Consider the following 114,953-nt stretch of genomic DNA (forward strand, 5'->3'; position numbering starts at 1 on the left):
CATCAAGATCGGTGCCCTCGGACAGCGCCACCCGGTAGTGGTTGCGCAGCAACGAGAGCCGCTTCTTGCGGATGGTCGCCAGCGTCTCGTCGTTCCGCTCGATGGTCATCGCGCCGCGCAGACTGAGCAGTTTCTGGCGCAGCGTGATCAGTACCTGACCGGAAGGGTCCTTCAGCTCCAGGGTGTCGCGCAGCCGCAGCGCCTTGCCGTCGACGAGGAAGGCCTGTCGGCCGCTCTCGTCCTCGATCCAGTAGTCGTCGCCGATCGCGAAGATCTTGTCGCGCACCAGATATTTCATGGGGAACGGGTACCCCGGGGCCGGGATTCGATGGCGGTGCGAGCCTATGTGTACGCCTTCGGGTGCTGTTCGCGGTGCCGAGAATGGCACTCTTGAACCATGAACGACGCGACCCCCGCTCCTTCCCCCGCCTCGTCCCGCCGTGCCCGTGTCCGCGCCCCCGAGCTGATCGGCAGAGGCGGCTGGCTGAACACTGGAAGCAAAGACCTTACTCTCGCGGATCTGCGAGGTAAGTGCGTCGTTGTAGATTTTTGGACATTTTGTTGCATCAACTGTCTGCACGTCCTCGACGAGCTGCGTGAACTGGAGGAGAAGCACCGGGACACCGTGGTGATCATCGGCGTCCACTCGCCGAAGTTCGTGCACGAGGCCGAGCACCAGGCGGTCGTCGACGCCGTCGAGCGCTATGAGGTGCACCATCCCGTGCTCGACGATCCCGAGCTGGCCACCTGGAAGCAGTACGCCGTACGGGCCTGGCCCACGCTCGTCGTCATCGACCCCGAGGGGTACGTCGTCGCCCAGCACGCGGGTGAGGGGCACGCGCACGCCATCGCGACGCTGGTCGGGGAGCTGGAGGCCGAGCATGCCGCGAAGGGGACGCTGCGGCGCGGGGACGGGCCGTATGTTCCGCCGGAGCCGGTCGCGACCGATCTGCGGTTCCCGGGCAAGGCGCTGGTGCTGCCCGGCGGGCACCTCCTCGTCTCGGACACCACCCGCCATCAGCTGGTCGAGCTGGACGCGGACGGCGAGAGCGTCGTGCGGCGGATCGGCTCCGGAGAGCGCGGCTTCGGGCCCGGCTCGTTCAGCGAACCGCAGGGGCTCGCGCTGTTGCCCGACGGCAGGGTGATCGTCGCGGACACCGTGAACCACGCGCTGCGGACGTACGACCCGGTCAGCGGCGCGATCGAGACCGTCGCCGGGACCGGCAGGCAGTGGTGGCAGGGGTCGCCGTCCTCGGGCCCCGCGCTGGAGGTGGATCTCTCCTCGCCGTGGGACGTCGCCTGGTGGGCGGACCGGGTGTGGATCGCGATGGCCGGTGTGCACCAGCTGTGGACGTACGACCCGGCCACCGGGACCGTCCAGGTCGCGGCCGGCACCACGAACGAGGGGCTGGTGGACGGGCCCGCCGCCGAGGCGTGGTTCGCCCAGCCGTCCGGGCTCGCGGCGGCCGGGGACCGGCTGTGGGTCGCCGATTCGGAGACCAGCGCGCTGCGGTACGTGGAACGGGACGCCGAGGGGAACGGCGACGGGTTTGTCGTCCGTACCGCCGTCGGAACCGGCCTCTTCGACTTCGGGCACCGCGACGGCGCGGCCGGACAGGCCCTGCTCCAGCACCCGTTGGGCGTCACCGCGCTGCCCGACGGCTCGGTCGCCGTCTGCGACACGTACAACCACGCCCTGCGCCGGTTCACTCCGGCGGTCGAGGAGGGCGGGAGCGGTGAAGTGACCACGCTGGCCACGGATCTGCGGGAGCCGAGCGACGCCGTGCTCGTCGGGGAGGACATCGTCGTGGTCGAGTCGGCGCGGCACCGGCTGACCCGGCTGCGGCTGCCCGACGAGGCGGTACGGGTCGAGGCCGTCGCCCACCGTACGCGGCGGGCCGCGACCGAGGTCGCCCCGGGCGCGCTCCGGCTGGACATCGTCTTCACGGCGCCGAGCGGTCAGAAGCTCGACACCCGGTACGGCCCCTCGACCCGGCTGCTCGTCTCGTCCACACCGCCCGGACTGCTGGCGGACGGCGGCGGATCCGGTACGGATCTGAGCCGTGAGATCGTGCTGGCCGACGGTGTCACGGAGGGCGTGCTGCACGTCTCCGCGATGGCGGCCTCGTGTGACGACGACCCCGCCAACGAGTACCCGGCCTGCCATGTCCATCAGCAGGACTGGGGCGTACCCGTCAGCGTGAGCGAGGAGGGGACGTCGCGGCTCGGCCTCGTACTCGCCGGGCTCGACGCGTAGGGCGCGCCGGGCTCGGCGCGCGGGCCGGTCGTGGCGCGTACGTCAGAGGCCTCTGCGGTCGTCCCGTTCCACCATGGTCGGGGCGACCGGCTGGATGACGGCGCGCCGGCGGCGGGCGATGCTGGTGAAGGTGGCGATGCCGATGATGCCGACCACCATCATGATCAGACCGACCAGGTCGAGGTTGACGCTGTCCATTTCCCAGTCGGTCGCGAAGGTGAGGATCGCCCCCACCGCGATAAGGCCGATGCATCCGCCTATGCCCATGATTCCCGCCTCCTGATACGAGTAGTGGTCATTCGGGGTCGTCGAGTCGCGTACCCCGGACCTGAACAGGCATGCGGGCGGCGGGAGTTCCGTACGCGCGGCGCTTGCCGGGCGGCGCGGACGGCTCGGAGCGCTCAGCCCTCCAGGAAGGCCACCAGCGCGTTCGCCAGGAGGTACGGGTCGTCCGCGCCGCACAGCTCGCGCGCGCTGTGCATGGACAGGATCGCCACGCCGATGTCGACGGTCTGGATCCCGTGCCGGGCGGCGGTGATCGGGCCGATCGTCGTGCCGCAGGGCATCGCGTTGTTGGAGACGAACGTCTGCCAGGGCACGCCCGCCTTCTCGCAGGCCGTCGCGAACACGGCCCGGCCGCTGCCGTCCGTCGCGTACCGCATGTTGACGTTGACCTTGAGGATCGGGCCGCCGTTGGCGCGCGGGCGGTGCGTGGGGTCGTGGCGGTCGCTGTAGTTCGGGTGCACGGCGTGGCCGGTGTCGGACGACAGGCAGACCGTGCCGGCGAAGGCCCGCGCCCGGTCCTCGTACGTCCCGCCTCGGGAGAGCACCGAGCGCTCCAGCACCGTGCCGAGCAGGGGGCCGTCCGCGCCGGTGTCCGACTGGGAGCCGTTCTCCTCGTGGTCGAAGGCGGCCAGCACCGGGATGTACGGGAGGGGTCTGGCCGCGACGGCGGCCAGCGCTGCCGTACCCGCGTGCACGGAGATGAGGTTGTCCATCCGGGGCCCGGCCACCAGCTCGCGGTCGCGGCCGAGGTACGCGGGCGGCTCGATGGCGTGCGGCATCAGGTCCCAGCCGGTGATGTCGTCGGCCTGGACTCCGGCCTCCTCGGCCACGAATCGGATCAGATCGCCCTCCTGGGGCTCTCCGAGGCCCCAGATCGGCTGCATGTGCCGCTGCCGGTCCAGCTTGAGGCCGTCCGTGTTGACCGAGCGGTCCAGGTGCACGGCCAGCTGGGGGACGCGCAGCAGCGCGCGGTCGGCGTTGACCAGCCGGTGGGTGCCGTCGCGCAGGGTGACGCGGCCCGCGAGGCCGAGGTCGCGGTCGAGCCAGGTGTTGAGCAGCGTTCCGCCGTAGATCTCGACGGCGATCTGCCGCCAGCCGTACGAACCGGTGTCCGGCAGCGGTTTCACCCGCAGGTTGGGGGAGTCCGTGTGCGCGCCGACGATCCGGAAGGGGGTGTGCGGATCGGCGCCTTCCGGCACGTACCAGGCGATGATCGCCCCACCGCGCAGCACGAACCGCCCGCCCGCCGCCCCGTCCCAGGCGTCCGTCTCGCGCACCTGCCGGAAGCCCGCCTTCTCCAGGCGCTCGGCGGCGTTCGCCACGGCGTGGTACGGCGACGGGCTGGCCGCGAGGAAGGTCATCAGGTCGTCGGTGTGGCCGCGGTCGAAGCGGGCGGAAGTGCTCATGGGGTTCACCATAACGACGGGTCCCGGCAGTGGGCCCGGCACCGGTTGTAAGGCCGCGTGCCGGGGCGGGACAAGCTCCGCACATGGGTAGAACAGGCGCGGAAATACCGGCGGAGAGCGGGGAGATGGAGGGGAGAGGCGGGTCGGGAGCGAGGGGGGACGCGGACGCGGAAGGGGCGTCGGCGGGGCTGGGACGGGCGGTCGGGGAACGGGCGGGAAGCGGGCCCCTGGTGTATCGATACGGGCACGCGGAGGGCCCGGACGGGGGTGGCTCCCGGCGGACACGGAGAGACCGGGCGACGGAATGGCAGGGTGACGGGATGACGTCGGAAATGGCTCGGGCAGCGGTGCCCGGTTCGGTGCCCGGTGCGGTACGCGGTGCGGTCCGCGGTGCGGTCCTCGGTGTCGACATCGGTACGTCGAGCAGCAAAGGCGTACTCGTCGACCCGGCCGACGGCACGGTCCTCGCGACCGCCGTCCGCCGGCACCCCGTCTCCCGGCCGGCGCCCGGACACGCCGAGATGGACCCGGAGCTGTGGTGGGAGGAGTTCACCGGCATCACCGCCGAGCTGCTCTCCGGCCGTCCGGGCCCCGTGGCGGCGGTCGGCGTCAGCGGGATGGGCCCCTGCGTCGCGCTGACGGACGCCGACGACCTGCCCGTACGTCCGGCGATCCTGTACGGCGTCGATACCCGCGCCACCGAGCAGATCGCCCGGATCGGCGCCGAGCTGGGCGGCGAGGAGATCCTGCGGCGGTGCGGCTCCGTCCTGTCGACGCAGGCCGTCGGCCCGAAGATCGCGTGGGTCGCCGAGCACGAGCCCGGCGTCCGAGCGCGGGCCCGGCGGCTCTACATGCCCAGCTCCTGGCTGGTCAGGAAGCTGACCGGGGCGTACGTACTCGACCATCACTCGGCCAGTCAGTCGGCGCCGCTCTACGATTCGGCGGCCCAGGAGTGGTACGTCCCCTGGGCGGACCGGGTCGCGCCGGGCATCGAACTGCCGCCGCTGCGCTGGCCGGGGGAGATCGCCGGACGCGTGACACCCGAGGCGGCCGCCGGGACCGGCCTGAGCGCCGGTACGCCGGTGATCACGGGCACGGTCGACGCGTGGACCGAGGCGGTGAGCGTCGGCGCGCAGAACACCGGCGACCTCATGCTCATGTACGGCACCACCATGTTCCTGATCAACACCGTCGGACGGCGGCTGCTGGAACCGAGCCTGTGGAGCACCGTCGGGGCCTTCCCCGGCACCCGTAACCTCGCGGGCGGAATGGCCACCTCCGGGGCGATCACCGAGTGGCTGCGCGCGCTCTTCGGCTCCCCGGACCACGCCGAGCTGCTCGCCGAGGCCGACGCCTGCGGTCCGGGCGCCCACGGGCTGCTGATGCTGCCCTACTTCGCGGGGGAGCGGACCCCGGTGGCCGATCCCCGGGCCCGTGGGGTGATCGCCGGCCTGACCGTCGAGCACACCCGTGGTGACCTCTACCGCGCCGCGCTGGAGGCGACCGCGTTCGGCGTGCGCCACAACGTCGCCGCGATGCGGGCCGCCGGTGGTGACGTCCGCCGGATCGTCGCCGTCGGCGGCGGCACCCAGGGCGAGTTGTGGACGCGGATCGTCTCCGATGTGACCGGGCTCGAACAGGAGATCCCGACCGTCACGATCGGAGCGTCCTACGGAGCGGCCTTCCTGGCGGCGCGGTCCGTCGGCGAGGCACGGATCGAGGAGTGGAACCCGGTGCTGGAACGGCGGGTTCCGGACCCGGCGAACGCCGCGCGCTACGACGAGCTGTACGGGCTCTACCGCGATCTCTACCCGGCCACCGCGAGGATCGCGCACACGCTCGCGGACGCGGACGCGAGCGGGCCACGGCGGCCAGGTTCCTGAACACCTGGTCGCCGTGGCCCTGTCCCTGCCCCGCCCCTTCAGAACGCCGCTGGAACGCCTGGAACGCCGCTAGAACGCCGCTTCGTCCAGCTCCATCAGCGAGTCGTCGACCGTCTCCGCGAGGGCGCGCTGCGTCGAGACGTCCGGCAGCACGTTCGCGGCGAAGAACTTCGCGGCCGCGATCTTGCCCTGGTAGAACGCCACATCCTTCGACGCGGCCGTCTCCAGCTTCTCGGCGGCCACGGCGGCGCCGCGCAGCAGCAGGTAGCCGACCACCACGTCGCCCGAAGCCATCAGCAGCCGCGTGGTGTTGAGGCCGACCTTGTAGATGTTCCTGACGTCCTCGCCGGTGGAGGTCAGGTCGGCCAGCATCTGCCCGACGATCGCCTCCAGGTCGACGGCCGCCTTGGCGAGCGCGTCGCGGGCCGGGGCCAGCTCCGTACCGCCGGTGCCGACCGCGAGGAACGTCTTGATCTCCTCGGCGAGCGTGTTCAGCGCCTGCCCCTGGTCACGGACGATCTTCCGGAAGAAGAAGTCCTGGCCCTGGATCGCCGTGGTGCCCTCGTAGAGGGTGTCGATCTTGGCGTCCCGGATGTACTGCTCGATCGGGTACTCCTGGAGATACCCGGAGCCGCCGAACGTCTGGAGGGACTGGGCCAGTTGCTCGTACGACCGCTCCGAGCCGTAGCCCTTCACGATCGGCAGCAGCAGGTCGTTCAGCCCGTGCAGCGGCTTGGCGTTCTCGCCCTCCGCCTCCTTGACGGCTATGTCGTCCTGGACCGAGGCGGTGTACATGACGAGGGCGCGCATGCCCTCCGCGTACGCCTTCTGCGTCATCAGCGCGCGGCGCACATCGGGGTGGTGCGTGATGGTGACCTTGGGCGCGGCCTTGTCCATGAACTGAGCCAGGTCCGGGCCCTGGACGCGCTCCTTGGCGTACTCCAGCGCGTTCAGATAGCCGGTGGAGAGCGTGGCGATGGCCTTCGTGCCGACCATCATCCGGGCGAACTCGATGATCCGGAACATCTGGCGGATGCCCTCGTGCTTGTCACCGATCAGCCAGCCCTTGGCCGGGTGACGGTCGCCGAAGGTCATCTCGCAGGTGTTGGAGGCCTTGAGGCCCATCTTGTGCTCGACGTTCGTGGCGTAGACGCCGTTGCGCTCGCCCAACTCGCCGGTCTCCCAGTCGAACTCGTACTTCGGTACGAGGAAGAGGGACAGGCCCTTGGTGCCGGGGCCGGCGCCCTCGGGGCGGGCGAGGACGTAATGAAGGATGTTCTCCGACATGTCGTGCTCACCGGAGGTGATGAAGCGCTTCACGCCCTCGATGTGCCAACTGCCGTCCTCCTGCTCGACGGCCTTGGTGCGGCCCGCGCCGACGTCCGAGCCGGCGTCCGGCTCGGTGAGGACCATCGTGGAGCCCCACTGCTTCTCCACGGCGATCCCGGCGGCCTTCTTCTGCGCCTCGTTGCCCTCCTCGAAGAGGATGCCGGCGAAGGCCGGGCCCGACGCGTACATCCACACGGCAGGGTTGGCGCCGAGCAGCAGCTCCGCGTACGCCCAGATCAGGGAGCGGGGCGAGGTCGTGCCGCCGATCTCCTCGGGCACGCCCAGACGCCAGTACTCGGAGTCCATGTAGGCCTGGTAGCTCTTCTTGAAGGCTTCGGGCACCGGTGCCGTGTTGGTCACGGGGTCGAACACCGGTGGGTTGCGGTCGGATTCCGCGAACGATTCGGCGAGATCCGTCTCGGCGAGGCGCGTGACCTCTTCGAGGATGCTCTTGGCGGTCTCCACGTCCATCTCCGCGAATGGACCCGTGCCGTACAGCTTGTCGCGTCCGAGGACCTCGAAGAGGTTGAACTCGATGTCGCGGAGATTCGACTTGTAGTGCCCCATGGCGACGGCTCCGTAAGGATCGGGGAGGCAGATTCCTCATGCACTTACCAGGTAGTAGCTCCGATGATGCTACCCATCGGTAATAAGGCGCAACCCCCAGCTCGCATGTGTGACGAGGCTCCCCCCTGGCGTATTCCTCAGTACTCTTGCGAGCATGTACGGCTACGACCAGAATCCGGGCGCTCAGCAGCAGTACGCGCACCCGCCTCAGCCGCCGATGGGCGGCGCCGGCCCCGGCGGGTACGGCGAGCAGCCGCTGTATCCGGAACCGTCGCCTCCGTCGCTCGGCGACGCCGTGCGGGCGTTCACGACGGGGTCGCTGTCGGCCGAGGACTTCCAGCAGGTCTTCGCCACGTCGAAGGTCTACTGCCCCCGGGGCGACAACCCCGGTTTTCTGGCGCTGCACAACACGCAGCAGCCGGTGATCCCCATGTTCAGCACGCTCAAGGAGCTGCGCCGGTACGCGGGCAAGGAGTCCAAGTACTTCGTGATCACGGGCGCGGAGGTGATCGACCTGCTGCCGACGGGGTACGGCTTCGTGCTCGACATGGAGGGTGACCACCGGATGGTGTTCGACGCGAAGGCGGTCGAGCAGATGGTGGACTTCGCGATGCGCCGTATGTACGGCTGACCGCGCGACGCCGCATGCGCGGCTGACCGCACGACTTCGCTGCCAGTGGGGCCCGTACCGGGATCGGTACGGGCCCCGTTTTCGTGTGCCCTGCCCCGGGGTTTCCGGGGGCCGGGTCCCGGGGGTTCCGGGGGTTCCGGGGTCCGGGAATGAAGGACGCCTTGCGGGATGTTCACCGTTCAACTAAATTGAACGTTGAACAATCAAGGAGGCTCTCCCATGCCCGCTGTGACCGTCGAAAACCCGCTGACCCTGCCCCGTGTGGCGGCTCCCGCCGACGCCGTGGCCCGTCCCGTGCTCGCCGTCACGACCGCGCCCAGCGGTTTCGAGGGCGAGGGCTTCCCCGTTCGCCGTGCGTTCGCGGGGATCAACTACCAGCACCTCGACCCGTTCATCATGATGGATCAGATGGGCGAGGTGGACTACGCGCCGGGCGAGCCGAAGGGCACCCCCTGGCACCCGCACCGCGGTTTCGAGACCGTCACGTACCTGATCGACGGCAGCTTCATCCACCAGGACAGCAACGGTGGCGGCGGCACCATCCAGAACGGCGACACCCAGTGGATGACGGCGGGCTCCGGCCTGCTGCACATCGAGGCCCCGCCGGAGGCGCTGGTCATGTCCGGCGGGCTCTTCCACGGTCTCCAGCTGTGGGTGAACCTCCCGGCCTCCGACAAGATGATGAACCCCCGCTACCAGGACATCCGCGGCGGCCAGGTGCAGCTCCTGACGTCGCCGGACGGCGGTGCGCTGCTGCGGGTGATCGCGGGCGAGCTGGACGGGCACGAGGGTCCGGGCGTCACGCACACCCCGATCACGATGATCCACGCGACGCTGCGGCCGGGTGCGGAGGTGACGCTGCCGTGGCGCGAGGACTTCAACGGTCTCGCGTACGTACTGGCCGGGCGCGGCGCGGTCGGCACGGACCGGCGGCCGGTCCACACGGGCCAGACGGCGGTGTTCGGCGCGGGCGGAACGCTGACGGTCCGCGCGGACGAGACCCAGGACTCGCACACGCCCGACCTGGAGATCGTCCTGCTGGGCGGGCGTCCGATCCGGGAGCCGATGGCGCATTACGGTCCGTTCGTGATGAACAGTCAGGCCGAGCTCAAGCAGGCGTTCGACGACTTCCAGGCGGGGCGTCTGGGGACGGCGCCGGTGGCCCACACGTAGCGCCTTCCGGGGTGCGGTTTGTGGTGGTGCGGGGGCCGGGGCCTCCGGAGGCGCATGTCCGGACCGCATGATTTACGCCGCGTGCGGGTTTGTTTGTTGGGTGCGGGCCGGTGTGCGGCACACATCACGCTTTACGTCCGGACACGTCACCTCCTGCGACCCCGGCCCCCTCCCGCCGGTTCCCCGTCTGCGGCCCGGTGGGGGTGGTCCGTGACACCCGGCAACAATCCGCACATGAACCACCGGCCCGAGCCAACAACCCACCCCGAACCACGCCCCCGCCGGACGGCGCACCGCCGGACGGCTTACCCCGGGGGACACCTCCCGGCCCCCGTGGTCCGCTGGACTCGTGCAGATGTCGCCGGCTCCCCTCCTGCCCGAGAGCGCCCGCCGCCTCGGCGCCTGGTGTGGTGTGCTGCTGGTGGTCGCCGGGGTCGGGGCCGTCGCCGTCTGGCTGGTTGTCACCTTCAAGAGCGCCGTCACCCCCGTGCTGCTCGCGATCCTCGGTACCGCGCTGCTCGGGCCCCTGTACCGGCGGCTCGTCGCGATGAAGGTGAACCGGTCTCTCGCCGCCGCGCTGACCTGCGTCGCGGTCGTCGCCGTGGTCGGCGGGGCGGGATACATCGTCGTCAGCGCGCTGTTCCACACCGGCGATCAGATCGTCTCGTCCCTGCGGCAGGCGGCGAAGGACGTGACCGACCACTTCGGCGCCGCCGGGACCTCGCTGGACGATCTGGCGAAGAACGCCAAGAAGCTGGTGGGGAAGTTCGGCGGCACCGCCGCGTCCGGCGTGCTCGCCGGGATCGGCGTCGTCGGCGAGCTGATCGCCACCGCCGTGCTCGCGCTGCTGCTGATGTTCTTCTTCCTGCGGGACTCCGACAAGGCGCCCGGCGCGCTCAGGGCGCTCGTGCCGCGGGCGGCCGGGGAGACCGTCGAGGCGATGGCCCGCCGGGCGTTCGAGGCGGTCGAGGGCTTTATGCGCGGTACGACCGTCATCGCGCTGATCGACGCGGTCTGTATCACCGTCGGCCTGCTGATCCTGCGGGTGCCCGGCGCGGTCGGGCTCGGGGCGCTGGTGCTCGTCGGCGCGTACATCCCGTATCTCGGCGCCTTCATCTCCGGCGCCGTCGCCGTGCTGGTCGCGCTCGCCGACCGTGGCTGGGTGATCGGTCTCTGGACGCTCGGGGTGGTTCTCGCCGTACAGGTGCTGGAGGGGCATGTGCTCCAGCCGATGATCCAGAGCCGTACGGTCCAGATGCACCCGGCCGTGGTGATGCTGGCGATCGCGGCGGGCGCCAGTGTCGCCGGGATTCTCGGCATGCTGCTGGCCGTACCGCTGACGGCGGCCGTGTTCGGGGTGCTGTCCGAGCTGCGGGGCCGGCTGGCGCACGACGATGAGGACTACGAGGACGGCGGCCCGGGGGAGGTCTCCGGGGCCTGATCCGGATCAGGCCACGGAGTGCCGCCGGGCTGGGCGGTAACCTGTTGTGTCGTACGGCTTGTGCCGTACTGCACAACCGTCCCGACCCCCCGACTTGCTAAGACTGGATGAACGACGATGCATCGGTACAGGTCCCACACCTGCGGCGAGCTCCGCGCCTCTGACGTCGGTGCCGACGTCCGGCTGAGCGGCTGGCTGCACAATCGCCGAGACCTGGGCGGCATCCTCTTCATCGATCTGCGCGATCACTACGGTCTGGTCCAGCTGGTCGCCCGCCCCGGCACCGCCGCCAACGAGGAGCTGTCCAAGGTCACGAAGGAGACCGTCGTCCGTATCGACGGGACGGTCTCCGCGCGCGGTGCGGACAACGTCAACCCGGAGCTGCCGACCGGCGAGATCGAGATCGAGGTCTCGGAGGTCGAGATCCTGGGCGCGGCGGGTCCGCTGCCGTTCACGATCAACACCGAGGACGGCGTGAACGAGGAGCGGCGCCTGGAGTACCGCTTCCTCGACCTGCGCCGCGAGCGCATGCACCGCAACATCATGCTGCGCACGGCGGTCGTCTCCGCGATCCGGCACAAGATGACGGCGCTCGGCTTCAACGAGATGACCACCCCGATCCTCACCGCGACCTCACCCGAGGGCGCCCGTGACTTCGTGGTCCCGTCCCGGCTGAACCCCGGCAAGTTCTACGCGCTGCCGCAGGCCCCGCAGCAGTTCAAGCAGCTGCTGATGATCTCGGGCTTCGACCGCTACTTCCAGATCGCGCCGTGCTTCCGCGACGAGGACGCCCGCGCCGACCGCTCGCCCGGCGAGTTCTACCAGCTCGACGTCGAGATGAGCTTCGTCGAGCAGGAGGACGTCTTCCGGCCGATCGAGAAGCTGATGACCGAGCTGTTCGAGGAGTTCGGCGGCGGCCGTCATGTCACCTCCCCCTTCCCGCGGATCCCGTTCCGCGAGTCGATGCTGAAGTACGGCAACGACAAGCCGGACCTGCGGGCGAAGCTGGAACTGGCCGACATCTCGGACGTCTTCGAGGGCTCCGAGTTCAAGGCGTTCGCCGGAAAGCACGTCCGCGCCCTGCCGGTGCCGGACACGGCGGGCCAGCCGCGCAAGTTCTTCGACGGGCTCGGGGACTTCGCCGTCGAGCAGGGCGCGAAGGGCCTGGCCTGGGTGCGGGTCGGCGAGGACGGGGCGCTGAGCGGCCCGATCGCCAAGTTCCTCACCGAGGAGAACGTCAAGGTCCTCACCGAGCGCCTCGCACTGACCCCCGGCCACGCCATCTTCTTCGGCGCGGGCGAGTACGACGAGGTCTCCAAGATCATGAGCGCGGTCCGCGTCGAGGCCGCCAAGCGCGCCGGGCACTTCGAGGAGGGCGTCTTCCGGTTCTGCTGGATCGTCGACTTCCCGATGTACGAGAAGGACGAGGAGACCGGGAAGATCGACTTCTCGCACAACCCGTTCTCGATGCCCCAGGGCGGCCTGGAGGACCTGGAGTCCAAGGACCCGCTGGACATCCTGGCCTGGCAGTACGACATTGTCTGCAACGGCATCGAGCTGTCCTCGGGCGCGATCCGTAACCACGAGCCCGAGCTGATGCTCAAGGCGTTCGAGATCGCCGGATACGACCGGGAGACCGTCGAGCACGAATTCGCGGGCATGCTGCGCGCGTTCCGCCTCGGCGCCCCGCCGCACGGCGGCATCGCCCCGGGCGTCGACCGCATCGTGATGCTGCTGGCCGACGAGCCGAACATCCGCGAGACGATCGCCTTCCCGCTCAACGGCAACGCGCAGGACCTGATGATGGGCGCGCCGACCGAGCTGGACGAGACGCGGCTGCGGGAGCTGAACATCGCGCTGCGCAAGCCGGTGGCCAAGCCGTCGGCCGAGAAGTCCGGCGAGTAGAGCGAAAGCTCGTACTCCGCGCGTCTGGGCCCGGAACCGCATGGTTCCGGGCCCAGACGCGTTCCGGCAGGTGGCCGTCTTTCAGCCAACATCCTTGTGTACGGGGGGAGTTCGGGTCATGCGTTTCGCGGTTCTCTGGCCTCCGGCCGATCACGCACCACGGCCTTTGTGTGAACCGACGCTCGCGTTTACGCCTGAGGGTAAGGGCGCAGGACGGGCTCGGTGATCATGAATCGTAGCGACTTGGTGCCGTCGTAGAGGATGGCCTGGCGGTCGATGCGGCCGCTGATCGTGCGGAGAAGGGAATCCTCGGTCAGGCTGTGCCGTTGCAGAACGGCCCTGATGTACTCGGGTGTCTGGAGCAGTCCTGGTACCGGCGCGGGCTGGAACAAGCGCAGTACCGACATCTGGGCCTCAAGTGCCTTGGCCGCTTGCTGCCCTTTGGACCCCGGTGCGCTTCAACAGCCTCCATGCCGTGGCTTCCGTTGCCGCTGCTCGCGCAGCCTCCGTGTACTCCGCCTTCATCTCGTCCGATACGCCGAGGGCGCTGAGGATGCGTTCCACGTCTGCCGTACTGGCTGAGGATGCGTTCCACGTCTGCCGTACTGGGCGCCAGTCTCGCATTCTCGATCTTGGACAGCTTGGACGGAGACATGAGAGCGCTGCGGGCCACCGCCTTGGCTTCCTTTCCGGTTGCCTTTCGCGGTGTCCGCAGCGCTTCCCCCAACTGTGCGTTGTTCACTCTCCGTGCGTGGCCCACCAGTTGGTGAAGGGTTCGGCTTCCGCCAGCGCGATATCGCGATATGCGACGAAGTCCTGTGCCCGCTCGGTGTCCAGGACGTCGGAGCCGAGGAATCCGCCGGCCTCGTCGTAGCCCATGACCGCTGCCGCCGCCGAGTCGAAGAGCCAGAAGTCGGGTGCGGCCGGGAGGGGGTTCGGGCGGTCTGTCGTAGCGCGGGACAGTCCTTGATGTCGCACGTGCCGACCAGCTTGGTGACCTTCATGGTCCTGGGCCCTCTCCCGTGCTCACCCGCTGCTCGGGGTGCGGCTCAATGCTCCCGAGGCCGGTTCGCGAGGGTCGAGGGATCAGGGTTGACGGAACGGGAAAGCGTCTCGCCCATGTGACCACCGTGAGAAGCGAGGGGGAACGCCTCACTTGCGCAGCAGCAGCGTGACTCCCGCCAGCACCACGCCGAGTACCAGGGCCGCGACCCCGTACGCCAGGCGGTGGGTCTTGACCCCGGGCAGGAAGCGGTCCAGGGCGATGCGGCCCGGACCGGTGAGGGTGAGGGCCGCGGCGCCGGCGGTCAGGAGGAGTTCGTACTCGATGCCGGTCGGTGCGAAGAAGGCGCCGAGCCCCTTCACGGCGAGGACGTTGACCATGGTGCCGACCAGCGCGGCGCCCGCGAGCGGGGTGAGGAGGCCGAGGGCCAGGCCCAGGCCGCCGAGGGCCTCGGTGAGCCCGGCGACCACGGCCAGGGCCTTGCCGGACGGGTAGCCGCTCATGGTGAAGAACTCGCCCGTGCCGTCGAGGCCGCCGCCGCCGAACCAGCCGAACAGTTTCTGGCCGCCGTGCGCGGCCATCGTCAGCCCCAGTACGAGGCGCAGCAGCAGCAGTCCGGCGTCGTAGGCCCGCGGCGGGGCGGCGTGCGGGGTGCTGGTGTCGGCGGAGAGCCGGGCGAGGGAGCTGACGGAGGTGGAGGTGCTGGTGGGGGAGGGCATGAGCGCGTTCTCTCCTGAATGAAGGGATGAAAGGTACGAAAGGTGCGGGGACCCGCATGGTTGAAAGTTGAAGTACGGCTCGATATCGACCGTACACAGCATTTCGAATTTCAACAACCGCATCCTAAGGTGGCCCCATGGACGAACCCCGGTGGTTGGACGAGGACGAGATGGCCGCCTGGCGCAGCTTCATCGTGGCGAGCACCCTCCTCGAACGCCGCCTCGACCAGCAGCTGAAAGAGGCGGCGGGCCTCTCCTACCCCCAGTACGAGCTGTTGGTCCGCCTCTCCGAGGCCCCCGGCGGCGAGCTGCGCATGAGCGATCTGGCCGAGCTGCTCCTCACCTCCAAGAGCGGGCTGACGTACCAGATCGGCCGGATGGAGAAGGCCGGCCTGGTCAGTCGCCGTGCCTGCGACTCCGATGTGCGCGGTGTCGTCGCCGCCCTCACCGACACCGGGCGCGAGCGCCTGCGCGGCGCGGCCCCCGGACATGTCGCCCTGGTCCGCGAACTGCTCATCGATGTCCTGGACCACGGCCAACTCGCCGCCCTGGCAGCCGGACTCGGGCAGGTCGGCAAGCGCCTCCGGCAGGATCTTCACGAGGCTTCCGGTGCCGCGACCGGCAAAAAAGCCCACCGGACGGAGGCAACCTGATCGGCACCCCACCGCGTTCCACAGCCGTGGGAGACCGAACAGAATGGCGAGGACAGGACAATGGACCCGGCGGACGGCGACTTCGAGGCATTCGTCGCCGCGCGGGGACCGCGGCTTCTGCGCGTGGCCTGGCTGCTGACCGGCGACGCGCATCTGGCGGAGGATCTGCTCCAGAGCACCCTGGCGAAGGTGTGGCCGAAGTGGTCGCGCATCTCCGGCGGGCATCCGGAGGCGTACGTACGCAAGACGCTGGTGCATCAGCACGCCTCCTGGTGGCGGCGGCGCTGGCGTGGGGAACTGCCGCACGGCGACGTCCCGGACGTGGTGGGCCCGGTCGACGCGTACGCGAGTGTGGACCTGGAGCAGTCGCTGGCCGCGGCCGTGCGCTCCCTGCCGGTGCGGCAGCGCGCGGTGGTCGTCCTGCGCTACTTCGAGGACCTGAGCGTCGAGGACACCGCGGCCACACTCGGCTGCTCCCCCGGCACCGTCAAGAGCCAGTCGTCGCGGGCGCTGCGCACCCTGCGGGCCGCGCTGCCCGCGTCCGTGGGAGGTGGTGACCTCCGTGTGTGACCAGCGTGACCAGCGGCCGGTGGACGAGGGGCGGGAGACTCAGGGCGCGCGGGACGAGGACGAGCTGCGCGTCCTGCTCGAACGGGCCGTGCCCCGGCTGCCCGCCCCCGAGGGGCGGCTGTCCCAGGTACGGGAACGGGTCGGCCGGATCCGCCGTCGGCGTCGTGCGACAGGGGCAGCCGCCCTGACCGTGACCGGACTCGTGCTGGCCGGTACGTTCCTCCCCGGCGCGCTGCGCGGCAGCGGACCGGAATCGGAACCCGTACCGCCCGCCGCCCCCGCGCCCTCGACCACCTCGCGGGCCGTCGCGCACGACGGCCTGGTCCAGTTCCGGAATGTGGCGGGCCTGATCCTGCGACTGCCCAAGGGGTGGCAGGCGCTGGAGACGCCGCCCGGCTCCGGGTACGACGAGACGCCCGAGCGCGTCGCTTCCCCGGGCACGTCGTCGACGCCCCCGGGCAATCTGTCGGCACCGTCGGAGGAGGCGACGACAGCTTCCCGGGACAGGGGGACGGCACTTCCCTCGGACGGGGTGCGCCCCTCGGAGGAGGTGCGTCCCTCGGACGGGGTGCGTCCCGCGGACGGGATGAGTCCAGTGGACGGGGTGCGTCCCGTGGACACGGCGACGGACGGTGCCTTCGGTTCCGCCTCCCGGGCCACCGCCGTCGGCTTCGCCTCCTCCCAGAGCCTCACCTCGGACGCCCGGACCTGTGCCGGGGGGAGCGGGACCATGTGCCTGCCGGTGAGTGAACTGCGGCGCGGCGCCGCGCTCCTCGTCCTCGTCCCCCGGGCCGAGTACGAGCGGCCGGGCAGGATCGAGGATTCGCCGGCGCTGCGGATGGAGGCCGAGCCCTCGAAGATCTGCCGGAGCATCCGGGGAACCACGGAGTACAGCGGATTGGTGGGAGGCGGCTCCGCGCCCCACAAGGCCGTCGCCGTGAGCCTCTGCATCTCCGGCGACGCGCCGTGGACCGCCGAGGCGGTCAGCTCGATGCTCGCCGGAGCAGACTTCGACAAGGACCCCGGCGAGGACTCCCGCGAGGGAGCCGAACCGGTGCCTGTTCCCGCCGCCGAGCACCTGCGGGACAAGACCGCCGAGCACCTGCGGAACAAGAAATGAGAGGCCCGCATATGTCGTCCGTCCGCTCTCTCCTCCGCGTCCGCAGGGGCCTCAGGTTCTGTCCGGCCGATCTTGTCGGCCCGGCGAAGACCGGCCGGACAGGGCCTGGGCGCCCCCGGCTGGTTGCCGCGCTGCTGGCCACCGGCCTGCTGCTCACCGGCTGCGTGGGCGTCGAGGACACCGCGGACAACGCGGGATCCGCACCGGGCGGCCCGAAGGCGAGCGGCGCGGATTCCGGTGCCGGGAGGGCGGACTCGGGCGGTCCGGACTCGGGCGGTCCGCGTTCCGGCGGTGCGGACTCCGGCGGCGGGAGGTCGGGCAAGCCGGTCCTGGAGGCGCAGACCGTCGAGCCCGAGGAGATCCCCGGCCTCGGCCCGGCGACCCGCGCCAAGATCTCCGACGAGACCACCCAGGCCGTGGTGGTGACCGGCGCCGGCCGGGATTCCGACCGCTCCACCGTCGTGATCCACGAGCGCGACCCGGTCACCGGCTGGCAGCGCGCCTCCGACGCATGGCCCGCGCACAACGCCGTACGCGGCTGGACCGACGACCACGTCCAGGGTGATCTGCGTTCGCCCATCGGGGTGTTCGGTCTCACCGACGCGGGCGGCAAACTGCCCGATCCGGGCTCGAGGCTCCCGTACGACCGGGGGCCGGCCTTCGAGGCGACGGGCGACGGCGTCGAGGGCGAACCGCTCGAAGGGTCCTTCGACTATGTGGTCGCGATCAACTACAACCGCATGGCGGGCACCTCGCCCCTCGACTGGACCCGCCCCCTCGGCGAGGAGAAGGGCGGCGGCATCTGGCTCCATGTGGACCACGGCGGCCCCACCCAGGGCTGTGTCTCGCTGCCGCGCCGGGACATGAAGGAATTGCTGCGCGCGCTGGACCCGCGCAAGCGGCCGGTCGTGGTGATGGGCGACGCGGACTCGCTGAGCCGCTGAGCCGCTGATCCGGTACGGGACGGACGCGTTCCTTGACCTGATTCACAGCAATGCACAGCTTGCACTCACGTCCCTGCCAGCTTCGGACCCTACTCTCGCCTTTCATGACAGGGACTCAGGAACCTTTAGCCGAACGGGACATGACCCGCAGAAGGGCCCTCATCGCGGGCGGCGCGGTGGTCGCCGCCGCCGGTATCGGGGCTGCCGCCGTCACCTCCGCGGCGGCCGACGAGGACACGGGCGCGAAGGCTGCCACCGACGCGCGCGCAGAGGAGTGCTACCAGCTCACCTCGACGTACACCGAGGGTCCGTACTACATCGACGCCGACAAGATCCGCGCGGACATCACCGAGGACCGGGAGGGCATCCCGATGACCCTCAAGCTCAAGGTGATCGACTCGGCCACCTGTGCGCCGCTGCGCTTCGCGTGCGTCGACATCTGGCACTGCGACGCCGGAGGCGTCTACTCCGGCTACGAGGACCAGGGATCCGGCGATGGTGGCGGTACCCCGCCGACCGGCGCCCCCACCGGAGCGCCGACCGGCTCTCCCCCGCCCGGCGGTGGCGGCGGGCACCAGGAGCCCACCGACGACGAGCGCTACCTGCGCGGCACGCAGCTCACCGACAAGAAGGGGTTCGTCACCTTCAAGACGATCTTCCCCGGCTGGTACCAGGGCCGCGCCCTGCACATCCACACCAAGGTGCACGTCGACGGCGAGATGACCGACTCCGGCTACGAGGGCGGCACCACCTGCCACACCGGCCAGTTCTTCTTCGACGAGGTCGCGGCCGTCGAGTCGGAGAAGGTCGAGCCGTACGCGTCCAACACGGCGACGCGGACGACCCTCACCCAGGACGGCATCTACGACCAGAGCGGCGTCAAGGGCGGGCTGCTCAAGCTCACGTACGCCCCGGGTCACATCGCGCGCGGGGTCACCAGCTCCCTCACCATGGGCGTCGACCCGGACGCGGTCGAAAGCTGAGCGTCGAGGCCGGAAGCTGACGGTCGAAAGCCGAGGCCCACAGGCCACGGGGAAGCGGCCCGGGACCCTCGGAGACCCACAAGGTCTCCTCAGGTCCCGGGCCGCTTCCGGTGCGTCGTACGCCGTACTGGAAGAGGCCCGCGCCTCGTACGGTACGGCGCGCCTCGTACGGTACGGCGATGCCTTACGCGGCCGTCTCCTCGCCGCCGAAGCGCTCCCGGTACGTCGCCAGGTCCTCTTCGGTGATCTTCGCGAAGAGCACCGGCGGAACGGTGAAGGCCGTCCCCGCCGGGACCGTCGCCAGCGCCTTCGCCTCGTCGGCCGTGACCCACCGCGCCGTGTCGTCGGCCAGCGCGAACGCCGCCCGCATGGCCTTCGCCGAGGCCGGGATGAACGGCTCGGAGATCACCGCGTACAGGTGGATGAGGTTCATGGCCGTCCGCAGGGTCAGCGCCGCGCCCTCCTCGTCGGTCTTGATCTCCAGCCAGGGGGCCTTCTCCTCCAGGTAGGAGTTGCCCGCCGACCACAGGGCGCGCAGCGCGGCCGCCGCCTTGCGGAACTGGAGCGTCTCCATGTGGCCCTCGTACTCCGCGAGAAGCTCCGCGATCTGCGCGCCGAGCTTCTCCTCCGCCTCACCGGCCGCCCGGCCCGCCGGTACGGCGTCGCCGAAGCGCTTGCGCGAGAAGGACAGGACGCGGTTGACGAAGTTGCCGAGGGTGTCGGCGAGGTCCTTGTTGACCGTCGCCGTGAAGTGCTCCCAGGAGAAGGACGTGTCGTCCGACTCGGGGGCGTTCGCCATCAGGAAGTAGCGCCAGTAGTCGGCGGGGAGCAACTCCAGCGCGGCGTCGGTGAAGACGCCCCGCTTCTGGGACGTGGAGAACTTGCCGCCGTAGTAGTTCAGCCAGTTGAAGGCCTTGACGTAGTCGACCTTCTTCCACGGCTCGCGGGTGCCGAGCTGGGTGGCCGGGAACATCACCGTGTGGAACGGGACGTTGTCCTTGGCCATGAACTCGGTGTAGCGGACGGTGTCGTCGGCCTCGAACCACCACGACCGCCAGTCGCGGTTCGCCGGGTCGGCGTCCGCCCACTCCTTGGTCGCGCCGATGTACTCGATCGGTGCGTCGAACCAGACGTAGAAGACCTTGCCCTCGGCAGCCAGCTCCGGCCATGTGTCGGCCGGGACCGGCACGCCCCAGTCCAGGTCGCGGGTGATCGCCCGGTCGTGCAGGCCCTCGGTCAGCCACTTGCGGGCGATGGAGGAGGCGAGCTGCGGCCACTCCGTGCTCGTCGCGTCGATCCAGGTCTCCACCTCGCCCGCCAGCTTCGACTGGAGGAGGAAGAGGTGCTTGGTCTCGCGGACCTCCAGCTCGCTGCTGCCGCTGATCGCCGAGCGCGCGTCGATCAGGTCGGTCGGGTCCAGGACGCGGGTGCAGTTCTCGCACTGGTCGCCGCGCGCCTTGTCGTAACCGCAGTGCGGGCAGGTGCCCACGATGTAGCGGTCCGGGAGGAAGCGGTCGTCGGCGATCGAGAAGACCTGGCGGATCGCCCGCTCCTCGATGAAGCCGTTCTCCTTCAGCCGGCGCGCGAAGTGCTGGGTGATCTCGCGGTTCTGCTCGGAGGAGCTGCGGCCGAAGTAGTCGAACGCCAGCTGGAAGCCGTCGTAGATCGCCTTCTGGGCGTCGTGCTGCTCGGCGCAGAAGGCGTCGACCGGCACGCCCGCTTCCTTGGCGGCCAGCTCGGCGGGGGTGCCGTGCTCGTCGGTGGCGCAGATGTACAGGACGTCGTGGTCGCGCTGGCGGAGGTAGCGGGCGTACACGTCCGCCGGGAGCATGGACCCCACCATGTTGCCCAGGTGCTTGATCCCGTTGATGTACGGAAGGGCGCTGGTGATGAGGTGTCGAGCCATTGCAGGCTGCTCCCAAGTAGCTACACGGAGTGACCAATTGGTCTACGGATTGTCAATATCGTATCCGACCGATCGGGTGCGAGTCGCCCGCGTTTGTGGGGGGTGACCCAGGCCGCGGCCGTGCGGACGAGCACGTGGAAAGGGCCCGGGGAGAGCTTTGCGAAACACCCATTGCGGTAGACATGCCCATCCTGGGAGGGAAAGGGCATCATGTGCGAGGCAGGACAGGGGCAGGGCCGGGGGACGGGGCAGGGCAAGGGGCAGACGCGGGGAACGGGACGCGAGGTGGAGTACGGGGCGCGGACCGGTGCGTGGGACGGAACAGGGGACGGGAGCATGCGGGTACTGGTCGCCGAGGACGAGCAGGTCCTGGCCGAGCTGGTGGCCACCGGGCTGCGGCGCGCGGGGTTCGCCGTCGACACCGTGTACAGCGGTGACGCCGCCCTCGCCTATCTGGGACTGCACGACTACGACGTCGTCGTCCTCGACCGCGATCTGCCACGGGTCCACGGCGACGACGTGGCACGCAAGTTGGTCGCCGAGTCGTCCCGTACGCGCATCCTGATGCTCACCGCCTCCGCCGCCATGGAGGACCGCGTCGAGGGCCTCGACCTGGGCGCCGACGACTATCTGGGCAAGCCCTTCGACTTCCCCGAACTGGTCTCCCGGGTGCGCGCCCTGCGCCGGCGCAGCGCCAGGTCCGTACCGCCGCAGCTGGAGCGGCACGGCGTACGGCTCGACTCCGTACGGCGGACCGCGTCGCGGGACGGGCGCGAGCTGGACCTCTCGCCCAAGGAATTCTCGGTGCTCCAGATCCTGTTGGAGGCCGACGGGGCGCCGGTCTCGGCGGAGGAGCTGCTGGAACGGGCGTGGGACGCGCACGCGGATCCGTTCACCGGCGCGGTCCGGGTGTGCCTGAGCAAGTTGCGGGCGAAGCTGGGTGATCCACCGCTGATCCGTACGGTGCAGGGCGTGGGATACGCGCTGTGAGCAGGCCGCTGATACGGCTCGCGGTGCGTCGTTCGGTGCGCGGGGGCAAGAGCCTGGTGAGCTGGGACGGCTGGGGCAGAGGCTTCTCCTGGGGCACCGGCTCCATCTCCACCATCCGTACGCGCCTCGCGCTCGTCTACGGCTGCGTCTTCCTCGTGCTCGGCGGCTGTCTGCTCGCCGTCGTGAATCTGCTCTCCAGCGCCGCCACGGAGAACGAGGCCCAGGAGATCGCGGCCCGGGTCGCGCCGGCCCAGGTGATGCCGACGCCCACGTCGGTGCGCGGACTGATCGGCGAGCAGCAGATCGATCCGGTCAGTCCCTACCAGCTCACCGACACCGTTACGGATGTGGCCTCCGACGAGATGATGTTCTGGTCGGTCGTCGCGCTGCTGGTCATGGCGTTGTGCGCGGTGGGCGTCGGCTGGTGGACGGCGGGGCGGGTGCTGCGGCCGGTGCACGCGATGACGGCGAAGGCGCGCCGGCTCTCCGAGCGCAACCTCCATGAGCGGATCGGGGCGGACGGCCCCGACGACGAGCTGAAGGAGCTGAGCGACACCCTGGACGCGCTGCTGGCGCGGCTTCAGAAGGCCTTCGACAGCCAGCGCCGGTTCATCGCGAACGCCTCGCACGAGCTGCGGACACCGCTGGCGACCCAGCGCACCGCGATCCAGGTCGGACTGGACGAGCCCTGCTCGCCGGACCAGTTGGCCCGTACGAAGGAGACCCTGCTCGACAACAACCGGCGCAGCGAGCAGCTCATCGACGGGCTGCTGGTCCTGGCGCGCAGCGAGCGGGAGGTCGAGGACCAGGACCTGGTCGATCTGGGGGAGACGGTGACCGAGGAGGCGGTGCGGCACGGCCTGGACAGGTCCGTGTCCGTCGTGGACTCCGGGGTGGTGTGCGGAAACCAGCTGCTGCTCGGGCAGTTGGTCGGGAACCTGCTGGCCAACGCGGTGACGTACAACGTGCCGGGCGGAACGGTGGACATCGAGGTCAACGGCGGTGTGCTGGTGGTACGGAACACCGGCCCGGTCATCGCGGCGGCGGACGTCCCGGTGCTGTTCGAACCGTTCCGGCGGGGAGAGGGCCGCGACCGGATGGGCCGGGGCGCGGGCCTGGGCCTCTCCATCGTCCGCTCGATCGCGGTGGCGCACCGGGGAACGGTCACGGCGGAGCCGGGCGGGGAGGGCGGCGGACTGGTGGTGACGGTGACACTGCCGTCGGTGGGCACGCTCGTCGAGCGAGGGTGAGGGGCGCGTACGGCGGTGGCGCTCTTTGGCGTCTCCCCGGAACGCCGACTGCCGCCGCCCCGGGCACGAGTGGCGCGGGTCGGCGGCAGCGGACGGTCCGGACGGTTCAGCTCTCGGAGGCGTCCTTCCGGCGCGGCTGCCAGGTGGCGAGCAGCTCGCGGTAGAACTCCCCGGCGGCCAGAGCGCGCGGAGCCGGGCCCGCGTGGCAGAAGCCGACGTGCGCGGCCGACGGGTCGGCGCCGAGCTTCCGTACGAAGTCGAACCCCTTGGCGTCCTCCTCGCCGAACGCGACGAACTGCCAGAAAAGCGGCAGCTTCGCGGCGTCGGCCAGCGCCTTCTCGGCGGCCCGTACGGCGCTGGGCGCGCCGTCCGTCTGGAAGATCACCAGCGCGGGCCCGGTGGCCCCGGACTTCTCGTGGAGCGCCACGACCTCTTCGACGGCGAGGTGGTAGTGCGTACGCCCCATGCGCCCGCAGGACGCGTGCAGTTCGTCGATCTTCCCTTCGTAATCGGCGAGTTGAAGCTCGCCGGTCCCGTCGATCTCGGTGGAGAAGAACACGACGGACACGGCCGCGCGCTCGTCCAGATGCGCGGCGAGCGCGAGCGCCTGCTCGCCGAGGTGCTGGGCGCTGCCGTCCTTGTAGTACGGACGCATGGAGGCGGACCGGTCGAGGACCAGGTAGACGGCGGCCCGCTCGCCGGTGAGCCCGCGCTTGCGGAGGGCGGCGCCGGCGGCCTTGTACTGCTCGGCGAGCCCGGGGGCACGGGACTTGAGGCGAGCGGGGGAGAAGGCGGGCTTCCCGGCGTTGGCGGGGGCGGGAGCGGGCGCGGAGGCGGGGGTGGCCTCGGGCTTGGCTGCGGCCTCGGGCGCGGGTGTGGGTGTGGGTGTGGCGATGGGCTCGGCGTCGGGCTTGGCTACGGGCGCGAGTGCGGTGACGGGCTCGGGCTTCGCCTCGGGCTCGGGTACGGCGACGGCTTCCGGCTCCGTGTCGGCCTTGGGCTCGGGCGCGGTGACGGGCTCGGCGCTGGGTGCGGGCTTCGTCTCCGGCTCGACTGCCACTGCTGCCGCCGCCGCTGCGGGCTCGGCGACAGGCGCGGGCGTGGGATCGGCCACGGCTTCCGGCTCCCGCCCGGTCTTGGATTCCGCCTCGGCCTTGGGTTCGGACTCGGGCTCGGGCGATGCCTCGGGCTCCGCCCTGACCTCCGCCTCGGGCTGGACCTCGTCCTTGGCCTCGGCCTTGGGCTCCGCCTCCGGTGCGGGTGTGACGTCGGCCGTGACCTCCGCCTCCGGCTCCGGCGCGACCTCTGTCCTGGTCTCGGCCGTGGTCACCGGTTCGGCCGGAACGTCCGCCGTCGGCGCGGGCGTTGTCTCGACCACCGGGGTCACCGGGTCCACCGGGTCCACCGGGTCCTTCGCGGACGCCGGGACGACCGGATCGGCCTCGGCCTGCGGGTCGTTCCGGGGCTCGGTGGTGAGCTCTTCAGCAACTGGCTTCTCCGGAACCGGAGTTGAACCAGCCGTGCGCTCGGTCCCGGCCCTGACGGTGGTCTCGTCCTTGACCTCGGTCTCGTCCTCGGCCTTGGGATCGAGCGTGATCTCCCGCTCGGCCGAGGCCTGTGCCGGGACCGTGGCCTTGGCGGCCGGCGGCTCCTCGTCCGTACGCTTCCGTGAGGCCTGGGGCGGCACGCTGCGGTCGGAACGTTCCGACCGGTCCGGCTCGGACGGGCGGGCCTTGTCGAACGCGGCGGCCACCAGGTCCGCCGCCCCCTCCGACTCGGGCGAGGTCCGGGCCTTCGGCGGCGCGGTCGCGCCCGTACCCGCGGGCTCCTCGGCGGCGACCCCGGATTTCCCCGACTCCCCCGGCTCCGCGGAGTCCTTCGAGTCCTTGGTGCCGGACTGGGCCCGCGCCCTGTCGGAGTCCTGCGTCCCGCCCTTTCCCTTCGTCTCGTTCTCGTTCTCGATCTTGTTCTTGTCCTCGGCCGCGGTCGTCGGCTCCGCCGATTCCGTACGGGCGACCTGGGCCGGCACCGAGGCTGCCGCCGGCTCGTTGCGCTCCTCCGCACGATCGCGTCCGAACACCTTGCGCAGCAAGCTCCGAATGCCCATGGGCGAGGCCTTTCAGATGAGTTGGGTGCGGTGTCCGCCGCCGGGGAAACGCAGCATCCCTGGCCAGGGCGGATACGTAAGGTTAGCGGCCATTCGGAGTGGTCCAGGGCAGGGGCGGCCACTGGGCGCTCGGGGTGGTACAGGACCGACGGCCGCTCCGGTCCACCGCCCCCTCTCAGCGGTTCTTACGGCTCAGCCTCCCGGCATTCATGGTCCGTTCACCTTCACGCCGCCGTCCTGCTGGCATGCCCACCTAGCGTCACGGCCGAGACATCCCGACAACCTGTCGGCGCGGGGCGCGCCGAATACCCCATCACCGGAGGCGAAAGTGCGCAACCTGCTGCCGCTGCTCAATACTCATCCTGGCGGACGTTCGGCCCTGACCTGTCGTTACCGTTGTGGCGACGCCTGTTTCCACGAGGTGCCCAACAAGAGCGACAACGAGTACGTCGGTGACGTCATCGCCGGCGCCCTCTCCCGGCGTTCCATGATGCGCGCCGCCGCCGTCGTGACGGTCGCCACCGCCGCCGGCAGCGCGATCGGCTTCGGTCCGGGCGGCTCCCCCGCCGTCGCCGCCCCGGCGGGCGACGACGCCAAGGGTCACGGCAACGGCAGCGGCTCCAAGACGGACGGCGCCCGTGGCCTCCGCTTCACCCCCGTCGCCCCCAACACCGACGACAAGGTGACCATCCCCGCCGGCTACAGCCAGAACGTGGTCATCCGCTGGGGCGAGCCCATCCTGCGCGGTGCTCCGGCGTTCGACGAGAACAAGCAGACCGCCAAGGCGCAGGCCGGCCAGTTCGGTTACAACAACGACTTCCTGAGCCTGCTGCCCCTGAAGGGCGAGCGCGGCCGGCAGGTGCTCGTGGCCAACCACGAGTACACCGACGAAGTCCTCATGTTCAAGGGGTACGACCCGGAGAAGCCGACCCGCGAGCAGGTGGAGATCGCCTGGGCCGCCCACGGCTTCTCCGTCGTCGTGGTCGAGGACGACCGCCGCAGCGGCAAGCTCACCGCCGTCACCCGCCACCAGCTCAACCGCCGCATCACCGTCACCAGCGAGTTCCGCCTCACCGGCCCGGCCGCCGGCAGCGAGCTGCTGCGCACCTCGGCGGACCGTACGGGCACCAAGGTCTTCGGCACGCTCAACAACTGCGCCGGCGGCACCACCCCGTGGGGCACCACGCTGCACGGCGAGGAGAACTTCAACCAGTACTTCGCCAACGCGTCGAGCGACAAGGACCTGCGCTACGGCATCGGTACGGGCGCCACCGAGCGCAAGTGGGAGCTGTTCGACAAGCGCTTCGACGTGAAGCAGGAGCCCAACGAGTCGCACCGCTTCGGCTGGGTCGTCGAGCTGGACCCGTACGACCCGGACTCCACGCCCCGTAAGCGCACCGCCCTCGGCCGCTTCAAGCACGAGGCCGCGCAGCCGCGCCTCACCGCCGACGGCCGTCCCGTCGTCTACATGGGCGACGACGAGAAGTTCGACTACCTCTACAAGTTCGTCTCCTCGAAGCGGATGAAGAAGGGCGGCGGTCGCGCGGCCCACGAGCACAACCTCACGCTCCTGGACGAGGGCACGCTGTACGTCGCCAAGCTGACGGGCGACAGCCCGGCCGACCAGATCGACGGCAACGGCACGCTGCCGAACGACGGCGAGTTCGACGGTTCCGGCCGCTGGATCCCGCTGGCCACCGGCGATGTCTCGCACGTTCCCGGCATGAGCGCCGAAGAGGTGTACGTCTTCACGCGCCTCGCGGGTGACAAGGTCGGCGCCACCAAGATGGACCGCCCCGAGGACGTCGAGCCGTCACCGCGCACCGGCCGCGTCTATGTCGCGCTGACGAACAACACCGACCGTGGCAAGGCGGGCAAGGCGGGCGCCGACGAGGCCAACCCCCGTAACGCCAACAAGCACGGCCACATCCTGGAGCTGGCGGAGCGCAGGGACGACCCGGCGGGCGACCGTTTCGCCTGGCGGCTCTTCCTGGTCGCCGGCGACCCGAAGGACCCCGGCACCTACTTCGCGGGCTTCCCGAAGGAGAAGGTCAGCCCGATCTCCTGCCCGGACAATGTCGCCTTCGACCCGCACGGCAACCTGTGGATCTCGACGGACGGCAACGCGCTCGGCGTGCACGACGGCCTGTTCGGCGTCGCGACGCAGGGCGACCGGCGCGGTGAGCTGAAGCAGTTCCTGACGATGCCGAACGGCGCCGAGACGTGCGGCCCGGTCATCCAGGACCGCCGGATCCTGGTCTCCGTGCAGCACCCGGGCGAGGTCGACGGCGCGTCGGTCGAGAAGCCGGCGAGCGCGTGGCCGGACGGACCCGGCAAGATCGTCCGCCCGTCGGTGATCTCCGTGTGGCGCAAGGACGGCAGCGACATCGGCGTCTGAGCCGCAGGCACAGGTACAGCTACAGGCACAGATATAGATGCAGGCACGCGGGGTGGCGCCATGACCGGCGTCACCCCGTGCGTCGTTCCGCCGGTCTTCCCGTACGGCACAAGGAGCGCAAGCGCGGGCCGTCCCCGTCTACTCTCGGTGTATGACTTCTGAGGGTTCGGGTTCGGATTCGGGTTCGGGCGCGGGGGCCGGTTCGGGTGCGGCGACCGCGCGGGTCGACACCTGGATCTGGTCCGTACGGCTCACCAAGACGCGCTCCCAGGCGGCCTCGGCCTGCCGCGCGGGCCACGTCCGCGTCAACGGTGACCGGGTCAAGCCCGCGTACACCCTCAAGCCGGGCGACGAGGTCAGGCTGCGCCACGCGGGCCGCGAGAGGGTCGTGGTGGTCTCGCGCATCGTCCGGAAGCGGGTCGGCCCTCCGGTGGCGGTCGAGTGCTACGTCGACAACAGCCCGCCGCCCCCGCCGCGTGAGATGGCCGTCCCCGTCGCCCTCCGCGACCGGGGCACGGGCCGCCCGACCAAGCGGGACCGCAGGGAACTGGACCGGCTGCACGCGCAGACGCAGGGACCGGCCCCGCAGGCCTGACCGGGACCTGCTCAGGGAACGGCTCCGCGACCGGTTCAGCGACCGGCTCCGGTTCGACGACCGGTTCAGCGCCTGGTTCAGTGACCGGCTCCGGGGCCGGATTTGGGGCGGATGTCCGGTCGAATTCCGGTGTGCCGAAAAGGTTTCGGCCGTCGTCGGCCCGTGGCGCCGGGCCTGGCGAACCGTCAATTCTAAATGCGCACAGTCATCTCCGTTGTACGGAAAGTAAAATCCCGTGCGGCAGGGAAGGTCATCTCCATGACTTTCGACGGTGATCAGCGCGACCGGTACGACCAGCTTGTCCACTTCCGGCTTCCGAGCCATCCGCGCAGTGTGGGACGCGCGCGGGAGGTGCTTCGTATGAACGTCGGTCTGCCCGAAGAACCAGGTGAGACGGCTGCTCTTCTCCTGTCGGAACTTGTCACCAACGCGCTGCGCCACGGCAGTCCACCGGGACGTGAGATCGCCGTCTCCCTGCACCGGTTCGACGGGCTGCTGAGGATGGAGGTCGAGGACGCGGGCGATTTTCTGCCACGGCCGCGTACGCCCGGACTCGATGACGAATGCGGGCGGGGGCTCGCGCTCATCGCCGCGCTCTCCGACGACTGGGGGGTGGCGCCCCGGCAGGGGCCGGGGAAGCGGGTCTGGGTGACGCTCAAAGTGCCCGCCGGGTGAGACCGGTCCTTCCCCTCCTTCCGGTCCTGTCTCACCGGTTCTGCGCGCCGTGGCGGGGCGGCCGTCGGCGGTTCGGCGCCGACGGGTCAGCGCCCCGCGCGCAGTTCGAGCCGTACGAGCAGCGACCGGTGGTCCGTGTCCGCCAGATCCAGGAAGCGGGCGTCCCGTACCGAGAAGTCGTCGCTGATCAGCACATGGTCGATCTGCGCCCCCAGCGGCCGGGGGACGTCGGCCGGCCAGGACGGGGTACGGCCGGCGCCGCCCCCGACTGAGCTGTCGCGCAGCCTGCCCGCGTCCAGGATGTCCCGGAAGGCGGCGTGGTCCCGGGTGGCGTTGAAGTCGCCCGCCAGGATGAGCGGAGCGTCCTTGTGCCCGGCGGCGTACGTACGGATGGCGCCCAGTTCGTCACGCCAGATGCCGACACCGCCGGGGAGGGGCGGCATCGGGTGGACGAGCTGGAGCTGGACCGTACGGCCGCCGATCACGGCCCGGGAACCCGGCATGCCGAGGGCGCCCTTGATGCCCTCCGTGCCGGTGAGCGGGAGGGCGGAGAGGATGACGGAGCCCTTCGCCTCGCCGGCCCCGGACTTGACGACATTGCGGTACGGATAGTCGGCGTGCGGGATCCGGTCGGTGAGGAGCCGTACGCAGACGGCATCGCATTCCTGGACGAAGACGAGGTCGGGCCTCTCACGGCGGATCGTCGTGACCAGCGCGGGCGTGGCCTGCCCGAACTCGACGTTGGAGGACAGCACATCGATACGGGCGACGACGGGCCCGCGCGTACCGGCTCCTGATCCCGTACCCGTACGGGGCGCGGCCCCCAGGGCCTCGGTGCCGTACGAGCCCTCGCCGTACGGCTGGACGAACCACCCCGTCGCGGCGAGCACCACGAGCCCCCAGACCACCCCGGTCCGCCACCGGAGCAGCGCGGCGAGCACCAGGGCGGCGGCCGTGGGGACGAGGAGCCAGGGCAGGAAGGCGAGCAACTGCGGTACGGGGGTGACACCGTCGACGCCGAACGCGCGGCAGCCGACGATCACGGAGAGCGCCGCGAGGCACAGACCTGCGGCCCCGGTCAGGAACCGCCGGAGAGCGGGACGCGCGGCGGGCCCGGAGGCGGGCGGACGCGAGGGCGCCGCGCTCGCGGAGGCGCGCGGGTGCGCGCGGCCGGGCGCGTTCCGAGGGAAGAGGGGCATACGTACACGCATACGGGGACAGTAGTCGTGGCCACTGTCCTCGTATGCGCGTAGGTGATGCGGTTGTAGGGATGGGGCGTTGGTCGGTTTTCCCGGTTTCCCGGTTTCCCGGTTTCCCGGGTTTCCGGGTTTCCGGGTTTCCGGGTTTCCGGGTTTCCGGTGGAGCTGTGGGGCTCCGGGAGTGTCAGGTTCTGGTGCCGGATCGGGCTCCGGCTCTGCCTCCGCCTCCGGCGCCGGCTCCCATGCGGTCCGTGGCCAGCGCCCAGATCACGAACGCCGAGAGGGCCATGTTCACGATCGCCCAGAACGGCTGGTAGGGCAGGTACATGAACTGCGATACGAGGACCAGCGCCGCTAGCGCTATGCCGACGTACCGGGCCGCCCGGACCCTCATGAGAAGCGCCAGCCCGGTGAGTGCCACCAGGATGCCGAGGGCCACGTGGATCCAGCCCCAGGAGGTCAGGTTGAAGGTGTAGGTGTAGCCGCTGACGTTGTTGAGGAACGCGTTCCTCCTGATAGCGGCTATCCCTTGAAGGATGTCCGTAGCCCCTATGACCACCATGAGGACACCGGCGAAGAAACTGCCGCCAACTGCCCAGGCGGCTCTCCTCTCCGTGTGAGCTCCGGTGCCGGCGCCGGTCCCCGTGCCAGCTCCGGTACCCATGCCCATGCCCGTGCCCGAACCGGTTCCGGTTCCTGTGCCGGTACCCATTCCGGTGGTGGGGGGTCGGTGTGTCGTGTTCTGGCTCATAACCCCATGGTGCGCCGAACGGCACAAAAGGGACATTCGGTCGAGGGGAATCGGCATAAAGATTCAGTAAAGTCCTGAGAGTCGCGTGCCGAACAGCCGGTCGGGCCCGGTCGGGTCCGACCGCGCCCCGGTCAGGGCCGGCCCGGGGTGCCCGCCCCGGCGGGTACCGGGGTGCGCCGTGCGGGAGTTGGCGGCGGTCGCCGTGGCCGGCCCGTCAGCCAGGCGGCCACGGCGAGGACGAGCCCGGCGGCGACGACGGTCCAGGCCGTCGTGCGGAGCGAGGCGGTCAGCGCGTCGTACATCGCGGCGGCGGCCGACCGGTCACCGTCGTTCGGCAGGTCCTGGAGCACGGTCCCGCGTGCCACCGCGACGGTGACGGCCAGCAACGCCCCGCCCGCCGCGTACGCGAGGCCGATCCCGGACAGCGCACGCCGGCGGCGTACGGCGAGCAGCATGGCCAGCCCCGTGAGGGCGAGTGTCGCGACGGCCGGCCAGATCCCGGCCGCCCGGAGCCCCTGGGCGACATCGCGCCAGACGCCGAGTCCGTTCGCCTCCAGGACGATGATCTCGTCGCGCCGTACGGGGATCCGCCCCGCGTACGGCACGCTGTCGTCCATCAGCTGCCTCTTCACCCGCTCGGTGATCGGCGCCAGGTCGATGGTCACGGCGTTGCCCCGGCCACTGGTCAGGACCTGCACGACGGCGGCGTGGGCGGCGCGCGTCGCGGTGTTCCACGCGTTCTGGAAGGCCTCGGTGGTGGCGAAGGACAGCACCGCCTCGCGCAGCAGCCCGCGTACCCCCTCCTGGATCGGGCCCACGTCGATCTGCGTCATGACCTCGTCGGTGATCCGGTCCGCGACGGCTTTCTGTACGGCGGGCTCGGTGGCGAGCGGCGCCATGGCCGCGACGAACCGGTCCTCGTCGCCGATCTCCAGATCGGCCCAGGACGCGACCGCGCTCAACGGAATGAGGAGCGCCAGCAGGACGGTCAGCACCGTGGAGAGGTAGGTCCGCACGCGAGTCCGCACGTAGGTCCGCACACCTCAAGGGAACGTGGAGCTGTCGGCGGGCGCGAGCGGTGCGCCGCCGGTAGGGGGCAGGAAGGGGAGTCGAAGGGGAGTGTCACGGGTGAGGGGCGTGGGGGAGAGCGGTTGACGCGCGGGGTGGACGGGTGTGCTCTGGAGAAGTGAACGGGGGGTGCGAGGGAAGGAGCTCCCTGCCATGGCCACACACGTAGCGACGCCCGGACGGCACCGCGTCCGCCGGCACCACGCCCCCCGGACGCACACCCCGCCCCGCCGCCCCCCTTCCCGGCTCGCCGTGGCGGCACCCCTGTTCGTGGGTGTGGCCTACGGCGCGTACGCGTCGTTCATCGCACGCGGCGGCGGCCCCGCGAGCTTCGGACAGCTGGCCCTGGCGCTGATCTCCGGGGTGGTCATGGCCGCACTGGTCTTCGGCCTGGTACGGGTGCAGAACTCCCTGATGCGCGAACTGCGCGCCGGGGCCTGGGGGGTGCTGGTCGGCGGGTCCTTGGGCTTCCTCTACAGCCTCACCGGGCACAGCGTCCTGCTGTCGTCGGGAATCGGGCTGGCGATCGGTGCCGCTACGGTCATCGCGACGTTCTACGTGTACTACACGCGGGAACCCTGAGAGTCCTCCCCGCGTACAGCGTCCTTCCTGCCGTGCGGCGGGCGGCCCGCGAGTCCTACGCCAGGTTCGCGAGGAGCTGCTCGAAGGGCACCACCTCGTCCTCGTGCTCGTCCACGTCCTCGGCCGCCGCAGGCGTCCGGCCCCGCAGCAGACCGGCCAGTTCCCTGCCCGCCCGGTCGATCCGGGCCGGAAGTCCGCCCGCGTGGGTGTCGGCGCCCGTACCCCAGTCGTCCGTCGCCGCGAAGACGGCGGTCGGCAGCGCCAGCGCGTGCAGGTACGCGAACAGCGGGCGCAGCGCGTGTTCCACGACGAGCGAGTGGCGCGCGGTGCCGCCGGTCGCGGCGAGCAGTACGGGCGTCCCGGTCAGCGCGTCCGGGTCGACCAGGTCGAAGAACGACTTGAACAGTCCGCTGTACGATGCGGCGAACACCGGTGTCACCGTGATCAGGCCGTCCGCGCCGGTCACCGTGTCGAGCGCCGTGCGCAGCGCGGGCGCCGGGAAGCCGGTGACCAGGTTGTTCGCGATGTCGACGGCGAGATCGCGCAGTTCGACGACCGTGACCTCCGCCTTGCGGTCCCCGGCGGCCAGTTCGCGGTCGGTCGCCTCCGCCAGCCGGTCGGCCAGCATCCGGGTCGAGGACGGCTTGCTGAGCCCGGCCGATACGACGACGAGCTTCAGCGGTGCGGTCGGTTCCGGGGCCGTGGCCGGCTCCGGTCGAGCCGTCGGCTCCGGCCTCGTCGTCTCCTCCAGCCGTGTCGTCGGCTCCATGCTCAGACCTCCTGCGTCGATGTCGGTGCCGGTGTGGATGTCGATGCGGCGGCGGCCGGGTGCACCGGCCCCTCCGGGACCCCGGCGGGCCGCAGCGCCGCGAACTCCTTGCGCAGCACCGGTACGACCTCCTCGCCGAGCAGGTCCAGCTGTTCGAGCACCGTCTTCAGGGGAAGCCCCGCGTGGTCCATCAGGAACAGCTGCCGCTGGTAGTCCCCGAAGGAGTCGCGGAAGGTCAGCGTCTTCTCGATGACCTCCTGCGGGCTGCCCACGGTCAGCGGGGTCTGCTCGGTGAACTCCTCCAGCGAGGGCCCGTGCCCGTACACCGGCGCGTTGTCGAAGTACGGCCGGAACTCCCGTACCGCGTCCTGCGAGTTCTTCCGGATGAACGCCTGGCCGCCGAGGCCCACGATCGCCTGCTCCGGGGTGCCGTGCCCGTAGTGCGCGTACCGCTTCCGGTAGAGGCGGATCAGCTGCTGGAAGTGCTCCTTGGGCCAGAAGATGTTGTTGGCGAAGAAGCCGTCTCCGTAGAAGGCGGCCTGTTCGGCGATCTCGGGGGAGCGGATCGAGCCGTGCCAGACGAACGGCGGGGTGCCGTCCAGCGGCCGGGGCGTCGAGGTGAAGCCCTGGAGGGGCGTACGGAACTTGCCCTCCCAGTCCACGACGTCCTCGCGCCACAGCCGGTGCAGCAGCGCGTACTTCTCGATCGCGAGTGGGATGCCCTGGCGGATGTCCTCGCCGAACCACGGATAGACCGGCCCGGTGTTGCCGCGCCCCATCATCAGGTCGACGCGCCCGTCGGCCAGGTGCTGGAGCATCGCGAAGTCCTCGGCGATCTTCACCGGGTCGTTCGTGGTGATCAGCGTGGTCGAGGTGGAGAGGATCAGCCGCTCGGTGGTGGCCGCGATGTGGCCGAGCATGGTGGTGGGCGAGGAGGGGACGAACGGCGGGTTGTGGTGCTCACCGGTGGCGAAGACGTCGAGGCCGACCTCCTCGGCCTTGCGCGCGATGGCGACCATCGCCTTGATCCGCTCGTGCTCGGTCGGCGTACGTCCGGTGGTCGGGTCGGCCGTGACATCACCGACCGTGAAGATCCCGAACTGCATCGCGCTCACTCACCTCTCAGGCTCGAACCCGTCGAGGGCTCTCGACGGCCATATAGTTGAATCTTAAACTGAAGCCTATAACGGTTGAGGGGCGGGTGGCTATTCCCGCGCCCGGATGCCTCGGGCGGGTACCGCCCGTCACTGAAGGCGGTCGGTCCCCCAAAACTCATACAACTCGCGGACCACCCAAGGCTGTTGTGTCATTCCCAGGGCGGAGGAGAGGTGCAGCCCGGCGGGGGATCCGCAGGCGTGGCGGTTCCTGAAAGATCTTTCCTGTCCGAACATGTGACCGGAAGGATCGATATCGTGCGCAGAAGACGACTCGCACCCCTGCTGGCCGTGAGTGTCACGGCCACGCTGGCTCCCGCGCTCGCCACCTCGACGGCCACCGCCGCGCCGGCCGCGACCCCGTCGACCGCGACCCCGTCGGCCGCCTCCTCGCCCGCCTTCCCGTCCGCCGCCAGGGGCGCGCTGGACCGCTACGCGGAGCAGAAGCCGCAGTGGAAGCGGTGCGATGCCGACTCCCCGGCGGAGTTCGAGTGCGCCACGATCAAGGTCCCGCTGGACTACCGGGCTCCCGGGGGCAAGCGGATCGACCTGGCCATATCCCGGATCAGGAGCACCGCGCCCGACAAGCGGCACGGTGTCCTGTTCTCCAACCCCGGCGGCCCCGGGGGTGAGGGCCTCTATATGCCGCTGGGGATGCGGGAGAGGCTCCCCGAGTCCGCACAGCAGAAGTACGACCTCATCGGCTTCGACCCGCGCGGTGTGGGAGAGAGCAGCCCGGTTTCCTGCGGTCTGACGCCGGAGGAGGAGAACCCGCTGCGGCCGTACAAGCCGGAAACCTTCGACAAGGACGTCGCCTGGGCGCGCGACGTCGCGAACAAGTGCGAGGAGAAGGCGGGCGACACGCTCCCGCACATCACCACGCGCAACACCGCGCGCGACATGGATCTGATCCGGGCGATCCTCGGTGAGAAGAAGATCTCGTACGTGGGTTACTCGTACGGCACCTACCTGGGTGCCGTCTACACCCAGCTCTTCCCGGGCCGGGCCGACCGGTTCGTGCTGGACAGCGCGGTCGATCCGGCGCGCGCCTGGCGAGGGATGATGCAGTGGTGGGCGGAGGGCGCCGAGCCCGCGTTCGACCGGTGGACCGAGTGGGCCGCCGAGCGTTCCGAGAAGTACGGCCTCGGTGCCACCCCGAAGGAGGTCGACCGGACCTTCTGGGACCTGGTCGCGCAGGCCGACGAGAAGCCCATCGAATTCGAGGGGCAGCCGGTCACCGGTGATGACATCCGCAGCGGTATGCGCGGGGAGATCTTCAGCCCGCAGTACGCCACCGAGGCGTTCGTGGAGCTGAAGAAGGCGGCGGAAGGCGAGCCCGCCTCCGCGAAGAGGCTCGCGCCGTTCGCCGGCCCCGAAGAGCCCGGGACGGCAGGCGCCGCCGCCCGTGCCGCCGAGGCGCCTGCCGACAACGGGACGGCGAGCTTCTGGACCGTGGTGTGCGGCGACAACTCGGCCGCGTGGTCCCGCGATCCCGAGAGCTACCGCCAGGACGCCATCGAGGACAAGGGCCGTTACCCGCTCTTCGGCGACTTCGCGTCCAGCATCAAGCCCTGCGCGTTCTGGGACAGGTCCGTGGAACCGGCGACCAAGGTCAACAACAAGGTCGGCGCCCTGGTCGTCCAGAACGAGTGGGACCCGCAGACCCCGCTGCCCAGCGGCCAGGCCCTGCACGCCGCTCTGAAGGGCTCGAAGATGCTCACCGTGCTCGGCGGCGAGGGCCACGGCGTCTACCCGAACGGCAACGCGTGCACGGACGGCACGGTCACCGACTACCTGCTCACCGGCAAGCTCCCGGCGAAGGACGTGACCTGCGAGGCGACGGCCGAATCGAACGAGGAGGCCCGCAAGAACCAGAAGCGGGACGCGCTCCCCGGGTCTCCGCTCCCGGAGCGTGCCCCGGACCGCTTCTGATCCAGGGCGCACGGCCTATTGCCGCATGACCCATTGACGATGGGGCGGGACCTCTTGGCGGGGGCCCGCCCCATCGTGCGTCGGCGCTGGGCATCGCTATGAACCCCGGGCGGCACGCAGCATCGCGGTGAGGACCGGTCCGTCGGCAGAAGGCTGCTGTGTGCTGACCGCTTCGTAGCCCCAGGACTGGTAGAGCGCCTGCACCTTGCCGTCCCCCGCCTGCGGGTTTACCAGCAGGGAGACCTGCTTCTCCGACCGGTGCGCGAGAAGCTCGTCATGAATCCGCAGCGCCAGACCGGTTCCGCGCCAGGGGCGGCGGAGCATGATCTCCTTCAGGGCCACGGTCGGGATGTCCGTGCATCCCGCAGGCAGAGGGGTGGTCATACGCTTCCACCAACGGTCCTCCGGCTGGAGCGTGTTGACATACGCGTATCCCAGAGGCTCATCGCCTTGATAAGCGATGACGGCTTCCCACCCCGCTTCAGCAGCATGCCGATCCAGCCGTTCGCTGTACCGCTCAACGGAGTAGTGGGGTTGGTGAAGCTGAGCGGCACGTACTTCGGCGAAGACCTCGATGAGTTCATGCCGTATGGGATCTATTTCGAGCGCGTGTCGTAGTTCGATGCCCAGGCTGGTCACGCGTTGTTCCTTCGGGAGTCGTAGGTGTATTGGTCCCAAGCGAGAGTGAGTGCGCTGGACGGTGCGGCGGCGTGGAGCTTGATGCCGAAGCCACCGAGCATTCTGGTGACGCGCGGGTGGGTGGTGAAGATGTCGGTGGGAATGGACATCGCGGTGGCGATGGCGGGTTCGATATCGCCTTGTCCGAGTTGAGCGTGAGCGAGCCGAGCGGTGGTGATGGCTCGGGTGCGGTACATATGAGGGCGCAGTAGAGCCAGACTTCGGTGGGCGTGCGATTCAGCTTGTTCGAAGTCGCCCAGGCTGAGATTCGCGGCGAGAGCCAGGTTCTCCAGCTCCGCCTGGTCGTAGAACGCGTTCAGCCATACAGGGCGGTGTTCTTTGGGGTCGGCGCAGTCGAGTGCCTCTTGGGCGTACGCGATGACCCGGCGGACGGCCGTTGCGTTGCCGCTCATGCCGTGAATGGCAGCGTGGCGGGCGTGCCCGAGCGAAGCGAATATCGGGTCACGCCGCGCGATGGGCAGGCCGCGCGCCACATCGTTGGCGGCCAAGGCGTCGACAGGGCGCCCGAGATGTCGGTAGAGGCTGCCCGCGTGGGACCAGACGCGGAACTGGATGGTGGGATCACCTGACATGGCTGCGAGGCTGGCTGCCCGGTCGAAGTGGCGCTGTGCCTCGTCGAAGCGGCGTCCGTCGATGGCGGCCCACATGGCGCTGGAGGTGAAGGAAGCGGCGCAGGCGTACAGGGCGCCCCGTACACGCTGGCTTGCAGTGCCGCGCGCTTGAAGGGCCAAGGCTTCACCGGCGAAGGTCGAAGCTTGGGCCTCAATGGCAAGTCGGCCGCCGTATCGATGGTCGCTCGCGATGAGTGTGGCGAACCTGCCCAGCAGCCGCTGCACGTCGCCCGCCCCGACCCTTCGCTGGGCGGCACGGGCCGGGGCGGCGCCAACTGTGCCGACGGTGCCGACGGCGGTCAAGGCCATCCCCGTGGATGCGCTGATGAAGCTGCGGCGTTGCACAGGGGCCTCCGTTGGTCCCGCGAATGAGGGAGCGATCTCTCCCCGGGGCGCGAAGCCCAGCTCAGCGATCCGGCAGCTGAACACTGCCTCCAGAGCTTCCCTTTGCCGAGGGTGAGGCCAACGGGTTTTCCCGGTCAGCCAGTTGCGTACGGTGCGGTCACTCACGGTCCCGTCATGGCCGAGGACACGCAGATAAGCGTTCACCGCTTCGGCTAATTCGGCCTGTGTGAAGCCCGCTTCGTCCAGGCGACTCTTGAGGTTCCGGTTGCCCTCCACGAATTCACCGTAGCCAGTGGGTGCGCCTGAGCAGAACTGGCCGATCGGGAAATTTCCGGTTGGGGCCGGTGCTCGTCTCGCCGACATTTCCTCGTCCGCGTGGCCGTCCGCTCGTTCACTGATGCACAGCCACCGATACGGACGGTGGTGATCTGATCACGGAGGCACACACCCGCATGTGCGAGCAGGCTCCCGAAACGGTGAACAGCACGCCTGAGCTTGAGGCCACGGTTCACAGCGGTGGCTTCTGGCGTCTGGTGCCTGAATCCGTTCCCCGGGTCTACGCCCCGGTGACTCGGGCGCTCACGGAACGCGTACTCCACGGACTGAAGCGAGTGGCGGAATGACACACAGCAAGGTGCGGCGGTTTCTCTCCCGGCTGACGGACGAGCTCGGCACGAACGGCGTCCTCATCATCCAGAAGTCCACCCCAGGTGCGGAGGGCGAGGACCTCGTCCCCGGTTCGGCGTTGCGCTGGCCTCCGTGCGAATGCGGGCATTCATCGTGCTCCAACGACGAACGACCCCTTCAGCCCTTGGCCGAGCCGTCTGCCGAGCTTCCCGCCGACTCGCTCGGCGTGCGCGTGGCTGAGCGAAACAAGCGGAGCAGGCGGGGCGGGTTGTGAACGGGCGATCCACGTAACTCCCGCTCCGGCCGGACTCCCGGCGAAGGAACAGCCGGCCGGAACGGGTCGGGCCACAAGGGGCCCAGCGCTGCACCAACCGGCATCCGGACGGACCCGGTGCCGACAGAGCACAGGAGGTCACCATGCGACACCGCATTGACCTGGTCAAGCACGGCGGAGAGGACGGCGGCAACGGCAGCGGCGGGAGCGGCGGCGGGGACGACGGGCAGGGCGGTAATCCCTCCGGCGGCTGCGGCGACGGCGACGGCTGCGGTCGGACGTAACAGCTTCGGCCGGACGTAACGGCTGGTCGTTGAACCGGGCGGCCCCGTCCAGCGGGCGGGGCCGCCTGCCGATCGTGGAGGAGAGACGTGGGACCGCACCACCACGCGTACGTATGGCTGGGGCCCGGTGAGGTACTGGTGAAGCCGGGCGACGCCCACCGGCGACCTGGGTATCCGGAGTTCTCGACGGCTCAGGTGATGCCTCTCGAAAGCGCGGACTGGTTACTCAAGAACAGTGCCCGGATCGAGGCGACGTTCACCGAACCGAAAGAGGCGGCGGATTGGTACGCGGAACAACTGGCCCGGCACGCACGCATTTTCGCGGGCACCTACGCCCCGGCCGCCGATCGTGACGAGAGCGTGCGGCGGCTGGCGGCCGGTGAGGATGTCGTCGGGGGCTGGTGGGTGACGGGCGGGCGATTCCTCTCCGTCAACCTGGTGGCGTGCAGTCCGCACCGCGTCCGCAGGGAGTACGGCTGCCCCGCGCGGTAGCCCGGCGGGGATAAAGCGCCTGGTCGCACCGGGTCGTGGGATTCCACGACCCGGCTGGCCGCGACTCGGTGAGGCGCGATGTAGAAGCGTTAAGAACTCGGGGAAAGAATCCTTCCCAACCCACCCCTCCACCCCCTCACTCGGACGGGTGAATACGGCAACATCTGGTCGTAGCAGGTGGATTGGTGTGGTTACGCTCTGCGACACAACCTCACAAAAACTTCGGCCCCCGGCCGGGACTGCGAATCCCGATCGAGGGCCTAACCACCTAGGAATCACAGCTTCCCGATGGCTCTTCAGCAGCTTAGCGCGCGCACGCGCGCCCGGTCCGGCGTTCAGGCCACCGTTCCCCCGTCCGGTGTCACGCACCAGCGGCACCGGCACACCGAACGGTTCGTCGTCGTCGGGAACCACCTCGCCCAGCACCGTGAACTGTCCTTTGTCGCACGGGGGATCGGGGTGTACATCCAGTCGCTTCCCGACGGCGCGAAGATCGGCATCAAGCATCTCGCCGCGCAGTGTCCCGAGGGCGAGGTCGCGATCGCGGCCGCGTTGCGGGAGTTGGAGAAGCACGGCTATCTGGTGCGTACGCGGGAGCGTGTCCCGGGTGGGCGCTGGGTGACGCGGACCGTCTCGTACGACATGCCACTGGCCGTGATGCCGACGCGGACGCGGACCGTGCCGACGCCGACGGTGCGGAGACCGGTGCCGAGGCCCGAGCCCGTACGGACAGCCCCGGCCCCGGCCTCTGCCCCGGAATCCGCGCCCGTACCGGCAGTTGTCGTCCCGGGCCCGGCTCTTCCCGAGCCCGGTCACCCCGATCTCACCCGGCACCGCACCGCCGCCGAGCTGCTCGCCGGGCTTCGGCGGCATGATCCGCGTCTGATCCTCTCCGCCCGTGACGTCGACCGTCTCGCGCCCGCCGTATCGGCCTGGCTGGAAAGGGGAGTTGAGCCCGCTGCCGTACAGCGCACCCTGACGGCCCTGCTGCCACCGGAGGGCGTCCGTCACCCGGCGGCGCTGCTCGGACATCGGCTCACCGAATTGCTGCCGCCGCCCCTCCCGGCCGTACGGGCGGCACCGCGTGTCGATCCGCTCCAGAACTGCGACCGCTGCGATCGCGCCTTTCGCGCCCCCGAACCGGGCGACTGCCCCGCCTGCCGACCGGCGGACGACCCCCTGCGCGCCGCCGGGTGACGTTCAGCGGGTGTGGCGGCGGACCGCGTCGAGGAGCTGGTCGATGTCGTCGGCGCTGTGGGAGAAGGCGGTGACGAACCGGACGATCCCCGGTTCCCAGCGGTCGTGGTAGAAGGCGTAGCCCTCGGCGAGGAGTCCTTCGGTGACCTGCTGGGGCAGTCGGCAGAAGAGGATGTTGGCCTGCGGTGTGGCCGGCAGGCCGGTGCCGGGGATGGCCTTGAGGCCGTCGCCGAGCCGGGTGGCCATCGCGTTGGCCTGGCGGGCGTTGCGCAGCCAGAGGCCGTCGGTGAGGTACGCGTCGATCTGGGCCGCGTGGAAGCGCATCTTGGAGGCGAGCTGGCCGGCGCGCTTGGCGCGGAAGGCGAGTTCGGTGGCGAGTGCGGGGTCGAAGGAGACGATGGCGTCGGCGGTCATCGCGCCGTTCTTGGTGGCGCCGAAGGACAGGACGTCGATGCCGGCCTTCCAGGTCATCTCGGCCGGGGCGGCGCCGAGATGGTCCAGGGCGTTGGCGAAGCGCGCGCCGTCCATGTGGACGCGCAGTCCCGCGTCCTTGGCGATGGCGGACAGGCGGCGGATCTCCTCCAGGGTGTAGACGCTGCCGCTCTCGGTGGCCTGGCTGATGCTCACCACGGACGGCTGCACGCTGTGCACGTCACCGGCCCGGCGGCGCACCGCCGCCTGGAGCGCTTCGGGGTCGATCTTGCTGTCGGAAGCGGGGACACCGACGAGCTTGGCACCGTTGGTGAAGAACTCCGGAGCGCCGCATTCGTCGTGGTTGATATGGCTGTCGGGGTGGGAGAGCACGCTGCCCCACGGCGGGGTGACGGCGGCCAGACTCAGGGCGTTGGCGGCGGACCCGGTGGAGACCGGGAAGACATCGACGTCCCGCTCGAAGATCTCGCCGAGCCTGCGGCGGGCGCTGTCGGTGAAGGGGTCGTTGCCGTACGGCAGGACCTGCCCGACGGCGGCGTCGGCGACGGCCTGGGCTATCTGCGGGGATGCCCCGGCCATGTTGTCGCTGCTGAAGGCGCGGCTGGAGGGGGTGGTGGCGATGGTGGTGCTCATGAGGGGTCTTCCTTGGTCGCAGGTGTGTCTCAGGGGGCGTCTCAGGGGGCGTCTCGGGGTGTGTCTCAGGGGTGCGTTTCGGCGCGTCGCGGGTGCTTCTCAGGTGCTGATGGGGGAGGCGAAGACGACGGTGATGTCCACTTCCTGGGCGCCGGTGCGGTAGAAGTGCGGGGCGTCTCCGGCGAAGGCGAGCATGTCGCCGGGGCCCAGCTCCTGCGGGGCGTCGACGGGGCCGGCGGTGACGTGCCCGGTGGCGATGAGCAGGTGCTCGATCGTGCCGGTGGCGTGCGGGACGCCGGGCAGCTCTGTCTCGGGCGGAATGCGCAGCCGCCAGATCTCCAGGCTATTGCCGCTGCTGATACGGCGCAGCAGTTCGCGGGAGACCTCGCCGGGCTCGGTGTCCGTGCCCGGCCGGAAGACCGGCCCGGTGTCGGCGTCACGCGCCAGCAGGTCGGCGATGGGGATGCGCAGGGCGATCGCGATTGCGTCCAGGGTGTCGATCGTCGGATTGCCGTTGCCGGCCTCCAGCTGCGACAGCGTCGCCTTGCTCAGCCCGGCGCGCCGGGCCATCTCCGCGGCACTCATGCCGCGCTGCTGGCGGCGCAGCCGGATCTTCGTGCCGACCGCGGCCGCGGTACTGCTCACCGGCTGTCGGCCGGACGGCGGGGGCGTCATCGGCATCGCCTGTGCGGTGGGGTGCGGGAGCCGTCGGGGTGGGCGGTGACCCGTGCGCCCGTCTCTGCCCGAAGACCCTCGATTGAGTGAACCATGCGTTCACTATACCGAACCAGTCGGCGTGGGTGAACCCTACGTTCGTTTTAGTGAACGATGATCGGGATCGAGGGGGAGGTGATCGCGCGCGCCGCGGGCTTTCGTGCGCGATTGCCTCGCATGCCCGGGTGGCGTACTCGCGCCAAATGACCGCGAACGAGGCTGAATTGCTATTTGAGCCGGACTCCCCGTGGTAGTTTTTGGGGGAGTTCACCCGAATTAATCGTATTTTGTGATGCTCCCGGTACAAGTGGACGGTGCTCAATGCTGACGGCGATCCGGGGCAGCCTCGTGTGGTTCCGCGACGACCCGTTCCTGACCTCCGGCGATGACGCACTGGTGCATGTGGACGACGGGCTGCTGGTCTGTCGGGACGGGAAAATCAGTGCTGTCGGGGATTACGGCCGCCTTGTCCGCGGTCTCCCGCCGGGTGTCACTGTCGTGCACCACCGGGACAAGCTGATTCTGCCGGGACTCATCAGCGGCCATGTCCATTACGTACAGACACGGATCATTGCCGCCTACGGCCGCCAGTTGCTGGAGTGGCTGAACGCCTCCGTCTATCCGGAGGAGGAGCGATTCGCCGATCCCTCCTATGCGCGAGCGGTCGCTGCCCTGTTCTGTGACGAGCTGCTGCGCAACGGCACGACGTCCGCTCTGGTCAACTGCGCCACCTATCCGGAGTCGGTTGACGCGCTGTTCGAGGAGAGCGTCGGCCGTGGGATGCGGCTTGCGGCGGGCAAGGTGCTGATGGACCGTAATGCCCCGCCTGAGTTGCTGGACGCTTCTCCCGAGCAGGGCTACGAGGAATCCAGAAAACTGATCGAGAAGTGGCACGGAGTCGGTCGCAGTCTCTACGCGATCACACCCCGATTCGCGGTCGCCTGTACGTCCGAAATGCTGCGTGTGGCCGGAGCGTTGTGGCGCGAGCATCCCGGCACCCTCGTACAGGCTCATCTGGCCGAAAACCGCCAGGAAGTGGCCCAGGTCGCCGAGCTGTTCCCGAAGTACCGCGACTACGTCGACGTCTACGAGCAACACGAACTGCTGGGGCCTGGTGCGGTTTTCGCGCACGCGGTGCATCTGTCCAAGCGCGAATGGAAACGCCTGCACCGGACCGGCAGCGGTGTTGCGCACTGCCCGACTTCGAACCTGTTTCTGGGCTCCGGCCTGTTCTCCATGCGCCGTGCGACCAAACCGGGCCGACGGGTGCTCGTCGGACTCGGCTCCGACGTCGGCGGTGGCACCAGTCTTTCGCTGCTCCAGACCGCGAGCGAGGCGTACAAGGTCGGTGCTCTGGACGACTGTCCGATGGACGGGGTCAAGCTGTTCTACCTGGCGACCCTGGGCGCGGCGAAAGCGATGCGCCTTGACGGCATCATCGGGTCGCTGGAGCCAGGAAACGAAGCCGACTTCATCGTCCTCGACCCCGCCGCCACCCCACTGCTGGCCACACGCACGGCCAGGGCCGAGTCCATCGACGATCTCCTGTTCGCTCTCGCGGTGATGGGAGACGACCGCACCGTCCTGGCCACCTACCTCAACGGACAACTCGCGCACGAACGGGACACGTTCCCCCGTCCCGAACCCGCTCATCGACACGACAAGAGGTGAATGAAAGAAATGGACGTGAGCAACAAGGAACTGCGGTGGGTTTCCTACGACACCGGCTGGTCGAACGACCTTGGAATTCCCAACACCTTCTCGCCCTTCGCACCTGCCATCGAGGCGTACAAAGACCTGCTGTACTGCTTTCACCAGGACACCGTGAGCAATCCGGAGCTGTGGTGGAACATCTACGACAAGGAGACTGCCCAGTGGAGGGGTGACAAGGCCGTCGTCGACGTTCTCGGAGACCGCGTACCCAGCTTTGGCGCACCCGCGGTGACGCATGCCAACGACTTCCTCTATTGCGTTCACCACCGCGACAGCACGGACAGTCGTCTGTGGTGGTCCCGCTTCAACACAGAGGGCGCCGGGATCGGATGGTCCCAGCAGGAGCTGTTGAAGGACGCCCAGGGGAAGGTCGTCCGATCGGCGAAGTCGCCTGCGGTCACGGTCTACGACGGTCTTCTGTACTGCGTGCACGACGACGAGAACGGCCGCCTGCGGTGGATCACACACAACACCACGGAGAAGACCTGGAACAGTGACCAGGCGATCCCCGGCAATATCGGCGCGACCCGGTCACCTGCCATCGACCGGTTCAAAGACCTCCTGTACTGCGTGCACGACCGCGACGGCGACTACCTGTACTGGATCACCTACAACAGCAAGACACAGGAATGGAGCGACGACCAGCGCATCGAAGACAGGAACGGAAATCCGGTCCGCACGTCCTATACGCCCGCGATCACCCGCTACAAGGACTACCTGTACTGCGTCTACTACGTTGGTGAGGATTCCGGACACGGTGAGCTGCGGTGGACCCGGTACAACGTCGGCGAGGGGTGGAGCACACCGGCACGCGTCGGCTACGCCATTTCATCCACCGGGGTCGATATCGCTGCCTACGACGGCCCCCTGTACTGCGTACACCGCGGCTGAGACGGATCGCCCGCGTGTCCATGGCCCTGGCCCTGATCTAGGGCCGAGGGGGTTCCCTGCCGCCGGTGCTGCCTCCGCCGGTGCTGCCTCCGCTCGTACGGCCTGTCTCCGTACGGCCTGTCTCCGTACCGACCGTCTCCGTACCGCTTCCGTGTTTGTCGTGGCTGTGGGCCCACGGGCCGCGGAATCGGAGGCGGTCCCGGTGGTGTCCGTGCCTGCTGCCGGCCGGGTGGGCGCCGTGGGTCGTCGGTTCGCCGCGGAGGGCGCGGGTGGCGGCGCGGTTCTGGGGGTCCCAGAGGGTCCGGCCGTATGTGTGCGTGGTGATGCTCTGCCGGTGTTGCGCGTTGAGCATGTGGATCACCACGTATCCCGCCGCGACGAGGGCCACGATCACCACCGCGGTGAGTGCGTCGGTGAGTGCGTTCTCCATGAATGCCTCTGCCTCCTCCGTCGGTTCCGTCCCGCGTTCTGTTGTTCCTCGGGCCTGTTCCTCACTCCTCGTTCTTCATCAGAGCGCTCGCCGTCAACGGATTCTCCGGGTCCGAGGCCGCCCTCATCAGCCGGGCCGCCGCGGCCGGCGAGGTCTCCGGGGGGATCACCAGCAGATCCCAGCGGCCCTCGGAGTACGAGCGCAGGATCACCTTGTGCTGGTCCTGCTCGGCCATGAACCACCCCACATGAAGGATCCGTCCGGCCACCCGCACCTTGCGCGGCACGACCGGCCAGTGGGTGGGATTGACCAGTGCGCGGGTGATCCGGCCCTGCGATCCGTCCATGGCGGCGGTCAGTGCGGGAAGCTCCACCGCGAGGTCGCGGGACCGGGGCCACCAGGCACCGTCGAGGGCGCCCGTGCCCCGGCCGGCCGGGGCCAGCGTCAGGCGGACCGGTTCCGCGGATACGTCCGGCCGGTCCGCCGATACGTCCGGCTGGGCAGGGACCGGGATCTTCGGGGCGTCCGGGCCCTCGTCCGAGTTGGTGAGGAGTGTGAGAGTGGTCGTCATCAGACTGACCCGCCTCCGGGCTCGACACGATCGAGCCCGGTGTTGTGGAACTCCGGGAACGACACCGGCATGGCAGCGGGTGTGCGGAATGCCCCTCGGTATCTCCACAGTACGCCGACGGGGCCCCGGTGCGGCCGGAAAGTAACCGTGGGTATATCGGGCGCTTGGTATCCACTCAGGAAGTTGTTAGGTTAGGCTTGCCTAAGATTCTGGCGGTGCTGTTCGGGTTGTCGGCCGTACTGTCCAGTCTGTCCAGTTGAAGAGGCCGTGTTGGAGGGGCCGTGCCGGAACCGAATGCCACGACGGCGGCAGTGGTGACAGGGCCGTACCGGCAGTCACCGGCAACGAGACCGTGCTTGCCGCCCACATCGAATACGGGTTCGAGCCTGTGGGCCGGACGGTGCCGCGCCCCGGCCGGTGGGCGCGTCTGACGATCATGTGACCGTCCGCGGATGTCCGGCGCGGGCGCACCGGCCACTCGCCCGCTACGCGCCAACTCGTCATAGGTGCAAGCTGTTTGGCATGCCGCAGACCTGCGCCGCCCCCTCTTCCGAACCCCGTTCGGTGCCGCACGGCACTCCCTGTTCCGCCCGCCCCTCCGCCCGTCCCTGTTCCGCCCGCCCCTGTTCCGCTCACCATTCCGAGGCCGAACCAGCCGTGTCCGCCCCTTCGTCCTCCGGAGCCGTGTCATGACCGTGCCCCCCGCCACCATCCTGCCCGCGAGCGAGCCCTCCCCGGCCTCTGGACCGCCCTCCGAGCCGTCCGTCGAGTCGCTCTCCGAGCCGTCCTCCGAGTCGTCCGTCGAGTCGCTCCCGAACCCGGAGTCCCGCGCGGCGGGCATTCTGGTACGCCAGCACGCCCGGGAATCCTCGGCACGTACGTACGCCCGTTCCTTCCCGATCGTCCCGGCCCGCGCCGAGGGCATGACGGTCGAGGGGGCCGACGGCCGCCGCTATCTCGACTGCCTCTCCGGCGCCGGGACGCTCGCCCTCGGGCACAACCATCCCGTCGTACTGGAGGCCGTCCGGCGCACGCTGGACAGCGGGGCACCCCTGCACGTACTCGACCTGGCGACACCGGAGAAGGACGACTTCACCGACGCGCTCTTCGCGACCCTGCCGCCGGAGTTCGCCGACCGGGCCCGGATCCACTTCTGCGGGCCCGCCGGTACGGACGCGGTGGAGGCGGCGCTGAAGCTGACGCAGACCGCGACCGGGCGGCGGGGGCTGCTCGCGTTCACCGGGGCGTACCACGGCATGACCGCCGGGGCGCTGGCAGCGACCGGTGCGGTCGCGGTCAAGGAGCCGGTTTCCTCGGGGAGTTCGGCCGAGGTGACCCGGCTGCCGTATCCGTACTCGTACCGTTGCCCGTTCGGAGTCGGCGGCGAGCGGGGCGCCGAGCTGTCCGCCACGTACACCGAACGGCTTCTCGACGATCCGTCCGGCGGTGTCGTACGGCCCGCCGCGATGATCCTCGAAGCGGTGCAGGGCGAGGGCGGCGCGGTGCCCGCGCCGGACGGGTGGCTGCGCGAGATGCGGCGGATCACCAGCGAGCGGGAGATCCCGCTGATCGTGGACGAGGTGCAGACGGGGGTCGGGCGTACGGGCGCGTTCTGGGCGGTCGAACACAGCGGGATCGTGCCGGACGTGATGGTGATGTCGAAGGCCATCGGCGGGAGTCTGCCGCTGGCGGTGATCGTGTACGACGAGGAGTACGACGGTTGGTCACCCGGCGCCCACACGGGCACGTTCCGGGGCAACACGCTGGCGATGGCCGCCGGTGCGGCGACGCTGCGGTACGTGGCCCGGGAGGGGCTGGCCGAGCGCGCCGCGACCGTCGGCGCGCGGATGACGGCGCGTCTGGAGGGGCTGCGCTCCCAGCTGCCGGTGATCGGCGATGTCCGGGGGCGCGGCCTGATGATCGGAGTGGAACTGGTCGACCCGGAGGGCCCGGTGGACTCCTGCGGCGCCCATCCGTACGCCCCGGAACTGGCGGAACGCGTCCGTACAGGCTGTCTCGACCGAGGCCTGATCGTCGAACTCGGCGGGCGCTTCGGTGCCACGGTCCGGCTGCTCCCGCCGCTCGTCATCACGGACGAACAGGCGGAAGCGGTACTGGACCGGCTCATGGACGCGATCGCCGAGGCACAGGAACTGACGGATGGTCAGGGGCAGGGGCAGGGACAGGGACAGGGGCGGCGTGGTGGACGTGCGTGAAGTGGTGGACGGTGGCGGCGTGGTGGACGTGCGTGAAGTGGTGGACGGGGGCGGCGTGGTGGACGTGGGCGGGGCAGCTGACGTGGGCAGGGCAGTGGGCGAAATGGTGGACGGGTTGAATGGGATGGCTGGGATGGCCGGGTTGGATGGTTTGGTTGGGGTAGATGAGTTGACCGGTGTAGATGGGACAGATGAGGTCATGAGCCAGGTGTTGCGGGAGATCGGCTCAATTCGTCCGGGAGCGGGAGCGGGAACGCGGGCTGGTGCGGGGACGGGTGTGAGGTCCGGGCCGTTGGCGACCGACCTGTCCGGCGGGGTCGACGGGCCGCAGGTCCTGGAGCCGCTGATCGCCACGGTGCTGCACGCCCTGAGCAGGGGCGCCAAGCGGCGCGGCGGCCCTGTCGCCGAGGGGCGGCCGGAGGAGATCGCGGCGGCTGTCGCGGAGGTGTTCGGCGGTGGGTCCGCCGCTACAGGGGTGACTGGCGTCAATGGGGGGTCCGCTGACACCAGTTCGTCCGCCGCGACCGGCGCATCCGCGCTGGACCGGCTCACCGAACTCCTCGCCCACGGCAGCGCCGACCCCGCCGACGCGGCCTGCGCCGCCCATCTGCACTGCCCGCCCCTCGCGGTCGCGGTCGCCGCCGATCTCGCCGTTTCCGCGCTCAACCCGTCCCAGGACTCCTGGGACCAGGCACCCGCCGCGACGGCTCTGGAGACCATGCTGCTGCGGGAGTTGGCGGAGCTGGTGGGGTACGACCCCGACCGGGCCGCCGGCGTGCTGACCTCCGGCGGTACGGAGTCGAACCTGATGGGCCTGATGCTGGCCAGGGACCGGGTCCTCGGCGCGGCTACGGGACAGCAGATCGAGCTGAGCGGCCTGCCGGACGCGGGACCGGGCGCCGACCTGGCATCGGGCGGCGACACCGCATCGGGCGGCGACACGGGACCGGGCGGTGACACGGCCTCTGCGGGACGACTGAGCCCCCGTCCCCGTCCCCGTATCCTCGCCTCCGCCGCCGCCCACTTCTCCGTACAGCGCGCGTCCGCCCTCCTCGGGCTCGGTGAGGACGCGGTGCTGCCGGTCCCGGTCGACCACGAACAGCGCATGGAACCGGACGCGTTGGCGGCCGTCCTCGACGGCTGCGCCGAGCGCGGGGAGCTGCCGGTCGCGATCGTGGCCACGGCAGGCACCACCGACACCGGAGCCATCGACCCGCTGCGCGCGTGCGCCGCGCTGGCCGCCGAGCACGGCGCCTGGCTGCACGTGGACGCGGCGTACGGCGGCGGCGCGCTGCTCTCCGACCAGCTCGCACCGCTCCTGGACGGCCTCGAACTCGCCGACTCCGTCTCCCTCGACTGGCACAAACTCGGCTGGCAGCCCGCCGCCGCCGGCATCTTCCTGGTGCGCCACTCGGAGACGTACGCCTCCCTCGCACGGCGGGCCGTCTACCTGAACCCCGCCGACGACGAGGAGGCCGGTTACCCGAGCCTGCTCGGCCTGTCGCTGCGTACGACGCGCCGCGCCGACGCCTTCAAGATCGCGGTGACCCTGCGGACGCTGGGCAAGGAGGGGCTGGGCCGGCTGGTCGACGCCTGCCGTGACCTGGCGCTGTCCGGCGCCCGGACCGTACGGGAACACCCCCGGCTGGAACTGCACTGCGAACCGGTCCTGACGGCCTTCCTGTTCCGCTACCTGCCCGACGACGCGTCGCGCGCCGACGAGATCAACGCCGCGCTGCGCCGACGGCTGCTGCGCGAGGGCCGCGCCGTCGTCGGGCGTACGGAACTCCCCGGCAAGGGACCGGGGCGCGTACGACTGAAGCTCACCCTCCTCAACCCGCACACGACACGGGACGAGGTGGAGCGGCTGCTGCTCGCGGTCGTGTCGGCGGGCCACGCGGAGGAGGCAGGCGCGCCGTGAACCCGCACGAGGCCGGTCGGGCCGGCGCCTCGCGTGCCTCCGATATCTCGGACGGCGTGGATGCCCCTGCCCAGGCCGTGTCCGGCCATACGGATGTACCCAACACCCTCGCGGAGGACCAGCGGTGACGACCGAACACCAGCGAACGCACCAGCACGAGCCCGAGATCTATGACGTGGTGGGCGTCGGCATCGGGCCCTTCAACCTCTCGCTGGCCGCGCTCTGCGACGGGGCGCCCGACCTCCGTACCCTCTTCCTCGACGCCAAGCCCGCCTTCTCCTGGCACCCGGGACTGCTCCTTGACGGAACGGTTCTGCAAGTGCCCTTCCTCGCCGACCTCGTGACGATGGCGGACCCGACCAGCCGCTGGTCGTACCTCAACTACCTGAGGGAACACGACCGGATGTTCCCCTTCTTCTTCTCCGAGCGGTTCCACATACCGCGCCGCGAATACGACCATTACTGCCGCTGGGTCGCCGAGCGGCTGCCGTCCTGCCGCTTCGACGCGCGGGTCACGGAGCTGGAGTGGGATGCGAGCGCCGACGCGTTCGCCGTCACCCACCGCTCGGCGGACGGCACCACCACGTCGCGCGTGCTGGCGCGGCGGATCGTCCTCGGCGTCGGCACGAACCCGGTCGTGCCGGAAGCGCTGCGCCCGCTGCTCACCCCCGCGCACGCGGGGCGCGTCCTGCACAGCGCCGACTACCGCACCCACCGGACGAGCCTCGCCGGGCTCGACGATGTCACGGTCCTGGGGGCCGGCCAGTCCGGCGCCGAGGTCGCGCTCGACCTGCTGCGCCACCAGGACGGCGGCGGCGAGGGCGGCCCGTACGTCCGCTGGCTGGCCCGTACCCCCGCCTTCGCGCCGATGGAGTACTCCAAGATCGGCCTGGAGCATTTCACGCCCGACTACATCCGGTACTTCCGCGCCCTGCCGGAGGAGCGGCGCGAGCGGCTCGTACGGGAGCAGTGGCAGCTGTACAAGGGCGTCAGCGAGGAGACGCTGGGCGAGATACACGACGAACTGTACGAGCGGACCATTGGCGGCACGGAGCCGCGCGCCGCGCTCCACCCGGGCGTGGCGGTCGAGGGGGTCGAGGTCCTTCCCGGCAGCGGCAGCGGAACCGGCGGTGGAACCGGCGGTGGCGTTGGTGGCAGCGGCGGTTATCTGCTGACCTGTCGGCACACGCAACAGGACGAACTGTTCGAGGTCCGTACGTCCGCGATCGTCGCGGCCACGGGATACGCGGCGGTGCGCCCGCCCTTCCTGGACCCCCTGGCGAAGCTGGTGGACTGGGACGACAAGGGCCGCTACCGGATCGACGGCGACTACCGGGTCGCGCTCGATCCGACGGTGACCGGCGCGCTGTACGTCCAGAACGCCGAGCTGCACACCCACGGCGTCAGCGCCCCCGATCTCACGCTGGGCGCGTGGCGTGCGGCGACGATCCTGAACGCGGCGGCGGGGCGGACGGTGCTACGGGTGCCGGAACGCGCGGCATGGACGACGTTCGGAACACCGGCACTCCGAGGAGAGTCCGGATGAAGCGCCCCACTACTCCTGACACCCATCACACCCACAACACCCACAACACCCACAACGCTCACAACGCTCACAACGCCCGGGATACCCGTGACGCCCGTAGCGCTCGGGACGCCCGTGCGGCCAGTGACACCTGGGCGCAGGCCGGTCGGTGCCTGCTGGTCAAGGCGGTTGAGGAGTTCGCGTACGAGGAGCTGCTCGTCCCCGTACCGGATGTCCCCGAAGCCGATGACCGGATTCCCGCTCCCCCTCCCCCCGTCCCCACCCCCACCCCCGATCCCGCCACCCGCACTGCCCCGACCCCCACCGCCCCCACCGTCCCCGTCCCCTATCGGCTCGACCTCGGGGACGGCGTTCGCTGGACGTTCCGCGCGACGCGTGGCCCCTTTGCCGCCTGGCGCGTCGAGCCCGGCTCCCTGCGGCGGCACCCCGACGCCCCGTACGGCCAGGAGGCCGGTCCCGAGCGGCTGTTGCTGGACGCCCGTGCCACTCTCGGCTGGGACGGGCCCACCACCGCCGAGGCGCTGCGCGAGCTGACCGCCACCCGGCGCGCCCAGGCCGAGGCGATCGGGCGCGCGCTGCCCGCCGCCGACCTCGCCGATCTCGGCCATCTCGACCTGGAGGCCTACCAGGACGGCCATCCCTCGATGCTCCTGAACAAGGGCCGGCTCGGCTTCTCCGCGTCCGACGCCGCCGCGTACGCGCCCGAGTCCGCCCGCGCCATCCGCCTGACATGGGTGGCCGTGCACACCGATCTCGCCGCCTACTCAGGGGTCCCCGGACTGGACGCCGAGCAGCTGCTGGCGGAGGAGTTGGACCTCCACACACGGATACGGTTCGCCGTGGCCCTCGACCAGGCCTGTGCGCACAGCGGGCTTCCCGCCGATGAATTCGTCTGGCTCCCTGTCCACCCCTTTCACTGGGACGAGGCCGTCGCCACCCTGTTCGCGCCCTACATCGCCGACAGCCGTCTTGTGCTGCTCGGCCAGAGCGCCGATCGCTACCGCCCCCTTCAGTCCATCCGTACGCTCGCCAACCTGGACCATCCGCGCCGTCGCAACGTAAAGCTGCCCCTCCTGATTCGTAACACTCTGCGATGGCGTGGACTCGCCAGTGAGGCGACCGAGGCCGCTCCGGATGTGAGTGCCTGGCTGCACGCGGTGCGCGACGGCGACCCGTACCTCCGTGACGAGTTGCGTTTCCATCCGCTCGGCGAGGTCGCGGCCGTCGCGGTCGGCCATCCGCTGTACGAGTGCGTCACGGACGCGCCGTACCGCTACCACGAGCTGCTCGGCGCGGTCTGGCGCGAGCCCGTCACCGCCCAGCTCCGTGAGCGCGAGCGGGCCCGCACCATGGCGTCGCTGCTCATGACGGGCTCCGACGGGCGCACGCTCACCGAGGAGTTGGTGGCGCGCTCGGGGCTGTCGGGGACCGCCTGGCTGAGCCGGTTCCTGGGCGCGCTGCTGCCCGGACTGCTGCACTTCCTCTACCGGTACGGGGTCGCCTTCCGGCCGCACGGTGAGAACACCGTCATCCTCTTCGACAGGCGCGAGTTCCCCGTCGGCGTCGCCGTCAAGGATGTCGCGGAGGACGTGAGCCTCCTCCCCGGTACGTACCCCGAGCGCACGGGCCTCTCCGAGCGCGCGGACCGGGTACTGCCGCGCCGGCCGGCCCCCGAGCTGGCGCACTCGCTGCTCAGCGCGGTCTTCTCCGGGCACTTCCGGTTCTTCGCGCTACTGGTCGCCGAGCATCTGGGCGTGCCGGAGGGGGAGTTCTGGGGGCTGGTACGGGCCGAGGTCGAGCGCTACCACGCCCGTTTCCCCGAACTGGCGCACCACATCGCGCCGTTCGGCCTGCTCGCCCCGTCCTTCCCGCGCGTCGCCCTCAACCGCGAGCAGCTGCTGGACGGCGATCTGGACGACCGTAGGGAACGGGGCGAGGACTTCGGCGTCGTGCGCGGTACGGTCGCCAACCCGCTCGCCCGGCGGACCGGCCGCCCCGCTCGCTGAGTACGGCGGGCAGGCAGCATGCTGCCGGGCCCGTACCGCGCGGCCTTCGGGCCTACCGTGTGACCGAGGTGTGGCTCTTCTCCACCGCGTCCAGGATCTTGCCGGCGCCGGTGTATCCGGTGCCGAGCATCCACAGGTTGTCGTCGACCTTGAAGGCCGTGCCCTTCTTCACCGCGTTCAGCTTCTTCCACAGCAGACCGCCGACCGTGTCGGTCTCCTTGGCCTTCTTCGCGTCGCCGTAGGTGGAGTAGAAGATGACGTCGGCGTCGGCCTTGTCGATCTGTTCCGGGCTGACGTCGAGCGAGAAGCCGGTCTTGTCCTGGTTGGCGGGCCGGCCGACCTGGAGGTCCTTGTAGATGGACCCGACGAACGTGTCGTTCAGGTAGAGGCGGGTGTCCGCGCCCTCCACGAACCGTACGAAGCCGAACGTGGTCCTCTTCGCCTCGGCGGGCCCGCCCAGCGCCCCGGTCACCCGCTTGACGTGCGCGCTGTAGGCGGAGACGACCTTCTTCGCCTCGTTCTTCCTGCCGAGGGCGTCGGCGTGCAGTTCGAAGTTCTCGCGCCAGGCCGGACCGGTGGTCTCGGAGAAGACGGTCGGGGCGATCTCCGACAGCGCCGGGTAGTTCTTCCCGTCGCGGACCTTGCTGCTCAGGATCAGGTCCGGCTTCAGCGCGGCGATCGCTTCGAGATTCGGCTCACCGATCAGCCCGACGGGCTCGATGCCCTTCACTTCGGCCTCGGGGAGGTACGTGGAGACGGGTGCCTTGTCGGCAACGGTGGTGGCGCCGACCGGTGTTACGCCGAGGGTGACGGCCGAGTCGAGCGCGTCGGTGTCCAGCACGACGACCCGCTTCGGCGCGTCCTGGACCTTCACCTCGCCCATGACCGTCTTGACCGTGTGCGTCGCGGCCCCGCCGTCGGCTCCCCTGTCCGCGGGGTCGTCGCTGTCGCCGCCGCACGCGCTGAGGGGGAGCGTGAACGCGGTCGCCGCTGCCGCCAGGGTGATGCGGCGCGTGAAGGTACTGGACACGTGGAGAGGCCTCCCTGACGGCAGCCCGGATCTTCCGGGAGTAAGTAAGGCAAACCTAATCTTGTTGCTGCCTGGGCAACAAGTCACGTTCGGGTTAAGGGGCGTGGAGGGTGCGGGGGTACGTACGGGCGGTGCGGGAAGTACGGGCGGTAAGGCGGTACGGGCGGTACGGGAGTGCGGACCGGCTCGGACTGTGTGCCGGTCCGCACCATTCCCGTACGCCGACGTACGCCGACGTACGCCGACGTACGCCGTCCTACGCCGTGCCCGTCGCGCCGCCCGCCGCGTACGTGTCAGAGGCCGTAGCGGCTCTTGAGGTGGCGCCAGAAGTCCCGGTACATCCACTTGTCGAACTCGGTGATCCGGGTGGCGCTTCCCGCCTTCATGATGAAGCCGCCGACACCGGTCGGCGACCAGTCGTAGAAGTCGTCCAGCCCGTAGGTGTGCCCGATCTCGTGCTCAAGGATGTGGATGTCCTCCTGGTTGCGCGCGCCGACCATGTACTCGCTGCCGATCCGCTGCCCCCAGTCACCGCCCGCGCCGCCCTGGAAGCCCTTGGTCAGCCACAGCGACTGGTCGTAGTGGCGGGCGGAACCGCCGGGACACTTGCTGTAGTTGCCGTCCTGATGGAAGAAGCGCCCGCAGTCGGGGGCGCATTGAGGGGCGCCTCCACCGTCGAGATTGTTGGTGTAGATGTCGACCGAGTTGTCGGTCCACTGGAGGGTCGAGCGATTCTTGACGGCCCAGCCGACGATGTTGACCGGGACTTCCCTGTACGGGAAGCCGTCGAAGCCCGCGACCGTGTCGATCCACTTCTTGGACTGGCGCTTGAGGGCGGTGTGGATCTCGTCCCGCAACTGGGCGGTGACCGGCTGGTCGGACTCCCACCGGACGCAGTAGTTGAGGGTGCCCTTGTTGGCCATCAGCTGGTCCCAGCCGTAGTTCTTGAAGCCGTAGAGGTTGGGATACGTCGACTCGACGTGCCTCCAGACCTCGTCCAGTGGCTGCACCAGGTTGCCCGGCGGGTTCCAGACCTCGGCGGGGGCGGCCGCCGTCTGCGCCGAGGCGGGGGACGCGGGTATGGACGCGGCCGGCGTGGAGGTGGTGACCGGTGCGGAAGTGGCCGGCGCGGTGAAGCCGATGACGGACAGGGCCCCGGTCGCGGCGGCGATCACGGCCGTACGGAGCGGGCGTAAGGGCAAGGACAAGGACAAGGACATGGCGACTCTGCTCTCTTCCGGGAGGAGGGGGCGCGAAGCGACACCTCGGCCGATACGTCGGCCTGTGCATCGGTCGATACGTCGGCTCGCGACAGCAGGTCGCCGCCGTTCGCCAAAAGGTTGCCGCCCCGGCTGTCACCGCCGCGCGCGGTCCGGGAGAGCCCGTCAGTCCTTGGGTGTGCCCAGGACCAGGATCTGGATGGCCAGCACCGCCGCGCCCCGTGCCCAGTCGTTGAAGTCGGAGATCTTGGTCTCCAGGGCGACCGGGTCGGCGAGGGGATGGCGGTTCGCGTGGAGGGCGGACCGGATGGCCGGGCCCGCCACGTCGACCAGGCCGACCCCCTCTCCGGCGAGGAGGATCTTCTCGGGCATCGCGAAGTTGGCGATCTGGGCCACGACGGTGCCCAGCGCGCGGCCCGCCTCCGTCACCACTCGGGCGGCCATCGGGTCGCCCGCCGCCGCGAGGGTGAGGATCTCGTCGTACGTATGGTCACGGCCGGTGGCCGCCCTGACCTGGTAGCGGATGCTCGGGATGGCGAGCAGCGAGACGACGCTGCCCCGGTCGCCGTCGGGGGTGAGCGGGCCGTGGGGGTCGATGATCCAGCGTCGGCCGACGCCCCGGCTGTCGTCGGGCGTACGGACCAACTGGCCGCCGATGACCAGTCCGTACCCGATGCCCGCACCGATGGTGAGGACGGCGAAGCGGTCGAGGCCGCGCCCGGCGCCGAACCAGGCCTCCGCCTCGACCAGTGCCGCGACATCGTTCTCGACCACGACGGGAAGGCCGGTGCGCTCTTCGAGGAGTTCGGCGAAGGGGACGTTCTCCCAGTCCAGGAAGGGTGAGGCGACGACTCCCGTACGGCCCTGGACGTGGCCGCCCACGCCGACGCCGATCCCGGCCAGGCGGGGGAAGGAGAGGGCGAAGTCCTCGGTCATCGTGTGCAGGAGGGCGGCGACATCGTCCGGGACATGGGTGTCGAGCGGACGGGTCCGGGCGGCCACGATGTCGCTCTTGAGGGTCGTGACCACCCCGTACACCGCATCCTCGGTGATCTTGAAGCCCGCGAAATAGCGGGAGTCGGCGACGATGTCCAGCGGCTGCGAGGGGCGGCCCTGGCGGGTGGTGACCGTGACCGGCGCCGGGTCCTCGACCAGCAGGCCGGACTCGATCAGCGGTTTGGTCAGCCGGGTGAGGCTGCCGGCCGACAGGTTCAGCTTTCTGGCGATCTCGGTGCGTGAGACCGGGCCATGGGTCAACACCTCGATGGCCACCGCGCGTTCGGCGGGGCTCAGCGGCGCCCAACTGGCGGCAAACATGCTCAAGTCCCCCGCGTCCATGGCCATGACGGTGCTCCCGGTTCATCGTATCCAGGGCCGGACGATCACTTTATTCCACGTCAGAAATAATGCCACCTCATGGCCTGCGGTGACCGCCGACGGGCCGACCGGGGTACGTGCCGGGCGCCATCGCCGTAACCCCGACCGTTCGGTGAACTCCCTTAGCTGAGTCCCCACTTCGTGATCGAAACAGTCGAGGAGTGTGTGTAGGCGTGCGGAAGAGATCGAATGTGTGCATGTCTCTTGACGCATCGATTCTTTCAGGTCAAAAGTAAATGCACCCGAGGACGAGTCATGGACAAGGGAGTCTCATGATGACTGTCGCCTCACACAGTGCACGCGTCAGAACAGTGAAGAACGGACCGCGTGGTGGAGCCGGCCGCGAACGCGACGGTGGCGGTCGCGGGGACGGCGACGGCGGTCGCGGCGACGGCGCGCTGGCGGCGGTCTTCATCGCGCCTGCCATGCTCGGCTTCCTGGTGTTCCTGTTCTGGCCCACCCTGCGCGGCGTCCATCTCAGCTTCACCCGCTACAACCTGCTCACCCCCGCCGAGTGGGTGGGCCTGGACAACTACCGGCGGATGGTCCACGACCCCATCTTCTGGCGGGCGTTGCGCGTCACCGTCGAGTACGTCTTCATCAACATCGGCGTGCAGACGGTGGCGGCACTGTGCATCGCCGTACTGATGCAGCGGCTGACCAAGTCCCCCTTCCTGCGCGGCATCGTGCTCACGCCGTACCTCGTCTCGAACGTCGTCGCGGGCGTGGTGTTCCTGTGGATCCTGGACACCCGGACCGGCATCGGCAACGAGATCATCGGGGCGCTGGGCTTCGACCACATCGCCTTCCTGACCAGCCAGGAATGGGTCATCCCCAGCGTCGCGCTGATCAACGTATGGCGGCACGTCGGCTACACCGCGCTGCTGCTCTTCGCCGGGCTCCAGGCGATACCGGGTGATGTGTACGAGGCGGCGCGCGTGGACGGGGCCGGTGAGCTGCGGACGTTCTGGCGGATCTCGCTGCCGCTGCTGCGGCCGGTGCTGGCGGTCGTGCTGATCATGACGGTCATCGGGTCGTTCCAGGTCTTCGACACCGTGGCGGTGGCCACCACCGGCCCCGGCGGCCCGGCCAACGCCAGCAATGTGCTCCAGCTGTACATCTACGACTCGGCGTTCGGGCGGTTCCAGTTCGGCTACGCGTCCGCGATGTCCGTCGCACTGCTGGCCGTGCTGAGCGTGATCACCATGATCCAGTACCGGGTCACCCGGGCCGGCGAGACGGACCTCGGCTGATGCGCGGGCAGGAGTGGGAGCGGGAGCAGGAGTACGCGTACGCGTGCACGTACGAGTACCGCGAGCGGGAGGGCGAGCGGCGGGACGAGCGCGGATGCCCAGGGCGGCCGGACGAGCGGCGGGACGTGCACGGATACCCCGAGCAGTCGTACGAGCGGCCGTACCAGCCGCCGCACGAGCGGGTGTACCAGCCGCCGCACGAGCAGCCGTATCAGCAGCCGCACCAGCAGTCGTACGAGCAGACGCGCGAGTGGGCGTACGAGTGCGAGTTCCACGAGTGCGGGTTCAGGGACGAGCGGGAGCGCGAAGGAGCCGTGTCATGGCCGTACTGACCCCCACGCGAGCCGATGACGACGTCCCGGCCCCCGCGCCCGCCGTCGGCGGGCCTGTCCGCCGCCGCCCCTCGCCCGGCCGGGTGGTGGCCTGGGCGGTGATGACGGTGATCGTCCTGATGACCCTGCTGCCCTTCTACTGGATCGTGCGCACCGCGCTGTCCTCCAACACCGCCCTCACCGCCGATCCGTCCGCCCCGCTTCCCGTCGACTTCGGCTGGGGTGGTTTCGAGCGCGTCTTCGGCATGCAGAGCACGGAAGAGGCCCTGGCCGAGGGCGGTTCGGGTGCCTCGATCGACTTCTGGCGCTATCTGCTCAACTCGACGGTCGTCGCGTCCATGGTGACGGTCTGTCAGATCCTGTTCTCCGCCATGGCCGCCTATGCCTTCGCCCGGCTGCGCTGGCGGGGCCGGGACCGGGTGTTCGGGCTGTTCCTCGCCGGCCTGATGGTGCCGACGATCTTCACGCTGCTGCCGAACTTCGTCCTGATCAAGGAACTCGGTCTGGTGGACACCCTGGCCGGGATCGCCCTGCCGACCATGTTCATGACGCCGTTCGCGGTCTTCTTCCTCCGGCAGTTCTTCATGAACCTGCCCAGGGAGATGGAGGAGGCGGCCCTGCTGGACGGCGCGGGCAAGGTCCGGATCTTCTTCCGGCTCTCCCTGCCCATGGCGTCCGCGCCGGTCACCACCCTCGCCGTCCTCACGTACATCACGGCCTGGAACGACTACTTCTGGCCGCTCATGGTCTCGTACAGCGACAGTTCCCGGGTGCTCACCGTGGCCCTGTCCATCTTCCGGTCGCAGACCCCGCAGGCCGGTACGGACTGGTCGGGGCTGATGGCCGCGACGCTGGTCGCCGCCCTGCCGATGCTCCTTCTCTTCGGCGTCTTCGCCCGTCGGATCGTCAACTCCATCGGCTTCAGCGGTCTCAAGTAGGAAGTGAGGAACGGTGCGGTGATACGTGGTGCGGTGATACGCGGCAGGATCTCCACCCGAGGCCTGGCCACCCTGGCCGGTGCCGTCTCGATGTCCCTCCTCGCGGTCGGCTGCGGGTCGCAGGGCTCGTCGTCCGTGGCGTCGTCCAGGACCGTCACGTACTGGCTCTGGGACTCCAACCAACTGCCGCTCTACGAGGAGTGCGCCAGGGGCTTCGAGAAGCGGAACCCGGGCGTCAAGGTCAGGATCATCCAGAACGGCTGGGAGGACTACTGGAACAAGCTCACGGCCAGCATGATCGCGGGGACCGAACCGGACGCCTTCACCAACCACATCACGAAGTTCGCGCAGTTCGTCGACCTGAACGCGCTCGCCCCGCTGGACGAACTGCCCCCGACCCGGGGGATCAGGGACTCCGACTACCAGGACGGTCTCGCGTCGTCCTGGACCGGCCAGGACGGCCACCGCTACGGCGCCCCGAAGGACTGGGCCACCGTCGCCATGTTCTACAACAAGAAGATGGCGAAGGCCGCGGGGATCTCCGCCGGGACGCTCAACAGCCTCGCCTGGAACCCGGCCGACGGCGGCACCTTCGAGAAGACCCTCGCCCGTCTCACGGTCGACACCAAGGGGCGGCGGGGCGACCAGCCCGGCTTCGACAAGCACCACGTCAAGACGTACGGACTGGCCACCAATGACGCGGGTGAGGGCGACGGCGAGACGCAGTGGAGCGCCTTCACCGGCTCGGCGGGCTGGAAGTACACCGACAAGAAGGCGTGGGGAACGCACTACAACTACGACCAGAAGGCCTTCCAGTCCACGATCGAGTGGTACTTCGGCCTCGCCGAGAAGGGCTATCTGGCCCCCTACGAGAACTTCTCGGAGTCCAACGGCCCCGAGTCCCAACTCGGCTCCGGCCAGGCGGCGATCGCCCTGCACGGCTCATGGATGACGAAGAGCATCTACGGCATGAAGGGCCTCGACCCGGGCATCGCCCTGACCCCCGTCGGACCGTCCGGCCATCGCGCGACCATGATGAACGGCCTCGCCGACTCCCTCACCAAGCGCGGCGGGAAGAAGGCCGCCGCCCAGAAGTGGGTGGCGTACCTGGCCTCCGACGCCTGCCAGACGAGCGTCGGCAAGCAGGGCATCGTCTTCCCCGCCTCGAAGGCCGGGACGGCCACGGCCGTCGCCGCGTACAAGAAGGAGGGCATCGACGTCACGGCCTTCACCAAGCCCGTCGCCGACGGGACGACGTTCTCGTTTCCGATCACCGACTACGCGGCGGATGTGGCGGCGCTGATGAGGCCCGCGATGCAGGACGTGTACGCGAACGGCAAGCCGGTGGGCAGTCTCCGTACGACCAACCGCCAGATCAACCTCATTCTGTCCCAGGGCGATTGAGCGGAACACAGGCCCGCACCGGCGTCAGCGGCGCACTTCGCGCAGCACAGCGTACGTACCGCCCTCGTACCTCGTACCGCCCTCGTACCCCGTACCTCGTACCGCCCACACGAAAGGTGTTCCATGTCCTTCTCCCTTGCCATCGTCGGTGCCGGGCAGTTCGCCGGGCAGTTCGCCAAGCTCTGGCGGCTCCACCCGGGCGTGGGCGACATCTTCGCCACCGACCTGCTCCCGGAGCGGGCCGACCGGCTCACCGCCGACCACGACCTCGCGGGGACGTTCCCCTCCTTCGACGCCGTACTCGACTCCGATGTCGACGCGGTCGCCGTCTTCACCCAGCGCTGGACCCACGGGCCGCTCGTCGTCCGGGCCCTGCGCGCCGGGAAGCACGTGTACTCGGCGGTGCCGATGGCGGTCACCCGGGACGAGATCGCGGCCATCATCGAGGCCGTACGGGAGACCGGCCTGACGTACATGATGGGCGAGACCAGCCACTACAACCCCGCCACCGTCTACGCCCGCGAGCAGATCGCCGCGGGCGCCTTCGGCCGGCTCTTCTACGCCGAGGGCGACTACGTCCACGACATGGACCTCGGCTTCTACGAGGCGTACCAGTACAGCGGCGGCGAGGGCTGGAAGTCCACCGCCAGCTATCCGCCCCTGCTCTACCCGACCCACTCCGTCGGCGGTGTGCTCGGCGCCTGGCGGACGCACGCGGTGAGCGTCTCCGCGATCGGGGTCAAGGACGAGCGGGGGGACGGGGTCTTCGACAAGGAGGTCAGCCAGTTCGACAACGACTTCTCCAACGCCACGGCGCTGTTCGAGGTCGCGGGCGGCGGATCGTTCCGTACGAACGAGTTCCGGCGGGTCGGTTACCCCTCGCAGATCCGGGAGTCGCGCTTCCGCTTCTTCGGTACGGAAGCGAGCTTCGAGCAGCTCGCCACCGTCAGCCACTGGCAGGACAAGGAGGGGGTCAAGGACGTCACCGAACACCTGGAGCCCAAGCGCGCCCTCTCCCCCGACGACCCGTCCCTGGCCCATGTGGCGCCCGCGCTGCGCGACGCCTTCACCTCCGGGTCGGCCCCGGTGCACGACCGCTCCCGGCTGCCCGAGGAGTTCCGGAACGTCACCAACGGCCACGAGGGCAGCCACCACTTCCTCGCCGACGACTTCGTGACAGCGGTCAACACGGGCACGCTGCCCCCGGTGAACGCCTGGCTCGCGGCCCGCTACACCCTGCCGGGCATCGTCGCGCACGACTCCGCGCTGAAGGGCGGCGAACGCCTGGACATCCCGGACTTCGGGGATGCCCCGGCCTGAGGCCGGGATGGTCCGGCCGGTACGTGAGCGGTTGCTGTACTCCTGTACGAGGATTCCCATGTCACGGGAGTTCCGGTACGAGACGCCCGGGGAGCGAAGCGTGGGGCAGGGGTACGGGCGAGGGCGCGGGCACGGACGGGAGCGGGCGTGACAGGGCAGGGGAACGGGCACGGGCCGGGGAACGGGCACGGGCGGGGGAGCGGGCACGGGCACGGGCGGGGGAGCGGGCACGGGATACCCGACGGGTATCTGGACGGGTACGCCCGCATACTCGCGGCGGTCGCCTCCACCGGCCGCCGGCTCACCCGGGAGGAACTGCTCGCCCGCCGCGAACTCGGGGAGCAGGCCGCCGAAGCCGGGTTCGGGCTGCGCGCGCTGGTCGGGGCGCATCTCGCCGGGGCCCGTGTCCACTGGCCCTCCGGCGCCTCCGGTGCCGACGCGGCCGACCGTGTGCTCGCCGCCGTCGAGCAGGCCGTCGACGCGTTCGCCGAGGGGTACGAGCGGGCGCAGCGTCTCGCCGTACGCCAGGAGGCCGCCGCGCGGCGGGAGTTCATCGACGACCTGCTGTACGGGCGCAGCGATCCGGGGCGGCTGGCGGAGCGGGCGGAACGGTTCGGGCTGCGGCTCTCGTACGAGCACGCCGTGGCGGTCGCGGAGGGCGCGGTCCCGTACGACGAGGAGGATGCCGTACCGCGGTCCGTGGAGCAGGCGTTGACCGGCCGGTTCGGGGACCGCAGCGTTCTGCTCACCACGAAGGCCGGCCGGCTGGTGTGCGTGGCGCCGGGGGATCAGGGGGAGGTGCTGACGTACTTCGCGAAGCAGGCGTTCGCGGCCACGGACGGCGGGCGGGTCGCCATCGGCCGCCCGCGGTCCGGACCGGGCGGGGTCGTCCAGTCGTACGAGGAGGCGCTGAACGTGCTCGACCTCGCGGAGCGGCTGGACATGGACGAGCCCGTGCTGCGCGCGGCCGACCTGCTCGTCTATCCGGTTCTCACCCGTGACCGGCACGCCATGACGGAGCTGGTCCTGAGCACGCTCGGCCCGCTGGAGGCGGCGCGCGGCGGGGCCGTGCCGCTCATCGAGACGCTGACCGCGTATTTCGACGCGGGGTGTGTGGCGGCGGAGGCGGCGCGGCGGCTGTCGTTGAGCGTGCGGGCCCTGACGTACCGCCTGGAGCGGATCCACCGGCTCACCGGCGCCGACCCGGCCGATCCGGTGCACCGCTACACGCTGCAAACCGCCGTGATCGGGGCGAGGTTGCTGGGCTGGCCGGAGAAGCCGTTCTGACGTGTGTGGCGTGGGGGATTTCCGCCCTTCCGGGGCGGTTGGGGGCGGATGGTGTCGATCGGGCATCAAGAACGCGTCAAGACTGCCGGGTCACGGCAATGTTCACTGTCGGTGCCGCATGGCAGCATGGCTTGTGAGCGAGGAAGTCAGCGGCGACGGGGGAGGTTTGTCCGGTGACCTTGTTTCTTGGTATCGGCATCGCGGGGATCGTGCTGCTCGTCCTGTCGCTGGTTTTCGACGGGGTGCTCGAAGGGCTCTTCGGCGGGGGCGGGGTGCTGGACGGGCTGTTCGACGGCCTGTTGTCACTGCCGGTGATCGCCGGGTTCGTGTCGATGCTCGGCTTCAGCGGTGCGATCGTCCTGGGCACCACGCGTCTGGGCACCGGACCGGCCGTCCTCACGGGGGTGGCGGCCGGGCTCGGAGCGGGCTGGCTGACGTGGAAGTTCAGCCGGATGCTGATGCGCGACCAGACGGTGGCCACGCCACGGGGTGACGATCTGGTGGGCACGGCGGGCACCGTGGTCACGGCGATACCGGCGTCGGGGTACGGCGAGGTGCTGCTGCGGCTCGGCGGCCAGCCGGTGAAGTACGCGGCGAAGAGCGCGGCGCCGGTGGAGTACGGGGCGGAGATCTGGGTGGAGCGGACGCTGTCCGCGAGTTCCGTCTCGGTGCGCCTCGTCGAGCGCTGACCAGGGCTCGCCTGCCTGCCTGCCTGTCTGTCTGCCTGCTTGCCTGCTTGCGCGGTCGCGCTTTCCGCACCTGGCCGTATGTGGCCGTACCTGCCGTGAGTGCGGACGGTCCCCGCTCACCACACGAACCGATTCGGGGAGAGAGCATATGAGTCCAGTTGTCATCGCCGTGCTGGGGGTCGTCGTCCTCGTCGTCCTGCTGGCGCTGGCCGTCGTCACGCGCTACAAGGTCGCGGGGCCCAGCGAGGCGTTCATCGTCACGGGACGGCGCGGCAAGCAGTCGACCGACCCGGACACCGGCCGGGTGTCCACGGACAACAGCGGCCAGAAGGTCGTGGTGGGCGGCGGCGTGTTCGTCGTCCCGTTCGTGCAGCAGAAGTTCACGCTGGACCTGTCCAGCCGGCACATTCCGGTCGCTGTTCGGGGCGCGGTCACGCTGCGCGGGGTGAAGGCCAACCTCGAAGGTGTCGCCATCGTCAAGGTCGGCGGTACGGAGGACTCCATCCGGGCCGCGGCGCAGCGGTTCCTCCAGCAGCAGGGCGGCATCGTCGGCTTCACCCAGGAGGTGCTGTCGGGCGCGCTGCGTTCCATCGTCGGCCGGATGTCGGTGGAGGACATCATCCGGGACCGCGCGGCCTTCGCCGGGCAGGTCGCGGAGGAGGCCGAGGCGAGTCTGTCCGGGCAGGGGCTGGTGCTGGACGCGTTCCAGATCCAGGACATCAGCACCGAGGGCTCGTATCTGGAGGACCTCGGCCGTCCCGAGGCCGCGCGGGCCAAGCAGGAGGCCGACATCGCGGAGGCGGTGGCGCGTCGCGCCGCCGAGCAGGCGCGGCTGAAGGCCGAGGAAGAGATAGCGATCGCGCAGCGGACGTTCTACCTGAAGCAGGCCGAGATCAAGGCCGAGACGGACAAGGCAGCGGCGGGCGCGGACGCCGCGGGTCCGCTGGCTCAGGCGGCGCGTGAGCAGGACGTGCTCAGCGAGCAGGAGAAGGTCGCTGAGCGCCGGGCCGCGCTGACGGACCGCGAACTGGACACGAAGGTCCGCAAGCCCGCCGACGCTGCCCGGTACCAGGCCGAGCAGGAGGCCGAAGCACGGCGCATCGCCCTGGTCAAGCAGGCGGAGGCGGACGCCGAACGGGCCCGCCTCACCGGTGAGGGCGAGAAGGCGCACCGCGCCGCGCTCGCCGAGGCCGTACGGATCGAGGGCGAGGCGGAGGCCGACGCGATCGGCGCGAAGGGCGCCGCCGAGGCGGACGCGATGCACAAGAAGGCCGACGCGTTCGCCCGCTACGGCGACGCGGCGGTCCTCCAGATGCTGGTCGAGGTGCTGCCGTCGGTCGTGGCGAAGGCGTCGGAGCCGTTGAGCGCGGTGGACAAGATGACGGTGATCTCCACGGACGGCGCCGGGCAGTTGGCCCGTACGGTCGCCGACAATGTCGCCCAGGGGGTCGAACTGCTCAGTTCCACGACGGGGGTTGACCTGTCCGAACTGCTGAAGGGCATGACAGCGGGCAAGACGGCCGGTGCCGGTGCCACGGCTGCGGCTCCCACCCCGGCCCCGGCGGCGAACGCGGGCGCGGGCACAGGCGCGGTCGCCAACTCCGGTGCGTCCAACGGGCGCATCGAGGTCACGGACTGATCCGCTGAAGTGAACAGCTGAAGCGAGCAACGGCGCGTGGGGCCCGGTCGGCGAAAACCGACCGGGCCCCACGTGTTGTCCGCAGCGACGAGCGGGTCATTTCACGGAAGCGCTCCGAGAACGCTCGATGACATGCCGGGCGACAGGGTTCGACCGGTAGGGGGAGAGCAAGGAGGGAATGCTGGCAACTTGTCCATCAATTCTTCCGGAATGAATTCCCGGATAGGCGTCCAAAACCTTTCCCCATGTCGAGCAGGCCGCTTCTAGGTGACCCATTTCGAGCTGTCTTTCGGCCAGTAGGGAACTGAAAATCAAACCGGATCTCTGCTTGTCGCTGGAATCCCGCAATCTGAAATGATCGTGCAAGGACTCGACGCTCCCCTTCACATCGCCCAGCGCGTGCCGGACTTCCGAGGTGGAATACGCCAATGTCGCTGAGCTGAAACCGCCGAACGTCCCGAGTCCGCTTTCCGCCTGGTTCACCGCGCGTTCCGCCTCGCGGAGACTGGTCAGGGCGTTTGTCCGCTCGCCTGCCAGGGCGTACGCGTGTGCTTGCTGCCCGGCAAGAAACGCGCGCATGCGGGGGCTGGACTCAGGGGATGCTTCGGCGGCGGCGTTCGCGAGCCGTACCGCCGGTGTGCCGTGGCCAAGATTCGCGGCTTGCACCGACATGCCTCGTAGGACATGGCAGTAGGTCATGTGGTCGCCGCTCGCTCCCGCAAGCTCCAAACTCTTCACGTAATACTCTTGTGCTCGGCCGTGTGCCCCCTCGTCCACTGCCATCCATCCGGTCAGATAGCAGAGAAAAGAAGCGGTGGACATCATTGATTTGCGGGTTTCGCTTGACGCGCTTGCCTTCAAGTAAGGGCTGACTGTGTTGACCAGGAAAGCGGCGGCCATCGGGCGGGCATACCGGCCGCCGAATTCGTCGTCCAGGTCTGATAGGCGGTCGGTCATCGCCGAAACTGCCTGAATCTCGGACTGCCCGATGCGTCTGTACGGGTCGGCCTTGATCGCTTCCAGTCTGCCGACCACATCAGGCCATCCAGGGATGGTGAGCGCTACGGAGAACAACCCTGCTCCGAGCACGCCACGACGAGACGGGTCCATGTCGAGCCTCCCCAGATCGATAAGCCCTTCCACGGTACTTGCGGGTTGTTTCAACTGGCCGTCTAGCGACGGGAAGCCCGCCTCGCTGTACGTGATGGGGCGGTTGAGTCTCCGGGCCAGTGCTTCCAGGACGAGCGGGCGCACCGTCTCTCGCGGCAGGTGCCCGTGGAGCCACTGGTGGACCGAAGGCTGCATGTATTTGAGCCGTTGCCCCTGCTCGGTGCCGATGCGGTTGACCGCCTGGGCGAACTGACGCATCGTCCACCCGGCCTCACGATGAAGCCGTTCCAACTCGCCGTTCGACTGGGGTGTTTTCACGGTCTGTGACTCCTCCGCCGGGCGTACTGAACGTTCTTAACTTTCCCCTCTGCCGCAACGGTACCGCTGTGAGTGACCGCGCGGTTGCCTAGTGCGACCACAGCAGTCGCGAGGAGTATGCAGAGGAAGGGCAACCGATGGCGGACCGGGCCTTTGAACCAAGTGAGCGCCGCCGCGTGGGAATTACACCGGCCTTGCTGTACCCGCCGGTTGACCTGGAGCCGAGCCCGGGGTGCGAGGTGTGCGCCTGGTGGGACAAGCGGCGGGAGAACGCGCATCGCGGCATCGGGGCGACCAGCGTCCTGGAGTGCACCCGTCAGATCGCGGCACATCCACATCGACGGTCGGGTGATGCCAAGTGATCCCCCGTAGGAGCCCGCACCCGCCGGACCAACCACCGGCAACACCCGTGGGGATCAGGCTTGTTGTCGGTATGGCGGTCTACGACCCCAGAACGGAGATGCCGGGAGTGGTGCACCAACTGCACGGGTCCGTGGTCCGCCTGAAGCGCCCTGCGGGCTTCACGTGGGAGGCACGGGCCATAGTGCTCCGCCCGGCCACTCAGCGGGAGAAACGGCAGCTCCGCGCACTTGCCCGATTGCACCGGAAACAAAAGGGCGTGGGCGGACAGCGATGACAGTGACCACCTACTACGCGTCTGCGATCGCTGAGGGGCCGGCCAACGGAACGACCGTCCGGTTTGTGCTCGGCAGCATTCGGACGCCGTCCCCGAAATTCGCGCTCCGATGGCTCCGGGTGCAGGCCTGCCGTATCGCCGATGGTCTCGACCCCGACCCCTGGGTGGCGCACTGGTTCCAGGGGCGGGTTCTTCACCGGGTCGCTCTCGGACTCTCGGACGTGCCGACGGAGTTGCGCGATTGGTGCGTTGATCCCGACGTGCAACGTGCCGCGTATTCCCAGCTCATGCGTGGTGCCCCGATGACTGTCACCGCGTCCGATCACACCGGGCACTACGTGTTGACCGTGTGTCCCGTGCGCACGTCGGCAATGGAACCAGGGAGTACGGCCGGACCCCGTGGCGCAGTCCGGTTCGCCGTAAGGGGGAGCCTGGCTGACGGTTCCGGACTCACCCCGCCCAAGGCTCCGTCCCTGCCGGGTGTCACAGCCAACCCCGGCAGGGACGGGGAAGCGCCCCCACTCCACCCACGAACCATCCGAAACGAGGTAAGACCCATGACGGTCATCGCATCGCACGGCCTCCGTACGACGACCAGGGCGACAAGCCCCCTCCGGAGCCGACCGGCGGTCAGGAACTTCCTGGAACCGCAGACGCTCACTCCCGCGGATCTGTCCATGGTGCTGCTCGTCACGATGGAGCCCGCCGACCGCCCTATGCCCACCGTCACGGTCGCGGAGATTCCTGCCGTAATGCGCGAGGCCTCACGGCTCGGCCTCCGGTCCGTGAAGCTGTTCGCCGAGTCCGCAGAGCGGGACAACACCGGGAAGATCTCCCTCGAAACCGACGTACTGATGTCCCGCGCAATCCATGCTTGCAAGGATGCGGAACCGTCCATCGCGGTCATGACAGAAACGTGCTTGTGCTCGTACACGGCCGATGGGGTCTGCTACCTCACCGACCGGAACGGGCGGCCGGACGTGGCCGCGACGGTGCATGTAACGGCGTTACAGGCCGTGGCGCACGCGGAAGCGGGGGCGGACATCGTGGGGCCTGCGTCGATGCTGCTCGGTACGACAGGGGGCGCTCGTCGCGCGCTGGACGAGACGGGACACGAAGGGGTGTCCGTCATGCCGCACGTCATTTTCTGGTCGAGCCTGTACGACGGCTTCCGGCTCACGATGGGGGCGATTCCCAAAGCAGGGGTCAACCGGGATTTTCAGATCAACCCGGGCCGTGCCGACCAGTTTGTCGACACCGCCTTACGCATGGAAGCGGATGGGGCCGACATGATCCTTCTGGAGCCCGCGCAGTTCACGGCGGATGTACTCGCCACGCTCCGGAAACAGACGCGAGCACCGCTGTTCCCGTTCTCGGTCTCCGGCGAGTACAAGGCGTTCACCCATGTGGACTCCGGGACGGGACGGCGGGACGTGCGCCTACTGATCGAGCTGTTCACGATGTTGAAGCGCGCGGGCGCATCCGCGAGCGTCACGTACGCGGCGCTCGACATCGCCCGTCAACTCAGTTAGGGCCGGTCGCGGAACCAGCCGCGAGGGCGGCCCGTACTGTGTCAAGGACCGAATGCGCTCCCTGGTCGACAAGGTCGGCGGCCAGGGTCGTACCGAGCTTTTCCGGCTCGTCGGACGGGCCGGTGAGAGCACATGAAACGCGCTGCTGACCGTCCAGCGAGGTCACTTGGCCGAACAGCTTGAGCGTTCCGTCCGGCAGGGTCTCGGCATACGCCCCCACGGGCACACTGCATCCGCCGTGGAGTTCGGCGAGCAGCGAGCGCTCCGCCCTCACCTGACTGTCCACGGACAGGTCCCCGACCGTGGACAGGATCTCGCGCAGCGGGGCCGAACTCTCGTCCGTGCGGACCTGAATCCCGAGCGCCCCCTGACCGGGACTCGGCGGGAAAAGATCGAGCGGCAGCACTTCCCCGATCGCATCGTCCAGGCCGAGCCGGCGAAGCCCCGCCAACGCGAGGACAACCGCGTCGAGCCCCATGGTTTCGATCTTCTTCAGGCGAGGTGGGACATTACCCCGGATCGGGACGACTTCCAGGTCGGGTCGCACCGCGAGCAGCTGCGCGATCCGGCGAGGGGCGCCTGTTCCCACCTTCGCCCCTTTCCGTAATCCGGCGAGAGTCGAGCCGCACAGCGCATCCGCCACATCCTCGCGTCCCGGCGGGGGCAACAGCATGAGTCCGCGAGGGCTTGCCGTAGGGAGGTCCTTCAGCGAATGGACAATCACGTCCACGTCACCACGGCACAACGCCGCTTCCTGCTCGGAACTGAAAGCCGATCCGCCACTGAGGGCGGACACGCTCGACAGGAGGGACTTGCGGTCCTTGTCGCCCCCTTCAAGGATCACTCGATGAGTGAAGGTGGTGTCAGGGAAGCGCTTACGCAACGGACGCAGATACTCCCGCACTTGAGCCTTGGCCAGGTTGCTCGCGCGCGAGCCGACGAGGTACTGAGCCACGATGACCAACTCTCCGAAGCTGACGAGGTGTCACCAGGCTAGGACTCGGCTCAGCGTGCCGATACAGACACAGGGTCGGCATAGGCATGCTCACCATCGCTGTCCGGGGGGCTGGCGGAGGCGACCGAAGACCTACTGAGCCGAGCTCTCCCGTGCCTGCACCGTGATAGGTGTGTGGTGATCGCGTAACCGATGGGGAGGGGCTGCGGTGCAGCGGAAAACGAAGACCTGGTGGGGGATAGTCGCGGCGTTGGTCGCGCTCGGGGGTGTTGTCAACCTGTTTGAGGGGGGCGCGGACAAGGCGACGGCGGACAACGCCACGCCGTCCGCGGCCGCTTCGGCGTCCGCGGCCGGGGCGCGTGAGGAGCCGGCCGCGGGGCCGAGTGAGGAAGCGGCACAGGATACTTCCGGGGTTCCGCTGCTCGATGTGGTGCAACGGGAAGTCCTGTTGCGCGCGTTGCGTGCCATCGAACCGGAGCTGGCGGTGGACGAGGACAGGGCCGTTGAGCGGTCCCGGAACGTGTGCCTGGATCTGCGGGGCGGGAAGGCCGCCGCCACCGTTCAGATCAACGCCAAATCCCGGTTCGAGGACGGTACGGCCCCGAGCCTCACCGAGGACCAGGCCGCGAGCATCGTGACCGCCGTACGGTCGTCGTTCTGTGAGTGACGCGGAGAGCGGGACCGTCCCCGGAACGCGGGACCGTCCCCGAAAAGGGCGGTGGCCCGGCGGACGAACCGTCCGCCGGGCCACCGCCCCGGAACTCTGCAGACACGGCCACCTCTGACGAAAGGGCTGTGCGGCGCGCTCATCGTTTGAATGCGTCCTTGGCCTTCTGGCCGGCCTGGCGCAGGTCGCCCTTGGCCCGTTCGGCGCGGCCCTCGGTGGTCATGCGCTCGTTGCCGACCGCGCGTCCCACGGTCTCCTTGACGGCGCCCTTGACCTGGTCGGTCCTCGCGGACGCCTTTTTCGCGAACGTCCGGTCGCCGGGCGTCTTCCTGTCGGTGGTCATGGTCGCGCTCCTCGCTGTCGAGCCGTTTCCCTGACAACGGCCCGCCTTCCCGGGCACTCACCACACAAACACGCGCGGAGGCACACGCGGTTCAGGGGACGCGGGCCACGCCCACGTAGAAGGAGCTGTGCTGCTCCTCCGGGGCCGGGGACTCCCTGTACCAGCGGGGCGCCGTCACCAGCCCGGGGCCGAGGAGGCCGAGGCCGTCGAAGAACTGCCCGACCTCGGCGCGGCCGCGCAGACGCAGCGGCATGCCGCCCTTGTCGTACAGGCCGGTGACCCGGTCGATCACCTCCCCCGGCTGGAAGTCCGCGGTGCCGTGCGAGAGGAGCAGCAGGCTGCCCGGCGGCAGGGCGTTCACCAGGGTGCGGGTGATGCCGTACGGATCCTCGTCGTCCGGTATGAAATGCATGAGCGAGATGAGGGACAGCGCGACGGGCCTGCCGAAGTCCAGCAGGCCGGTGGCGTTTTCGAGGATCTCGGTGGGGGTGCGGACATCCGCCTGGATGTAGTCGGTGGCGCCCTCCGGGGCGCTGACCAGCAGGGCCTCCGCGTGCCGCAGAACGATCGGGTCGTTGTCGACGTACACGACGCGGGATGTCGGCGCGATGTCCTGGGCGACCTGGTGCAGATTCGGTTCGGAGGGGATTCCCGTACCGATGTCGAGGTACTGGTCGATGCCACTGCGGGCCACCCAGGCGATGGCGCGCCGCATGAAGGCCCGGTTCAGCCGGGCGTCGATCTTCGAGGCGGCCGGGAGCTGTTCGCCTATCTCCCGGTCGACCGCGTAGTTGTCCCTGCCGCCCAGAAGGTAGTCGTACACGCGCGCGGGGTGGGGCTTGCCCGTATCGATCCGGGGGGTGGAACGAGGGGCGTCCATTCACAGCTCCCTGCGGAAGGCGGCGAGGATTTCCTTGGTGCGGCGAGCCGACTCCGCCTGAACGACCATGCGGTCCATGGCCTCCATGTGCTCGGAGACCTCGGAGGGACCGTCGAGGTAGAGAGCGCCGGTCAGGTACTCGATGTAGACCATGTCCGCCATCTCGGGGATGGCGAAGCGGAAGAGGACGAACGGGCTGTACGTGCCGGGGTGGTGGCCGGAGGCGAACTCCGCGATCTGGAGTGTCACGTTCGGCATCTCCGCCGCTTCCAGCAGCCTGTCCAGTTGCGCCCGCATGATGTCGGGCGAGCCGACGGGGCGGTGCAGAACGGTCTCGTCCATGACGACCCAGAAGGCCGGGGCGCCGGGCCGGGTGAGCAGGCCCTGGCGTGCCATGCGCAGCGCGACATGGCGTTCGATCCGTTCGGGGTCGGTCCGCCCGACCGCGCCGTAGGTCAGGATCGTGCGCGCGTAGTCCTCGGTCTGGAGCAGTCCGGGCACGTAGTGCGGCTCATAGCACCGGATGGTCCTGGCCGCCTCCTCAAGACTGACGTGGCCGCCGAACCAGTCGGGAAGGACATCGTGGAAGCGCTGCCACCAGCCGGGCCGGTTGGCCTCGTCGGCCAGTTGGAGGAAGGTGACCACCTCGTCGTCGGGGACGCCGTACGCGGGCAACAGGATCTGGATGTACGGGATCTTGAGCCCGACCTCGGCCATCTCCATCCGGCGGATGGTGGCGGAGGCGACACGGAGCAGCCTGGCCGCCTGATCACGACTGAGGCCCGCGCGCTCGCGGAGGGCCTGGAGCTGCTTGCTGAGGACGAGTTGCCCGATCGTCGGGGCAGAGCGCGGCTCGCTCACTCAGCATCACCGAGCATAAGCATGCGGGCATTTTGCCACAATGGCACGATCATGAACATGGCGCTGTCAATGCCATTCCCGGACTGTTCGCCGGTACGGTGGTCGGTCCGCGCGGATACCGATTGGTAACCCGGTCCCGCTTGCGCGCCTCGCCCCCGCCCCTGCCGTTGTCCTTCTTGTCCGCGCTGTGGCTGTACGGCCGTTTCCGTAAGGCGCCGAGATGAACCGGCGCCGTCGGCAGAGGTACCTTCCGGTGGCCGGGGAATGGCTACCGCCGGATAGCATCGACGTATCGAGGCTCCCGCGGCATCCCTCTCCTTCCGCCTCTGCCCCCTCCTCCCTCGTGCCTTTCTTTCTTCCGTCTTCGAGAACTGGAGTGATCCGGACGTGTCCCGACCGCGTGTAGGTGTGGCCGTGCTGACCATGGGGACGCGTCCCGTCGAGCTGCGCGCTCTGCTGGACTCCGTGGCCAAGCAGCAGGAGGCCGCGGCGCGGGTCGTGGTCGTCGGCAACGGGGCGCCGCTGCCCGTACTGCCCGACGGGGTCATCGGGGTGGAACTGGAGAAGAACCTCGGTGTCTCCGGCGGCCGCAATGTCGCCATGGAGAAGCTGCGCGAGTTCGGTGACGTGGACGTCCTCGTGGACCTGGACGACGACGGCCTGCTGATCGAGGCCGATGTGATCAGCCGGGTCGCCGATCTGTACGAGGCGGACCCCCGGCTCGGCATCGTCAGCTTCCGTATCGCGGACGAGACCGGCTTCACCCAGCGGCGGCATGTGCCCCGGCTGCGGGTCGACGACCCGATGCGGGCCGGTGAGGTGACCACGTTCCTCGGCGGCGGGCACGCACTGTCCATGCCGATGCTGGACGAGACCGGCGGCTGGCCCGACGAGTTCTTCTTCACCCACGAGGAGACCGACCTCGCGTGGCGTGCGCTGGACGCGGGCTGGACGATCCGTTACGAGCCGGAGCTGGTCCTCCAGCACCCCCGGACCTCGCCCGCCCGGCACGCCGAGTACTACCGGATGACCGCCCGCAACCGGGTGTGGCTGGCCCGCCGCCATCTGCCCGCGCCGCTGGTGCCCGTCTACCTCGGTACGTGGATTCTGCTGACCGTGGCCCGGACACGTTCGCTGAGCGGGCTGCGCGCGTGGTTCGGCGGGTTCTTCGAGGGCGTGCGGACCGCGTGCGGGGTGCGGCGGCCGATGGGCTGGCGGACCGTGTGGCGCATGACCGCGCTGGGCCGGCCGCCCGTCATCTGAGTCCGCCCGCGCCCCTGCTCGGGCCCTGCCGCGGGGCGGCCTTCACGGCCTGTCCGGCACCGGCACGGCCGGTACGGCCGGGACCGCCGGCAGGTCCGGTGAGGCCGGTTCGGGGCTGTGGGGGCGGGAGACCGACGGGTCGGGCCGTTCGGCCGGACCTTCCTGGCGGGGCTCGCCCGGTACGAGCAGGACGGCCGCCACCGCGGCGGCCAGCCCGAGCAGCACCAGCGCGGCGCCACGAACGGGCGGCCACGGGCCCTTGGCCGTGGACACGGACGGCGGGGACGCGTGGCGCAGGTCGCGGAAGCCGACCGTACCGGCCTGGGCGTCCAGGGCGGCTCGCAGCCGGTGTTCGAGCAGTTCCCGGTCCGGTCCGGGGCGTCGCCCCGCGGTGAAAAATCTCCTCGGCGGCCTCATCGGGGGGTCTCCATATGTCTGCCCAGGGCATCCAGCGCGCGGCTCGCGGTGGACTTGACCGTCCCGCGCGACAGCCCGAGGGTGTCGGCGATCTGGGCCTCGGTGAGATTCGACCAGTAGCGCAGGACCAGCACCTCGCGCTGGCGCCGGGTGAGACGGCTCAGCGCGTCGAGTACCTCGCGGTGCTCCTCGCGCAGCAGTACGTACTCCTCGGCCGGAGGGGCATGCCCCTCCCGTTCGGGCACGTGCGCGCGTACGGTCCGGCGGCGGCGCAGCACGGAACGGGCGCGGTTGACCACACTCGTACGGACATACGCCTCCGGGTCGTCCAGCCCGGTCAGACGCTCACCGTGTCGGTGGAACAGCGCGGCGAAGGCGTCCTGTACGACGTCCTCGGCGGTGGGCAGATCGTCCACGAGCAGCAGCGCCAGGCGGACGAGCGGGAGCCTGCGATGGAGGTAGAGATCGTCGATGGCCTTGATCGCCGACGGCGCTCCGGCGGGGGCCGCTGCCGGCAGGCCGCGTCTCTCGGAGAGGCTGCGGAGCAGCCGCTGCCAGGCCCGGCGCAGTGCGCCCGGGTGGCCCGTACAGCCCAGAACGGCCGACAGGGCCGGGCCCGTCGGGTAGATCGCTGTTGCTGACGTCGCGGTCGTGGTCCCTGTCGTTGTCGTTGTCGTTGCCGCTGTGGCTGTCGCTGTGCTCATGAGGCTCCGTCCCCGTCCTCGTCCCCGTTTCCCGTCTCCGTTTCCTGGACGGGGGGCGGGGCTGCCGGGTGTTCAACCCGGCAGCCCCTCAACGCTGTTGTTACTTCGGCGACACCGTGGCGGACTCGGCGGGAAGCGCGGGTGTCGCGGGGACGGCTTCCTCGAACGGGACGGCTTCCTGGACCGGGACGGCTTCCTGGACCGGGAGCCCCGGCTGTGCGGGCACCGCGTCCTCGATCGGGAAGGCTTCCTCGATCGGGAGAGCCGGGACGGGCTTGGCCGGGTTGGGCTTCGCCGGGATGGGCGCGGGCTTCGCCGGGACGGGCTTGGCCGGGTTGGGCTTCGCCGGGATGGGCGCGGGCTTCGCCGGGACGGGCTTGGCCGGGTTGGGCTTCGCCGGGGCGGGCGCGGGCTTGACCGGGGCGGGTTCGGCCGGGGTCGGCTTCGCCGGGATCGGCGCGGGCTTCGCCGGTACCGTCTGCGCGGTCTTCGACGGAGCCGTTGAGTCGGCCTGGGCGCTCATCGCGCCGCCGATGGTCAGCGCGGCGACGGCCGCGGACACCCCCAGGACCGTACGCAACCGGCCCCGGACGGCTCCGCGTACGGTGGCATTACGTGCTGCTGTGGACATACCGTTCCTCGGATTCGCTTCGGTGATGCTGGATGGACAGGACGGTGGAGGCGCCTCCACTCCGACAGACGTGCGGCCCCCCGGGGGGTTGCGGGTCGGGGAGGAGTTTTTGACAGCCTTCGAGTGACCTGAGTCACGGAAGCCGGCCGAGGGGCCCGGCGAGCGGCCGGGAAACCGGCCGGCCGGGCGCTCGGACGAACAGGAGCGCGGTCGGCCGGGCGCTCGGACGAACAGCAACGCGGTCGCCGCGCCGCGATCAACGGGCGCTGTACGGCGTGTGACTCGGTCTCCGCACTCGAACCGTCATCTGCCGCCGGCCCCGATGCGCCGACACTCCGCGTAACGGCCGACGCGAAAAAAGACGGGCGGGAGGCCGCGTGGGAGGCCTCCCGCCCGTGTCAGGGCAAGGGTGTAGCCCTTCGCGACGGGGGATGCACGAAGGGCTACCCGTACATTATGACACCTTGTCAGCGACTTTCGACAGTCGACTCGTCAGATGGTGGGCGGGAATTGGCGAACAGCAGTACCCATCGGGGGTCGGAAGGGCGCCGATCGGGAGGCCGGCGAGGTGTCGGCAACGGTCTATTCGGCGGCGAACTGGGTGAGCCAGGCCAGCGGGGCGTTCCAGTTCACGGCCACTTCGTTGGTCGAGTACGAGCCGATGTCGTCGATGTAGCAGGCGGCGGGCGCGCATCCGGACAGGCGCTCCTGGGCGACCGGGTCCTGGAGCGCGGCGTTCGGCCCGCCCGCGAGGGATCCGGCGGGCGGATTGGGGAGCGAGGCGTCGAACTGGTGCGCCCAGAACCGGTGGTGCTGGTTGCGGGACGCCTGTTCTCCGTAACCGCTGATGTACGACTGGCCGAGGGTGTTGCGGCCGAGCAGATAGTCCAGGGACTCCAGCGTTCCGGCGCGGTAGCGCTGTTGGCCGGTCAGTCCGTGGGCGACGGCCATCACGATCGCGTTGTTCGCCACCTGGCCGTTGGAGCCCCATACGTACCCGGAGGCGGGGAGTGGTGTCGCGTACCCCTGGCCGGACATGGTCGCCAGGTGTCCGTCGGCCGCGGTGGTCACCGAGGTGCGCAGGCGCGCGGTGTCGGCGGCGGGCAGGCCGGTGGGGACGGTCGCCAGGGTGAGCCGGCCGAGGGCGGCCGTGTCGGCCCAGCCGAACCCGAAGGAGGAGAGGGCGTCCGCGGAGGTGTGCCAGGGCGAGGAGGTGACCGCGTCACGGTAGGCGGCCTGGCCGGTCGTCGCGTACAGCTCGGAGGCGGCCCAGTAGAACTCGTCGCTGACCGTGGCGTCGCTGTACGCGCCGCCGCCCGTGCCGTCGGAGTCCGGTGCGAGCAGGCCCGGGTTGGCCCGCGCCGCCGTCCAGGCGCGGCGGGCGGAGTCCAGGCAGCGGGCGGCGAACGCGGCGTCGTACGGCGCGAACACCCGGGCGCACTGTGCCGCGGCGGCCGCGAGGTTGAGGGTCGCGGCGGTCGACGGGCGGTGCAACTCACGCTGCTGGGCGTCCTGTCCGGGCCTCGTGGGGAGCGCCGTCCAGGCCGCGTCGTGCATCTTGTGGAACGCCGTCCCGGCGAGCGGCTTGCCCTCCGGGACCTGCATCCGCATCAGGAAGTCCAGCTCCCAGCGCGCCTCGTCCAGTACGTCGGGGACGCTGTTGCCGCGCTCGGGAACCCTCAGGGTGGAGTCGCCGAGGGCCGCGTCCGTACCGGCGCGGCGGGCGCGCTCGAACGAGTTGACCAGCAGCCAGGCGGAGATGCCGCCGTTGACGACGTACTTGCCGTGGTCGCCCGCGTCGTACCAGCCGCCCCGTACATCGCGGCTGTAGTCGCAGACCCCCGCCTGGCAGGGGACGTTGGTGTCGCCCTTGTTGGGCGCCACTCCGAGATGGCCCGCGGGGCGCGCGTAGGCCGCGCCCGCCAGTGACGCCTCGATCGGGATGCCGCTGCGCTGCTGGTAGAAGAACGACATGGCGTCCGAGCGCAGGCCGCCGTAGAGCTGGGGTCCGGTTTTGATGTCGAAGGGGTGGCTGGTCAGGCCGCCCGCGGCCAGGGTGTAACCGGGGCCGGTGCCGGTGTACGAGGAGAAGTCGGCGAGCTGGGTGGTGTCACGCGAGGCCGTGTCGGTGCCCCGGACGGTGGTGGAGCCGGAGGCGACCACGGTGCCCGAGGCGTTCCGCAGCTGCCAGTTGAGCGGTCCGGCGGACGGGCTGACCACGGTGGCGCGTTTGGGGCCGTCGGGCAGGTAGCCGAGCTGGTTGGTCCGTATGGCGTTGGTCGCGGAGGTCGCGGAGGTCGCGGAGGTCGCGGAGGTGGCGCCGTTGCCGGCGGGCTCCGCGGTGGCGGGGGTGGTCAACAGGCCGGTGACCAGGAGAGCCGCCGAGGCGAGGGTGGCGGCGGTGGGGGTGAACGCGTGCACATGCATGGGGGGACCTTTCGCGGGCGACGGCACCGGTGAGGGCGCGGGCGTGGGGCGATCGGAGCGTGCGGATGCGGGTGTGCGGATGCAGGTGGGTGTGCGGATGCGCGGAGCCTGGCGGCGTGGGGGCACTTGTGGGAGCGCTCCCAGATGCCTCCTCGCCGGAGAATCGCATGGACGCGTCGAGCGGTCAACGGGTGGGTGCTGATCAGCCGTTGACCATACGGAAGGTGGAGTCCGCCCGGTAGAGGGCGCTGCGCTGGTACGGGTCGAGCCGCAGCTGGAAGTCCCGGTGCCGGACGAAGCGTCCGGGGTAGTTGTACGACTCCAGCATCACGGTGCCGTCTGCCCCGCCCGACCGGGGGCAGAAGGTGGCGTCCCGCTTGAAGAGGGTGCTGTGGTCGGAGGTGTCGGCGCGGAGGCGGAAGGACAAGTGGCGCAGATAGCGCCCCTTGCCGAGGGAGAAGGAGTAGCAGTCGGAGTCGGCGAGCCCGGCCGTGATCGTGAAGGTGGCCGCGCTACGGGCGACGGTGTCGAGGAAGACACTGCTGGTGCCCCTGCCGCCGCGTACATGCCAGTAACGGTCGGGGTAGTTGACGGCCTGCACGGCGCGCTGGCGCGGCGTGGTGGACGGGGGCGGGCCGGCGCCCCCACTGGAGCCGGAGCCGGAGCCGGAGCCCGAGCCCGAGCCGGTCCCGGACTCGTCGGTGTCCCGGTCCTTGCCCTCGCCCTGGCCCGTACCGCTGTTGTCGTCGCCCGGAACCTTGCTCGGTTCGGTGGTCGTCGTTCCTGGCCGGTGTTCGTTCCCCGCGGTGTGCTGGTCGAGTTCCCGGGAGTCGTCGCCGTCACCGGGCCGGGGCTCCTCGGGTATCGCGAACCCGTCCTCGCCGCTGCCGGATCCTGGCACGGCGGGGAGCGCGGGCACCGCGGGCCTGACGGAGTCCGCCACGGGTGCGGAGGTCTGCTGCGGCCGCGACTCCGACCGTACGGCGACGATCATGGTCGCGACCCCGCAGGCGACGGTCACCGCCGCGGCCAGTGCCAGGAGCCGGGTGCCGCGTGGTCGGAGCGCGGGGGCGGGGCTGGTGAGCGCGGTGAGGGCCAACGGCCTCCGGCTCGCGCCACGTGGGGCAGGTGTGGCGAATGTGCCCGGTGTGTCAGCCGCACCGTATGCGCGGTGTCCGTCCCTGGTGTCCCCCGGGGCGTCCGCGAAGAGCAGCAGGTCCGACGGGTTCGGGATCGTGTACGAGCCGGGGCGGTCCAGGGGTGCGACCGCCGTCCCCGGCAGGCCGGGACGTTTCATCGGCACCGGAAGCCGGTCCGATGGTGGCCCGGAGGAGTTCTCCCGGACAGGGCCTGGTTCCAGGCGCCGTGTGGGGTCGGTACCGGATGTCTCTGGCATGCGCAGCTTGCCCTCCAGCGCCGCCTGCTGGCGGTACGCGGATCCGTGACCGGAGATTCCGGATCCGGGATCGGGGATCCGGGATCGGTGATCTGTCCCGGCGAGAGAGAGTGTGGGGTGAGGTGGCAGGGGCGCGCGTGGCCCGTCGCGGCCATGGCGCCGGTTGACGCGACAGGTGATGAGAGTAGTGGACCAAGTGACCCTCCTGTGAAGGTTCTGGCGCCTCGGTACGTGAAATTCCGCCACGATGTGAACACGCCCCGCGGTCCATTCCGGACGAAGTCGGTACGCCTGCCGACCATCCGCCGAGACGGAGCCAATGGATCCATAGGCATACACAACAGGGCGCATCCGTACGGGAGTTGATCGGCCGGGCGGGTCCGGCGGCGGGAAGACCGCGCCACTTTGGACTTTGTGCCCACAGACCCGCACTTGTGGTGCCTCTCATACGTACTCCCTACGCAAGGTGCCATGCGTTTCAACGGCTGTCGCGCGACGGCGTGAGAGCGCGGAGGAAAGGTGGGATCACGAATGCAGGTGCTGCTGGTCGAGGACGATGTCTCCATCGCCGAACCCCTGAGGGACGGCCTGGCCCGGTACGGATTCACGGCGCACTGGGTCCGTACCGGCGCCGCCGCACTCGACGCCCCGCCCGGTGAGATGGTCCTCCTCGACCTGGGACTGCCCGACATGGACGGGATCGATGTGTGCCGGCGGCTGCGGCAGGTCTCCGAGGTGCCCGTCATCATGCTCACGGCGCGCGGTACGGAGGCCGACCGCGTGGTCGGGCTCGAACTCGGCGCGGACGACTATCTGGCGAAACCGTTCAGCCTGCGCGAACTGGTCGCCCGGATACGCGCGGTGACCCGGCGTACCGTGGCCGTCCCCACCACGGGCCCCGACCGGGCGGCTCCCGGCGCGGCGCCCGAGGACGCGGTGCAGGTGCTCGGCGACCTGCGGATCGACCGGCGGACCCGGCAGGTCCGGCTGGGCGGCAAGCCGATCACGCTCGCGCCCAAGGAGTTCGACCTGCTCGCGCTGCTCGCCGAGGATCCGGGCGCGGTGTGCTCGCGGCAGCAGATCCTCGGCAGCGTATGGGACCCGAACTTCTTCGGCCCGACCAAGACGCTGGACGTGCACATCGCGGCGCTGCGCCGCAAGCTCGGCGATCCCGGCCGGATCGAGACGCTGCGCCGCGTGGGGTTCCGGCTCACCGTGGCGCCGGGGCACGCGGCCACGGCGCCGGGTCCCGCCGCCCGGACGTCGCGGCGCGAGGTCACGGGGCACACGATGCTGTGATCGGCGGCTACGGGCTACGGGCTACGGGCAACGGGATCGCGAGGCTGCGGGCTGCGGGATCGCGAGGCTCCGGGGCTGCGGGATCGCGAGGCTCCGGGATCGTGGGATCACGCCGAAGTCCTCGCCGCGAGGCGGCTGTTGGCCTCGGCGGGACGGAGCTGGACGGCGGCGTCGAGACCTCCCTCCGGGGCATCCCGGAGCGAGATCTCGCCGCCGCCGGCGTGGACGAGTTGCTGGACGATGGCCAGCCCGAGCCCGGACCCCTCGTGGGTGGAGTCCGGGGCACGCCAGAACCGGTCGAACGCGCGACCGCGTTGTTCCTCGCTCATGCCGGGCCCCTGGTCGATCACATGGAACTCGACCAGGGCCTCCTCGTCTCCGTACGGCCTCTTCCCCTGCCCACCGTCCCCGTCCCCGTGAGCGTGGGCGGAGGCGGTGGTCAGTGTGATCGTGCTGCCGGGCGGGGCGAATTGCAGCGCGTTGGCGAGCAGGTTGTCGACGATCTGCTCCAGGGCGCCCGGTATCGCCCGTACCCGCCCGGCCCGCGGCCCCGCGACCTCGATGCGGATGTGCTGCTCGGCCGCGAACCCTACCCATGTCTCGGCCCGGTCCCGCAGGACCTCGTCCAGGTCGACGGTTTCGGGCGCGGTCGCCGAGTCCTCCATACGGGCGAGGGCCAGCAGGCCCTGCACCATGCGTGTGAGCCGGTCGATCTCGGCGACGGCCGCGTCCAGGCCCGCGTGGGCCCGCGCGTCGAGGTCGAACTCCAGGGTCTCCACGCGCAGGCGCAGCGCGGCCAGCGGGGTCTTGAGCTGGTGGGACGCCTCGGCGGCGAACGAGCGCTGGGCGCGCAGCAGCCGTTGCAGCCGGGTGGCTGTACGGTTGAACGACGCGGCCAGGCGGCGCAGTTCGGGCGGTCCCAGGTCGGCCGGCGGGAGGTCGGCCAGCGATCCGTTCGCCAGTTGCGCGGTGGCCCGCTCCAGCGCGCGCACCGGACGGGTGATCCAGCGGGCCAACGCGAATCCGACCAGCGCCACCACGACGAGCACGCCCACGCCGATCCCGGCCAGCAGCAGCCAGGCCAGCCGGGTGCGGGCGTCGGTGTCCGACGTCGTCGAGGTGACCCACACCGCGCCGCGCACCTGCGAAGCCACGGTCACGGGCTCGGCCACCGAGACGAGGGCGTCGTTTCCCGCGTGGTCACGGAGCATGCCGACCGAACTGCGGTTGCGCAGCGCGGCGGCGAGGGCGCGGCTGACCGCCGCCTTGTCGGCGGCCGTCACGGGGGCGACGGCACCGGACGCGGAGCCGGTGCCGGGGGCGCGCGGGGAACCGGCCGCGGAGGTGGGGCTGTTGCCCAGGCGGTACTTGGCCGCGGGGCCCGAGCCCGGGTCGGGGTAGGTGCCGGAGTCGGTGAGGAGTGTTCCCCGGCGGTCGAAGACGACCACCCGGCCGCCCATGCACTGCGCGTAGTGGGCGACGAAGGCCGTCAGGGCAGGTGTCTTCCCCGCCTGGATGTCCTCCTCGACCAGTTCGGCGACCATGACGGAGTTGCGCTCGACGGTTCTGGACAGGTCGGAGAGTTCGCCGTGTGCGTAGAGGGTGCCGAGGGGCACCTCGAGCCCCACGAGGACCAGTAACGCCAGGGTCAGGTAGCTGAGCAGCAGCCGTCGAGTCATGGTGCAGCCCCTTCGTACGGTAATCCCGGTCCTGCGGTGTTCACGAGCCGTCGGTCCGGCACTCCTGAAGCATGTGGAGGAAGCCGCGTACCTCGGCGATGTCCCCGGGGTCGAGGTCGGCCAGGAGGAGTTCTTCCCGCGTTGTCTCCGCGCGGCCGAGCGTGCGGCCGTCGGGCCCGTGGAGCGCGGTGCCGCCGGAGCACGGGCGGTGCGGCGGGCCGCCCACGGGGTTGGCGAACAGCGCGTACACCGTGTTCTCCAGCGCGCGGGCGGCGAGGTAGACGGCCGCCCGGTGCTCGTTCCCGGCGGCGAACGCGCTGGGGCACACATAGACATGGGCTCCGGCGAGGGCGGCGGCCCGGCCGTGTTCGGGGAAGGAGATGTCGTAACAGATCCCCAGGCCCAGCTTCCAGCCGTCGACCGGCAGGACCGATGCCCGGGAGCCCTGGGTTCCCCGCGCTCCCGGGGCGAACAGGCCGCGCTCGTCGGCGTGCCACAGGTGCTGTTTGTCGTACGCCACGGCGGCCGTGTTGTTGGTCTCGGCCCCGGGACCGAACGTCACGACGGAGTTGGTGAGGGCGCCGTCGTGACGCCGTACCGCCGCGCCGGTCAGTACGGTCACGCCGTGGTCCGACGCGGCCTCGGCGAGCGGATCCAGGCGGGCGTCCGCCACCCTTCCGTGCGCGTCGGCGGGCACTTCACAACGGTCGGGTACGGCGGCGAGCAACGCCAAGTCATAGGCACACAGGTGCAGTTCGGGGAAGACGACCACCCGGGCTCCCTGCTCGGCGGCGCGCACCGTCAGCGCGGCGGCGCGGCGGGCGTTGCCCGCCACATCCCCGGGTACGGCCTCGGCCTGCGCCGCCGCCACGCGCAGCGGGGACGTGGGGAGCGCGAGGGCCGACGGGCTCATTCGCGTACTCCGGGCAGGGGAGGCGCCCCGGTGATCTCCGCGTATCCGGGGTCGGCGCCGTCCCGTTCGACCCTCACCCGGCAGCCGCCCAGCCGTTCCACCGGCAGGTGGTCCGGTACGGGCAGATCGACGAGGAAGTCGCCGTAGACGCCGGTGGGATGGTCGCCGAGCGGTTCGGTCACACCGCCGGCCGTCAGCAGGCTCACCCGCCACCGGCCGTCCTCCGCGCCGACCGGTCCCGTGGCGGCGATCCGCAGGAGTCCGCCGGGCAGCGACCGCGCGGTGGCGACCACCGCCGTACGCCGTACCGGGGCGCCGAGTGTGTGCATCGCGCCGTGCTTGACCAGCGGCCGGGGAGGGTGCGCGGGCAGGTGCGCCGCGACGACCTCGCCCACGTACATGGTGTGCACGGGAAAGTTGACGGTCTGCCGCAGCACGCATTCGACCGCCACCAGGCCCCCGGTCACCCAGGGCGAACCGGTCGCTTCGGGCTCGCCGAACGCGATCAGCTCGCTGCCGGTCTTGTCGACGTCGGCCACGGAGAAGCTGCCGGCGAAGTCGGCCACCTCCGCCTGGTCCTCCGCGCACAGCGTCAGAGAGAACTCCCCGGCCCCGGCGATCAGCGCACCGGTGGCGGCACGCGGGCCGAGCACCACGGCGGCGTACAGCGGCGCCTTGTTGACGAAATAGGACCACTCGGCGGCCATCACGTTCGTGCCGGTGCCATGCCGTACGGAGACCAGCCCCACGGTGCTCGTCAGCTTTTTCCACAGGCCGTCCGGCAGGTCCGGTGTCATGCGGCGCACCCTTTCGCCGGTCATACGGAGCACCGGCCCTTGGGCCGGGTGCCGGTGGCGAGCCGGAAGCCCACGGGGTAGAGCGGGCTGGGGAACGCGCCGTGGCGGCGCCGGGTACGGGCGAGGTCGCCGAAGCGGGAGAAGCTGCCCCCGCGCGCCACCCGGTACGCCTCGTACGCCCCGTCTTCCTCGCTCCGCGCGGTGTCCCCGACCAGATCGTCCGCGACGAACGGGCCTCCCGGGTAAGGGCGGTAGCCGTCCGCGACGAACTCCTCGACGTTTCCGCCCATGTCGAAGGCGCCGAACGGCGAGCGGCCCGCCGGGAAGGCGCCCACCGGTGTGGTCGTGTGGACGCCGGTCTCCCGCGTGTTGACGGCGTCCGTGTCGAACGTGTCGCCCCACGGGAACTCCAGCCCCGACGGCCCCTTCGCCGCGTACTCCCACTCGGCCTCACCGGGCAGCCGCCACGGATGCCCCGTGCGCCGCGACAGCCAGGCCGCGTAGGCGTCGGCGTCCTCGGGCCGCACCCCGGCGACCGGGTGGTTGGACCGGTCGTACGGGTAGGCGCCCAGGTACCAGGTGGTGGGCCGGTCCCGGCGGCCGGTGTCCGCCAGGAAGTTCCGGTACTCCGCGTTGGTGACCGGATAGGCGGCGATCCAGTAATCGGCCAGTTCGGCCGTGTGCGCCGGGGTCTCCTTGTCGATCCACGCCCTCTCCACGCCCACATGCGCCCACGCGTCGACCACCGAGGCGACGTGATCCGGTGCCAGCCCGGTCCGTACGGCGGCGCCCGGCACGGGCACGGCTCTCGGCACCGGGCCGATACGGGGGTCGCCCAGCAGCGCGAGCAGCCCGCCGGCCGCCAGCCGTACGGCGAGGGGTTCGCCCGGGTCCTCGACGGCCGACGCCAGTTCCGCCGGGGTGAACGCGGTGAGCCGGGCGGCGGCGGTGCCGGCGGCGGGCCGCAGCACCCGGGGGTCGGCCAGCTCGGCATGCTCCTCGAAGTGCGGCGAGGCGGCCGCGTCCGGCGGGGTCATGTCCGTACTCCGTGCGCCGCGCCGTGTGTTGCCTCGTGCGCCGCGCCGTGTGTTGCGTCGGGCGCCGCGCCGTGTGTTGCGTCGGGCGTTGTCTCGCCCGCCGCGTCGTGTGTCGCGCCACGCGTCGCCTCGCGCGTGGCCTCGCCCGCCGCGCCGTGTGTTCCGAGAGCGAGCGTGTGCCCCGCTGAGCGCGCCTTCGCGGCGAGGTAACCGGCGTTGTCGTCGGTCAGGTACAGCTGGGTGGGCACGGCGGCCGTCACCTCGATGCCGTGATCCCGCAACTGTCGTATTTTGTCCGGGTTGTTGGTGAGCAGCTGGACACGGTCCAGGCCCAGCGCCCGCAGCATGGCGGCGGCCGTACCGTAGTCCCGCTCGTCGGCTCCGCGCCCGATGAGCCGGTTGGCCTCGAAGGTGTCGGTGTGCCGGTTCTGGAGCAAGTAGGTGTCCAGCTTGTTGTAGAGACCGATGCCGCGCCCCTCCTGACGGAGGTAGAGCACGGCCCCGCCCTGTTCGGCGATCCGGCGCAGCGCCTCGTCCAGCTGGGGACCGCAGTCGCAGCGGGTGGAACCGAAGACGTCCCCGGTGAGGCATTCGCTGTGGAGGCGCACCAGGGGCGCGGTGCTACCGGTGCTGCTCGGTGGTACGAGGCAGGCGAGGTGTTCCCCGGCGTCCGGCAGGCCGTGGAACGTGACGAGTTCGGCGCGCTGCCGGTGCGCCCGCTCGAGCGTGACCGGGACGCGCGCCCGTACGGTCGCGTTCGCCGCGCCGTCTCCGAGGCCGCCGCTCAACTCGCCACCCGCTCGTACTCGCGGACGGGCGGATCCGCCCGTTCGACCAGGTCGCCGACCTCCCACGACCGCAGCGCGCGGACCGTACCGTCCCGGTCCCGTCCCACGATCAGCAGCCGCCCGTCCCAGCCCGCCACCGCCACGCGCCGGTCGTCCAACTGGACCATGCAGGACAGGCCTTGCCGGAATTCGGCGAGGAGGCGGCCGGAGGCCAGGGTGGCCGCGCCGTCCGCCCAGTCGACTTCCCAGGCGTAGAGGCCGAAGTCGTAGGAACCGGCGAGGACGACCGGGGCGTCCGGGTCGCCGAGCAGGCTCACGCACTTGACGGACTCGTCGGGGCCCAGGAGCGTCTGGGTCTCCTTCATCCGCCGGCTCCCCTGCTTCGTATGGGCGAGCGGGTGGTCCGTGGGCGCCAGCAGACCGACCTTCACGGTGTGGTCCCGCGACGCGGAGGCGACGACCTGTCCGCGCAGCCCGGCCACCGCGTTGACCAGGTTCCCGTGCCGCCAGAGCGTGACGCGGTCGTGCAGGGGGCCCGCGTCGACCGTCCGGTCCGTCGCGGCGGAGAGGAAACCGCCGTCGAACGCGGACAGCGACTTCACCGACCCGCCGTGCGGACGGCCACGGTCCACCTCCTCGAGCGTCACCGGGTCCAGGGCGATCAGTTCGCCGTTGTACGTACCGGCGACGAGCTGGTCCCCGACGGGACAGAGTGAGGGCACGGGAGCGCCGAGCCCCTCGCTGAACGAGAGTTCTTCCCGGGGCCCTTCGCCGTGGGAGGGGTCTTCGCCGCGTCGGATCACGTGCCCCGAGTACGTCCCGGCGAAGAGAGCGCCGTCCCGGACCGCGAGCGACAGGACCGGGCTGTCGGACATCTCCAGTACGCGCACCGGCGGCGGCCCGACCGGTGTCTCCGGGGCGCTCACACCGACGGCGAGCACGAGCCCCGAATCGCAGCCGATGAGCAGCTCGTCCCCGAGCACCGCGAGCGCGTTCGCCCCGTGTCCGGGCCGTTGTGGCGCGGCGAGTTCGGCACCGGTGGCGAAGTCCAGCAGGTGTGGCCCGTTCCAGAAGCTCCCGGCGGCGACCATGCCCCGGGCCGCCGCCACCGACCGGGGCCACAGGCGGGCGTCGCGCACCTGCCGGACGGGTTTCCCGGTGAGGTCGAAGTGGTGCAGCGAACCGTCGTACGCGCCGACGACGAAGGAACTGTCGTCGTCGGCCCACGCGACCGAGCGCGCCGCCGATGTGGAGACGGTCACCGAACGCAGGCAGTCCAGCTGCGGAGTCAGCAGGTTGACCACACCGTCGTCGCGGGCGACGGCCAGCATCGTCCCGGAGTGGGACCAGGCGCAGCCCTCGACGGAGGACGCGTAGTGGCGTATCGCCGCGCGGGCCGGGCGGGCCGGTTCGCCGACCGCGACCATGCCGTCCTCGCCCACTGTGGCGACCAGGCCGTCACAGCTGACCGAGACCATCATGCAGTGGGCCGCGTGGGTGCTGATCTCGGCGAGGAACGCGCCGGTCGGGGTGTCCCACATGGTCGCCCGGCCGTCCTCGGAGACACAGATCAGGCGCCGGCCGTCGGGCATCCAGGCCACCGAGTTGATGTCGTCGGTGTGCCGGGCCAGCACGGTGACCAGGCGGTGCTGTCCGTGCTCCGGAATCCGCCACACCGCGACGGTCTTGTCCGCCGACGCCGTTGCCAGCAGGGCGGGTTCGGTCGGATTCCACGCCGCGGCGTTGACGAGGCGGCGGTGGCGCAGCCGGGTCAGCGGGACGGGGCGGGCCGGTTCGGTGGTGTCCCAGATCAGGACGGTCCCGTCGTACGAGCAGCTCGCGAGCCGCTTGCCGTCCTCCCGGAAGGTCACATGGGTGATCGGGGCGGCGTGGCCCGTGGGGTCGGGCCGCAGATCTATCGCGCGCACGGTGCTTCCTTTCTGACGGCGATGGCTACGGGGACGGGGACGGCTACAGGGACGGGGACGGCCTGATCGTCGGTGTGGCCGCCGGTGTGGCCGCCGGTGTGGTCGTGGTGCTTCAGGGTGTGGACGGCCGGGTGCCGGGACAGCCAGTGGTCGCGCAGCTTGCGGAACCGCAGCTTCTTGGGGCGCCGCTCCAGCCGGAAGAGCGACAGGATCCCCGTACGGCAGCCGACGAGGAGGTGTGGTTCCCCGGTGGCGTCGTGGATCATCGACAGCGCCTTGGGATAGTCCGGGAGGTCCTCGACGAGCCCGAGGAACGCTCCGGTGGTGTAGTCGTAACCGGCCAGCTGCATCCCGTACGAACTCGCACACACCAGGCCGTCGCTCACGACGGCGTTCTCGATGGTGTTGGAGAGCAGCTTCGACCAGCGGGCCACCACACCGCCGCCGATCGCGAGTTCCTTCACCCCGCCGTCTCCGGTGATGTACGCCCGGCCGTTCTGGATCCACAGGCGCTTGGGGTATTCGCCCTGGTCGAACCGCCACCGTACGGTCGCGTCCGCCCGGTCGAGCACGACGATCACACCGTTCCTGGTGATCAGGAGGCGGTCCCCGTCGGGCAGGTAGGTGGCGGCCCAGACCGGCAGGCCGTCCACATCGAACAGGTCGAGCCGCCGCCCGTCGGCGGTGTCCAGCTCGACCGCGCCCGCGTTGGTGGCCACCAGGGCTCGGGCGCCGTCCGGGCTGACGGCGACGGTGTGCGGCAGGGCGGGCAGTTCGTCGCTCCACCGGAGCGTGCCGTCGCGGTCGGCGCGGAAGGCCCGGTGGTCGCGGGTGATGCCCAGCCAGCCGGACCGTACGGGGGCCACCCGCCGGGTGAAGCCGAAACCGGTGGTGTGTTCCGCCTCCACGCGCAGCACGGGTCCGGCCACGGAGTCCCGTACGTGTACGACGGCCACGCCGGTGTCGGTGGCGCAGTACAGCGTGCGGCGGTCCTCGGCGGACGGCTGGATGTCCCACACGGCCTGGCGCCGGAAGCCCGCGGCCCGGACGAACCCGCCCTCGGCGTCGAGCTGGATGATCTCGCCGTCCTGGCACAGGACGTACACGTCGGCACCGGCATCCGGAGAGGCTCCCGTACGGGTACCCGTACCCGTACCCGTACCCGTACGGGTACCCGTACCCGTACCCGTACCCGTGCCGGTGCCGGTGCCCACGGCCAGGTCGGAGAGCTGGTGCGGGAATCCGGTCACCGTGCGCGCGATCCGGAGTTCCCGGTTGGTGTTGTCGAAGATGTGCAACTCGCCGTCGAACCCGCCCGCGTAGGCCCGCAGGTGGTCGGGGGAGAAGGTGACGAACTCGACGTCGTCGCGCGCGAAGAGACATTCGTCCTCCTTCTCGCCCGAGGCGCTGACGATCACGACACCGTTGGCGATGTCGGCGTTCTCGCCCGCGCCGAAGTCCTGGGTGGCCCAGAACCGGTCGTGGCGGGCGTCGTAGCGCACCCGGTGGATATTGCCGTCGTCCAGCTTCACCAGGTCGGGGAACTCGGCGTCGGTGAACGAACCGAACCGCAGGTTCCCCTTCTTGTCGGACACGGCGTGCCGGGTCGGATGGTCGGTGCAGGCCCACTCCATGGGGCTCTCCCCGCAGATGTTCGGCCGTACCTCCAGCACCTCGAAGGTGTGCAGGTCCAGTACGAGCATCTGCCGGTGGTAGCCGCTGGAGACGAAGACCCGGCCGTCCCAGATCCCGATCCCGCGCGAACTCACCGGGGACGGATGCTCGTTGGGGATGAGTGTGGACGGGTCGCAGACGGTCGCGGGGTCCAGCCGGTCGACCAGTTCCAGTGTGTCCAGGGACCACCGGAATATCGCGCCCATCCGGTCCTTGCCGATGATCCAGCCCTCGGCGACGGCGAGACCGTAGAGCGGCCGGCCGTGCTGTACGAAGGAGGACGACCTGACGACCCTCAACTGTGCGTCGAGAAGGTGGACTCGCCCGTGGATGTCGGAGGCGAGCAGCCCTGTGCCGTCCACGTACACGATCCTGACGATGCGGTCTGGCAGCTCCACGATGACGGTTCCCTGGTGTGTGCGTGTTGCGGGAGGAGGGGGAGGGGGCACCCGGCCGGCGATCCGGTTCGGAGAGCGCCGACCGGGGCGCCGCCGGATCAAGGTCCGGGGCCGGGGCCGGGGCACAGCCTGTGGCCGGGCCTGTAGCCGGGCGGAACGTGTCGTGCGGACCGGCTACTTGTTGCCTTCGACGCCCTGGCGCTCGCCGCCGTCGTCATCGTCGTCGTCATCGATGTCGTCGCCGACGCCATCCGCGTCGTCATCGTCCTCGCAGACCGTGTCGTCGTCGAGGACACCGCTTCCGCTGTCCGCCGCGAGGGCGGGATCGGCGGCGGTCTCCTGGACGATCTGGGTGAGGGCGTCCACCTGGGCCCCGCGCTGACCGGCCCCGTCGACGAAGACGACCTTCCAGACCGCGCGGCCGTTCTCCTCCGACAGCCCCACGCCGGTGACCCGGCCGCCGCCCACCTCACGCAGCACCAGATCCGCGGCCTGAGCGGCGTTGGTGACCTGCGGCGCGGCGGCCTGCCCGGCCGCCCTGGTCTGCACCGTGGTGCCCGAACCGTTCTGCGCGGGGGATTCCTCGCCCGCGGCGGCCAGTCCCGTCCCGGCGATCGCCAGGCCGCCGGCAGCGACGAAAGCGATGAGTGATTTCCGCATGAGTGCCTCCAGTTGTCGAGTGCTCATGACGGGTATAGGAGACGCGGAGGGCCGATCACCAGGGCATTGTCCGGGCCTTGTCCGCCCGCTGTCCGGTTGATGTCCGGGGCTTCACCCTGGGTGCGTGCCGGTGGGACGGACGGACCGTTCGGCGGCGGGGGAACGCCGCCGAACGGCCTGTTGTGCGGAATACGGCGAACGGTTCAACTGGCCTTCGACGGAGTCTGCTTCATGCCGTCGACAATGGACCGGTTCATGATGGCGCTGGTGTAGGTCACGGTGCCGGGCTTGATGAGTCCGGCGTCGCCACCGTTCTCCCGCACCTGGACGGTGCGCTCGCCCAGGTAGACATGGGTCTTCTTGTCGAAGATCCATTCCATGCGCTGGCCGCTGATCTCGTCCATCCGGGCCACCGCCACCCCGTGCCGGCCCGCCGCGTCCTCGGAGTCCTGCACCACGACCACACCCGGGATCTTCGCGGCGGTCTTGAACAGCGCGGAGTAGAGCGCGGCCGGCGGGTAACTCTCGCCCAGCAGGTCGCCGATGGTGGTGAAGGCCTGCTGGTCGGGGTTGTTGCCCTGGCCCTTGGTCTCCTTGTAGATCTTCTTCAGCAACTGGTCGGGGTCGGTCGTCAGCTTGGTCAGGTAGTCGTACGACGGCCCGCCCAGATGGGCCACCGGGGTGTTGCCCTGCTCGTCGGGGAGGGTCAGCGTCTCGCCTTCGGGGCTCTCGTTGACGGACGGGTCGATCAGCCAGCCCTTGACACCGTCGGCGGACATCCAGGTCTGGCGTGTATGCAGCTCGTTCGAGACCAGCGTGGTCTTGTCGTCGACGGTGCGCTCGTGGGTGTCGGCCTGCTTCGACTCGATGTAGACGTACTGGCCGGGCTTGACGGTGGGGTTGGTGCTGTCGGCCGCCGCCAGTGAGATCTGGTCGAGCAACTGGGGCACGCCCTTGGTCGTGGCGGCGCCGACCTGGGTGGTCAGGGCCGGTCCGGTGGCGAGACCCTTGCCCGAACCGCCGTGCGCACCACCCGAGTTGACCACCGTGGCGCCGAGGGCGACCGCGCCGACCAGGGTGAACGCCAGCGCCGTCCCCAGCACCGCGCGGCGCGGCATCGCGAACCGTTCCTTCCGTACGCCGCCCGCTGCCGCCGTACGCCGGCCCTCGGTGGCCTGGTTGTTCTGCTCGTTGTGCTGATCCTGCTGAATGCGGGCCATCAGACGCTCCTTGTGGAACAGGTGGCGGCCCGCCGGCAGGTCACGCTCCGTCGGTGGCAGGAGCTGGGCGCTCTCCTCCCACTCGGCCGGACTCTGCCGGGACGGGTTCACGTTCATCGGATTCCTTCCTGTGCGGACCGGATCGCGGTGTTGCGATCGCCTCTTACCTGTCCGGGACCCGGAGCGGGTTCCCGATTTCCTCTCGCCGGTCCGTCGGCGGGTCCCTTCGCCGGGCCGGCCAGTTCGTCGTCGGCCAGCTTCCGCAGCTTCGCGCGGGCCCGGGAGAGCCGGGAGCGGACCGTACCGACCGGGATCCCGAGGACCTCGGCGGCGGCCGTGTACTCCAGGCCCTCCCACAGGCAGAGCGTCAGGACTTCGCGCTCCGGTCTGCGCAGCGCGGCCAGCGCGGTGAGCGCGGCCGCCAGCCGCCGGCGGTCGTCGAGCCGGCCGGCCACTTCCTCGGCATGGTCGGGTACGGCTGTCTCGGCACGGGCGGCGGCCATGGCGGCGGCCCGGTACCGCCGGTTGCTCCGGCTCTGGTTACGGGCGACGTTGGTGGCGATGCCCAGCAGCCACAGCCGTAGCGACCCCCCTTCGGGATCGACCGTGGCGCGCAGCCGCCAGGCCTCCATGAAGGTCGCGCCCATCACGTCCTCGGCCGTTGCCCAGTTGGCGGTCAGCCGGAACGCGTGGTTGTAGACCGTGCGGGCATAGCTGTCGAACAGCTCCGCGAAGGCGCTCGAATCCCCGGCCCGAACCCGGGTACGCATATCTGTGCTCATCTCCCTGAGCTGTCCGGCTCCCCACACCGAGTTCCCGTGACCCACGTCACATTCCGGAAGGGTCCTCGGCCGGATCATCCGCCTCATCCGCCTCATCCGGCTCCCTGGCTCACGGCCGCCCCCCTGTCCGGCCTTCGGTCCGGCATGAACGTATGACTCAACGTCAGATCCGAGCGCCCACCCGAGTGAAAAACCCGCACGTCGAGCCCGTTACGCACACCGAAAACCATATTGGCGGGTTACTTAGTGCGTGCTTATCGGCCGTGGCGAGCACTGCGCCACGGCATTGCCGGAGCACAGTGGAGGAATTACCGTCATGCCGTCCTCATCCTTCGTCAAGCGGTCCGTCGAAGCGTTCTTGGCCATGCTGCTTGCCCCCCTGCTCGTCCCGCTGAGCGTGCTCGGCCTCGCGGGCCAGAGCGCCGCGGCGGTCGCCAAGCCGTCGCTCACGAACGGAACCGACTGGAACCGCATCGCCGCCTGCGAGAGCGGTGGCCGTTGGCATATCAACACGGGCAACGGGTACCACGGCGGTCTTCAGATCGCCCCGTCCACCTGGCGTGCCTATGGAGGCCATCGTTACGCACCCCGGGCCGATCTCGCCTCGCGGTCCGAACAGATCGCCGTCGGTGAACGCATCGTCCAGGCCCGCGGCCTGTCCCCGTGGCCCCATTGCGGGCGCAACGCCGCGACCAACTCCGGAAGCGGTTACTCCGGGAGCAGCCAGTCAGGAAGCTCCGGGGCCGGGAGCAGTCAGTCCGGAAGCAGCCAGTCCGGAAGCTCCGGGTCGGGCAGCTCCGGGTCCGGTAGCGTGACGCAGCAGCGCCAGTCGTCACCCTCCGCGCCGACGCGCCGCCTCAACAGGGACACCGTCTCCCCGGGCACGCAGTCCGGTTCGCACTCCACCCGCCCCATCTCGCCCAGCGCACGCACCTACGTCGTGCAGCCGGGCGACTGTCTTTCCGTCATCGCGCACCGTGCCGATGTCGAGGGCGGGACGAAGGCCCTGTACCGGCTGAACAAGCGGATCCTCGACAAGGGCCCGGACCACATCTACCCGGGCCAGCGCCTGCGCCTGCGCGCCTGAGACGCGCGGCTCCCCCGCACCGAGGCCCCACCGGCCCCACCGCTCCTCCCGGCATCGACCGGGCGGACGGGCCGGTGGGGCCTCGGTGTTGTCCGAGGCCGTACGAAGCGAGCCGCACTGAGTGAGCCGTACGAAGTGGTCCGTACGAAGTGGTCTGCACGAAGCGAGCCGTACGAAATGAACGGGACGGTGAACCTGACGCCGCGGCCGTACGTATGGGAGGAGGGCCCATCGATGACCGGGCTCCGGGCTGGAGACGTCGTACAGGACGACCTGGGAGCCACGGATGAAGCACGGACGGCGTACCCTCCGGCGGATCACACGGCTGGCGGCCGTCGGTGGGCTGATCTGCGGCGGGTTGATGGTCTCGAACGCCATGGCGGGTGAACCGGCCGACGGGGGAGCGGGCACCGGTGGTGTCGCCGCGGCCGGCGATGTGGGCGCGCGTCTGGTCGAGCGGCTCGGGACCGAGCGTACGGCGGGCAGTTGGATCGGTGCCGACGGGCGGCCCGTCGTCGCGGTGACCGACGAGGACGCGGCGGCCGAGGTCCGGCGGGCGGGCGCTCGGCCCCAGGCCATGCGCTACAGCATGCGCGACCTGCGCTCGGCCACCGAGACCCTGGGCGAGGCACCCCGGGTGGCCGGCACCGCGTGGGCGGTGGACTACGCGTCCAACAAGGTCGTGGTGCGGGCCGACAGCACCGTCTCCGCGGCCGACTGGTCCCAGTTGTCCGAGGTGGCCGAGGGGATCGGCGGGTCCGTGGAGATGGAGCGGACCGCGGGCTCCTTCGTCCCGAGGCTGAACGGCGCCTCCGCCATCTTCAGCGGCAGCGGCCGCTGTTCGGCGGGCTTCAACGTGACCAACGGCCAGGAGAACTTCGTACTGACGGCGGGGCACTGCGGTGCTGTCGGCACCACCTGGTTCCAGAACGAGCAGGGCGGCGGCCTGGTCGGCACCACGGTCGCCGGCAGCTTCCCCGGGGACGACTTCTCCCTCGTCCGGTACGGGGACGGCGACGCCTTCGACGGGACCAACGCGGTCGATATCGGCGGCGGCCAGGAGGTACGGATCATCGGCGCCGCCAACCCCGTGGTCGGCCAGCAGGTCTTCCGCAGCGGCAGTACCACCGGACTGCGCTCCGGGCGGGTCACCGCGTTGAACGCGACGGTGAACTACCGCGAGGGCACGGTCTCCGGCCTGATCGAGACGACGGTCTGCGCCGAATCCGGGGACAGCGGGGGCCCGTTGCTCGCCGAGGGGCTGGCGCTCGGGGTGACCTCGGGCGGCAACGGGGACTGCACCAACGGGGGCACCACGTTCTTCCAGCCGGTGACCACGGCGATGAACGTCCTCGGAGTGAGCCTCGTGGACGGCGGCGCGCGGACGGGCGACGGCATCGCCGCGGGTTCCGCCACCCCCGCACCGTCCGCCACGGCCTCGGCGCCGGCCGCCGCCGAACCCGTCCAGCCCGTCGAACCCGGCACACCGGGAGCCGCACGGCAGACGGTCACCGGGATCGTGGACGTGCGGACCTTCGTCCCGGGGCTGGCGATCATCGGCATCAGCCTGATCGGGTTGCTGTTCGCCCACCGGTATCTGTCGGAGCAGGCCGACCGCAGGAGCTATCGGAGCCAGTACGCGCAGAGTTGGGGCTGACCGGGGTCGTACGGAGGCTGACCGGGGTCGTACGGAGGCTGTCCGGAGTCGTGCGCAGGCTGTCCCGTACGGGAACTCTCGTACGGGAGCCGCGCCGTACAGAAGCCGTCGCGGCTCGCTAACCTGATGATCACAATCGGTGCGTCGTGCGCATCACCGTGTGACAGGGGGAGGAAGCCGAATGGACTTCAGCGAACGGCTGGCCAGTTTCACGTCGCGCCGCTACCGGGAGCTGCGGCAGTCCCAGGTGCGGGTGCTGGACGGCTACGTCCGGCACGCCGGAGATCCGGATGTGGCCATCGAACTGCCCACGGGGTTCGGCAAGACGCTGGTCGCCCTGCTGATCGCGGACCGCGCTCTGGAGGAGGGGCGAACGGTCGCGTATCTGACCGGGACCAACCAGCTCGCCGACCAAGTGCTGTTGCAGGCACAGGATCTGCCGGGCCTGGACGTGGTCAAATTCTCCTCGCAGAACTACCCTCCGGCTGCTCTCGCCGAGTACCACGACGCCCGAGCGGTGGGCGTCATGAACTACTGGACGTACTTCAACAGCAATCCCAAGGTCGAGCCGGCCGATCTGGTGATCTTCGACGACGCCCACCTGGCGGAGCAGCCGCTGGCCGGCCTCTTCGGTGTCCGGATCGGCGCCAGGGCCCAGAGCGATCTGTACGCGCGCCTGTGCGAACTCGTGCTCGCCCATACGGATCTGTACCCGTCGGTCGAGATGATGCGCACCGGCGACGCCTCGCCGACGCAGCCGCCCGAACTGCTGGCCTTCCCGCACTGGGCGGCGATAGCGGACCGTGCCGCGGACATTCTCGCCGAGAAGCTGCCGAAAAGTGACAAGAAGTTCCTCTGGCCGTCCCTGCGCCCGCATCTGTCCGCCTGCGGGGTGCTGATAGGCCCGTCCGCCATCGAGATACGTCCGTACCACCCCCCGACGCAGACGCTCCCCGGCTACCGGCAGTCCAGGCAACGCCTCTATCTCTCGGCGACGTTGGGCACGATGGACGACTTGCAGCGCCGTCTCGGTGTCGCCCCCGTGACCAATGTGCTCGACCAGCCGGTCGCGGAGGAGGGCATCGGCCGTCGAGTGCTGCTGCTGGCCCCGGACGGAGAGGGGGAGCCCTCCGTCACGGCGGAGAGCTTCGCGCTCGAACAGGCCGCGCAGGCCGGTCGTACCGCCTGGCTCTGCTCCTCCCACGCCGAGGCCGACGAGATCGAACGGGTGCTGGACAAGGCGGGTTTGACGGCGTACCGGCTGCGCGGTGGCGGGGACGACGGCGCGCTGGAGAGGTGGGGCGCGTCCGCCACGGGCCATCTGGTGACCGCGGGCCGGTACGACGGGCTCGACCTGGCCGAGGATCTCTGCCGGCTGGTCGTGCTGCCCAGCGTCCCGGCGGCCAGCACCGAGTTCGAGCGCTTCGTGATGGCGTACCTGGGCGATGCCACCTTTATGCGCCACCGTGTCGGACAGCGCGTCACGCAGGCGCTGGGCCGCGCCAATCGCAGCAACGACGACTGGGCGATGTACCTCGGACTGGCCCCGAGCTTCGGGACGTTGCTCGCCCAGTCCGCCGTCCGGCAGGCCATTCCCGCCGATGTACGTCCCGCCATCGACACGGCCCTGACCCGGCTCAGCGGCGGCTGGGGGCGGGCGCGGGGCGACGCGGAGCGGTTCTGGGAGGAGGATCCGGCGGCTGTCCGGCCGCCTTCGGCACCACACGATGGACAGCACAGTGGACAGCCGGCCCCCGCGCGCAGGCGTCCCGGACGGACCCAGGCCGCCGCCACGGCAGGCAGCGCGCCCCACGAGGTCAACGCCGTCAACCGGCTCTGGCTCGGGGACCCCCAGGGCGCCGCCGAGGCGGCCCGCAAGGCCGCGCTGGCGCTCTCCAACGCCGGCGAGATCGAACACTCCGCCTTCTGGAGGTACGTGGAAGCCCAGGCACACTTCGACGACCGGGGGCCGGGTGCGGCGGGGCGGGCGATCGACGCGTTGCGTCAGGCCACCCAGGCCGGTACGGCGACGGCGTGGTTCGTCCGGCTCGGCAAGGTCCTCGGCGAACTCCGGGGTGAACAGGCCACCCGTATCGACGACCAGCCCTGGATGGCGTGGGACGAGTGGATCGGCGAAGCGGGACCGGGCGGAATCCGGCGTGCCGTGACCCGCTGTCGCACCGGACTGACCGGCACCCACGACGAACAGGCCGAAGCGCTCGTCCTGTTGGGGCGGATCGCGGGCGTGGCGGCGGAGCGTCCCAGCGGTCAGAGCGTCACCGACGCGGACTGGAAATGGCCCGGCTCGCGCAAGGTGGAACGTCGGCTGTGGGAGGTCAAGACCGGTGAGCCGGACGCGATTCCCCGTGACTGGGTCGACCAGGCCCTGGGCCAGGTGGCCGCGGTCCGGCCCTCCAACCGCCTTCATGTCCTCGGGTGCGTGCTCACCCACCTCACCGAGATCGAGGACGACGCCGCGCAGGCCGCACGGGACACGCTCGCCCTCGTCCACCGGGACGCCGTTCTGGCGCTCGCCGAAGTGCTCGGTGACCGGCTGCTGAGCTATGTGGACAGCAGCGGCGGAGGCACCGCCGCCGAACGCGGCGCGGCCCGCGAGAGCGTGGAACACCGGATGCCGCACGGCCCGTGGCTCGCCGAACTCTTCGGCCCGTCCAACGGACGGCTCGTCCGCCGGGACGATGTCCTGCGGAGGTTTCCCGGCTGAGCCCGTGACAGGGGATGAACAGGGTGAATTCACACGGCCGAGGGGCCGTTCGTATCGGCCGTGTGAACAACCACCGGGCCCGTGCACCGCTGAGACTCAGGGCTGGTCGGCCACGCGGTCCAGGTGCGGGAGGTGATGGTCGAAGCGTTCCCGCTTGGTCCGCAGGTAGGAAATGTTCTCCTCGTGCGGGGGTATCAGCAGCGGAACCTGTTCGGTGATTTTGATCCCGTGCCGCAGCAACGCCTCGCGCTTGAGCGGGTTGTTGGACAGCAGGCGTACGGATCGCACCCCGAGGTCGTGCAGGATGTCCGCCGCCACCTGGTAGTCCCGGGCATCGGCCGGGAAACCGAGCGCGAGATTCGCCTCGACCGTGTCCAGGCCGTCGGCCTGGAGTTTCATCGCCTGGAGTTTGGCCAGCAGTCCTATGCCGCGGCCCTCATGTCCCCGAAGATAGAGGAGAATTCCTCGCCCTTCGCTGGTGATGGCACCCAGCGCCGCGGTCAGTTGATCGCCGCAGTCGCAATGCCTCGACCCGAAGGCATCTCCGGTCAGACACTCCGAATGCACGCGGACAAGTGGATCGTCCCCCTTGATATCGCCATACACCAGGGCCATTTGTTCGTCCGCGCGAGTGCGGTCCAGGTAGCCGACAGCGAGAAAATCGCCGTGTACGGTGGCCAGTCGGAGATCCACCACTCGTTCGACAACCGATGGGCCGACAGTGCCGCCGGACATGCCATCACTTTCTGTCATGCTCAGATCTTATCGGGCGGATACCCGTCCGTGAGTGCGAAAAAGAAAATGGGGCATCAATCAGTGTCTCGGATCACCATGTTCGGCCACGGGGCACTCCATTGCCGCGTAACCTGATCTTCCGTCCGAGAACGAAAGGCTGAAGAGATGAGCAGCGCTGGAATACCATCGACGGCCTCCGGGCTCCTGCCGTTGGAGACCACCGTGGACGTGGGGGAACGGAGGGCCGAAGTCGCCGTCCTGCCCATCGGCAGTTTTGAGCAGCACGGAGCATTTCTCCCCCTGGTGACCGACACGGTCATCGCGTGTGCCATCGCCGGGGAGATCGCGGCCGCGTATCCGGTGCACCGGCTCCCGCCGGTGACGATCTCCTGCTCGCACGAGCACGCCGCCTGGCCGGGAACCGTCAGTATTTCCGCCGCGACCCTCTACGCCGTTGTGCGGGACATCGCCGAATCGCTCCGCCGGTCCGGTATCCATACGCTCGTTCTGATCAACGGGCACGGCGGAAACTACGTACTGCGCAACGTGGTTCAGGAGTCCGCCGGAAGCGGCACGAAGATGGCGCTTTTCCCGGGATCGGCCGACTGGGAAGCGGCGCGGAACAGAGCCGATGTGCGAACGCCGTCGCACAGCGACATGCACGCGGGGGAAGTGGAGACATCCATCCTGCTGCATTCCCATCCGGACCTGATCCGCCTCGGCTATGAGACCTCTGACCATCTCGCCGACGGACGGAAACATCTGCTCACTCTCGGTATGGAGGCATATACGGAATCCGGCGTCATCGGGTGCCCGTCAAAGGCGTCCGCCGGTAAGGGGAAAGAACTGCTGGCCGGTCTTGTCGAGTCCTTCGCCGAATATCTCTCGCTGCCGGACACCGAAGGGCCCTCGGCCGGGATGTCCGACGACGCGGCCCACACCTCTGGGAGGACCCGATGACCGGCCGCGCCGCCGAGCACCGGAATGACATGCTGGATGCCTCTCAGGCCTGGGAACTCCTGCGCACAATCCGGTCCGAGGCGGAGGCCGAGGCCGCCGGGCTGCTCCGTACCGGCGAAAGCGAAAGCGAAAGCGAAGGCCAGGGCCAAAGCCAGGGCCAGGGCCGAAGCGAAAGCCAAAGCGAAAGTGAAGGCGAAGGCGGCGGCGAAGGCGTGAGCGACGCGAACGGGAACGGGAACGCCGACGCGCAGAAGCACTCGCGCCAGTGGCAGGGGAAGCCGGGGAACATCTCGCCCGAGGCGGATGCCCTCCTCGACCGTTACCTGCCCCTCTGCCTGGCCGGCCCGCAGGTCACGTTCGCGCAGCTGGGGCAGAGCCTGGACGGCTTCATCGCGACCCGTACCGGCGACGCCGACTACGTCACGGGCGAGGAGGACCGCGGCCATCTGCACCGCCTGCGCGCGCTCGCCGACGCGGTGGTCGTCGGAGCCGGTACCGCCGTCGCCGACGACCCCAAACTCACCGTACGTGCCTGCTCGGGAGCGAACCCGGTGCGTGTCGTCCTGGATCCGCACGGCCGGGTGCCGCTGCGGCGCGGCGTGTTCACCGATGGGTCAGCTCCCACTCTGTGGGTGGTGGGCGCGGGCCACGAGAACGGGCGGGCAGTTCCGGACGGCGTCGACGTCCTGTCCCTGCCGGACGGCGACGCGTTCGCGCCTCGGAACCTGGTGCGAACGCTCGCGCGGCGCGGCCTGGGCCGGGTGCTGATCGAGGGCGGCGGCATCACCGTGTCGCGTTTCCTCCACGAGCGGGCGCTGCACCGGCTGTACGTCACCGTGGCACCGGTCCTGCTCGGCGACGGCATCCCGGGGATCCGCTTCGCCGGCCCGGAGCTGATGCGGGACGCGCTTCGCCCGCGCATACGACGCTCCGCGCTGGGCGAGGACACGCTCTTCGACCTCGACCTCGACCTCGACCTCGACCTCGACCTTGACCTCGGGCGTGACCTCGGGCGTGTCGCCGGCTTCGATCCGGGCTCCGGGGGCGGTCTTCGTACGACGCCGGGCGGCGAACCACTGGCCGACGAGCACGCCGATACCGGGCAGACTCGCGGCGAAGGCGAGCACTCCGTACACCACGGAGACGGTCAGACCCAGTGACGCGCCCAGCCCCGCCGCGCCGAACGCCCACGCGGTGACGCCTTCCCGGGGGCCCCAGCCGCCGATGTTCAGCGGCAGTGCCATGGCGAGCAGCGCGAGCAGCATCAGGGGCAACAGCTCGGCCGACGACGCTGTTGCCCCCGAGACCCGAGCGGCGAGCAGGAACATGGCGAGATGCCCCGCCAGCACCGCGACGGAGGAGAACACCACTCCCGGCCAGCTCCCGCGGGCGAGCAGCGCCAGGCGTGCTTCGGTCAGTTCGCCCCGGAGCGCGTGCAGGGCCCGGTGAACGCGGTGTGCCCGGTGGGCGGGGGCCTCCCGCGATACAGGACGTGCCGCACGGCGCCGCAGCCGTACGGCGGCCACGATCGCAAGAGCGCACGCCACGGCGAGGACCACCGCGAGGACCGCGGCGGCGCCCGGCACACCGAGGAGACGGTGCGCCCTCTCCACGCCCAGTGCCCCGGAGGGGTGGGCGAGCAGCACCGTCACACCGGCCACGACGAGGACCACCTGGCCCGCGGTGCGTTCGAGGACGACCGCGCGGACACCCCGGCCGATGTCGCCGACGTGCTGCCCGTGCCGTACGGCACGGTGCACATCGCCCAGGACGCTGCCGGGCAGCGCCGCGTTCAGGAACAGGGCGCGGTAGTACGAGGCGACGGCGGCGCCCAGCGGCAGCCGGATCCCCAGCTCGCGGGCCACCAGGCACCAGCGCCAGGCGCTGAGCACGGTGGTGAACAGGCCGATGCCGAGCGCGGCCAGCAGGGTGAGGCCGTCGATCCTGCCGAGCCCGTCCAGGAAGGCGCCGGTGCCCAGCCGCCAGAGCAGCACCGCGAGGAGCCCCGCTCCGGCGAGCATGCCGAGGCGGTTGCGGAGCGCGCGCGGGATCACGGGGCGTCCGCGTCGCTCCTGACCGTGCGGGAGCACCGGGTCCGCGCCGCGCCCGCCGGGGAGCACGGGGTCGCCTCCGTGCCCGCGGCGGAGCGCGGTGTCCTTTCCCGGGCCCTGTCCGGCGCGGAGCACGGAGTCGCGCCCGTGCCCGCGCGCCATCACCGGGTCTCTCCCGTGAGCCTGGGCAGCGCCAGCAGATCGCTGTGGTGCACCACAGCCCGCAACTCACCGGCCGCACAGGTCGCCAGACGGTGCGTCAGATATGCGTCGGCGAGCGGCGCGAGCTCCGGCCGCTGCTCCCGGGCCGCGCCCACCCAGCCGCGCAGCCACTGTGCCGTCAGTTCGGACTCGTCGGCGCCGAGCCGCCACGCGCTGGCGTACGTCCGTACGGTCCCGCCGTCCTGCCGGTTGAAGGTTTCCCGGGCCACCGTGATCGCGTCGGGCCCGAGCAGGCCGCGGCCGTGATCGACGCGGCGCTGGTGGGCGTTGAAGGCTCGGCCGATCTCGGCGTCCAGCGGGTCGGCCGGGGTGAGTTCGACCAGTCCCGCCACGGAGAGCGTCAGCAGCGCCGGACAGCCGGCCCCCGCGCAGGCCGCGGCGAGACTCTCCACCTCGTCCCGGGTGAGCAGATCCAGCAGCGCGGAGGCGGTCACCAGCGAGGTGCCCGCGAGGTCGGCGGCGGTCAGAGCGGCGATGTCGCCCTGCTCCGTCGTGACGGTGACGGGGCTGCCGTCGGCCGCCGCACGGGGCATGCGCGCGACGGCCCGGTCGAGGAGATCGGGGTCGCGGTCGTGCAGGATCCAGTGCTGGGGGCCGTTCAGCCGGGGGGCGAGCCAGCGGCCCATGGAACCGGTGCCGCAGCCGAGATCACGGATCACCAACTCGCCCGGTGTGTCCATGAGTTCCGTCGCCGGACCCGCCTTCTGGCCGGACGGCTCCGCCTCCGTACGCCCTTCCGGACCGGGCACCGGTACCGGGCCGGGACGGCGCGAGTCCCTGCGGTGGCGCGCGGCCGGAGCGGCCAGGTGGTCCCGCAGCGGGTCGAGGAAGTCACGTGCGCGGGCGGCGGCGTCGGCGCCCTCGCGCAGCTCCAGCCACTCAGGGGTGTAGCGAGTCTCGTCGGTCGTGTTCACGCGGTCCTCCGGGGTTCTTGCCGGAGCTGTTCCAGCGCGTCGGCCAGGCTCCGTGATGTTGTATCCCAGCCGGTCAGAGCGGTACGCCGGTGGAGCGCCGCCGCCTTCGACCGACGGCGTACGCCGGGTTCACCCAGCCAGCGGCGCAAGGCCGCCGTGAGAGCCGCCGGGGCCTGTTCCGGGGCGTCCGCCGGTTCCGGTGTCCGTTCCGGCGACGGGTTCTCCAGTGGTCTTTCCTGTGGTGTCTCCGGCGCTGTCTCCTGTGGTGTCTCCTGCGCTGTCTCCTGCGGTACGAGGATGCCCGGCACGGTGCCGTCGGGCGCGTGCCCGACCGCCTCGGGGAGTCCGCCCACGGCCGTCGCCAGTACGGGAACGCCGCGCGCGAGCGCCTCGGTCACGGCCATGCCGTACGTCTCGGCGTACGAGGCGAGCACCAGGAGGTCGGCGGCGGCATAGCTCGCCTCCAGCTCCGGGCCGGTACGCGGGCCGACGAGACGCACCCGGTCGCCGAGGCCCGACGCCTCGATCAACTCCCGTACCCGGGCGACATGGCCGGGGTCCTGGCCCAGGCCGCCGACGCAGACACAGGTCCAGGGCAGGTCGGAGAGGGCGGCGAGGGCCCGCACCAGCCGGTGGTGTCCCTTGCGCGGGGTCACCGAGGCGACGCACAGCAGGCGCGGGGCGTTGCCGGTGCCGGGCGCCGTACCGTCCGCCGTACCGGACGCCAGGGGTGCGATGTCGGCTCCGGGGGCGGCGACATGGACCCGGCCGGGGTCGAGCCCGTGGTGGTCCACGAGTCTGCGCGCCGCCCAGTGACTGGTGGCCACGACCACCGAAACGGCCCGCAGGGTCCTGCGTTCACCGGCGTGCAACTCCGCCGCCAGGGCGGGGCCGAGGCCCGTTTCGTCGGCCAGCGGCAGGTGCACCAGCACCGCCAGGCGCAGCCGCCCGGCCTCGGGTACGACGATGTCCGGGGCGGCGCAGGCGATGAGGCCGTCGAGGAGGAGGACGCTGCCGTCGGCCGACTCCGCGAGCAGCCGGGCCAGTGAGGCGCGGTCGGCCGTTCCGGGCTGTGGCCAGCTGCCCGGAACGGTGTGTTCGTGGACCTGCCAGCCGACGTGCGGCAGTTCCTCGCACACCCGCCGGTCGTAGATGTTGCCGCCGCTCGGCGCGGCCGGATCGTCGATGCCGCCGGGCAGTACCGCGTGCACTTCCCGTACGGCAGGTACTTCCTGTACGGCAGGTACTTCCCGTACGGCAGGCACTTCCCGTACGGGAGGTACCTCCCGTACGGCAGGCACCTCCCGTACGGCAGGCACCTCCCGTACGGCAGACACCTCCTGTACGCCAGGCACCCCTCGTACAGCACCTACCGCCCCATCGGACGTCGTAGTGGCGGCGGTGTGGCTCACAGGGTCCGCTCGTAACTCGCCCATGCGATATGCGATTCGTGCAGGGTGACCGTGATGCCGGTCAGGCCCCGGGCGCCCTCGCCCAGAGCGCCCGCCTCCACCCGGTCGGCGAGGCGGTCGGCGATGACCTTGGCCAGGAACTCCGTAGAGGTGTTGATACCGGCGAACTCGGGTTCGTCGTCGAGATTGCGATAGCTGAACTTGCCCACCACCTCACCCAGTTCACGGGTGGCGAGTCCGATGTCGACGACGATGTTGTCGGCGTCCAACTCGGGCCGGCGGAAGGTGGCGTCCACGAGGAACGTCGCTCCGTGCAGGCGCTGCGCCGGTCCGAAGACCTCTCCACGGAAGCTGTGCGCGATCATGAGGTGCTCGCGGACGGTGACGCTGAACAACGGATGTCCCTCCAGGTCTGACGAGTCCGGCCCGCTGCCGGGCCGTAGACGAGTACGGGCGGAGCCCGTCGCTTGTTCACGTGCTCGCTTGTTCACGTGCTCGCTTGTTCACGTGCTCGACGTCCGGGCCGTGAGGCTCAGGCGGAACCCTTGGCCGGGACGTCGTCGTACAGGACGCGGTGGCACAGCCCGGGAAGGTCACCGGCGGCGATCCTGGGCAGCTCGCGTGGCAGTTCCTCGAAGGCGCATTCGCCGGTGATCAACGCGTCGAAGGCGGGGTCAGCGAGCAGATCGAGCGAGAGCGCGAGCCGGTCGGCGAAGGTCCGGCCGGCGCGCCGGGCGGCCGATACGGCTCCCACCTGGCTGGCGCGCAGGACCAGGCGGCGGGAGTGGAAGGCCTCGCCGAGCGGCAGACTGATCCGCCGGTCGCCGTACCAGCTCAGTTCCAGGACCGTCCCCTCCGGAGCGAGGAGTTCCAGCGAGCGCTCCAGTCCTTTTTCGGTGGCGCTGGCGTGGACGACGAGGTCGCAGTCGCCCAGGGCGTCCCCGGGAAGCGCGAAGTCGACGCCCAGTTTCCGGGCGATGGCGGCTCGGCCGGGCTCGGAGTCGACCAACTGGACCCGTACGGACGGGTACTTGGCGAGGACGGCGGCGACCGAGCAGCCGATCATGCCGGCTCCGACGACGGCGATCCGGTCACCGATCAGCGGCGCGGCGTCCCATACGGCGTTCACCGCGGTCTCCACGGTCCCCGCCAGCACGGCCCGCCCGGCGGGGACACCGTCCGGCACCGGGGTCACGGCGCTCGCCGGGACGACGTACCGGCTCTGGTGCGGGTAGAGGCAGAAGACCGTACGGCCGAGGAGGTGGCGCGGCCCTTCCTCGACGAGGCCGACGTTGAGATAGCCGTACTTGACGGGCCCGGGGAACTCGCCGTCCTGGAACGGCGCCCGCATCGCGGTGTGCTGGCTTTCCGGCACGCCTCCCCGGAAGACCAGCGTCTCCGTCCCACGGCTCACACCGGAACACAACGCGCGCACGACGACGTCGTCGTCACCTGGCGCGGGCAGGGAAACGTCCCGTATCTCGCCGTGTCCGGGTGAGCGGAGCCAGAATGCGCGGGCGACGCGCTCCATGAAGGTCCTCCTGAACGCTGGGGCGACGGCTCACGTAGTTGCTGGGTACGAGGCCGCGATCACCGTACGCGGCACGCATCGACTCAGCTAGACAGCCGGGGTGAACCGTGAGCCTGTACGAGTACGAGTACGTGTACGAGATCACGGCGGGGGTGCGCGAGAGCAGGGCGGGCAGACGCGGGAGCACCGCGAAACGGCGCGGGACCACCGTGAATCGGCGCGGGAACCCCGCGAATCGAGGCGAGACCCGAGGCGCTCCTGGCCCCTCCGAACCTTCCGAGCCTTCCGATACTTCAGGCACCTACGCGACAACGGCGCTGAGGTGGGAGACGGCGGCGGGACTGGGCGCTCAGTGGCTCCTGCTGCTTCTGCTCAGCACGGAGACCGGTCTGGGGCCCGCGGGATGGCTGACGGGGGCGGTGGTCGGGATCGCCATGTGGGCCGTACTCACCCGCGCCCTCCACCGCTCGTGGGCCCGCCCCTTCGGCCCGGCCAATCACGTCACACTGGCCCGTGCGACGCTCGTCGGCGGCGTGGCCGCGCTGGTCGCGGACTCCTTCGTGAACCCGCCGCGCATCCCGGCCCTGGTCGCCCTCACCACGGTGGCGCTGATCCTCGACGCGGTCGACGGCCAGGTCGCCCGCCGCACCGGGACGATGTCCGAACTGGGGGCGCGTTTCGACATGGAGGTCGACGCGTTCCTCATCCTCGTGCTGAGTGTCTTCGTCGCCGCGTCGCTGGGCACGTGGGTGCTGCTGATCGGCGCCATGAGGTACGCGTTCGTCGCGGCGGCCCGCGTACTGCCCTGGCTGAACGGCTCACTGCCGCCGAGCATGGCCCGCAAGACGGTGGCGGCGCTGCAAGGGATCGTCCTTCTCACGGCGTCCGCGGGAATCCTTCCGCCCGTGACCGAAATGGCGATGGTCCTCGCGGCACTCGCGCTGCTGATCTGGTCCTTCGCGCGGGACATCGGGTGGCTGTGGGACGTCGAGATGAGTGACGGCGGCATCGCGGTGACGCGGGGCGCGACGCACGAGAGCGTCTGAGCCACTCGCCCGCCCACGCCCGTCGCAGTACGGACCACGCCCAGCTGTACGGAATCCCCGAATCCCGCATCCCCGAATTCCGATCCCGGATCCCCAGATCCCGGATCCACGAATCCCCGGAGACAGCGCCGTTGCCATTGCAGCGGCCTGCCTCGCTCCCACTCGCCGAAGCTGAGCGGGAACGAGGTAGGCCGCCGGCCTCAGCACCGGGCGCTGTTGCCCACCCCCGTGGGGCAGCGGCGCCCAGCGCCTGTGGAACCGGGCGCTGTTGAGGAACGGCCGTGAGGCGCGTCCGCCAGCGTGGTCGATCCTGGACTTAAGCTCGGCATAAGTCAACTATTGTTGATTGAAAGATAAACCATACCGGTCGGTTCCGTCACCCTTGCGTCTTTTGTCCGGAATATTCACAACGATCGTGTGAATCGGCACGTTGGCGTAAGCCCCGCTGAAGGGCGAAGAGTTCTATGATCCGGCCCATGGCCACCGATTCTCCACACTCAGAAGCGTCGGCTCATCCACCTGGCGAAGGTGAGGAGCTGACGGACTCCGCGGACTCCGCGGACTTCGCGGCCCGCTTCCGGCGTGTGATCTCGGTGATCTACCCGAAGGACTTGGGCCGTCCCTGGCGCGACTCGGAGATCGCCGAAGGTACCGGTCTGAGCGGCACCTATATCGGCAACCTCCGCAAGGGCTCGCAGAAGCCCAGTCTGGAGAACGCGGTCAAGATCGCAAAGTTCTTCGGCATTCCGCTGGACTACTTCAGCGACACTGCCACCGCGCAGGCCGTCGAGCGGGACCTGCGGAAGATCGAGGCGCTGCGGGACGCCCGGGTGGAGCGCATCGCGATGCGGGCGGCCGGTCTGCCCCCCGAAATGCAGGACGCCGCCCTTACTGTTGTGGAACAACTGCGAAAGGCGGTCGGACTGCCCGACGGCCGCCCCGAGACGTGACCGACTACCAGCAGACGCCGTTGGGGCACTGGCGGCTGGTTGATGGGGATGACGTGCGAGATCTTGGACGTACCCGCCGGCGGATGCGGGCCATGGTCAGAGAGCTGGACCTGCCGCGGATGAGCACGGTCGAGGAGTTGTGCGCGGCGGTCGCCGAGCGGACCGGCCGTCCCGTACGGCTGGTGCCGCGGCGCATGCGGGTCGGTGAGCCGTCGGGATTCGTCGAACGCCTCGTGGACGCCGACGTCGTCCACTTCGAGCAGGAGACCTCGGGACTGCACCAGGCGCACATCATCTGCCATGAGTTCGCGCACCTCCTGTGCGGGCACCTCGGCGAGGCCCCGACCGAGGACGAGGAGGCGGCCCAGGTGGAATTGCCCACCATCGACGCCGACATGCTCCGACTGGTCCTCGGGCGCTCCCACTACGATGGCGCGGCGGAAGAGGAAGCGGAGATCCTGGGGGCCGAGTTGACGCGCACCCTGGTACTCGCGCCCGGGGCCGGGACCACGTCCCAACTGGCACCCGCGCTGGAACACCGTAAAGGGCAGCATGTCTGAGACGCGCGGCGGGCGGCAGCCGGAGATATGTGAAGGACGGCATGTCTGAGATACCCGACACGCCGTACAACATCGTCTATCTCGGCATCGGCACGGCGTCCTGGATCGTGGCCGGCCTCAAGATCCGGGCGTGGCGCCGGGATCCGTCCCACGGCCTGCTCGTCGTCGCCCTGACGATCGCCGCCCCCGCGACCTCGTTCGTGGTGGCGGCCCCGGTGCTGTACCGGCTGATCGACCGGCTCGCGAACCGCGGCAACCTCTCGACCCTGCTGGTCTACCTGGGCATTACGGGTTTCTCCGCCGCCGCCGTGGTGCTGGCCCGGATGTGGACCCCGCCGAAGGAACGCTCCAACTCGCAGGTGTGGGAAGCGGCCACCGAGGCCACCTGGCGTGAGCTGCGGCGGCGCCTGGCGGTGTTCGCCGTCCTGGTCCCGGTGATGATCGCCCTGTTCTTCACGGGGGGAGCCGACAGCCCGGAGACGCCTCTCACGTTCGACACCACCTTCGCGACGATTCCGCAGATCGCGGTGTTCCTGGTCCTCTACCAGGCGCTGTTCGGCTTCGCGCTGATCGACATCAGCCGGGTCTGCTTCGGCCACGCCTCCCGGCTGCCGCACGGGTGGCTGCGCCGGGGCATCCGGCTGATCGCCCTCGGCGGGATCGTCGCCTGCGGCTACGTGGTGTGCAAGCTCGTCGCGATCGGTACGGCCTTCGCCCGGGTCACCGGGACGGAGTGGCTGAGTACCGCCCTGGGCCCCGCGTTCGCCGCGCTCGGAGCCATGTTGATCACGGCCGGTTTCGCCGGACCGGCCGTCGCCGCCTGGACCCGCCGGCGACGCGACTACCAGGCCCTGCGCCCCCTGTGGGACCTGGTGTACCGGGCGGACCAGCGCCTGGCGCTGGAAGCGCCGCCGTCGGCCTGGACCGAACGGCTGGCGTTCCGGGACCTGGAGTGGCGTACCGCCCGGCGTGGACTGGAGATCCGCGACGGCCAGCTGACACTCCGCCCGTGGGTCGATCCCACGGTCGTCACCGCCGCCACCCGGGTCGCCGGGCGGGCGGGCCTGGACGACGGGGACCGGGCGGCACTGATCGTGGCCGCCGCGCTGCGCTTCGCCGTCGAGGCGCTGAACACCGGAACCCCGCCGCGCCCCCGCGAGGACCAGGCCCCGCTGCCCGGCCTGGACGCGGAACCGGCGGAGGAACGGGCACACCTGGTGCGGGCCGCGCACTACCTGTACGCGCCCCTGACCGGCGAGGCTCTGGCCGCCGCCACGGCGACGGGGTGAACGCCGGGATGAGTGACGCACAGAGTGGGAGCGGCGCCCGCGAAGCGAACGGTGAGCACGGTGTGAGCGGTATGTACGACGCACAGGGCGCCCCCAGGGCGTACGACCCACAGGGCGCCCCCAGGGCGTACGACCCACAGGGCGCCTTTGCCCGCCTCGTACTGGAGACGATGCCGGAGGAGTCCCGGGTCGGACTCACCCTGGGCTTCGTGCGGACCTTCGGCATTCCGGAGATCGCCCAAGTGCTGGACTCCACCGGCCGGATGACCAACGAGCCGCGCGGCAGGGCCAAGGCGACCGGGGTGGCCATGTTCGGCCTGATCGGACAGGGGCTGGAGAGCGCCGAGGGCCGGCGGATCGTCGAGAGCCTGCGCCGGATCCACGACCGCCCCGACATCACGCCCGAGCTGATGCGCTACGTGCTGGCCTGTTTCACCGTGTGCCCGCTGCGGTTCATCGACCGCCACGGGTACCGGCCGGTCACGGCCGAGGAACGGGACGCGGCGTACACCTTCCACCTGAGCCTGTCGGACGCCCTCGGCCTGCCGGATTCCGAGGACGGCCAACTGGACGGCGTGGAACGCTGGATGAGCGACTACGAGAGCCGTCGCTTCGCCCCCAGCGAGGCGGGCCGTACGCTCTGGGCCGCCACCAGCAGAGGCCTCCTGGCCGCCCGCCTCCCCGCTCCCCTGGCCGGCCTCGCCCCAGCGGTGGCCGCGTCGCTCCTGGACGAGCCGCTGCGCACGGCCCTGGACGTACGCCGCCCACCCGCACCCGTTCGCGCCCTGGTGACCTACGCACTACGGGCACGGGCACGCTCCCGGCGTGCTGCTTCCTGAGGCCGGTCACACGCGGCTGTGGACAACGACCTGGCCGTCCCCGCGGGCCGCGGCCCCGCCGTCCACGGGGCGGCGCTCGACCTCTGACGTCCTCCGCATCGGCGAAATGGCCGAAAATGATGGCAACTTCCTCGGAACATACCGAATGGGGCAACCGGGGACGGAGAGGATGAGTCCTTGCCCGTGAAGCTGCCACCGGGGGAGGTGGCACGGGGGAGTCAACGGGGGTTGGATCGTGTCCGACATCATCAGTGCGCCTGCCTCGCAGGCGCACAACCACAGCACCGACAGCACCGGCACAGACGGAACCGACAGCACTGGTATCGACAGCACCGGAACCGACAGCACTGGTACCGACAGTACGGTCGGCAGGGAGCCGGAAGCGGGCGGTCTGACGCCCTACCTGGACCCGCTGCGGGTGCCCGAGACGCTGTGTCCGGGCAGCGGGCCGGAGAAGGTCGAGCTGAAGTCGACCTGGGTACGGCTGCATTCGCAGATGGCGCCCACTCATGTCTGGGCCTACAACGGGCAGTTCCCGGGGCCCACGATCGACGTGCGCAGCGGGCAGCGGGTCCGGATCGACTGGCACAACCGCATCAGGAGCGGCCCGTACCCGGTCGCGGCGGGCGAGGCACCGGCCGTCAACGGCGCCCCGGCGCCCAGCGCTCAGCCCGGCCGCGGCGAGGGGTTCGTGGAGATCAAGGAGGTGGCCGACCTCCCCGCCTGGTCCGTGACGCATCTGCACGGCGCGGAGACCGGTGGCGGCAACGACGGCTGGGCGGAGAACGCGGTCGCGTACAAGGACACCCAGCTCTCGGAGTACCCGAACAACCAGCCGGCCACCACGCTCTGGTACCACGACCACGCCATGAACATCACCCGGTGGAATGTCTACGCCGGCCTGGTCGGGATGTACGTGATCCGTGACGAGGAAGAGGCCGCACTGCACCTGCCGGGCGGTACGTACGAGGTCCCGCTGATCCTGTCCGACCGTAACTTCGAGACCGACGGCCGGGGTCGGCCGACCGGAGAGCTGCTGCACAAGGTGCGCAGGGCTTCGGCCGTGCCGGACAAGGAGACGGGGAAGTTCGTCGCCCTCCCGTTCAGCGGCCCGTACACCCTGGTCAACGGCGTGGTGTGGCCGCACTTCGACGTGGAGGCCCGCTGGTACCGCTTCCGGCTGCTCAACGCCTCCAACGCGCGGATCTACAACCTCGCCCTGGTCGACGAGAACAACCGGCCGGTGAGGGGAGTGGTCCAGCAGATCGGCTCCGACGGCGGCCTGCTGCCGCGACCGGTCGCGGTGGAGTACGACGAGACGGCCCTGCGGGGGCTCTCCGTCGCTCCGGCCGAGCGTATGGACCTGCTCCTGGACTTCCGCGCACTGCGCGGGAAGAGGCTGCGGCTGGTCAATGTGGGAGGACAGCCGGCGGGTACGCCCGACCCGGCGCGTGACGTGCTGTTCCCGCAGGTCATGGAGTTCCGCGTGGCGGACCGCCCGGTCACCGACCGGTTCGTGCTGCCCGGCGTCATCTCCTCGTCCTTCCGCCGCCTGACCCACGAGACGCCGCACGGCCACCGTCTTGTCGTACTCGCCCCGCCCGGTACGAAGGGCGGTGGCGGCCACCCGGAGATCTGGGAGATGACGGAGGTCACCGACGGTTCCGCGCGGCCGGGGCAGGACGGTGTCATCGCGGTCACGGGCCAGGGGGAACAGACCCCGAAGATCTACCGCCGGATCGCCCGGACCTTCGACGACACACTCGGGTTCAAGGTCGCCCACGGCGACTACGAGTTGTGGAGCTTCCTCAACCTCTCGGGCCCCACACACCCGATGCACATCCACCTGAGCGAGTTCCAGGTACTGGCACGCGAGGTGTACGACGCCTCCGGCTTCGACCCCGCGGGCGCGACGACCACCATCCCGGTGACCTACACCGGATCGACCGCCGTACCCGTGAACGAGCAGGGCTGGAAGGACGTTTTCCAGGTACGGCGCAACGAGATGGTCAAGGTGATGGGGCAGTTCACCGGTGCGCACGGGCGGTTCATGTACCACTGCCACCTGCTGGAGCACGAGGACATGGGCATGATGCGGCCCTTCGTCGTGATGCCCCCGGAGGTCCTGGTCTTCGACCACCACCAGGCGGGTCACGGCGGCCACTGAGCGCGGCGCTTGCGGTGGAAGTTCCTGGAACCGGCAGCCCGCTGGTTCCAGGAACTTCCACCGGTCCTCAGCTCTCGTCCTCAGTCCTCGGCGAGCACCACGACCGTGTCGCCCTCGTTCAAGGTCAGCGGCGCGCTCTTGCAGGGGTTGAGGTACACGCCGTAGAGCGGCGGCTCGTCGCTCTGCTGTGCCAGCCGGTAGCCGATGGCCGTCTCGCCGCGCTGCCGGGCGGACTCGATCACGGTGGCGAAGTTCGCCTCGGCGCCCGGAACGACATAGCCCGGGGCCGGCTTGAGGTAGATCTCCGATCCCCTGGGGTCGAAGAGGTCGGCGAACACCGCGTACAGGTGGCGGTTCTCGGTGAGTTGAGTGAGCAGGAGGCTGATCACCTTGGTGCTGACGATGAAGTCGTCGGCCTTGGTGACCTGGGCGACCTCACGGTTGGCGTCGTCGTTCATCTCGGTGACGATCGAGTACGGGTCGCCGAGCTGGATCTCGATGTCGCGCAGGTGGAGGAGGGTGACCAGGGTGCGGTCGTCGGCCCGGCCGGGGTCGATCGAGTCGTCCGTCAGTACCACGATCTGGCGGTAACTCCCCAGGTCCAGCGACTCCAGCGACGGACGCCGGACGGGGTCGCACTGCTTGAAGCCGACCGTCAGGTTGTCCAGTCGCCCGCTCACATCCTCCCGAGGCCGGCCCGGGGCGGCGACGTCCACCACGGAACCCGGTTTCACCAGACGGTCGAGCAGCGAAATGATCTTCGCGGCACGCTGGTTCCAGCCGATCATCAGGGTCCGGTCCGGCACCGGTGAACAGATGTCGCCCGCCGTGATCGCCGACCGTACGACCGTGGCCCGTGGGTTCGCCGCCTTGATGAGCAGATCGTCCTCCGCGACCATCAGCAGCCGGTCCCCGCGGCCGATGACGGTGTCCATCGGGGGATTGACCAGTATCCCGCCGTCCTCGCGGTGCAGGCCGATGGGTACGCCGAGCTCGAAGGCGCTCAGCGATTCCCCGTAGCCGGAACCGGCCAGTGCCGGCTCGGCCCAGGAGTAGATCTCGTTGCCCATGAAGCTGAGCAGTTCGTTGAAGACGGTGGACAGGCCGGACTGCCGGTGGGATTGCACGATCAGCCGTACGGCGATGTCGTCGACAT

General features: G+C 70.2%; 99 protein-coding genes and 2 pseudogenes (2 of these 101 only partly in view). 51 read left to right on the forward strand and 50 right to left on the reverse strand.

Annotated elements, in window-relative coordinates; genetic code table 11:
• A protein-coding gene (locus ACIOJD_RS22545) for an LURP-one-related/scramblase family protein (protein WP_401916444.1) crosses the window boundary here: on the reverse strand, positions 1-298 show its 5' portion. The gene continues 197 nt to the left of window position 1, outside the view; only the first 298 of its 495 coding nucleotides appear in the window; it begins with the start codon at positions 296-298; its stop codon lies off the left edge, out of view.
• A 99-nt stretch (positions 299-397) separates the two neighbouring features.
• Between ACIOJD_RS22545 and ACIOJD_RS22550 the strand changes: the two genes are divergently transcribed.
• Positions 398-2,257: an NHL domain-containing thioredoxin family protein gene (locus ACIOJD_RS22550; protein ID WP_401916446.1), complete on the forward strand. Its 1,860-nt coding sequence runs from the start codon at positions 398-400 to the stop codon at positions 2,255-2,257.
• A gap of 42 nt (positions 2,258-2,299) precedes the next feature.
• Here ACIOJD_RS22550 and ACIOJD_RS22555 read toward each other — a convergent pair whose 3' ends face one another.
• Positions 2,300-2,524, reverse strand: coding sequence for a DUF6458 family protein (locus tag ACIOJD_RS22555; RefSeq protein ID WP_401916449.1), 225 nt, complete (start codon positions 2,522-2,524; stop codon positions 2,300-2,302).
• A gap of 134 nt (positions 2,525-2,658) precedes the next feature.
• Positions 2,659-3,948, reverse strand: coding sequence for a M18 family aminopeptidase (locus tag ACIOJD_RS22560; RefSeq protein ID WP_401916451.1), 1,290 nt, complete (start codon positions 3,946-3,948; stop codon positions 2,659-2,661).
• 332 nt (positions 3,949-4,280) lie between these two features.
• Between ACIOJD_RS22560 and ACIOJD_RS22565 the strand changes: the two genes are divergently transcribed.
• Positions 4,281-5,831, forward strand: coding sequence for an FGGY-family carbohydrate kinase (locus ACIOJD_RS22565; RefSeq protein ID WP_401917114.1), 1,551 nt, complete (start codon positions 4,281-4,283; stop codon positions 5,829-5,831).
• A gap of 69 nt (positions 5,832-5,900) precedes the next feature.
• Here ACIOJD_RS22565 and ACIOJD_RS22570 read toward each other — a convergent pair whose 3' ends face one another.
• Positions 5,901-7,727, reverse strand: a complete 1,827-nt coding sequence (locus ACIOJD_RS22570; RefSeq protein ID WP_401916454.1) for an acyl-CoA dehydrogenase — start codon at positions 7,725-7,727, stop codon at positions 5,901-5,903.
• Between the two features lie 154 nt (positions 7,728-7,881).
• Here ACIOJD_RS22570 and ACIOJD_RS22575 point away from each other — a divergent pair, with 154 nt between their 5' ends.
• From ACIOJD_RS22575 to aspS, 4 genes are all read left to right on the forward strand, one after another.
• Positions 7,882-8,358 carry an SseB family protein gene (locus ACIOJD_RS22575; RefSeq protein WP_401882625.1) on the forward strand — a complete coding sequence of 159 codons (477 nt, stop codon included), beginning with the start codon at positions 7,882-7,884 and terminating at the stop codon, positions 8,356-8,358.
• Positions 8,359-8,577: 219 nt separating this feature from the next.
• Entirely contained in the window at positions 8,578-9,531 is a 954-nt protein-coding gene (locus ACIOJD_RS22580; protein ID WP_401916457.1) for a pirin family protein, read from the forward strand.
• Between the two features lie 355 nt (positions 9,532-9,886).
• A complete protein-coding gene (locus ACIOJD_RS22585; protein ID WP_401916460.1) occupies positions 9,887-10,972 on the forward strand; it encodes an AI-2E family transporter in 1,086 nt (361 codons plus the stop codon).
• Between the two features lie 117 nt (positions 10,973-11,089).
• Positions 11,090-12,877, forward strand: coding sequence for an aspartate--tRNA ligase (gene aspS / locus ACIOJD_RS22590; RefSeq protein ID WP_401916463.1), 1,788 nt, complete (start codon positions 11,090-11,092; stop codon positions 12,875-12,877).
• A gap of 206 nt (positions 12,878-13,083) precedes the next feature.
• On the opposite strand, the pseudogene ACIOJD_RS22595 reads toward aspS, so the two are convergent.
• The 3 genes and pseudogenes from ACIOJD_RS22595 to ACIOJD_RS22605 form a co-directional block, all read right to left on the reverse strand.
• A pseudogene (locus tag ACIOJD_RS22595) lies at positions 13,084-13,619 on the reverse strand (Scr1 family TA system antitoxin-like transcriptional regulator); the annotation flags it as partial.
• Positions 13,616-13,855, reverse strand: a complete 240-nt coding sequence (locus ACIOJD_RS22600; protein WP_401916466.1) for a DUF6879 family protein — start codon at positions 13,853-13,855, stop codon at positions 13,616-13,618. The gene ACIOJD_RS22600 and the pseudogene ACIOJD_RS22595, both read right to left, overlap by 4 nt.
• Before the next feature lie 174 nt (positions 13,856-14,029).
• Complete coding sequence (locus tag ACIOJD_RS22605; RefSeq protein ID WP_401916469.1) at positions 14,030-14,599, reverse strand: DoxX family membrane protein; 570 nt, start codon at positions 14,597-14,599, stop codon at positions 14,030-14,032.
• Between the two features lie 137 nt (positions 14,600-14,736).
• Between ACIOJD_RS22605 and ACIOJD_RS22610 the strand changes: the two genes are divergently transcribed.
• The 5 genes from ACIOJD_RS22610 (at position 14,737) to ACIOJD_RS22630 (ending at position 18,869) form a co-directional block, all read left to right on the forward strand.
• Positions 14,737-15,252 (forward strand): MarR family winged helix-turn-helix transcriptional regulator, encoded by a 516-nt coding sequence (locus ACIOJD_RS22610; protein WP_401916472.1) that lies wholly within the window; start codon positions 14,737-14,739, stop codon positions 15,250-15,252.
• A 60-nt stretch (positions 15,253-15,312) separates the two neighbouring features.
• Positions 15,313-15,822, forward strand: a complete 510-nt coding sequence (locus ACIOJD_RS22615) for a SigE family RNA polymerase sigma factor (protein WP_401916475.1) — start codon at positions 15,313-15,315, stop codon at positions 15,820-15,822.
• Positions 15,815-16,942 (forward strand): hypothetical protein, encoded by a 1,128-nt coding sequence (locus tag ACIOJD_RS22620; protein ID WP_401916477.1) that lies wholly within the window; start codon positions 15,815-15,817, stop codon positions 16,940-16,942. The genes ACIOJD_RS22615 and ACIOJD_RS22620 overlap by 8 nt, the downstream gene beginning before the upstream one ends.
• Before the next feature lie 11 nt (positions 16,943-16,953).
• On the forward strand, positions 16,954-17,886 hold the full coding sequence (locus ACIOJD_RS22625) for a L,D-transpeptidase family protein (protein ID WP_401916480.1): 933 nt from the start codon (positions 16,954-16,956) through the stop codon (positions 17,884-17,886).
• A 140-nt stretch (positions 17,887-18,026) separates the two neighbouring features.
• The gene (locus ACIOJD_RS22630; RefSeq protein WP_401916482.1) at positions 18,027-18,869 is read left to right on the forward strand and encodes an intradiol ring-cleavage dioxygenase; all 843 of its coding nucleotides are present in this window, start codon (positions 18,027-18,029) and stop codon (positions 18,867-18,869) included.
• A gap of 184 nt (positions 18,870-19,053) precedes the next feature.
• Here ACIOJD_RS22630 and metG read toward each other — a convergent pair whose 3' ends face one another.
• Entirely contained in the window at positions 19,054-20,775 is a 1,722-nt protein-coding gene (gene metG, locus ACIOJD_RS22635) for a methionine--tRNA ligase (protein ID WP_401916484.1), read from the reverse strand.
• 336 nt (positions 20,776-21,111) lie between these two features.
• Here metG and ACIOJD_RS22640 point away from each other — a divergent pair, with 336 nt between their 5' ends.
• The gene (locus tag ACIOJD_RS22640) at positions 21,112-21,765 is read left to right on the forward strand and encodes a response regulator transcription factor (RefSeq protein WP_401917117.1); all 654 of its coding nucleotides are present in this window, start codon (positions 21,112-21,114) and stop codon (positions 21,763-21,765) included.
• Between the two features lie 53 nt (positions 21,766-21,818).
• On the forward strand, positions 21,819-23,015 hold the full coding sequence (locus ACIOJD_RS22645) for a sensor histidine kinase (RefSeq protein WP_401917120.1): 1,197 nt from the start codon (positions 21,819-21,821) through the stop codon (positions 23,013-23,015).
• A gap of 106 nt (positions 23,016-23,121) precedes the next feature.
• Here the strand turns inward: ACIOJD_RS22645 and ACIOJD_RS22650 are convergent, their stop codons facing one another.
• On the reverse strand, positions 23,122-25,122 hold the full coding sequence (locus ACIOJD_RS22650) for a VWA domain-containing protein (RefSeq protein WP_401916487.1): 2,001 nt from the start codon (positions 25,120-25,122) through the stop codon (positions 23,122-23,124).
• A 328-nt stretch (positions 25,123-25,450) separates the two neighbouring features.
• Between ACIOJD_RS22650 and ACIOJD_RS22655 the strand changes: the two genes are divergently transcribed.
• From ACIOJD_RS22655 to ACIOJD_RS22665, 3 genes are all read left to right on the forward strand, one after another.
• Positions 25,451-27,520, forward strand: a complete 2,070-nt coding sequence (locus ACIOJD_RS22655; RefSeq protein WP_401916489.1) for a PhoX family protein — start codon at positions 25,451-25,453, stop codon at positions 27,518-27,520.
• 151 nt (positions 27,521-27,671) lie between these two features.
• Positions 27,672-28,115: an RNA-binding S4 domain-containing protein gene (locus ACIOJD_RS22660; protein WP_401916491.1), complete on the forward strand. Its 444-nt coding sequence runs from the start codon at positions 27,672-27,674 to the stop codon at positions 28,113-28,115.
• A 258-nt stretch (positions 28,116-28,373) separates the two neighbouring features.
• Positions 28,374-28,790 (forward strand): ATP-binding protein, encoded by a 417-nt coding sequence (locus ACIOJD_RS22665; protein ID WP_401916494.1) that lies wholly within the window; start codon positions 28,374-28,376, stop codon positions 28,788-28,790.
• An 86-nt stretch (positions 28,791-28,876) separates the two neighbouring features.
• On the opposite strand, the gene ACIOJD_RS22670 is transcribed toward ACIOJD_RS22665, so the two are convergent.
• The 3 genes from ACIOJD_RS22670 to ACIOJD_RS22680 form a co-directional block, all read right to left on the reverse strand.
• A complete protein-coding gene (locus ACIOJD_RS22670; RefSeq protein WP_401916497.1) occupies positions 28,877-30,001 on the reverse strand; it encodes an endonuclease/exonuclease/phosphatase family protein in 1,125 nt (374 codons plus the stop codon).
• 172 nt (positions 30,002-30,173) lie between these two features.
• Positions 30,174-30,653: a hypothetical protein gene (locus ACIOJD_RS22675; protein WP_401916500.1), complete on the reverse strand. Its 480-nt coding sequence runs from the start codon at positions 30,651-30,653 to the stop codon at positions 30,174-30,176.
• Between the two features lie 218 nt (positions 30,654-30,871).
• Positions 30,872-31,768, reverse strand: coding sequence for a hypothetical protein (locus tag ACIOJD_RS22680; RefSeq protein WP_401916502.1), 897 nt, complete (start codon positions 31,766-31,768; stop codon positions 30,872-30,874).
• A 193-nt stretch (positions 31,769-31,961) separates the two neighbouring features.
• On the opposite strand from ACIOJD_RS22680, the gene ACIOJD_RS22685 reads away from it, so the two are divergent.
• On the forward strand, positions 31,962-32,390 hold the full coding sequence (locus ACIOJD_RS22685) for a hypothetical protein (RefSeq protein WP_401916505.1): 429 nt from the start codon (positions 31,962-31,964) through the stop codon (positions 32,388-32,390).
• Positions 32,391-32,445: 55 nt separating this feature from the next.
• Here ACIOJD_RS22685 and ACIOJD_RS22690 read toward each other — a convergent pair whose 3' ends face one another.
• Both ACIOJD_RS22690 and ACIOJD_RS22695 read right to left on the reverse strand, forming a co-directional pair.
• A complete protein-coding gene (locus tag ACIOJD_RS22690) occupies positions 32,446-33,159 on the reverse strand; it encodes an FMN reductase (protein ID WP_401916508.1) in 714 nt (237 codons plus the stop codon).
• 2 nt (positions 33,160-33,161) lie between these two features.
• Complete coding sequence (locus ACIOJD_RS22695) at positions 33,162-34,265, reverse strand: LLM class flavin-dependent oxidoreductase (protein WP_401916511.1); 1,104 nt, start codon at positions 34,263-34,265, stop codon at positions 33,162-33,164.
• A 306-nt stretch (positions 34,266-34,571) separates the two neighbouring features.
• Between ACIOJD_RS22695 and ACIOJD_RS22700 the strand changes: the two genes are divergently transcribed.
• Positions 34,572-36,245: an alpha/beta hydrolase gene (locus ACIOJD_RS22700; protein ID WP_401916514.1), complete on the forward strand. Its 1,674-nt coding sequence runs from the start codon at positions 34,572-34,574 to the stop codon at positions 36,243-36,245.
• A 96-nt stretch (positions 36,246-36,341) separates the two neighbouring features.
• On the opposite strand, the gene ACIOJD_RS22705 is transcribed toward ACIOJD_RS22700, so the two are convergent.
• Both ACIOJD_RS22705 and ACIOJD_RS22710 read right to left on the reverse strand, forming a co-directional pair.
• Positions 36,342-36,884 carry a GNAT family N-acetyltransferase gene (locus tag ACIOJD_RS22705; protein WP_401916517.1) on the reverse strand — a complete coding sequence of 181 codons (543 nt, stop codon included), beginning with the start codon at positions 36,882-36,884 and terminating at the stop codon, positions 36,342-36,344.
• Positions 36,881-38,176, reverse strand: coding sequence for an XRE family transcriptional regulator (locus ACIOJD_RS22710; protein WP_401916520.1), 1,296 nt, complete (start codon positions 38,174-38,176; stop codon positions 36,881-36,883). The genes ACIOJD_RS22705 and ACIOJD_RS22710 overlap by 4 nt, the downstream gene beginning before the upstream one ends.
• Before the next feature lie 768 nt (positions 38,177-38,944).
• On the opposite strand from ACIOJD_RS22710, the gene ACIOJD_RS22715 reads away from it, so the two are divergent.
• The 3 genes from ACIOJD_RS22715 to ACIOJD_RS22725 all read left to right on the forward strand — a co-directional run bounded on the left by ACIOJD_RS22715 (position 38,945) and on the right by ACIOJD_RS22725 (position 40,774).
• Positions 38,945-39,085, forward strand: a complete 141-nt coding sequence (locus ACIOJD_RS22715) for a hypothetical protein (RefSeq protein WP_401916523.1) — start codon at positions 38,945-38,947, stop codon at positions 39,083-39,085.
• An 87-nt stretch (positions 39,086-39,172) separates the two neighbouring features.
• Positions 39,173-39,577, forward strand: a complete 405-nt coding sequence (locus ACIOJD_RS22720; RefSeq protein WP_401916526.1) for a hypothetical protein — start codon at positions 39,173-39,175, stop codon at positions 39,575-39,577.
• A gap of 288 nt (positions 39,578-39,865) precedes the next feature.
• The gene (locus tag ACIOJD_RS22725; protein WP_401916528.1) at positions 39,866-40,774 is read left to right on the forward strand and encodes a helix-turn-helix domain-containing protein; all 909 of its coding nucleotides are present in this window, start codon (positions 39,866-39,868) and stop codon (positions 40,772-40,774) included.
• Positions 40,775-40,777: 3 nt separating this feature from the next.
• On the opposite strand, the gene ACIOJD_RS22730 is transcribed toward ACIOJD_RS22725, so the two are convergent.
• Positions 40,778-41,839 carry a threonine aldolase family protein gene (locus tag ACIOJD_RS22730; RefSeq protein WP_401916531.1) on the reverse strand — a complete coding sequence of 354 codons (1,062 nt, stop codon included), beginning with the start codon at positions 41,837-41,839 and terminating at the stop codon, positions 40,778-40,780.
• 99 nt (positions 41,840-41,938) lie between these two features.
• On the reverse strand, positions 41,939-42,514 hold the full coding sequence (locus tag ACIOJD_RS22735; protein WP_401916533.1) for a helix-turn-helix domain-containing protein: 576 nt from the start codon (positions 42,512-42,514) through the stop codon (positions 41,939-41,941).
• Positions 42,515-42,874: 360 nt separating this feature from the next.
• Between ACIOJD_RS22735 and guaD the strand changes: the two genes are divergently transcribed.
• Both guaD and ACIOJD_RS22745 read left to right on the forward strand, forming a co-directional pair.
• Positions 42,875-44,224: a guanine deaminase gene (guaD, locus tag ACIOJD_RS22740; RefSeq protein ID WP_401916536.1), complete on the forward strand. Its 1,350-nt coding sequence runs from the start codon at positions 42,875-42,877 to the stop codon at positions 44,222-44,224.
• A 9-nt stretch (positions 44,225-44,233) separates the two neighbouring features.
• The gene (locus ACIOJD_RS22745; RefSeq protein WP_401916539.1) at positions 44,234-45,157 is read left to right on the forward strand and encodes a hypothetical protein; all 924 of its coding nucleotides are present in this window, start codon (positions 44,234-44,236) and stop codon (positions 45,155-45,157) included.
• 37 nt (positions 45,158-45,194) lie between these two features.
• On the opposite strand, the gene ACIOJD_RS22750 is transcribed toward ACIOJD_RS22745, so the two are convergent.
• Both ACIOJD_RS22750 and ACIOJD_RS22755 read right to left on the reverse strand, forming a co-directional pair.
• Positions 45,195-45,587, reverse strand: coding sequence for a hypothetical protein (locus tag ACIOJD_RS22750; protein ID WP_401916542.1), 393 nt, complete (start codon positions 45,585-45,587; stop codon positions 45,195-45,197).
• Positions 45,588-45,648: 61 nt separating this feature from the next.
• The gene (locus ACIOJD_RS22755) at positions 45,649-46,158 is read right to left on the reverse strand and encodes a DUF5994 family protein (protein ID WP_401916544.1); all 510 of its coding nucleotides are present in this window, start codon (positions 46,156-46,158) and stop codon (positions 45,649-45,651) included.
• A 689-nt stretch (positions 46,159-46,847) separates the two neighbouring features.
• On the opposite strand from ACIOJD_RS22755, the gene ACIOJD_RS22760 reads away from it, so the two are divergent.
• The 5 genes from ACIOJD_RS22760 to ACIOJD_RS22780 all read left to right on the forward strand — a co-directional run bounded on the left by ACIOJD_RS22760 (position 46,848) and on the right by ACIOJD_RS22780 (position 53,847).
• Positions 46,848-48,374: a diaminobutyrate--2-oxoglutarate transaminase gene (locus tag ACIOJD_RS22760; RefSeq protein WP_401916547.1), complete on the forward strand. Its 1,527-nt coding sequence runs from the start codon at positions 46,848-46,850 to the stop codon at positions 48,372-48,374.
• Positions 48,375-48,666: 292 nt separating this feature from the next.
• Positions 48,667-50,295 (forward strand): pyridoxal phosphate-dependent decarboxylase family protein, encoded by a 1,629-nt coding sequence (locus ACIOJD_RS22765; RefSeq protein ID WP_401916549.1) that lies wholly within the window; start codon positions 48,667-48,669, stop codon positions 50,293-50,295.
• The gene (locus tag ACIOJD_RS22770; RefSeq protein WP_401916551.1) at positions 50,292-50,423 is read left to right on the forward strand and encodes a hypothetical protein; all 132 of its coding nucleotides are present in this window, start codon (positions 50,292-50,294) and stop codon (positions 50,421-50,423) included. The genes ACIOJD_RS22765 and ACIOJD_RS22770 overlap by 4 nt, the downstream gene beginning before the upstream one ends.
• Positions 50,420-51,841 (forward strand): lysine N(6)-hydroxylase/L-ornithine N(5)-oxygenase family protein, encoded by a 1,422-nt coding sequence (locus ACIOJD_RS22775; protein WP_401916554.1) that lies wholly within the window; start codon positions 50,420-50,422, stop codon positions 51,839-51,841. Before ACIOJD_RS22770 ends, ACIOJD_RS22775 begins: the two co-directional genes overlap by 4 nt.
• Positions 51,838-53,847, forward strand: coding sequence for an IucA/IucC family protein (locus tag ACIOJD_RS22780; protein ID WP_401916557.1), 2,010 nt, complete (start codon positions 51,838-51,840; stop codon positions 53,845-53,847). The genes ACIOJD_RS22775 and ACIOJD_RS22780 overlap by 4 nt, the downstream gene beginning before the upstream one ends.
• Before the next feature lie 52 nt (positions 53,848-53,899).
• On the opposite strand, the gene ACIOJD_RS22785 is transcribed toward ACIOJD_RS22780, so the two are convergent.
• The 3 genes from ACIOJD_RS22785 to ACIOJD_RS22795 all read right to left on the reverse strand — a co-directional run bounded on the left by ACIOJD_RS22785 (position 53,900) and on the right by ACIOJD_RS22795 (position 57,420).
• Positions 53,900-54,877, reverse strand: coding sequence for an ABC transporter substrate-binding protein (locus ACIOJD_RS22785; RefSeq protein WP_401916559.1), 978 nt, complete (start codon positions 54,875-54,877; stop codon positions 53,900-53,902).
• 293 nt (positions 54,878-55,170) lie between these two features.
• Positions 55,171-56,097, reverse strand: a complete 927-nt coding sequence (locus tag ACIOJD_RS22790) for a hypothetical protein (RefSeq protein WP_401916563.1) — start codon at positions 56,095-56,097, stop codon at positions 55,171-55,173.
• 165 nt (positions 56,098-56,262) lie between these two features.
• Positions 56,263-57,420: an ROK family protein gene (locus tag ACIOJD_RS22795; RefSeq protein WP_401916565.1), complete on the reverse strand. Its 1,158-nt coding sequence runs from the start codon at positions 57,418-57,420 to the stop codon at positions 56,263-56,265.
• Positions 57,421-57,749: 329 nt separating this feature from the next.
• On the opposite strand from ACIOJD_RS22795, the gene ACIOJD_RS22800 reads away from it, so the two are divergent.
• From ACIOJD_RS22800 to ACIOJD_RS22835, 8 genes are all read left to right on the forward strand, one after another.
• Positions 57,750-58,727 carry a carbohydrate ABC transporter permease gene (locus ACIOJD_RS22800; protein ID WP_401916567.1) on the forward strand — a complete coding sequence of 326 codons (978 nt, stop codon included), beginning with the start codon at positions 57,750-57,752 and terminating at the stop codon, positions 58,725-58,727.
• Positions 58,727-59,059, forward strand: coding sequence for a hypothetical protein (locus tag ACIOJD_RS22805; protein WP_401916569.1), 333 nt, complete (start codon positions 58,727-58,729; stop codon positions 59,057-59,059). The genes ACIOJD_RS22800 and ACIOJD_RS22805 overlap by 1 nt, the downstream gene beginning before the upstream one ends.
• Positions 59,047-59,997: a carbohydrate ABC transporter permease gene (locus ACIOJD_RS22810; protein WP_401916572.1), complete on the forward strand. Its 951-nt coding sequence runs from the start codon at positions 59,047-59,049 to the stop codon at positions 59,995-59,997. The genes ACIOJD_RS22805 and ACIOJD_RS22810 overlap by 13 nt, the downstream gene beginning before the upstream one ends.
• Positions 59,998-60,045: 48 nt before the next feature.
• Entirely contained in the window at positions 60,046-61,401 is a 1,356-nt protein-coding gene (locus tag ACIOJD_RS22815) for an ABC transporter substrate-binding protein (RefSeq protein WP_401917123.1), read from the forward strand.
• 123 nt (positions 61,402-61,524) lie between these two features.
• Positions 61,525-62,721 carry a Gfo/Idh/MocA family protein gene (locus ACIOJD_RS22820; RefSeq protein ID WP_401916575.1) on the forward strand — a complete coding sequence of 399 codons (1,197 nt, stop codon included), beginning with the start codon at positions 61,525-61,527 and terminating at the stop codon, positions 62,719-62,721.
• A gap of 234 nt (positions 62,722-62,955) precedes the next feature.
• On the forward strand, positions 62,956-64,008 hold the full coding sequence (locus tag ACIOJD_RS22825) for a PucR family transcriptional regulator (protein WP_401917125.1): 1,053 nt from the start codon (positions 62,956-62,958) through the stop codon (positions 64,006-64,008).
• A gap of 173 nt (positions 64,009-64,181) precedes the next feature.
• Positions 64,182-64,697, forward strand: a complete 516-nt coding sequence (locus tag ACIOJD_RS22830; RefSeq protein ID WP_401916577.1) for a hypothetical protein — start codon at positions 64,182-64,184, stop codon at positions 64,695-64,697.
• Between the two features lie 148 nt (positions 64,698-64,845).
• Positions 64,846-66,336 (forward strand): flotillin family protein, encoded by a 1,491-nt coding sequence (locus tag ACIOJD_RS22835; RefSeq protein WP_401916579.1) that lies wholly within the window; start codon positions 64,846-64,848, stop codon positions 66,334-66,336.
• Positions 66,337-66,432: 96 nt separating this feature from the next.
• Here ACIOJD_RS22835 and ACIOJD_RS22840 read toward each other — a convergent pair whose 3' ends face one another.
• Positions 66,433-67,764 carry a tetratricopeptide repeat protein gene (locus tag ACIOJD_RS22840; RefSeq protein ID WP_401916581.1) on the reverse strand — a complete coding sequence of 444 codons (1,332 nt, stop codon included), beginning with the start codon at positions 67,762-67,764 and terminating at the stop codon, positions 66,433-66,435.
• A 1,194-nt stretch (positions 67,765-68,958) separates the two neighbouring features.
• Between ACIOJD_RS22840 and ACIOJD_RS22845 the strand changes: the two genes are divergently transcribed.
• A complete protein-coding gene (locus ACIOJD_RS22845) occupies positions 68,959-69,933 on the forward strand; it encodes a hypothetical protein (RefSeq protein WP_401916583.1) in 975 nt (324 codons plus the stop codon).
• On the opposite strand, the gene hemC is transcribed toward ACIOJD_RS22845, so the two are convergent.
• Positions 69,926-70,888 (reverse strand): hydroxymethylbilane synthase, encoded by a 963-nt coding sequence (hemC, locus tag ACIOJD_RS22850; protein WP_401916586.1) that lies wholly within the window; start codon positions 70,886-70,888, stop codon positions 69,926-69,928. The two genes, ACIOJD_RS22845 and hemC, sit on opposite strands and share 8 nt — an antisense overlap.
• A gap of 208 nt (positions 70,889-71,096) precedes the next feature.
• Here hemC and ACIOJD_RS22855 point away from each other — a divergent pair, with 208 nt between their 5' ends.
• Entirely contained in the window at positions 71,097-71,555 is a 459-nt protein-coding gene (locus ACIOJD_RS22855) for a hypothetical protein (RefSeq protein ID WP_401916588.1), read from the forward strand.
• 139 nt (positions 71,556-71,694) lie between these two features.
• Here the strand turns inward: ACIOJD_RS22855 and ACIOJD_RS22860 are convergent, their stop codons facing one another.
• The 3 genes from ACIOJD_RS22860 to ACIOJD_RS22870 form a co-directional block, all read right to left on the reverse strand.
• A complete protein-coding gene (locus tag ACIOJD_RS22860; protein WP_401916591.1) occupies positions 71,695-71,898 on the reverse strand; it encodes a CsbD family protein in 204 nt (67 codons plus the stop codon).
• Between the two features lie 91 nt (positions 71,899-71,989).
• Positions 71,990-72,778: an SAM-dependent methyltransferase gene (locus ACIOJD_RS22865; RefSeq protein ID WP_401916594.1), complete on the reverse strand. Its 789-nt coding sequence runs from the start codon at positions 72,776-72,778 to the stop codon at positions 71,990-71,992.
• Complete coding sequence (locus ACIOJD_RS22870; protein WP_401916596.1) at positions 72,779-73,639, reverse strand: helix-turn-helix domain-containing protein; 861 nt, start codon at positions 73,637-73,639, stop codon at positions 72,779-72,781.
• Between the two features lie 387 nt (positions 73,640-74,026).
• Here ACIOJD_RS22870 and ACIOJD_RS22875 point away from each other — a divergent pair, with 387 nt between their 5' ends.
• Complete coding sequence (locus tag ACIOJD_RS22875; protein ID WP_401916599.1) at positions 74,027-74,902, forward strand: glycosyltransferase family 2 protein; 876 nt, start codon at positions 74,027-74,029, stop codon at positions 74,900-74,902.
• A 42-nt stretch (positions 74,903-74,944) separates the two neighbouring features.
• Here ACIOJD_RS22875 and ACIOJD_RS22880 read toward each other — a convergent pair whose 3' ends face one another.
• From ACIOJD_RS22880 to ACIOJD_RS22900, 5 genes are all read right to left on the reverse strand, one after another.
• Positions 74,945-75,319, reverse strand: coding sequence for a hypothetical protein (locus ACIOJD_RS22880; RefSeq protein ID WP_401916602.1), 375 nt, complete (start codon positions 75,317-75,319; stop codon positions 74,945-74,947).
• The gene (locus ACIOJD_RS22885; protein ID WP_401916605.1) at positions 75,316-76,023 is read right to left on the reverse strand and encodes a SigE family RNA polymerase sigma factor; all 708 of its coding nucleotides are present in this window, start codon (positions 76,021-76,023) and stop codon (positions 75,316-75,318) included. The genes ACIOJD_RS22880 and ACIOJD_RS22885 overlap by 4 nt, the downstream gene beginning before the upstream one ends.
• Positions 76,024-76,123: 100 nt before the next feature.
• Complete coding sequence (locus ACIOJD_RS22890) at positions 76,124-76,654, reverse strand: hypothetical protein (RefSeq protein WP_401916608.1); 531 nt, start codon at positions 76,652-76,654, stop codon at positions 76,124-76,126.
• A 582-nt stretch (positions 76,655-77,236) separates the two neighbouring features.
• Entirely contained in the window at positions 77,237-79,081 is a 1,845-nt protein-coding gene (locus tag ACIOJD_RS22895; protein ID WP_401916611.1) for a glycoside hydrolase family 9 protein, read from the reverse strand.
• Positions 79,082-79,283: 202 nt separating this feature from the next.
• Positions 79,284-80,378 (reverse strand): AbfB domain-containing protein, encoded by a 1,095-nt coding sequence (locus ACIOJD_RS22900; protein ID WP_401916614.1) that lies wholly within the window; start codon positions 80,376-80,378, stop codon positions 79,284-79,286.
• Positions 80,379-81,008: 630 nt separating this feature from the next.
• Between ACIOJD_RS22900 and ACIOJD_RS22905 the strand changes: the two genes are divergently transcribed.
• Positions 81,009-81,776, forward strand: a complete 768-nt coding sequence (locus ACIOJD_RS22905; protein ID WP_401917128.1) for a response regulator transcription factor — start codon at positions 81,009-81,011, stop codon at positions 81,774-81,776.
• A gap of 107 nt (positions 81,777-81,883) precedes the next feature.
• On the opposite strand, the gene ACIOJD_RS22910 is transcribed toward ACIOJD_RS22905, so the two are convergent.
• The 10 genes from ACIOJD_RS22910 to ACIOJD_RS22955 all read right to left on the reverse strand — a co-directional run bounded on the left by ACIOJD_RS22910 (position 81,884) and on the right by ACIOJD_RS22955 (position 93,652).
• A complete protein-coding gene (locus tag ACIOJD_RS22910) occupies positions 81,884-83,455 on the reverse strand; it encodes a sensor histidine kinase (protein ID WP_401916616.1) in 1,572 nt (523 codons plus the stop codon).
• Positions 83,456-83,495: 40 nt separating this feature from the next.
• The gene (locus ACIOJD_RS22915) at positions 83,496-84,368 is read right to left on the reverse strand and encodes a carbon-nitrogen hydrolase family protein (protein ID WP_401916617.1); all 873 of its coding nucleotides are present in this window, start codon (positions 84,366-84,368) and stop codon (positions 83,496-83,498) included.
• A complete protein-coding gene (locus tag ACIOJD_RS22920; RefSeq protein WP_401916620.1) occupies positions 84,365-85,165 on the reverse strand; it encodes a flavin reductase family protein in 801 nt (266 codons plus the stop codon). The genes ACIOJD_RS22915 and ACIOJD_RS22920 overlap by 4 nt, the downstream gene beginning before the upstream one ends.
• 20 nt (positions 85,166-85,185) lie before the next feature.
• Positions 85,186-86,202, reverse strand: coding sequence for a formylglycine-generating enzyme family protein (locus ACIOJD_RS22925; protein ID WP_401916622.1), 1,017 nt, complete (start codon positions 86,200-86,202; stop codon positions 85,186-85,188).
• The gene (gene ribA, locus ACIOJD_RS22930) at positions 86,199-86,990 is read right to left on the reverse strand and encodes a GTP cyclohydrolase II RibA (protein ID WP_401916625.1); all 792 of its coding nucleotides are present in this window, start codon (positions 86,988-86,990) and stop codon (positions 86,199-86,201) included. The genes ACIOJD_RS22925 and ribA (ACIOJD_RS22930) overlap by 4 nt, the downstream gene beginning before the upstream one ends.
• Positions 86,987-88,918 carry a WD40 repeat domain-containing protein gene (locus ACIOJD_RS22935; protein ID WP_401916628.1) on the reverse strand — a complete coding sequence of 644 codons (1,932 nt, stop codon included), beginning with the start codon at positions 88,916-88,918 and terminating at the stop codon, positions 86,987-86,989. The genes ribA (ACIOJD_RS22930) and ACIOJD_RS22935 overlap by 4 nt, the downstream gene beginning before the upstream one ends.
• Positions 88,906-90,990, reverse strand: a complete 2,085-nt coding sequence (locus ACIOJD_RS22940; protein ID WP_401916630.1) for a YncE family protein — start codon at positions 90,988-90,990, stop codon at positions 88,906-88,908. The genes ACIOJD_RS22935 and ACIOJD_RS22940 overlap by 13 nt, the downstream gene beginning before the upstream one ends.
• A 174-nt stretch (positions 90,991-91,164) precedes the next feature.
• Positions 91,165-91,677 (reverse strand): hypothetical protein, encoded by a 513-nt coding sequence (locus ACIOJD_RS22945; protein ID WP_401916633.1) that lies wholly within the window; start codon positions 91,675-91,677, stop codon positions 91,165-91,167.
• 176 nt (positions 91,678-91,853) lie between these two features.
• Entirely contained in the window at positions 91,854-92,987 is a 1,134-nt protein-coding gene (locus ACIOJD_RS22950; RefSeq protein WP_401916636.1) for a CU044_5270 family protein, read from the reverse strand.
• A complete protein-coding gene (locus ACIOJD_RS22955) occupies positions 92,984-93,652 on the reverse strand; it encodes an RNA polymerase sigma factor (RefSeq protein ID WP_401916637.1) in 669 nt (222 codons plus the stop codon). Before ACIOJD_RS22955 ends, ACIOJD_RS22950 begins: the two co-directional genes overlap by 4 nt.
• 316 nt (positions 93,653-93,968) lie before the next feature.
• Between ACIOJD_RS22955 and ACIOJD_RS22960 the strand changes: the two genes are divergently transcribed.
• The 3 genes from ACIOJD_RS22960 (at position 93,969) to ACIOJD_RS22970 (ending at position 99,121) form a co-directional block, all read left to right on the forward strand.
• A complete protein-coding gene (locus tag ACIOJD_RS22960; protein WP_401916640.1) occupies positions 93,969-94,739 on the forward strand; it encodes a transglycosylase family protein in 771 nt (256 codons plus the stop codon).
• Between the two features lie 286 nt (positions 94,740-95,025).
• Positions 95,026-96,396 (forward strand): S1 family peptidase, encoded by a 1,371-nt coding sequence (locus tag ACIOJD_RS22965; RefSeq protein ID WP_401916642.1) that lies wholly within the window; start codon positions 95,026-95,028, stop codon positions 96,394-96,396.
• 181 nt (positions 96,397-96,577) lie between these two features.
• Positions 96,578-99,121 (forward strand): DEAD/DEAH box helicase, encoded by a 2,544-nt coding sequence (locus ACIOJD_RS22970; RefSeq protein ID WP_401916645.1) that lies wholly within the window; start codon positions 96,578-96,580, stop codon positions 99,119-99,121.
• 96 nt (positions 99,122-99,217) lie between these two features.
• On the opposite strand, the gene ribA (ACIOJD_RS22975) is transcribed toward ACIOJD_RS22970, so the two are convergent.
• On the reverse strand, positions 99,218-99,874 hold the full coding sequence (gene ribA, locus ACIOJD_RS22975) for a GTP cyclohydrolase II (RefSeq protein ID WP_401916647.1): 657 nt from the start codon (positions 99,872-99,874) through the stop codon (positions 99,218-99,220).
• Positions 99,875-100,021: 147 nt separating this feature from the next.
• On the opposite strand from ribA (ACIOJD_RS22975), the gene ACIOJD_RS22980 reads away from it, so the two are divergent.
• Entirely contained in the window at positions 100,022-100,816 is a 795-nt protein-coding gene (locus ACIOJD_RS22980; RefSeq protein WP_401916649.1) for a creatininase family protein, read from the forward strand.
• Between the two features lie 29 nt (positions 100,817-100,845).
• Positions 100,846-101,976, forward strand: a complete 1,131-nt coding sequence (locus ACIOJD_RS22985; RefSeq protein WP_401917131.1) for a RibD family protein — start codon at positions 100,846-100,848, stop codon at positions 101,974-101,976.
• Positions 101,977-101,979: 3 nt separating this feature from the next.
• Here the strand turns inward: ACIOJD_RS22985 and ACIOJD_RS22990 are convergent.
• The 5 genes and pseudogenes from ACIOJD_RS22990 to ACIOJD_RS23010 form a co-directional block, all read right to left on the reverse strand.
• Positions 101,980-103,029: pseudogene (locus ACIOJD_RS22990) on the reverse strand (lysylphosphatidylglycerol synthase transmembrane domain-containing protein); the annotation flags it as partial.
• On the reverse strand, positions 103,029-104,003 hold the full coding sequence (locus tag ACIOJD_RS22995) for a class I SAM-dependent methyltransferase (protein WP_401916652.1): 975 nt from the start codon (positions 104,001-104,003) through the stop codon (positions 103,029-103,031). The pseudogene ACIOJD_RS22990 and the gene ACIOJD_RS22995, both read right to left, overlap by 1 nt.
• Entirely contained in the window at positions 104,000-105,268 is a 1,269-nt protein-coding gene (locus tag ACIOJD_RS23000; RefSeq protein WP_401917134.1) for a glycosyltransferase, read from the reverse strand. Before ACIOJD_RS23000 ends, ACIOJD_RS22995 begins: the two co-directional genes overlap by 4 nt.
• A gap of 143 nt (positions 105,269-105,411) precedes the next feature.
• Positions 105,412-105,810 carry a 6-pyruvoyl trahydropterin synthase family protein gene (locus tag ACIOJD_RS23005; protein WP_401882815.1) on the reverse strand — a complete coding sequence of 133 codons (399 nt, stop codon included), beginning with the start codon at positions 105,808-105,810 and terminating at the stop codon, positions 105,412-105,414.
• A 137-nt stretch (positions 105,811-105,947) separates the two neighbouring features.
• The gene (locus ACIOJD_RS23010) at positions 105,948-106,946 is read right to left on the reverse strand and encodes a zinc-binding alcohol dehydrogenase (protein WP_401916655.1); all 999 of its coding nucleotides are present in this window, start codon (positions 106,944-106,946) and stop codon (positions 105,948-105,950) included.
• A gap of 317 nt (positions 106,947-107,263) precedes the next feature.
• Here ACIOJD_RS23010 and ACIOJD_RS23015 point away from each other — a divergent pair, with 317 nt between their 5' ends.
• The 6 genes from ACIOJD_RS23015 (at position 107,264) to ACIOJD_RS23040 (ending at position 113,797) form a co-directional block, all read left to right on the forward strand.
• On the forward strand, positions 107,264-107,992 hold the full coding sequence (locus ACIOJD_RS23015; protein WP_401917137.1) for a CDP-alcohol phosphatidyltransferase family protein: 729 nt from the start codon (positions 107,264-107,266) through the stop codon (positions 107,990-107,992).
• A gap of 476 nt (positions 107,993-108,468) precedes the next feature.
• Positions 108,469-108,942 carry a helix-turn-helix domain-containing protein gene (locus ACIOJD_RS23020; protein ID WP_401916658.1) on the forward strand — a complete coding sequence of 158 codons (474 nt, stop codon included), beginning with the start codon at positions 108,469-108,471 and terminating at the stop codon, positions 108,940-108,942.
• A gap of 92 nt (positions 108,943-109,034) precedes the next feature.
• Positions 109,035-109,502 carry a hypothetical protein gene (locus ACIOJD_RS23025; RefSeq protein ID WP_401916661.1) on the forward strand — a complete coding sequence of 156 codons (468 nt, stop codon included), beginning with the start codon at positions 109,035-109,037 and terminating at the stop codon, positions 109,500-109,502.
• A gap of 41 nt (positions 109,503-109,543) precedes the next feature.
• Complete coding sequence (locus ACIOJD_RS23030; RefSeq protein ID WP_401916662.1) at positions 109,544-110,791, forward strand: MAB_1171c family putative transporter; 1,248 nt, start codon at positions 109,544-109,546, stop codon at positions 110,789-110,791.
• 8 nt (positions 110,792-110,799) lie between these two features.
• Positions 110,800-111,630, forward strand: coding sequence for an oxygenase MpaB family protein (locus tag ACIOJD_RS23035; RefSeq protein WP_401916664.1), 831 nt, complete (start codon positions 110,800-110,802; stop codon positions 111,628-111,630).
• Positions 111,631-111,865: 235 nt separating this feature from the next.
• Positions 111,866-113,797, forward strand: coding sequence for a multicopper oxidase family protein (locus tag ACIOJD_RS23040; protein WP_401916667.1), 1,932 nt, complete (start codon positions 111,866-111,868; stop codon positions 113,795-113,797).
• 80 nt (positions 113,798-113,877) lie between these two features.
• Here the strand turns inward: ACIOJD_RS23040 and ACIOJD_RS23045 are convergent, their stop codons facing one another.
• On the reverse strand, positions 113,878-114,953 hold the 3' portion of the coding sequence (locus ACIOJD_RS23045) for a potassium transporter TrkA (RefSeq protein ID WP_401916669.1). It continues 796 nt past the right edge of the window; the window shows 1,076 of its 1,872 coding nt (coding positions 797-1,872); the start codon falls outside the window, past its right edge — the gene reads right to left on this strand; it ends in the stop codon at positions 113,878-113,880.

It is taken from the genome of Streptomyces sp. NPDC088116 (assembly GCF_044741745.1).
Taxonomy (GTDB): Bacteria; Actinomycetota; Actinomycetes; order Streptomycetales; family Streptomycetaceae; genus Streptomyces.

Coding starts and splice junctions, on each gene's coding strand:
- ACIOJD_RS22920 (WP_401916620.1), bottom strand. CDS start 85,165: ATGACACCGGACCTGCCGGACGGCCTGTGGAAAAAGCTGACGAGCACC.
- ribA (WP_401916647.1), bottom strand. CDS start 99,874: ATGACAGAAAGTGATGGCATGTCCGGCGGCACTGTCGGCCCATCGGTT.
- ACIOJD_RS22985 (WP_401917131.1), top strand. CDS start 100,846: ATGCTGGATGCCTCTCAGGCCTGGGAACTCCTGCGCACAATCCGGTCC.
- ACIOJD_RS22735 (WP_401916533.1), bottom strand. CDS start 42,514: ATGACGCCCCCGCCGTCCGGCCGACAGCCGGTGAGCAGTACCGCGGCC.
- guaD (WP_401916536.1), top strand. CDS start 42,875: ATGCTGACGGCGATCCGGGGCAGCCTCGTGTGGTTCCGCGACGACCCG.
- ACIOJD_RS22865 (WP_401916594.1), bottom strand. CDS start 72,778: ATGGACGCCCCTCGTTCCACCCCCCGGATCGATACGGGCAAGCCCCAC.
- ACIOJD_RS22915 (WP_401916617.1), bottom strand. CDS start 84,368: ATGAGCCCGTCGGCCCTCGCGCTCCCCACGTCCCCGCTGCGCGTGGCG.
- ACIOJD_RS22905 (WP_401917128.1), top strand. CDS start 81,009: ATGCAGGTGCTGCTGGTCGAGGACGATGTCTCCATCGCCGAACCCCTG.
- ACIOJD_RS22890 (WP_401916608.1), bottom strand. CDS start 76,654: ATGTCCACAGCAGCACGTAATGCCACCGTACGCGGAGCCGTCCGGGGC.
- ACIOJD_RS22805 (WP_401916569.1), top strand. CDS start 58,727: ATGCGCGGGCAGGAGTGGGAGCGGGAGCAGGAGTACGCGTACGCGTGC.
- ACIOJD_RS22835 (WP_401916579.1), top strand. CDS start 64,846: ATGAGTCCAGTTGTCATCGCCGTGCTGGGGGTCGTCGTCCTCGTCGTC.
- ACIOJD_RS22950 (WP_401916636.1), bottom strand. CDS start 92,987: ATGAACGTGAACCCGTCCCGGCAGAGTCCGGCCGAGTGGGAGGAGAGC.
- ACIOJD_RS22630 (WP_401916482.1), top strand. CDS start 18,027: ATGACCCGCAGAAGGGCCCTCATCGCGGGCGGCGCGGTGGTCGCCGCC.
- ACIOJD_RS22580 (WP_401916457.1), top strand. CDS start 8,578: ATGCCCGCTGTGACCGTCGAAAACCCGCTGACCCTGCCCCGTGTGGCG.
- ACIOJD_RS22615 (WP_401916475.1), top strand. CDS start 15,313: ATGGACCCGGCGGACGGCGACTTCGAGGCATTCGTCGCCGCGCGGGGA.
- ACIOJD_RS22790 (WP_401916563.1), bottom strand. CDS start 56,097: ATGTCCTTGTCCTTGTCCTTGCCCTTACGCCCGCTCCGTACGGCCGTG.
- ACIOJD_RS23035 (WP_401916664.1), top strand. CDS start 110,800: ATGAGTGACGCACAGAGTGGGAGCGGCGCCCGCGAAGCGAACGGTGAG.
- ACIOJD_RS22685 (WP_401916505.1), top strand. CDS start 31,962: ATGGCCACACACGTAGCGACGCCCGGACGGCACCGCGTCCGCCGGCAC.
- ACIOJD_RS22810 (WP_401916572.1), top strand. CDS start 59,047: ATGGCCGTACTGACCCCCACGCGAGCCGATGACGACGTCCCGGCCCCC.
- ACIOJD_RS22925 (WP_401916622.1), bottom strand. CDS start 86,202: ATGACCCCGCCGGACGCGGCCGCCTCGCCGCACTTCGAGGAGCATGCC.
- ACIOJD_RS22585 (WP_401916460.1), top strand. CDS start 9,887: ATGTCGCCGGCTCCCCTCCTGCCCGAGAGCGCCCGCCGCCTCGGCGCC.
- ACIOJD_RS22760 (WP_401916547.1), top strand. CDS start 46,848: ATGACCGTGCCCCCCGCCACCATCCTGCCCGCGAGCGAGCCCTCCCCG.
- ACIOJD_RS22650 (WP_401916487.1), bottom strand. CDS start 25,122: ATGGGCATTCGGAGCTTGCTGCGCAAGGTGTTCGGACGCGATCGTGCG.
- ACIOJD_RS23010 (WP_401916655.1), bottom strand. CDS start 106,946: ATGGAGCGCGTCGCCCGCGCATTCTGGCTCCGCTCACCCGGACACGGC.
- ACIOJD_RS22725 (WP_401916528.1), top strand. CDS start 39,866: ATGGCTCTTCAGCAGCTTAGCGCGCGCACGCGCGCCCGGTCCGGCGTT.
- ACIOJD_RS22980 (WP_401916649.1), top strand. CDS start 100,022: ATGAGCAGCGCTGGAATACCATCGACGGCCTCCGGGCTCCTGCCGTTG.
- ACIOJD_RS22560 (WP_401916451.1), bottom strand. CDS start 3,948: ATGAGCACTTCCGCCCGCTTCGACCGCGGCCACACCGACGACCTGATG.
- aspS (WP_401916463.1), top strand. CDS start 11,090: ATGCATCGGTACAGGTCCCACACCTGCGGCGAGCTCCGCGCCTCTGAC.
- ACIOJD_RS22690 (WP_401916508.1), bottom strand. CDS start 33,159: ATGGAGCCGACGACACGGCTGGAGGAGACGACGAGGCCGGAGCCGACG.
- ACIOJD_RS22965 (WP_401916642.1), top strand. CDS start 95,026: ATGAAGCACGGACGGCGTACCCTCCGGCGGATCACACGGCTGGCGGCC.
- ACIOJD_RS22730 (WP_401916531.1), bottom strand. CDS start 41,839: ATGAGCACCACCATCGCCACCACCCCCTCCAGCCGCGCCTTCAGCAGC.
- ACIOJD_RS22565 (WP_401917114.1), top strand. CDS start 4,281: ATGGCTCGGGCAGCGGTGCCCGGTTCGGTGCCCGGTGCGGTACGCGGT.
- ACIOJD_RS22800 (WP_401916567.1), top strand. CDS start 57,750: ATGACTGTCGCCTCACACAGTGCACGCGTCAGAACAGTGAAGAACGGA.
- ACIOJD_RS22895 (WP_401916611.1), bottom strand. CDS start 79,081: ATGCATGTGCACGCGTTCACCCCCACCGCCGCCACCCTCGCCTCGGCG.
- ACIOJD_RS22780 (WP_401916557.1), top strand. CDS start 51,838: ATGAAGCGCCCCACTACTCCTGACACCCATCACACCCACAACACCCAC.
- ACIOJD_RS22860 (WP_401916591.1), bottom strand. CDS start 71,898: ATGACCACCGACAGGAAGACGCCCGGCGACCGGACGTTCGCGAAAAAG.
- ACIOJD_RS22970 (WP_401916645.1), top strand. CDS start 96,578: ATGGACTTCAGCGAACGGCTGGCCAGTTTCACGTCGCGCCGCTACCGG.
- ACIOJD_RS22880 (WP_401916602.1), bottom strand. CDS start 75,319: ATGAGGCCGCCGAGGAGATTTTTCACCGCGGGGCGACGCCCCGGACCG.
- ACIOJD_RS22745 (WP_401916539.1), top strand. CDS start 44,234: ATGGACGTGAGCAACAAGGAACTGCGGTGGGTTTCCTACGACACCGGC.
- ACIOJD_RS22820 (WP_401916575.1), top strand. CDS start 61,525: ATGTCCTTCTCCCTTGCCATCGTCGGTGCCGGGCAGTTCGCCGGGCAG.
- ACIOJD_RS22605 (WP_401916469.1), bottom strand. CDS start 14,599: ATGCCCTCCCCCACCAGCACCTCCACCTCCGTCAGCTCCCTCGCCCGG.
- metG (WP_401916484.1), bottom strand. CDS start 20,775: ATGGCTCGACACCTCATCACCAGCGCCCTTCCGTACATCAACGGGATC.
- ACIOJD_RS22960 (WP_401916640.1), top strand. CDS start 93,969: ATGCCGTCCTCATCCTTCGTCAAGCGGTCCGTCGAAGCGTTCTTGGCC.
- ACIOJD_RS22885 (WP_401916605.1), bottom strand. CDS start 76,023: ATGAGCACAGCGACAGCCACAGCGGCAACGACAACGACAACGACAGGG.
- ACIOJD_RS22625 (WP_401916480.1), top strand. CDS start 16,954: ATGTCGTCCGTCCGCTCTCTCCTCCGCGTCCGCAGGGGCCTCAGGTTC.
- ACIOJD_RS22610 (WP_401916472.1), top strand. CDS start 14,737: ATGGACGAACCCCGGTGGTTGGACGAGGACGAGATGGCCGCCTGGCGC.
- ACIOJD_RS22945 (WP_401916633.1), bottom strand. CDS start 91,677: ATGAGCACTCGACAACTGGAGGCACTCATGCGGAAATCACTCATCGCT.
- ACIOJD_RS22575 (WP_401882625.1), top strand. CDS start 7,882: ATGTACGGCTACGACCAGAATCCGGGCGCTCAGCAGCAGTACGCGCAC.
- ACIOJD_RS22845 (WP_401916583.1), top strand. CDS start 68,959: ATGACGGTCATCGCATCGCACGGCCTCCGTACGACGACCAGGGCGACA.
- ACIOJD_RS22695 (WP_401916511.1), bottom strand. CDS start 34,265: ATGCAGTTCGGGATCTTCACGGTCGGTGATGTCACGGCCGACCCGACC.
- ACIOJD_RS22670 (WP_401916497.1), bottom strand. CDS start 30,001: ATGCGTGTACGTATGCCCCTCTTCCCTCGGAACGCGCCCGGCCGCGCG.
- ACIOJD_RS22900 (WP_401916614.1), bottom strand. CDS start 80,378: ATGAAACGTCCCGGCCTGCCGGGGACGGCGGTCGCACCCCTGGACCGC.
- ACIOJD_RS23030 (WP_401916662.1), top strand. CDS start 109,544: ATGTCTGAGATACCCGACACGCCGTACAACATCGTCTATCTCGGCATC.
- ACIOJD_RS22660 (WP_401916491.1), top strand. CDS start 27,672: ATGACTTCTGAGGGTTCGGGTTCGGATTCGGGTTCGGGCGCGGGGGCC.
- ACIOJD_RS22640 (WP_401917117.1), top strand. CDS start 21,112: ATGCGGGTACTGGTCGCCGAGGACGAGCAGGTCCTGGCCGAGCTGGTG.
- ACIOJD_RS22750 (WP_401916542.1), bottom strand. CDS start 45,587: ATGGAGAACGCACTCACCGACGCACTCACCGCGGTGGTGATCGTGGCC.
- ACIOJD_RS23020 (WP_401916658.1), top strand. CDS start 108,469: ATGGCCACCGATTCTCCACACTCAGAAGCGTCGGCTCATCCACCTGGC.
- ACIOJD_RS22910 (WP_401916616.1), bottom strand. CDS start 83,455: ATGACTCGACGGCTGCTGCTCAGCTACCTGACCCTGGCGTTACTGGTC.
- ACIOJD_RS22570 (WP_401916454.1), bottom strand. CDS start 7,727: ATGGGGCACTACAAGTCGAATCTCCGCGACATCGAGTTCAACCTCTTC.
- ACIOJD_RS22550 (WP_401916446.1), top strand. CDS start 398: ATGAACGACGCGACCCCCGCTCCTTCCCCCGCCTCGTCCCGCCGTGCC.
- ACIOJD_RS23025 (WP_401916661.1), top strand. CDS start 109,035: ATGGTCAGAGAGCTGGACCTGCCGCGGATGAGCACGGTCGAGGAGTTG.
- ACIOJD_RS22665 (WP_401916494.1), top strand. CDS start 28,374: ATGACTTTCGACGGTGATCAGCGCGACCGGTACGACCAGCTTGTCCAC.
- ACIOJD_RS22955 (WP_401916637.1), bottom strand. CDS start 93,652: ATGAGCACAGATATGCGTACCCGGGTTCGGGCCGGGGATTCGAGCGCC.
- ACIOJD_RS22755 (WP_401916544.1), bottom strand. CDS start 46,158: ATGACGACCACTCTCACACTCCTCACCAACTCGGACGAGGGCCCGGAC.
- ACIOJD_RS22715 (WP_401916523.1), top strand. CDS start 38,945: ATGCGACACCGCATTGACCTGGTCAAGCACGGCGGAGAGGACGGCGGC.
- ACIOJD_RS22675 (WP_401916500.1), bottom strand. CDS start 30,653: ATGGGTACCGGAGCTGGCACGGGGACCGGCGCCGGCACCGGAGCTCAC.
- ACIOJD_RS22555 (WP_401916449.1), bottom strand. CDS start 2,524: ATGGGCATAGGCGGATGCATCGGCCTTATCGCGGTGGGGGCGATCCTC.